This is a genomic window from Ferruginibacter lapsinanis, from assembly GCF_020783315.1.
GTDB classification, from domain to species: Bacteria; Bacteroidota; Bacteroidia; order Chitinophagales; family Chitinophagaceae; genus Ferruginibacter; species Ferruginibacter lapsinanis.
Genome location: NZ_CP086063.1, coordinates 230,686 through 346,028, shown reverse-complemented (window position 1 = coordinate 346,028; position 115,343 = coordinate 230,686). Strand labels below are relative to the sequence as shown.

Below are 115,343 nucleotides of genomic sequence, written 5' to 3'. Positions count from 1 at the left end.
CTATAATTATCAATGCACAATTTTCCGCACCACAAATTTCATATTCCGGTAATGGGACTGGCTTATACTATTGATTCTCCTGTAAAAGTTGCCAGGTTTGGTATTGCATCTGTGATCTCTATTGTAGAAGACAGACTGATAGAGATGATGAGGAGTCATTACTATCCAACAATTCATGAGACCTATACCCCCATCTCCACTAATGAGGAGGATTACAGAGCTAAAAGAATTACAGATTATCTTAATCTGGTAAACAGAATTGTGCACGAACAGGTAGAAAAATTAAAAAACTCTGCATTTGAGACAGGATCAGAAATTGTAAAATATTTTGAGATGCTGCCAGATGACAGCAAGATCAAGCAGTTGTATAATCACATGATGCATACCGATAACAGATTGGAGAAGGAAGATACAGCCTCTTACTTACGCAAACAGATAATACCGGGAAGCATTGATGTTAATATAATGACCAAGATCGATAAAAATAATTTCAAACCTGATGGAGAAGTAATAGAGGATGGGTCAGATGCAGTTTCAGCATTGAGAGGTTACCTGAAAAGCAATTTGTCCAATTCTTCTATTATTTTTTCTGCAGGAATGAATCCTCGATTGTATAATTATATGGAACAATCCACCGAATTTGATGCTGATGAACAAGGTTTTTTTAAAAAGAAAGTGGTGATCAAGGTAAGTGATTATCGTTCAGCATTGATACAAGGAAAATATTTGGCAAAGAAAGGCATCTGGGTAAGTGAATTCAGAATTGAATCTGGTTTGAATTGTGGGGGGCATGCTTTTGCAACAGATGGCTATTTAATGGGGCCTATATTAGAGGAATTTAAAGTAAAAAAAGAAGAGCTGATCACTGCAATATTTGACATATACAATGCAGCGATTAAAGCAAAGGGACAGACTGGCTTTGATCAGCCTCATGCACTCAAAATAACAGCACAAGGTGGTATCGGAACAGCGGAAGAAGATGCTTTTTTACACTCTTATTATGGAGTAGAAAGTACAGGTTGGGGTACACCTTTTTTGGTAGTGCCGGAAGCAACAACTGTTGATCAAGATACATTAACGCTTTTATGCAAAGCAAAAAAGGAAGATGTTGTGTTGAGCAATAACTCTCCTTTAGGAGTGAAATTTCATTACCTTAAAGGCACAAGTGCTGATATAGAAAAACAACAGCGCATCAATAGAGGCAGGCCTGGAAGCCCTTGTACAGAAAAGCATCTGGCCTTTAATACAGAGTTTACCACGGAGCCTATTTGCACTGCTTCTCATAAATATCAACAATTAAAAATAGCGAGCCTGAAATCTCTTGATCTGCCAAAAGAAGAATATCAGAAACAATTGAGTGATGTACTGGATAAAGAATGTTTATGTGTAGGCTTGAGTAATTCTGCGGCCAAATTATATGATGTTCCCTTTCTTAAAAAAAGAGAAGCAGTAAATATTTGCCCAGGTCCTAACATAGCTTATTTTTCTAAAGTAGTGACATTACAAACTATGACTGACCATATTTACGGCAGAACAAATATTGTTGAAGATGTTCATAGACCACATATGTTCATTACTGAATTACGTCTGTATGTGAATCATTTAAAAGAACAATTGGATGTCGATAAAGAACCTGATAATAAAAAGAAAAAATATTATCAGGAATTTTATAGGAATCTTTTAAACAGCATTAATTATTACCGTGAATTAACAGGTATTGCGATCAGTAATAAACAGGGTTTTTATGAAGCATTAGATCATTCCGAAATGGAACTGAACGAATTGTATTTGAGAGTGAATTAACAGATTTAATATATTGTATTCTATCCTTTGTTGAACCGTATCAAAAAGGCTATCTGATCAGATAGCCTTTCGTTATATATAACCTCAACAATGAAATTTATTTTTTTTGACCAATATTTAATAATAACAATCCCGTGAACATTGTGACGGCAGCAGCTAAAAGCGCTTCATTGATATAAGGAACATTGAAATAATTTAATGCAGTAACACCTTGTACCATCAAAAAGAGTTCATTGATAATAATGCCTGAAACAAATATGGTTATACCAATTCCTGTTTTTTTATTTAGACTGATGAGGCCGGAAGCGAACATATAACCCAGAATGAATATGGTAATTACACCAAGCAGCACTAAGTGCAGGTAACCAATTACGATAGGTCTAAAACCGAAGGTGAGTGTACTTAATGAAGGGATGGTTGAGCCTAACTGTAATAATAGTTTGATGGATAAAGCAATAGCTGATAATGTTAGTAGCTGCTTTGTGGTAGAGGTCAGCAAAGGGTTTAAGGAAAGTGCTTTGTTTTTAATTAAAGCCAGCATATATCCCCAGCCGGCTATTTGTGCAACTGCAGAAAGAACAACCAGTATATATACCCATAAAGGAATATCCATCCACAAGGCAGATAAAAAATAAGCAGGAATAATTGCAGCAGCAAACAATAGATAAATTCTTTTTAAAATTACAGGAGAAGATGAATTAAAAAGTTTGGCCACAATCAATCCCATACATGAAAAAAAGAACCAACCATTGTATTGGAAATGTAAATAAAAATATTCTGCTGCCAGAAACCAGTTTTGATGTGAAATTTTCGCTGCCATCATGGCTGCCAGCGAAAAGGCGCCTAAGGAAGAGAATACATTACAAAACAGTGCTGTTTTAAACCAATAATGGCTTATGTATCTGGTTTCTAATGTGTTCAGGTCTTTCCAGTATTGTATTGCAAATGCATAAGAAACGAAAATGGAAAGGGTGGAGAAAGTGATAGAAAATAATCCGTATCCCTCAAAAGGAAATGTAACCAACATGCCATAAGCTGTGACTACATTAGCATACAGCAGCCAACGATATTTTTTTAAAATACTTTCACCTTTTTGTTTGGCCAGATAAGCGACCAATAAGGTCATGATAGCTTGAGATATCCATCCGGCAAAAGCAAAATGTGAGTGGCCGTGTAATAAATGTTTTTGATTAACAATAGGAAGAGAATATGCTATCTTATATCTTAGGGCTACTCCAATGGCAGCAACGATCAACAGATTAATGAGGGTAAGTTTTATCCAGCGATGTAACACCAACGACATAGTCAATATTTAACACAAAGTAACTTCGGTTCAGTGTTAGTCGTTATGATTTGAATCATAAGCTAACAATAGACCTTTCCTTTTTCAATGACGAGTTGACCTTTTGCCTGTAAATTTTTAATAGTACGAATCACGGTTTCAACCCTGAGGCCTGTCATATCAGCAATTTGTTGACGTGTAAGTTTTATTCTGTTGCACTTTGTGCAAATATTAGTTTTTGTTTCTTTGAAATAGCTAAGTAATGTAGAGATACTGTGTTCTGGATTGTGGTTGGCCATTTCTTTTAAAATAAAGAATTTGAACCGCAACCTTTCTGATAATAACCGGGTAAATTTAATATGTATTTCAGGATTCTCTTTTATTAATTGAAAAAATGTAGAAGCGTGAAGGCGAATAACAACAGAATCTTCATTAGCTACCGCTGTTGCAGCAAATGGTCCGCCATCAAACAAAGGTAGTTCTCCAAAACATTCACCCGGTTCAATCATTACTTGCAAAAACTCTTTACCTTCTTCATTGATATTTACCCAACGTACACTACCGCTTACTAACTGATAATAAAATTGTGCTTGAATACCTTCCTTAAAAATGATGTCGTTGGCAGCTACTTTTTTATAAGCAGCCCCCCATGCTAACAAGGTGTCGATATCAATCATCATAATGATAGGTTTAAGTGTTGTCAAAGCTATCCATCTACCTCTTTGTGCTATATGATAGTTCTTATTGAATAACATGATTTTGATCATGTTATTTACACAATTTATCGATAAAATTTGGAGAATGCAAGGTTTAAAGCAGTTTCTGGAGCTTTTGATAATATAATAATTGCTGTAAATGAAAGCTGTTTCATACTTATGATTTGACGCATAAATATCAACAATAGGGTAACGTAATCTTGTACAATAAATTTTTAAATCAAAAACTAAATAATTATGAAAAAATTATCAATCATTTTGGTCATAGGAACTATTATAGCATCATGTGGTGGAGGTGGAGGTAGTGATGTAAAGCCTACAACTGATGCCTATGATGCAACAAAGAATGAAGCTCCTGCCGGAAACCCATCATATGATCCCAACCGCGGCGAAGGGAAATTTACTAAAGTAGATATTCCTGCTACGCTTGATGTTGCGAAAGCATCAGAAGGAGAAAAGATTTATGGAGTAAAATGCAGCAGTTGCCATAAGGTTACTGATGAAAAATTGGTTGGCCCAGGTTGGAAAGGTGTAACAAAACGATATGCTGCAGAATGGATCATGAATTTCGTAACAAATACTGATGCGATGCTTAATAAAGATCCTAAAGCCCAGGCTCAATTAGAAATATGTTTGGTAAGAATGCCCAATCAAAACTTAACAGATGACGATGCAAGAAATTTGTATGAGTTTATGCGTAAGAATGATGGAGTAAAATAATATGCTGAAATAAGGTAGATGAATAAAGTCGTTGGGTATAAAACTAAATAAAAAGCAAATGAAAAAGATACAATTTAATATGATAGCTGCCGCAGGAGTAGCTATTCTAATGAGCCTCAATGCCTGTAAACCCAAAAATGCAGGAAATGCTGTGAGCTCTGATGCTGCAGCAAAAGCGTATGTAGCACCAGGAAAATATGATGCATTTTATAATTTTGTTTCAGGGGGCTTTAGCGGACAAATGAGCGTATATGGATTACCGTCAGGTCGTTTATTGAGGGTGATACCTGTTTTCTCAGTTGACCCGGAAAAAGGCTGGGGATATAGTGAGGAAACCAAGCCCATGCTAAATACTTCTCATGGTTTTGTGCCGTGGGATGATCTCCATCATACTGAAATGTCTCAAACAAACGGTGAAATAGATGGTAGATGGGTGTTTGGTAATGCCAATAATACACCAAGAGTTGCCAGGATAGATCTGACTACTTTTCGTACAGCAGAAATTATTGAATTGCCAAACAGTGCAGGGAATCACTCTTCACCTTTTATCACAGAAAATACTGAATACGTAGTGGCAGGAACAAGGTTTAGCGTCCCACCCGATAATGTAAATGGAGATGTACCTATCAATACTTACAAAAAGAATTTTAAGGGCACATTGAGTTTTATCAGTGTTGGTAAAGAAGATGGAAAAATGGATATCGCATTTCAGATACAATGCCCTGGGGTAAATTTTGATCTGAGTCATGCCGGTAAAGGTAAGTCACATGGATGGTTCTTCTTTAGTTGTTACAATACAGAACAAGCCAATACATTGCTTGAAGTAAATGCTTCTCAAAAAGATAAAGATTTTATCATGGCGGTAAACTGGAAAAAAGCAGAAGAATATTTGAAAGCAGGTAAAGGAAGAAAGCAAGCAGTAAGATATGCTCATAATATATACAATGAAAAAACACATACAGCTACATCAGAGATCAGAACAGAAGTGACAGTGCTGGATGCAAAAGAGTTGAAAGATATCTGTTATTTCATGCCATGTCCTAAATCACCACATGGCTGCGATGTAGATCCAACAGGAGAATACATTGTGGGTAGTGGAAAATTAGCGGCATTGATTCCCGTGTTCAGTTTTGATAAAATACAAAAAGCAATTGCAGCAAAAGATTTCATAGGTGAATATGATGGTATACCAATCATAAAATATGAAAGTGCTTTATATGGGGAAGTTAAAAAACCGGGTCTTGGTCCATTACATACAGAGTTTGATGGTAAAGGGTTTGCTTATACTACCTTCTTTGTATCAAGTGAAGTGGTAAAATGGAATATTAAAGACCTCACAGTAGTAGATAGAGTGCCTACCTATTATTCAGTTGGTCATTTATGTATACCTGGTGGCGATAGTAAAAAACCGAATCCTAAATATTTAATTGCGTATAATAAAATTACCAAAGACAGATATCTGCCAACAGGTCCTGAGTTGGCTCAAAGCGCACAGTTGTATGATATCAGCGGAGATAAGATGCAATTGATACTTGATTTCCCCACCATTGGCGAACCGCATTATGCACAAGCTGTTTCAGCAGATCTGATAAGAGCAAAATCTCTTAAATTCTTTAAAATTGAGGAGAATGCACATCCTTATGCATCTAAAGGAGAAGGTACTACAAAAGTTGTGAGAGAAGGAAATAAAGTGCATGTGTATATGACCGCAATTCGTTCACATTTTGCGCCTGATAATATCGAGGGAATAAAAATGGGAGATGAAGTATATTTCCATGTTACAAACATTGAACAGGATTGGGATGTGCCACATGGCTTTGCTGTAAAAGGTGCAAGCAATGCTGAGTTGCTTATTATGCCGGGAGAAACCCAAACGTTAAAATGGATACCTGAAAAAACAGGTATGTATCCTATATACTGTACCGATTTCTGTAGTGCATTGCATCAGGAAATGTCGGGCTATGTTAGAGTATCTCCGGCTGGAAGTAACACTCCGTTATTGTTTAGTACGGGAAAAAATTTACCTGCTGCTGATTCAGTAGGTAGTAAATAAGTTTTTTTGAGTATACAATGGGGAGCAGGTGTATATATACCTGCTCCTTTTTAAAATTCATCAATTAATTATTGGCAATGGAAAAGAAAGGATTACAAAGCTGGGTAAGAATATTGTTAATAGTATGCGGATTGGCATTGATAGTAGTTTTGTTTGTTCCATTATGGGGAATAGACTTAGCCGCCCCACAATATCCTGAAGGATTGAAATTATTGATATATCCCAATAAACTAAGTGGTAATGTTGATATTATAAATGGGTTGAACCATTATATAGGAATGAAAACATTGCATACAGAAGATTTTATTGAGTTTAGGATATTGCCTTACATCATCGGATTTTTTGCTGCAGCTTTTATTTTGGTAGCGCTACTCAAACGAAAAAGATTACTTAATATTTTATTTATTTTATTTGTCTGTTTTGGCATTTTGTCAATGTATGATTTTTGGAGATGGGAGTATAACTATGGACATAATTTAAATCCGGATGCAGCAATCATTGTTCCGGGAATGGCTTACCAGCCTCCGTTAATTGGATTTAAACAGTTATTAAATTTTGGAGCGTATTCAATGCCGGATATAGGCGGTTGGATATTTGTAGGAGTTGGCGTGGCACTATTTATTTGTGTATTTACTGAACTGAGGGCTTCAAAAAAAATTAAAAAGATAGGAGTGTCAGTCAATACTATTATTGCAATTGCCACATTAACAACATTAGTGTCATGTAGCGCAGGGCCTGAGCCACTTAAGCCAGGGGTAGATAATTGTCATTTCTGTAAGATGACGATAAGTGATGTCAAATTTGGCGCTGAAATTGTTACTACAAAAGGTAAGGTGTACAAGTTTGATGATATGCATTGTGTGTTAGCCTATCTTCATACGGACGAACTTTCTGTAGCCAGTATAAAAGATATTTTTTTTACTAATTTTTGTGGCGATCATAGTTTGATCTCTCAAAAAAGATCATCCTTATTAGAAACTGAACAACTAAGAAGTCCGATGGGTGGAAATATTGCTGCATTTGATAACACAGATAGTTTGAAAATGATACAACAGCATTTTGGTGGAGATGTTGTAACCTGGAATGAATTAAGCAAAAAGTGAAATACTGCATCTATATATTATCCTTTTTAGCATTATCGGTTTCTTCTACAGCTAAAACTTTGCATGTTGGCAAAGGGCAAATATTTAATTCTATCAGTCAGGCTTTAGCAGTTGCCAATAATGGGGATGTCGTTTTGGTAGAAACTGGAATATATCATGAAAAAAATCTGATCATTTCCAAGTCAATCATTTTAAGAGGGCTTGATCATCCAGTTTTAGACGGAGAACATAAATATGAAATAATCTCTATAAAAGCAAATGATGTAACTGTAGATGGTTTTAAAGTAATTCATTCCGGAGTTTCCAGCATAGAAGATTTTGCCGGTATAAAAATTTATAATTCCAGAAATGTAATTATCAAAAACAATATTTTAGAAGATACCTTTTTTGGCATTTATTCTCAATACGGAACGAACTGTACAATCGAAAATAATCAGTTAACTGCTTATGGAAAACAAGAACAAGAAAGCGGTAATGGTATTCATTGCTGGAAAAGCGATAGCTTGAAAATTATTGCCAATACTATTTCTGGTCATAGAGATGGTATTTATTTTGAGTTTGTAACCAATTCGGTTATCTGGCGTAATACATCTTTTAAAAATCTTCGTTACGGATTACATTTCATGTTTTCCAACAGCGACTCTTATATTACTAATATTTTTAAAAATAACGGAGCAGGAGTTGCCGTTATGTTTTCCAGTAAGGTAAAAATGTTTCATAATTATTTCGAAGAAAACTGGGGAGATGCTGCATATGGGTTGTTATTAAAAGAGATATCTGACAGTTATATTGATAATAATCGTTTTGTAAAAAACACTACAGGTATTCATATGGAAGGGGCTAGTCGAATTACTATGACGAAAAATGTTTTTGAAGATAATGGATGGGCATTAAAGATACAGGCCAGTTGTATGGACATTACTTTAAATCATAACAATTTTATCAGTAACACTTTTGATGTAGGTACCAATGGTAGCCTTGTGTTAAATACATTTGATTACAATTATTGGGATAAATATGATGGATATGATCTGAATAAGGATAAGATCGGGGATATTCCTTATCGGCCGGTGAGTATGTATTCCATGATTGTTGAACAAAACCCAACAGCCATGATGTTATTCAGAAGTTTTATGACTTCGCTTTTAGATAAAACAGAAAAAATATTGCCGACACTGACTCCCGAAGGGTTGAAAGATAATTATCCATTAATGAAAGCACTGCCATTATGATCATAGCAAATAATGTCTCAAAAAAATTTGGTAAGCTAGCTGTACTGGATAATGTTTCAGTTACCTGCAACAGAGGTGAATGTATCGCTTTGATAGGTCCAAACGGAAGCGGTAAAACAACTTTGATCAAAAGTATTTTAGGAATGGTTGTTTGCGATAGCGGCTTTATTACATTCAACGATAAAAATATTTTACACGACTGGCAATACAGAGCCAATATAGGTTATATGCCGCAGATTGGTCGCTATCCTGAAAATATGACAATAGGCCAGATATTGGATATGATGAAAGATATCAGAAGCAAAAATAACAATGCTATCGATGAAGAATTGATTGACGCATTTAAGCTCAATGAACTATTAAATAAGCGAATGAGGACATTATCAGGGGGAACAAGGCAAAAAGTGAGTGCAGCTTTAGCTTTTTTATTTAATCCTGATGTGTTGATACTGGATGAACCAACGGCTGGCCTGGATCCTGTATCATCAGAAATGCTGAAAGAAAAGATCATAAAAGAAAAAACAAAAGGTAAATTGATCTTGATCACTTCACATATTTTAAGCGAATTGGATGACCTGGTTACACAGGTGATTTATATACAAGATGGGAAATTATGTTTTCATAAAAGTATACAGGCTTTACGGACAGATACTGGACAAGAGAAATTGTCAAAAGCTATTGCTGCAGTAATGCAGGAAAAAATTATTTGATCATAGAGATAAAGCACGTCAGATGAAAAAAATTATCAAATATGTAATTATAGATATACTGCGTAATAAGATTGTACTGGCGTATACAGTATTTCTGTTATTGATATCTTTCAGCATATTTAATCTGGAAGATAATTCTGCAAAAGGATTATTGAGTTTGCTCAATATCATTTTGATCGTTGTTCCGTTGGTGAGTATATTATTTGCTGCTATTTATGTTTACAACAGTGCTGAGTTTTTAGAACTGCTGGTAAGTCAGCCATTAAAACGAAAAACTATCTGGTTGAGCTTCTTCATAGGAGTGGCCAGTTCTTTGTCTTTGTCTTTTTTTGTTGGTGCAGGAATTCCTATTCTGTTGTATGAGCCTACTGCAACAGGGGGTATGATGTTACTGACCGGACTACTTATGTCAATTATTTTTGTTGCAGTTGCGATGTTGGCTACGGTGAAAATAAGAGACAAAGCGAAGGGGATTGGTGTCACAATTTTATTGTGGCTGTATTTTTCTTTGCTGTTTGATGGTTTGGTAATGTTCCTGTTGTTCCAGTTTTCAGATTATCCATTAGAAAAAATAATGGTAGGGGTAAGTGTATTAAATCCTATCGATCTGAGCAGGATACTTATTTTATTAAAGATGGATATTTCAGCTATGATGGGTTACACTGGCGCCATATTCAGAAATTTTTTTGGTACACAAATGGGGCTGATATTATCATTTCTTGTTTTGATTGTATGGGTGATATTGCCCCTGTGGTTATCATCTCGTTGGTTTAACCGTAAAGATCTATAATTATGATAAGACATAAATCTCTGGTGCCATTATCAAGAGAACACCACGACGCCTTACTATTGGCACAGCTATTAAAAAAAGAAGTGCCTGATTATAAGGGTATGCCAACTCAAATACAAGAGAAAGCTGCTTATGCATTAGCTCTGTATCATTCCAAGTTGAAACAACATTTTAAAAATGAAGAGATAATGTTGGGCAAAGTAAAAGATGTTCATGAAGAGATCACAAAATTAACAGATGATATTTTTAGAGAGCATCAGTTGTTGACAGCGGCTTTCCTTTCGTTAAGTAAACCGGATAATACCATCGACGAATTAAATGCGCTGGGGCTGGCTTTGGATGAACATATACGTAAAGAAGAACGTGTGTTGTTTCCAATGATACAGCAATATTGTAGTGAAGAAATATTGAACAGTTTTGATTTCAATTCGCTATAAAAGTTTGAGCTATGAAAAAGGATATTGAAAATAAGAAAGATGTGGAGTTATTGGTAAATACGTTTTACGATAAGGTAAAGAATGATACGATCATTGGATATATTTTTACCGATGTGGTAAAAGTGAACTGGGAAAAACATTTACCGGTAATGTATAATTTTTGGGAAAATACATTGTTTTATACTGGAAGCTATGAAGGCAATCCAATGGAGTTGCATAAACATTTACATCGTTTGATGCCATTGACCCAGGAGCATTTTGCGCAATGGAATCATCTCTTTAGTACAACAGTGAACGAGTTATTTGAAGGCGCTATAGCTGATCTTGCTAAACAAAGAGCGATAAGTATATCTACAGTGATGCAGATAAAGATATTTAAAGAAGATTCATCTCACGATAAAGTGTTTTAGGCACAAAAAAAGCATGTCAAATATTGCATGCTTTTTTTAGAGATAGATGGGTCGTTTTATTTTTGAGCAGGAGGTGGCAATAATACCTGGTCAATTACATATACAATTCCATTGGATGCAGGAATGGCCGCAATAACATTGGCGGTTCCATTCACCATTATTTTACCATCTTTTTTACTGATTGAGATGTTGCCTCCATTTACTTGTCCGATCACTTGCCCATCCTGCAACATATCTTCTTTGAATACACCCACAGAAACATGGTATTGCAGAATGTCGGTAAGTGCATCTTTCTTTTCAGGTTTTAATAAGCCATCAACTGTACCGGCAGGTAATTTGTCGAAAGCTGCATTGGTAGGCGCAAATACTGTAAAAGGTCCTGCATTACTTAAAGCATCTACAAGGTCAGCTGCTTTTAGTGCAGTTACCAAAGTGGTGTGATCTTTACTGCCTACAGCAACCTGTACAACATTCTTAGCGGATTGGTCATCTTGTACAGCCGATTGTCCGGCTCCGGTATTGGCAGCTGTTTCCGGAGATACTGTTTTAGGTTCTTCGTTTGAATTACATGATACAGCCAGTGTGAGGATTGCTGCAGTAAATATTATTTTAAATTCTCTTTTCATATATAAAAATTTTATTTCGATAAAACTAATCAGCAGGATGTATTCATATTATGACTTGAATCACAATTGACGAAAGTCATAAAAAAATCTTAAGGACTACCAAATCAAAGTGTAACTTTTGTAACCAAGACTTCTTTCAACTGTAACCAACTTTGCATCAATCAACATACTATGGAAATACTCGGTTTTTTTCTGGCAGCTTTGGTAGGCATTTCGCTTGGGATAATAGGCGGAGGTGGTTCTATTTTAACTGTACCCATACTGGTGTATGTATTGGGTGTAAATCCTTTGCTGGCCACATCTTACTCATTATTTATTGTGGGGTCTACTTCTATGGTTGGTGCAGCAAACAGTTATCGAAAGGGATTGGTGAATATCAAAACTGCTTTACTTTTTGGCATATCTTCCATTGTTACTGTCTATTTTACGAGGAAAATAATAATGCCAAAGATACCTTCTGTTATTTTCTCCAACGAACATATTTTGATCACTCAATCAATGGCAATTATGTTACTGTTCGCAGTTTTAATGCTATTAGCTTCCGTCGCTATGATAAAAAAAAGCAAAATGAATTTGGTTACAGGTACTGCCGTTACAGGCAATGATCATCATACCACAAAATTATTATTTTATGGTGTAATGATAGGGTTGGTAACGGGTTTGTTAGGTGCAGGCGGTGGATTCCTCATTATTCCTGTATTGGTCATTTTACTGAAGATGCCGATGAAACAAGCTATTGGAACGTCTTTGTTGATCATTGCTCTAAATTCTATGATAGGTTTTGCTGGTGATGCCGGACATTTTATTATTGATTGGAAGTTGTTATTAGCTATCACTTCTATGGCGGTAGTAGGAATATTTATAGGAGGGTATCTCGGAAGAAAAATTGATGGGAATAAGCTTAAAAAAACTTTTGGCTGGTTTGTATTGTTAATGGGTGTCTATATTATCATTAAAGAAACGATACTGAAATAATTGTATGGTAAGAGAAGTTTTGTAACAAAAGTAACTGAGTAGGAAGTTGTAAATGCTCAATTTTGTACAAGTAAAATAATTATATGAAGATCGAACAAATATATACGGGATGTTTGGCGCAGGGTGCTTACTATATTACAAGTAATGGGGAGGCGGCTATCATTGATCCGCTTCGGGAAGTGGAGCCTTATTTAAAGCGTATTGCAAAAGATAGGGTTAAATTAAAATATATTTTTGAAACACACTTTCATGCTGATTTTGTAAGTGGTCATGTAGATCTGCAAAGAAAAACCGGAGCATCAATAGTATATGGACCGAATGCTGCATGTGAATTCGATTGTATTTCTGCAAAAGATGGAGAGGAATTTACACTCGGTAATGTGGTCGTCAAAGTATTGCATACTCCGGGACATACATTGGAGAGTACTACTTTTTTATTAAAAGATGAGTCGGGAAAAGGTCACTGTATTTTCAGTGGCGATACCTTGTTTTTGGGAGATGTAGGAAGACCCGATCTGGCACAGAAGGCCGCCAGTATGACCCAGGAAGAATTAGCCGGTTTATTATATGAAAGTTTGATGAATAAGATTATGCCATTGGCAGATGATGTGATCGTTTATCCTGCACATGGTGCCGGTAGTGCCTGCGGAAAAAATATGATGAAAGAAACAGTTGATACATTGGGCAATCAAAAAAAGGTGAACTATGCGTTGAATCAACCAAACAAAGTCGCTTTCATCAAGGCAATTACTGATGGTCTTCTTCCACCTCCGGCTTATTTCGGGTTGAATGTTGCGATGAATAAAAAGGGATACGAAAGTTTTGATACTGTTTTGCATAAAGGAATGAAAGCTTTAACACCGGATGAATTTGAAGCAGTTGCAGAAAGTACGTTGGCGTTGATCTTAGATACAAGATCTAATCAGGATTTTTATAAAGGGTTTATACCACAATCTGTAAACATTGGATTGGATGGAGACTTTGCCCCTTGGGTTGGTGCTTTAATTGTTGATGTTAAACAACCTTTATTATTAGTGACCGATGAAGGTAAAGAAGAAGAAACGGTTACTCGTTTAAGTCGTGTTGGATTTGATAATATATTGGGGCATATCAAAGGTGGTTTTGCAGCATGGCTGGCTTCCGGTAAAGAGGCTGATACTGTCGACAGGATCAGTGCAGAGCAATTTGCTCAGCATGTAAAGATCGGAGCAGATAAGATCATTGATGTGAGAAAAGAAACGGAATATGCTGCAGAACATATTGAAGAAGCGTATAACAAACCCTTGGCTTATATCAACGATTGGATAAAAGACATTAATCCCGAGGAGCATTTTTTTATACACTGTGCAGGAGGATATCGTAGTATGATGGCAGCATCTATTTTACAAGCAAGAGGGTACAGGAATTTTACAGAGATTGCCGGTGGTTTTGCTGCGATCAGCAAAACAGATCTGCCAAAAACAGATTTTGTTTGTCAGAGTAAAATAATGCAGGTATAATATCTTGTTGAAGAAGTTTGATCATGGTAAACCGTGATTGAAAAACCGAGTGCATCCGATAAGGATGCATTCTTCATATATAAAAACGGTAGTGTAACAAAAGTAGCAGAAAATTGTTGGCATGTAACCTATCTTGCGCTTAAAACTAATCACATGAGAAAAAATATGGGTAATGCAGATCGCATAATAAGAATCATTGTTGCTATAGTAATATCATTATTGTATTCCACACATATTATTAGTGGTACTTTTGGTATGATATTATTAGTGTTGGGAGGTGTTTTTTTGGTAACAAGTCTTATAAGTTTTTGCCCCTTGTATACTTTGTTAGGTATTAATACTTGTAAGAAAAAAGAATAAAATCCTAGTATGAAAAAAATATTTTTTCTGTTAGTAAGCTATGTTAGTTTATTGACAGCTTGCAATAGTGAGGCGCAGGTCAATAATCTTTCTGTTGATGAATTTGAAAAAGCAATTTCGAAAACTGATATTCAGTTGTTAGATGTGCGTACAGCCGACGAATATCAATCTGGTCATTTAAATAATTCAATGTTGGCAGATTGGAATAATAAAACAGAATTTGCAGAAAGAGTTAAAGCTTTAGATAAAGCAAAACCTGTGTATACTTATTGTCTTGCCAGGGCAAGAAGCAAGGCAGCCACAGAATGGTTGCTGCAAAATGGATTTAATGCCTATAACCTTACGGGAGGCATTAAAGCCTGGAAGGCTGCTAATAAACCGCTGGTACAGGCAGTTTCAGTAAAACAAATGACCATGCAGGAATACATGGAACAAATTCCATTAGATAAAACGGTGTTGGTAGATATCAGTGCAGATTGGTGTCCGCCTTGCAGAAAAATGGCTCCTGTAGTAGATTCCTTAGTAGCCATGCATGGCTCAAAATTTGTACTGCTTAAAATTAATGGAGCAGAACAAACAGGTATAGGTGTAGAATTGAAAGTGCAATCTTTTCCTGCTTTTTTCATTTATAAAGAAGGTAAAATAGTTTGGCAAAAGGAAGGCATTGTAGATATAAAAGAGTTTATTCAACAGTTATAATTTTTTACCATAATATTATTAATGATGAGACAAGCTATTTTGAGTAACTGGAATTTGATGAGACTCATTAGATTGATAATGGGCATTGCAATACTTGTACAGTCTATGATTGCACGTGATATTGTATTTGGCATCGCAGGACTGGTATTTACCGGCATGGCAGTGTTTAATATAGGTTGTTGTGGAACTGCAGGTTGTTCAACTACAAGTAAACGATCTGAAGAAAATAAAAAAGATGTTACATATGAAGAAGTGGTTTGATAAGAGTAAATTATATGTGATCGGTGCTGCAATTGGGGCAGTTGGAGGTTTTTTGTATTGGAATTTTGTAGGTTGCACAAGTGGATCTTGTGCGATAACTTCAAATCCGATCAGAAGTACCCTGTACGGAGCATTAATGGGTAGCTTATTACTGAGTTTGTTAAAAACAAGTGTGAAAAATAACAATCAGCAAAATGACATTTAATGAATTGATACAATCAGATAAACCTGTATTGGTTGATTTCTTTGCAGAATGGTGTGGCCCTTGCAAAATGATGGCTCCTGTTTTAAAAGAAGTTAAATCGGGTATAGGTGATGCAGCAAGTATCATAAAAATAGACGTAGATAAAAATCCTCAGGTAGCCAGTGACTACCAGATACAAGGTGTGCCAACACTTATACTGTTTAAAAACGGGAAGGTGTTATGGAGACAAAGTGGAGTTGTACAAAAAAATGCTTTAATAGGAGTGCTTCAAAAATTTGCCTGATTAGGCTTTCCTTATTTTTCTTATTTCTTTTTTCAATTGTAACATAAGTAACCATGCCATGGTTTTTATTGTGGGAATTTTGTATTAAATATTCGTACAAATAAAACCAAATAAAATGGCACACGAAATAGAAGTTCAATGGATGGGTAAAATGCAATTCAATGCATTAGTAAATGGACATACAATTATAATGGATGCTCCGGAAAAAGTAGGCGGGGAAGACAATGGTCCGATACCAAAACCTTTTATACTTACAGCCCTTGCCGGTTGTACGGGAATGGATATAGCAGCACTACTTAAAAAAGCAAATAGGTCTGTCGATGATTTTAGTATGAGGGTGATCGGTGAAACCAGTAAACAAGCGCCGATACAGTATACTGAAATACATGTTATTTATGATTTCAAAGGCAATGAAGAAAACAAGTCAGCAGCTCTAAATGCAGTTGCTGATTCTCAGGAAAAATATTGTGGTGTTAGTAGTATGCTGAAGAAAGCATTACCCGTAACCTGGGAGGTTAGTTATAACGGTGTGCAGATATTTAATAATAAAACTACAGCTGCTCAATTAAATTAATAATTTAAAATATAAATTCTATACAATGAGTTTGGAAAACAAAACAATTATAGATGTCAGATCAACCGATGAATTCAACTACGGACATCTTCCCGGAAGCATTAATATTCCATTGCAGGAAATTCAACACCGATTGGAAGAATTAAAAGCAATGAAACAACCTCTAATATTATGTTGTGCATCGGGTATGAGAAGTGCTCAGGCAACATTGTTCTTGCAAAGTGTTGGTGTGTCTTGTGAAAATGGAGGAAGTTGGATGAATCTTAATTAACTAAAAAAAGTAAAATAAAAAACGATGTTACAATTGATCAAGAATTTATTGGGATTAGGTCCGAAGACGGATTTTAAAGCACTGGTAGAAAAAGGTGCTGTTATTGTTGATGTGAGATCAAAAGGAGAATACCAGAGCGGGCATATTCAAGGAGCAGTTAATATTCCGTTGGACATACTAAGAAGTCAGTTATCTAAATTGAAAAAAGAAAAGCCCGTTATTACCTGCTGTGCATCCGGCATGCGAAGTGCTTCTGCAAAAAATATTCTAATATCTGGTGGGTTTAAAGATGTATACAATGGAGGGGGGTGGATGAGTCTTCGAAACAAGATCAATTAAAATTGTTTGATACTATCAGTGTACAAATTTTGTTATCTTTATTTAGCAATTAAAATTGTAATCTAATAACAATATGAGCATTTTTGAATGGATCAAACAACCTTGGCCTTGGTATGTAGCAGGGCCGTTGATCGGCTTAACAGTACCGTTATTATTAATTATTGGTAACAAGTCATTTGGTATCAGTTCTTCACTGAGACATGTGTGTGCCATTGTTGTGCCGGCAAATATTAAATACTTTAAATACGATTGGAAAAAAGAGATGTGGAATCTTTTTTTTGTTTCAGGGATCTTGTTAGGTGGTATGATGGCTGCAAATTTTCTGGCCAATCCGGAAGCAGTTAAGATCAGTGAAAAACTTGCTGGTCAATTGACTGTATATGGTATTACTGATTACACAGGGTTAGTGCCTAAGCAATTATTTAACTGGCCTGCATTGCTTACTATAAAAGGATTGATCATGATGGTGCTGGGAGGTTTTATGATTGGCTTTGGCACCCGTTATGCCGGAGGCTGTACCAGCGGGCATTCCATCATGGGCTTATCTACATTGCAGTGGCCTTCTTTGGTTGCTACCTGTTGCTTTATGATTGGTGGCTTTATTATGTCAAATCTTATTTTACCATTAATTCTGTCTCTTTAAAATTCTACTATGCAAACGAAAGAAACAAATACAGATTTTGAAGTTCGTTCATTAGACGCCATGTGTGTAAACGAAAGTAGTTTAGAACATAAATGGTATCACAATATCAAATATCTTTTTGTCGGTATTGCTTTTGGAATTGTATTTGTAAAAGCAGAGATCGTCAGTTGGTTTCGCATTCAGGAAATGTTTAGGCTGCAATCATTTCATATGTACGGCGTAATAGGTAGTGCTGTTGTTGTTGGTGTTATTTCGGTATGGTTGATCAAAAAATTCAAGATCAAAACGATCTACGGAGAAAAAATAGAATTCAAATCTCATGCGTTCAGTAAGGGGCAAGTGTATGGGGGATTGCTCTTTGGTTTAGGATGGGCTATCACCGGTGCATGCCCGGGGCCACTATATGCACAGATAGGAGTTGGAGCTACAGTCATAGTCATTACCCTGCTAAGTGCAATTGCAGGAACATGGGTATACGGATACATAAGAGAAAAACTCCCTCATTAATTTTTCTATAGGTATGGATTAAGTGCTTGTATTTATTATATATGCTACTTCAGTTTAATGTAATAAATTTGTATAGTGCTGTTGCACTATTTATAATCCTTTCATGAATTTAGATAGCCTTAAAAATATATTTGAACCTGGATTGCTGCAGGAGATGCAACAATTTGGTATTTGGCAATCCTTCAAAGAAGGAGATCTGATAATGGATTACGGAAAATATATCCGTATGATGCCTGTAATTTTAAAAGGCACTGTTAAAGTGTATCGGTTAGATGAGAATGGAAATGAGATACTGCTTTATTACTTGTCTAGTAATGACAGTTGTTCTATGGCTTATAGTTGTTGCTTAGAAGCAAAGAAGAGTGAAGTAAAGGCAATTGCAGAAGATGATGTGGAGCTCATCGCTATACCCCATGTAAAGCTAGATGACTGGTTGTGTAACTATCCAAGCTGGAAAAATTATATCATGCGTAGCTTCAATGAACGCTTTATTGAATTATTAAAATCAATCGAAAGCATTGCATTTCATAAACTCGATGACAGGTTGATAGCTTATTTAAAAGAGAAACAACGTTTAACCGGATCTAGTGTCATCAAAGCTTCCCACTATCTTATAGCCGATGAGCTGGCCACTTCCAGGGTGGTTATATCCAGGCTGTTAAAACAGCTTGAAAACAGCAAAAAAATTATTCTCTATCGTAATGAAATAAAATTATTGCCCTCCTTTGGTTAAATTTTGTATGGGTAATTGATGGTATCAATTCTTATTTTTGATAAATGGAATTTAATCACCGGCAATATTATCAAAGCCATCAAAAACTAGCTTTAATAGGAGATAAAGGACAGCAATTATTGCAACGAGCCAGCATATTGGTAATAGGTGCAGGAGGCTTAGGATGCCCATCTTTACTCTATTTGGCAGGTGCCGGTATTGGTACGATCGGTATCGTCGATTTTGACTTGATCGCTATTTCAAACTTACATAGGCAGGTTTTATATACTATTGATGATGTTGGAAAACGCAAAGCATTCGTTGCTGCGGAAAGATTGTCTGCATATAATGCTGGTGTTATATTTAAAACTCATGATCTGTTTGTTGATGAAACAAATATATTGTCATTAGTAAATGAATATGATGTAATTGTTGATTGCACAGATAATTTTCAGGTAAGATATCTAATCAATGATGCCTGTGTGTTTTTGGATAAACCGTTGGTATATGGGGCCATTCATCAAACCGAAGGGCATATAACAGTATTTAATTACAAGCAGTCTCCTACATTACGTTGTTTATTTCCAAATGAAAATAATGAAGGGGTACAAAGTTGCGCTGATATAGGAGCCTACAATATCATCACCGGTATCATCGGAACAATGATGGCAAATGAAGGAATAAAGATCATTTTGGATCATCCTGATGTATTGGCCGGAAAACTTTGTCAATTTGATTCGCTTACTGTAACTACACGGCAAATAAAATACCAGCCATCTCTCATAAGCAGAAAAATAAGTACTGATCGATTTAATCAGCTACCTCTGTCAATTGAAATTTCTCCTACCACACTGTCAGAGAAAATAACAAATAACGAAAAATTTTATTTGATAGATGTAAGAGAGGCCAATGAACGGAAAATGTTTAATATTGGCGGTAGTCACATTCCTTTTCAGGCATTGATTGAACAAACAATCTTTCCTTTTTCATCATCCGATACAATAATTATCTATTGCGAAATGGGCAGCCGAAGTCTTCAGGCTGCAAGGCATTTGCTTTCCAAAGGTTTCACCAATGTATTCAGTCTCCAGGGTGGAATGAGTCGGTGGAAAAGAACCAATCTCCCAAAATAATACATATATTTTTTAATAATATTATTTTATATCAGCATTTTATACATAAAAAATCAATTTATGATTAAAATAATATGATTTAAAATATGATATTTCGATTTTTATGCTTAATATTGTTATATAAATAATGAATATTATTTATTTTAATGTGATTGTTTTAGCAATCTTCATTATTCTTCAACGATTTCTTGCCATTAACCAATAAAAATTTTCTACAATGGGAAATTCAACTAAGCCCACAGTGGTGGTTATAGGCAATGGCATGGTAGGCTATAAATTTTGCGAAAAATTAATAGCAAAATCAACCGACTTCAACATTATAGTTTTTGGTGAAGAGCCTCGTAGAGCTTATGACAGGGTTCATCTTAGTGAATATTTCAGCGGAAAAACAGCCGAAGAGTTGAGTATGTCAACTGCTGAATGGTATGCCGAAAATGATATTACCCTTCATTTAAGTGATCCGGTTCAGGAGATCAATCGTACTACCAAGGTTATACATTCTCAAAAAGGGATCTCTGTTAGTTATGATTACCTGATTCTGGCCACGGGTTCTTCTGCATTTGTTCCAAATATTCCTGGAGTTGAAAAAGAAGGGGTGTTTGTATATCGTACCATCGAAGACCTGGAGATGATGAAGACGCATGCAAAAAAAGCAAAGAAAGGAGCAGTAATTGGTGGTGGCCTACTTGGTTTAGAAGCTGCGAAAGCATTATTAGATCTGGGGCTGGAAGAAACACATGTAATTGAATTTGCACCACGTCTAATGCCAAGACAAGTTGATAGTGCGGGCAGCGCTATGTTAGAGAATAAGTTGAAAGAATTGGGTTTACACATCCATTTAAATAAAAGTACCAGTTCGATCAATGGCGATACAACGATAAACGCATTGCAATTTGCTGATGATACAAAAATGGAACTGGATATGTTGGTGATATCTGCAGGTATTCGTCCCCGTGATGAACTGGCTAAATTGTCGGGATTAGAAGTTGGATCGAGAGGTGGTATACAAGTGAATGAAAAATTACAGACCAGCGATGAAAATATTTTTGCTATTGGTGAGTGTGCCTTGCATAACGGAATGATTTATGGTTTGGTAGCACCAGGTTATGAAATGGCAGATGTGGTGGCAGCCAATCTTTGCGGCGGAGATAAATCTTTTAATGGATTTGATATGAGCACCAAATTGAAATTAATTGGTGTAGATGTGGCAAGTTTTGGTGATCCTTTTGTGACGGAACCCGATGGCAGAACGATCGTATTTGAAGACACCCATAAAGCCATTTATAAAAGGATCAATATCAGTAATGATGGCAAATATTTATTGGGGGGGATTTTAATTGGTGATGCAGAAGCATATAATATTTTGTTGCAGACTGTAAATAATAAAATTGTTTTACCTCCTAATCCCGAAGACCTGATCTTAGGCAGTCGTGGTGGTGAAGGAGCTGATGCCGGTGCTGGTGTAATGAGTTTGCCTGAAGAGACATTGATCTGTAGCTGCGAAGCTGTTACTAAAGGAGCAATTTGCGGAGCGGTGTCTGAACAAAATGTTACCACAGTTGATGGCATGAAAAAATGTACCAAGGCGGGAACAGGTTGTGGCGGTTGTGTACCATTGGTAAAAGACCTGATCGTTGGTACGATGAAGGCCAACGGCGTGTATGTAAAAAATGTAGTGTGTGAGCATTTCGACTATTCTCGTCAGGAGCTTTTGAGTTTGGTAAAATTAAACGGAATCAAAACCTATGATGAAGTATTGTCTCATCACGGTAAAGGAGATGGTTGTGAAGTGTGTAAGCCGGTAGTAGCAAGTATTTTAGCCAGTTTATGGAATGATCTTATTTTAAAACAAGATACAATACAGGATAGTAATGATCGCTTTTTGGCCAATATTCAAAAGGGAGGAACCTATTCTGTTGTGCCTCGTATTGCTGGTGGTGAGATAACTCCCGATAAATTAATTGCCATCGGTACTGTAGGAAAAAAATATAATCTCTATACAAAGATCACCGGAGGTCAACGTATTGATCTGTTCGGAGCACATCTTAGCGACCTGCCGGATATCTGGGAAGAGTTGATCGAAGCTGGTTTTGAAAGCGGACATGCTTACGGAAAATCTTTACGTACAGTAAAAAGTTGTGTGGGCAGCACCTGGTGTCGTTTTGGGTTACACGACTCCGTTAGTTTTGCTATTGAGGTAGAAGATAGATATAAGGGATTACGTTCTCCACATAAATTAAAAGGGGGGGTGAGCGGTTGCATCAGAGAATGTGCGGAAGCCCAGAGTAAAGATTTTGGTATTATCGCTACAGAAAAAGGTTGGAATTTATACGTATGTGGAAACGGGGGAAGTAAACCTCAGCATGCACAATTGCTGGCTACTGATATTGATAAAGAGACTTGTATAAAATATTTAGATAGATTCCTGATGTTCTATGTGAAAACGGCTGATCCTTTAACTCGTACTGCTACATGGCTGAATAAAATGGAAGGAGGATTGGCTTATTTGAAAAATGTGATCATCAATGATAGTTTAGGTATTTGCGAAGAGTTGGAAGCGGCAATGGTACAGCATGTAAACACATATCAATGCGAATGGAAAGCGGCTATTGAAACTCCGGAAATGCGTAAACGATTTAACCATTTCGTCAATGCTCCAAAAGAAAAAGATCCAACATCTGAACTGGTACCAATGAGAGAGCAAGTGAGAGCTAAAGAATGGTAATTGTTACCCCCATCCCCTTTAGGGGAGTAAATAAAAAAATTAATAATTTTTAAAAACAATATTATGGCCAAACTTGATAGTGAAATTATAACAGAAAATACCTTCAATAACTCCCCTTTAGGGGATGGGGGTGTTACCTGGTTTTTTGCTTGTTATGCAGATGATGTTTCTGAAAATGGTGGCGCTTGTGTAAAATACGAAGAGGAGCAAATAGCCATTTTTAATTTTACCCGTAGAGGAGAATGGTTTGCTACGCAGAATCTTTGTCCGCATAAAAAACAAATGGCTTTAAGTCGTGGGATGATTGGTAGTACAGGTGATGCCTGCGAACCAAAAGTGGCTTGCCCGTTTCATAAAAAAACATTCAGCTTATTAACCGGCGAATGTATGAGCGGTGATGAATGCGCTATAAAAACCTATCCAATAAAAGTTGAAGATGGGAAAGTATATATAGGTATTGATTCATAAAATTCTTGTCTCTGTTTATCATTCCGATGGAAAGGGGCTGGTTATCAATAGTGAAAATGTATTGGCCTCTTCTCTGTCGGAATGGTATTAACAGGTGTTTTGCTATTCTCGAAAATAAAATCAACGAAGTTCTACAAATTCTTTAATTGCTGTTCTGACTATATTTGCAGTATGCAGGTAAGCGAACTCTATATTTATCCTATCAAATCTCTTGGTGGGATTGCTGTGTCTTCTGCTGAGCTTACTGATAGAGGCTTTCAATACGACAGAAGATGGATGCTGATTGATGAGGGTAATAATTTTCTCACACAAAGAGAATATCCTCAAATGGCTTTATTGCAGGTGGACTTAATCGGAGATCATCTTGTTGTATCACATAAAATAAATAAAGCTTCCATTAATATTTCAGTAATTCCTGAATCACAGGAAATGATCATTGCAAAAGTTTGGAGTTATAAAGGGAAATTGCAGTTGGTAAGTACAGTTGCTGACAAATGGTTTTCAACAATGTTGTCAATACCTTGCCGATTGGTGTATATGCCTGATAGTACGATAAGAAAAGTTAGTTCGTACTATGCAGTGAATAAAGATATCACCAGTTTGTCCGATGGTTATCCGCTGTTATTGATTGGGGAAGCCTCTTTGCAGGATCTGAATAGTCGTTTGTCAGCCCCGGTTCCTATTGATCGTTTCAGGCCAAACATTGTATTTTCAGGGGGTAAACCATTTGAAGAAGACACTATGGCCGTATTTGAAATTAATGGTATCAATTTTTACGGAGTAAAATTATGTGCCAGATGTGCGATCACTACCATAGATCAAAATAGTGCAGAAAAAAATAAAGAACCATTGAAAACACTGGCTTCATATCGGAAGAAAAATTTTAATATTTATTTTGGGCAAAATGTTATTCATGGAGGATCGGGTAAAATTAATATCGGAGATACCATCAGAGTAATAAAAACTAAACGTAGAAAAATTATTGTATAATTATCATGAGAGATATCACACACAAACAGATCACACTTAGAACGGCCAAAGCGATCGGTATTATCTTTTGCAGTCAGGCTACTATTGATCTGATAAAAAATAATGAATTACCAAAAGGTAATTTGTTTGATGTGGCAAGAGCTGCAGGTTTTGTTGGCGCAAAAAGTACACCACAATTGTTACCACATTGTCATCCGGTAGCAATAGATGGAATGAATATTGAATTTGATTTTTTGAATGCTGAATTACATAAAGAAAATTTTGCCGAAGCAATTTTACAACGAACAGGGATTGTAATTACAGGTGAAGCGAAATCAATAGGACGCACCGGAATTGAAATGGAGATGTTAACAGCAGTATCAGTTGCAGCCTTGGAAATTTATGATATGCTGAAACCTGTAGACACTCAATTAGAGATCGGTAACATTAAGTTATTAGAGAAAAAGGGAGGTAAAAGTGATCGTAAAAAATTCTTTAATACACCGCCAGTTTGTGCTGTGTTGGTGTGTTCAGATTCTACTGCAGCTGGTACCAGGGAAGATAGCAGCGGTAAAATGATAGAACAGATGTTGATGGCAGTTAATGCGAATGTTAAACATTATTCAATTCTTCCTGATGATAAAGAAAAAATTCAACAACAAATAAAAGATTGGGTGGCCGAAGATGTGCATTTTATTTTTACGACCGGAGGCACAGGCCTTGGTCCGAGAGACAATACAGTAAGTGCTGTGAAAGAAATTGTAGAAAGAGATGCAGATGGAATAACAGAAGCGATCCGTAATTATGGACAAATGCGTACACCACTTGCCATGATGAGTAGAGGAGTGGCAGGAGCTATCGGTAAAACTTTAGTTGTTACATTGCCCGGCAGTACAGATGGTGCAAGAGAAAGCCTGGAAGCAATTTTGCCTGCAGTATTTCATGCAAGAAAAATGATGTTGGGAGGAGGGCACTAAGAATTTAAAATTTAGTAGAATAGAAGTATAAATATTTTAATTGATGATCTCATACAATGACGCAAAACAATTAGTGATAGAACAGGCACATTCTTTCGGAACTGAAAAGGTCTTATTGGATGATGCCCTAGGAAGAGTGATTGCAGAAAAAGTTTTTGCTGATAGGGCATATCCTCCTTTTAACCGATCATCAATGGATGGTATTGCTATAAAAATAAGTGATTGGGAAAAAGGGATAAGACAATTTGAGATAAAAGAAACGATCTACGCTGGTAAAACGCCTCAATCGACAATTGCATCAGAAGAATGTTACAAGATCATGACTGGTGCAGCTGTTCCTTTGGATGCAGATAGTGTTATAAGAAGAGAAGATTGTCATCAAACTGATAATAATATTACTGTTGATGATATCGAAGTGATCAAAGGCCAAAATATTTCAACGAAAGGTGAAGATCTAAAAGTGGGAGAAATTATTATTGATCAGTCAATTAAATGTAATACAGCTGTCATTGCTGCATTGGCTTCAGTTGGTAAATACGAAGTATTAGTAGAATGTTTGCCAAAAGTGGCGGTGATCACTACAGGAGATGAAGTGATCAATGTAGATAAAACACCAACGGATGTTCAGATCCGCAATAGCAATGCATCTGTTTTAAGATCATTGTTAAGAAAGTGGCAGATAACTCCTGTAGCCTGTGAGCATGTAGTAGACGACAAGGTAAAATTGGAGGAAGTTATCTCAAATAATATGTCGAATGATATATTGATCCTGAATGGAGGGGTGTCTGCAGGGGATGCAGATTACGTTCCTGGTATTTTAGCAGAATTAGGTGCTAAACAAATATTTCATAAAGTAGCCATCAAGCCCGGTAAACCTATTTGGTTTGGCAAATTTGATAACGGAGCCATTGTGTTTGCATTACCGGGAAATCCTTTTTCCTGTATGGTCACTTTTAAATTATTTATCGAACTTTTTTTGACTGTTTCTTTTGGTCTGACGATACCTAATAATAAACAATTACCTTTTAATGGTACAAGAAATAAAAAGAGCGTATTGGATGAATTTTTTCCTGTACAAATTATCGGGTCTCCATTAGCGTTAGTTCCAATGCAATTCAATGGATCTGGCGATATCACCGCAGCTCTGTTAGCTGATGCAATTGCACAACATCCAGCAGATAAACTTGTATTGATGAGTGGAGATTTATTGAATTATGTAGATCTATAGATCACTTTCATTCGTAAAACTTGTAAGCTTCACTTCATTAGTGATCAAAATATTTTTTCCTGAAAGTTCAATTGTTTTATCCTGTACCAACTCGTTTAGAATACGAAAAACAGTCTCATAAGTTGTGCCTGAGAATGAAGCCAAGTCTTGTCTGCTTAATACAATATCAAGATATCCTTCTTTTGTAGTACCGAAACGTTCTTTCAGTGATAATAAAGATTGCGCCACTCTGCCTTTAACACTCATATGAGCAAGGTTACGCATCTTTCTTTCAGATAACTGTAACTCATCTGCAAAAAACATCATCAGCTGAAAAGTAAAATCATTATTTACTTTTAATGTGGTAAGAAAAAAATTAAGATCAATAAAACATACAGTGCTTGGTTCAATAGCAGTGCCGGATACAGGATAGGTTGTATTACTGCCAAGCCCTCTATGGCCAACTATAGCTCCTTTATTTGCAAAACGAACGATCAGCTCTTTATCCGCCCCCCATTTTTTATGTACTTTTATCTTTCCTTCATTTACAAAGTACACACCAGTAACAGCATCACCTTCATTAAATAATACTTCTCCCTTTTTTACGTGATAGGTTTTTCTTTTGGAATCAATTGCAGGTAACCATTCCGGCATACACCCCTTGCAAAAAAAACAACTCTTTAAATCACATCCATGTTTACTTTGTTTCATCTTTCTTCTATTGGTTAAGCAAATCAATTACAATATTAAGGCTATAAAAATTAAACGAAGCAGATAATAAAGTAAATATTTGTATCATATTATTAAAATATTTATATTAATAATTAATCCGTTGTTACCTTATCATTTTTAATCATTTAGGTGTAAAACTATATATTGCAATAAAAAATATGTAAAATTTATCTAGCAATTGTTTCATTCTATCGTAAATATCTCTTACTTTTATATTGTAAATCATATTATGGCTAATGAATATGATTTGACAGGGTAAAAAAACATTAAATATAAAAAATTATAATATTTGTTTATTTCCCTTTTAGTTTTCGGATTCTATTTCAAAATAGTCCTTACTAAAAATTGCTGATTTAGCTAAATGTTCACTTCGCCTCGATTGTTTCCCCATTTTGAAAAATAGCCCCTTGGGCTGGTACTACAACTGTCGGTATTAGTACCTCAGGTCATAAATATAAAATTGCTCAACTAAAAAATAGAAACCAGTAAATCATTCAATATGGCATAATCAATTCAAACTAAAAAAAAGCCCCGACAGATTGCAGTCTGATCGGGGCAGGACAAAAAATTAAAAATTAATCTTTCATCAAACTACACAAAATTATGAGAAAAAAAACAACTTTTATCACGACATCATTCCTGATTGTTATGTTAGGGATCAGTTCTATAGTAATGGCTCAATTTTCATTAGTTGGCCAGGTTCGTACTCGTACAGAATTGAGAGATGGGGTTGGTAAATTAGCTACTAAAGGAGGCTATGTTAGTTCTCTTACTACACAACGTACACGTTTATCTTTTGGATACCTGTATGATAACAGAGTCAATTTTAATGTCGCTATTCAGGATGTACGTACCTGGGGTCAGGATGCATCTACTATTACTCCGGCAGATGGTGCTAAATTAGGTTTACACGAAGCATGGGCCGAAATAACTTTATTTAATATTAATGACACTACTATGAAGAAAGGTTTTCTTGAAAAACTTTTCTTTAAGATCGGTCGTCAGGAATTACTATATGATGATGCCAGATTATTAGGCAATTTGGATTGGGCCCAACAAGGTCGCAGGCATGACGCTCTCTTGTTAAAAGCATTACATCGTGGTTATCAAATAGATCTGGGTGCTGCATTTAATCAAAACAGTGATGCCATTACAACAGGCACAGTATATACACCAGGTAATGTTCCTGCATATGTATTGAATGATATTGGTGTGTTGGTTCCAACACCTGCAAGTTTTATTCCTACAGCAGCAGGTGGTTCTGCCTCAAATGTAAGCAGTGCAGCCGGTACACCTGTTTTGATCAATCCTGCTGGCACTAACGGAATGAACCAGTTATATAAATCGCTTCAGTTTTTATACCTGAGTAAAAAATTCGGACAAACTAAAGTATCTGCATTAATGCTTACAGACTATTTTGCTAAGTACACCAGTACTTCAGTTGCAGCTGGTGGAGGATTAGTTTATGGAAGAAAATTTACAAAAGGGATCAATCAAAGATTTACTTATGGCGCAATGGCAGTTGGTACCATCGGCAACGCATCCGGACTTAAAAAAACCTGGACAATTGCAGGGTATGCTCAGGCAGGAAAAAATAAAGATGGTAAAAAATTAGAAGCGTATCATGGTGTTGTAAATGTAATGTTGCAAAAAGGCAAATTTAGTTTTGGTCCTGGGTATGAATATTTAAGCGGAACAGGGCCTACAGCTGTTAAGGATGGTAGCTTCGATCCGTTGTATGGTACACCACACAAATTTTGGGGATATATGGATTATTTCTACGTAGGTACCGGTTCTCCAAAAGCAGGTTTACAGGATGCATATCTTAAAACAAAATATGCTACCAAAAATTTCTTTGCAACATTAGATGCACATTATTTTGGTACAGCACAAAAAACTTCTGTGGGTGCAGGAAATAAAGACCTGGGTTGGGAGTTAGATCTTCTGGCAAACTACACACTAAATAAATTCACCACTTTAGAATTCGGTTACAGCAACATGTTTGCAAACAAAACGCAGATGAAAGCTGCAATGGCTGCAAACTATCCTAATGCAGCAACTACATATAATTCTACAGGGTCTTGGGCATATTTGATGATCAGCATTAAACCGGATTTTTTCTTTGCTAAACCGGTGGCTATTAAACAGCCATAATGATCGATCAATTCTTAAACAATAAAATTAACACAATGAAACATCTACATATAAAATCAAAACTTTTCATAGTAACAGTATTATTTATCCTGGTTGCACATTCTTTTAGTTATGCTCAACGTACAGTAAAATTGGGGTTTATAGCCCTTACAGATTGTGCTCCTTTAGTTATTGCAAAAGAATTAGGCTTGTTCAAAAAATATGGTATCGATATTCAATTGACCAAAGAAGCGTCATGGGCTGTTGTTCGTGATAAAATTTTAAACGGTGAATTAGATGGAGCCCATTGCTTATTCTCCATGCCTTTTTCGGTGTATGAAGGAATTGGTGGTAAAGCCGGATCTGAAATGAGGATTGCAATGACATTAAGTAATAATGGACAAGCAATTACTTTATCAAAAGACTTTTGCGGTTTAGTAGGATTTAAAGAAACTAAAAAAGTAGCTGGAGCAGTGAAGTCTGTGAAAGCAAGAAAAGAAGTAACGTTCGCAATGACCTTTCCTGGCGGTACGCATGATATCTGGTTAAGGAACTGGTTATCTGCAGCTGGTATAAATTCGAAATCAGTAGGTATCATCACTATTCCTCCTCCACAAATGGTGGCTAACATGAGAGTAGATAATATGGAAGGCTTTTGTGTTGGTGAACCATGGAACGGTGTGGCTGCAACACAAAATATTGGATTCACAGAAATTGCCAGTCAGGATATATGGAAAAATCATCCTGAGAAAGCATTGGTAGTGAACAAAGCTTTTTCTGAAAAAAGAAGAGAAGATCTTAAGCTGGTAATGAAAGCATTGATAGAAGCATGTCAGTGGTTGGATAATATGGGTAACCGTAAAAAAGCTGCTGCTATTTTGAGTAAACCAAATTATGTAAATGCTCCGCTAGCAGTGATCGAAGGAAGATTGATGGGAAGCAATGATCTGGGTTGCGAATTGGGTGTACAAAAATATAAAGATGATTACATGACCTTTTATCGTGGCGGACAAGTAAATGCTCCACGCAAATCTTATGGCATTTGGTTCATGGCGCAATATGCAAGATTTAGCATGGCTGGTTTACCTGCCGGTTATAAAAACATTGCAGAAACAATTATCATGGATGAACTATATGCTGAAGTAGCGAAAAGTATGGGTATACCTGTACCGGCAGATGACATGAAACCATTTAAAACAAATTTAGAAACGATCACTTTTGATCCAAACAATCCAAACCCATATATAGCCGGATCTACCAAATAGGTAGTACGGTTATTAATTGAATTAAAATCATTCACAACTAATAACTATTTATCATGATAAAAAATATCTCAATAAAAATAGCATTATCAGTGTTCTATTTTGTAGCAGGCATGGGAATTTTAGTTGCTATCTGGGCATGGATATCCAAATCAACCAAAGGTGAAATTCCTTCACCGTTAGCAACATGGGATGTTTTTAAAGAAGTGATTCAAAACCCAATGCAAAATGACCCGGATATTACAGGTATCGGTACAAAATTGTTAAGCTCTCTTAAACGTGTAGGCATTGGATTTGGCTTAGGTAGTTTAATTGCAATACCATTAGGATTCATGATGGGAGCTAGTAAAATAGCTATGAATATTGTAAATCCTATTGTGCAAATATTACGTCCGGTATCACCGTTGGCCTGGTTTCCATTGGGGTTGGCAATCTTTCAGGATTCTCCACAGGCAAGTGTTTTTATGATCTTCATTTGTTGCATCTGGCCAACATTGATCAACACTTCATTCGGTGTTGCATCTATTCCTGCAGACCATAAAAATGTAAGTAAAGCTTTTGGTTTTTCAACATGGAAATACATTACTAAAGTGATGTTGCCATATAGCTTACCACACATATTTACAGGATTACGTCTATCTGTTGGTATTGCCTGGATGGTAATCGTTGCAGGTGAAATGCTTTCTGGCGGACAAGGTCTGGGCTACTTTGTTTGGGAAGAAGGTTTTAACGGCGGTAGCGTTGGAAAAATATTAGTGGCTATTATTATAATAGGGGTAGTAGGATTGGTGTTGGATAAACTATTTACAATACTGCAGAAAAGATTTTCATACGCAGTGTAATAACAAAATTTTCAAATCAATACTAATTAAAACTTATTTATATGGAATCTTTTGAAACAAAATTAAAGGAAATGGTTCAAGTGGCTGATGCCTTAATTGATCCTATTTTGAATCCGGCTCCTAGTATAGAAATAAACAATGTAACTGTAAGTTTTAAAACGCCTAAAGGAGTTTTTACTGCAGTAAAAGATATTTCGCTTTCGGTTAAAAGAGGAGAGATCATTGCTCTGATAGGTCACTCTGGTTGTGGTAAATCAACTTTAATGGGTACTATCAGTGGAATGGTTAAAGCTACAAAAGGAGAGGTGATAGCAAACAATAAAAAAGTAACATCTCCCGGTCCGGACAGAGGGATCGTTTTTCAAAATTACTCTTTGTTGCCTTGGTTAACTGTATATCAAAATATTTATGAAGCAGTTGACTCTGCAGTGAAAGATAAATCAACTGCAGAAAAGAAAGCGATAGTAGAAAAGAATTTAAAAATGGTGAATCTGTATGATCATAAAAATAAATTTCCTGGACAATTATCAGGAGGGATGAAACAAAGAGTAGCGATAGCTAGAGCTTTTGCGATCAATCCTACTATATTATTGTTGGATGAACCTTTCGGGGCATTAGATGCATTGACAAAAAGTACCATGCATGTGGAGTTATTGAAATTATGGAATCTGGATAACAGAGAAAAAACCATTGTAATGGTAACGCATGATATTGAAGAAGCTATATTCCTTGCAGATAGAGTAGTAGTGATGAACAATGGTCCCGCTGCTACTATCAAAGAAATAGTAGATATCCCTTTATCTCGTCCACGTAACAAAAAAGATATTGTTCACAATCCTGAATACATGACCATTCATGATAAGTTATTGAGTTTGTTGATTGATAAATTTTCAATTGATGATATCAGTGACATGGCTTAAACTATAAAATAAATAAAAAATAAATTCAATGAACCAACAATCAATTGCTCAACCATTAAGTAAACTAAACATCTTTTCTTTAAAAGGTGTACAGATGAAAACATTTCATATCACTTGGTTAACATTTTTCTTTTGCTTCTTTGCCTGGTTTGGAATGGCGCCTTTAATGAAGATCGCTAAAGAACAATTGCATTTAACCAAAGATCAGATCGGAAATATCCAGATCGCATCTGTATCTGCTACTATTCTTGCCCGTTTGTTGATAGGCAGGTTAGTAGATAAATATGGTCCTAAATTGGTGTATACCTGGTTGTTGGTGATTTGTGCTATACCGGTTTTGTTGATCGGCACAAGCCATTCTTATACATCATTTTTACTTTGTCGTTTAGCCATTGGTGTTATTGGTGCTTCATTTGTAATTACACAGTTTCATACTTCGGTGATGTTTGCGCCTAATATAAAAGGTACAGCAAATGCAACTGCCGGTGGTTTTGGAAATGCTGGAGGTGGCGCTGCAAATTTCTTTATGCCGATGATCGCTTCGGGATTTACAGCTTTAGGTTTTTGTACTAAAGAAGATAGCTGGAGATTTGCAATGATCGTTCCGGGTGTAATGTTGTTGGTTTGTGCGTTTTTATATTACAGATATACAAAAGATACAGCAGCAGGCGATTACAAAGAGATCGGTTACAAAGTAAGTGATAAGAAAAATACTTTCTTGATCGCTATTAAGGATTATCGTACCTGGATATTGACCATTGCATACGCAGCATGTTTTGGTGTTGAAATTACAGTTGACAATTTTGCTCCGATATTTTTTACTGATTCATTTAGTGCCACCATTGCAGTAGCGGGCATGACAGCCGGAATATTTGGCTGGATGAATATTTTTGCTCGCCCTCTTGGTGGTATTGTTGCAGATAAAGTTGGTGTGAAATATGGCTTCCACGGTAAATCTTTTATGCTGTCTCTTCTGTTGTTATTGGAAGGTATCGGTATTATTTGGTTTGCTAAATCAGGGAATATCGGGATGGCAATATTCATGATGTTCTTCTTTGGGTTGAGCCTGAAAATGGCTAACGGTGCTACTTATAGCCTGGTACCTTTTATTAGTCCGATAGCAGTTGGAAGTGTGGCGGGTATTGTTGGGGCTGGTGGAAATATCGGAGCGATGTTGATTGCATTTATGTTTAAATCACTTTCTGTAAAAACTACTAAAGAGGTAATTGAGAACGGTGTAGTAAAAACTAAAGAGCTGATAGACTATGGTCCTGCGTTTACTATGCTTGGCTTTATTGTATTGGGAATCGGGATTGCTGTATTGATTTTCAGAACTGTTGCAGCTGCGAAAGATACAGATACAGCTGGAGTGAAAGACCTGGCATTGGCACCGGTTGTTGCTAAATAATTTTTAAATAACGATTGCTTGATAATTTAATGATGCAAGAAAAAAACGATATCGTAAATACAAATACCACCACCTGCTGCTATTGTGGTGTAGGTTGTGGTATTGTAGTTAATAAAGATAGAAAAGGAAATATTACAGTAGAAGGAGATAAGAATCACCCGGTAAATAAAGGGATGCTTTGCAGTAAGGGCATGAATTTGCATTATACCGTAAATGATAAAAGTGACAGATTGCTTTATCCTCAAATGCGGTTCAATAAGAATATGCCTTTGCAAAAAGTGGGCTGGGATGAAGCGTTGGAAAGAACTGCTGCTGTATTTAAAACCTTTATTGATAAATATGGTCCGGACTCAGTAGCGTTCTATGTTTCAGGGCAATGCTTAACAGAAGAATACTATGTGATCAATAAACTGATCAAAGGGTTTATCGGTAGTAATAATATTGATACCAACTCAAGATTGTGTATGAGTAGTGCAGTGGTTGGATATAAAATGAGTTTGGGAGAAGACAGTGTGCCGGTATGTTATGATGATATTGAATTGAGTGACTGTGTTTTTGTAACAGGTGCTAATCCTGCATGGTGTCATCCTATTATCTGGCGCAGGGTAGAAGCTCACAAAGCTGCTAATCCTCATGTAAAAATTATTGTTGCAGATCCTCGTAAAACAGATACTTGTTCAATCGCTGATGTGCATTTGCAATTAAATCCGGGTACAGATATTACCTTAAATCATGCTATCGGAAGATTGCTGATCGAGAATGGTGATATTGATTTTGATTTTGTAAAAAATCACACAGAAGGTTTTGAAAAATATAGAACAATTGTTTTTGAAAGAACATTGAATGAATCTGCAGAAATATGCGGAATCTCTCCTGCGGATATAAGACTGGCTGCCAAATACATTGGTGATGCAAAAGGTTTTATTACCATGTGGACAATGGGACTGAATCAAAGCTCCATTGGTGTTAATAAAAATTTAAGCCTGATCAATCTGAATTTGATCACAGGGCATATAGGGAAACCGGGCTCAGGGCCATTCTCCTTAACAGGGCAGCCGAATGCAATGGGAGGCAGAGAAGTGGGAGGGTTGTCAAATTTATTACCGGCTCATCGTAACCTGGCAAATCCTGCACATAGAGAAGAGGTTGAAAAATTCTGGGGAGGCACTAAAATTTCAGAGAAACCGGGTTTAACTGCAACAGAGATGTTTGATGCATTAAATGCAGGAACATTAAAAGCGATCTGGATCATTTGTACCAATCCTTTGGTTAGTTTGCCGAATGTACGCATTGCAGAAGAAGGGTTAAAGAAAGCCAAATTCGTGGTGGTGCAGGATGTTAGTAATAAGCCCGAAACATTGAAGTATGCGGATGTTATTTTACCTGCGGCTTCATGGACAGAAAAAGAGGGAACAATGACCAACAGCGAACGAAGGATCAGTTACCTCAATAAAATTGTAGATGCTCCCGGTGAAGCATTGCCTGATACGGAGATCATTTGTCGTTTTGCAAAAAAAATGGGTTATAGCGGGTTTAATTTTAAAAATTACAATGCGATCTATAAAGAACATGCACAATTAACCGAAGGAACAAATATTGATATCTCCGGATTAGATTATGATATCATTAAAGAGAAAAAAACTGTGCAGTGGCCATATGCTAAAAATGAAACCGGCGATGGTATAAAGCGTTTGTTTGAAGACAAAATATTTTACACCTCTTCAACAAAAGCCATTATTCATCCCGTGGCAGATACGATCACAAGTGAAAAACCAAGTGCTGATTTTCCATTGATATTAACTACGGGCAGGGTTCGTGATCAATGGCATACGATGAGCAAAACGGGGAAAGTTAAAAAACTCAACCAACATACAGCCAATGCATTTTTGGAAATTAATCCGTTAGATGCAAAACGGTTACAAATTACAGAAGATGCAGTAGTGGTAGTAACTTCAGCCAGGGGCGAAGTGAGGGTAAAAGCGAAAATTACCGATAGCATTAAAAAAGGTGTGGTGTTTTTGCCGATGCATTGGGGTAAAATTTTAGGGAATGATCTGAACAGAGCCAATAATATTACCAGCCCGATGCTTGACCCAATATCCAAGGAACCGGATTTTAAATTCTGTGCGGTAAAGGTTGAATGCTATGTGAAACCAAAACAACGCATTGTGGTGATTGGAGCTGGAGCCGGAGCATTCGGGTTTGTAAAATCTTACAGAGAGATCAATGCTGATGATGAGATAGTTATTTTCAGTAAAGAAAATTATCCTTTCTATAATCGTGTAATGTTGCCAGATTATATCAGTGGCGTGCAGAAATGGGAACAACTGATAAAAATGACAGATGAAGAAGAACCGATTTTTAATATTCGTTTACACCGTGGTGTTAGTGTAGAGAAAATTGATAGGGAAAATAAATTCGTAGTTGATTCGAGAGGCGAAACGACTTATTATGATGTGTTACTGATGGCTACCGGCAGCCGTGCTGCAGTGCCAAAAAATGTACCTCAATTGCCGGGTATATTCACCATGCGTAGTCGTACCGATGCGGATGACTTCAAAAACCATGTTCCTAAAGACGGGCATGTGGTAATAGTGGGAGGAGGGTTATTAGGACTTGAGATGGCCGCTTCTCTTCGTGAGGTAGGCATTAAAATTACGATCATTCAACGTATCTCCAGGTTCTTAGACAGGCAACTCGATGTATTGGGTAGTCAGTTGTTACATGAAGAAATGGTTGATCAGGGCTGTGATGTATACTATAATGATGAGGTTCAATTATTTTATGGTCAGGAAAAACTAACAGGCATCAGGCTTGCCAGTGGTAAGCAAATTGATTGTGATGCATTAGTGATTGCAATTGGTACTGTTCCCAATGCAGAGCTGGCAAGAGAAATAGGATTAAACTGTCAGCGTGGTGTAATTGTAAACGAACGTTTGCAAACCAGCGACCCAAATATATTTGCCATAGGAGAAATTGCAGAATTCAAAGGTTTCTTATTTGGAATAACAGCAGCGGCCGAAGAACAGGCGGCTGTTGTTGCCAGATATTTACAAGGGGATATTGCTGCTTATTACGACGGAAGCCTGTTAATGAATATCATAAAAATTCATGGATTCGATCTGTGTAGCCTGGGTATTCCCGAAAGTCCGAATGATAAGGATTATGAGGAGATCGTTTTTATTGATAAAGCAAAACGCTATTATAAAAAATGTATCATTCATAACGACAGATTAGTAGGAGCTATTCTGATAGGCGATAAGACTGAGTTTATAGAATTCAAATCATTGATCGCAAATAAAATTGAATTGAGTGATAAACGATTACAATTATTACGTAGCGGCAAAAAAGCAGAACCTGTAATTGGAAAGTTAGTTTGTAGTTGCAATAATGTTGGTAGTGGTAATATTAAAAATAAGATAGCAGAGGGTTGTACAGAATTCAATGTATTATGTACTGCTACCGGCGCAGGTATGGGCTGTGGTAGTTGTAAGCCGGAAGTAAAAAGGATCATGGAGGAAGCTGTGATCGCCGGTATTGAAAAACTGATCAGCGTTAAAGTGTAATAGATGTGTATTCATCAAAAATGAATGGAATATGTTAGTTAAAAAAAGCAATATCGTAAAAATAAATCTGACCGGGGGGATCGTTTCTTCGGGTGATATGTATGCCATTATGTGTGCAGCAGAATCTGCTCAGATCAAAAATGTGCAATTTGGCGTGAGACAACAATTGTATTGCAAAGTGGCAGAAAAGTTTTTATATGATTTTGTTGAAACCTTACAAAACATCGGAATGTCTTTTGAAGTGAATGAAGAGCATTTTCCGAATATTGTAAGCTCTTATGTAACAGAGGATGTTTTTCAAAATGCAAACTGGTTAAGCGAAGGTGTATATAAAGACATTTTAGATCTTTTTAATTATGAACCAAAACTGAAAATTAATATCAACGATAACAGCCAGACATTTGTTCCTTTTTTTACCGGTAATATTAATTTTATTTCTTCTTATGTAAGTAACTATTGGTATCTGTATATCCGGTTTCCGAAAACAACACATACGTATCGCTGGCCGGTGCTGATCTACACAGAAGATATTCCTAAAATATCTAAATCGATAGAGACAATTATTGCGGCTAATAAAATGTTGTTTCAGGATAGAGATTTTATCAATGGTAATGCATTGTATGCATTGGTACATGATAAGGACAGTTACATTACACAGCCTGCAACCGAGGAGTTGATCATCCCTGACTTTGGAATGCCTTACTACGAAGGCTTTAACCGTTATGGTAATAAATCCTGGTTGGGTATTTATAAAAGAGATGAATTATTCAGCGTGGCATTTTTAAAAGATGTTTGCAGCGTTTGTTTAAAAACAAAGATCGGTCAGTTGTATACTACACCATGGAAATCTATCATCATCAACGGTATTCAGCAAGCTGATAGAAAATTGTGGGATTTTGTTTTGAATGAACATCGTATCAATGTTCGTCATGCAAGTAATGAATTGAACTGGCAGGTGGAAGATATGTGCGACGAAGGGTTAAGTTTAAAAAAATACCTGGTGCGTCAGTTTGATAAAGATGATGTGAGGACCTTCGGGTTGTTCTTTGCTATCAAAACGAAACCTAAGACCGGATTGTTTGGCTCTGTAATTATCCGCAAGCAACAAAAACCTGCTGCAGTCAAATATAAGATCACCGATCGTTTTGATATTTTATACAGTAGCAATTTTAATCCTAATTCTAAAGAATATATTCTGTTTAGAAGCGATGTGGAGAGAGAGAATCTGGAAACATACCTGCTTTCTTTATGTAAATATTATTATGAATTAAAAAATGAGGCTACAGATGTAAATCATGATGTATTCAGGAAGGTGGTTAAACCTGTAGAAACAGAACCTGCACTTAAGTTGATACATCAATGCCCGGATTGTTTTACGATTTACGATGAAATCTATGGAGATACAGTTAATGATATTGCGGCAGGCGTTACATTTGCTGAATTAAGCGATGCGTACGAATGTCCTACCTGCGGTGCAGCAAAGGAAAAATTCGTTCCTGTTGCTAAGCCATCATTAATTGAAAGCTAGATGAATGCAGAAATTTTGATCCCTGTTCTTTTATTAATAGTTGCATTTTTATATGCCTCTGTTGGGCACGGCGGTGCAAGCGGATATATAGCAGTGCTTACTTTATTTAACATTCCCTTAGCCGTTTATAAGCCGGTGGTATTGATATTAAATATTGTTATTGCATCTATTGCATTCATACAATTTTATCGTGCCGGGTATTTCAAATGGAAACTGGCCTGGCCTTTTCTCATCACCTCCATTCCCTGCGCTTTTTTGGGTTCGCATTTTACTACCAGCGAACATATGTATAAATTATTGTTAGGTATAGCATTGATTTTTCCTGTGATACGACTGCTTACAAAAGCTCCCAAAGAAAAAACAGATCAAAAAGATGTGGTCATTATTGCAGCACTGGTAATAGGAGCAGTGATAGGTTTTGCTTCAGGTTTTTTAAATATTGGTGGCGGAATTTTTTTAAGCCCGGTCATTATTTTATTGGCTTGGGGCAATGCAAAGGAAGCCGCAGCAGTAAGCAGCTTGTTCATAGTATGTAATTCCCTATCGGGATTGGCTGCTGTTTCAAATGGTATTAACTTTACATCCGCATCCTGGATATGGTTAACAGCAGCTATCATTGGCGGCTTGTTAGGTGCTTATATGGGAAGTGTAAAATATAAATTGATAACAGTGAGGTATGTACTGGCGCTTGTTTTGTGTATTGCTTCTCTAAAACTGATATTTGGTTAACACCAAATTTAAAAATGCATTTACTGAAAGATATATATAACAGAGATTTTAAAACACTGAGAGTAAGTTTACTCAGCAGGTGCAATTTGAGTTGTGTGTATTGTACGATGGGAGAAGATGATATCAAAGATGCTAATCATACAGCACCGGTAGATTCAGTAACATTATTGCAAACGATACAACAATTGCATGATCTGTTGCAATTAGAAACGATACGTCTTACAGGTGGGGAGCCTTTGCTTTATCATGAATTAATTCCTGTGATCAAAGGAATTAAAGCTATGGGGATAGATGAAATAAAACTGACCACCAATGGTTTTTTATTGGAAAGAATGGCGGAACAAATGAAAGATGCAGGCATGCGGTCGATCAATGTTTCGTTGGATGCGATTGATGAAGATGTATTCTTTTTAATGAGCAAACGGAGTCATGTGCAACGTATTTTAGATGGAATTGATAAAGCTGTTGACGCAGGGTTGCAGGTAAAGATCAATGCAGTGATAATGAAGGGGGTGAATGATACGCAGCTACTGCCTTTGCTTGATTATGCCTTTGCAAGAAATATTACGATCCGTTTTTTGGAAGTAATGGCAATGGGCCATCTGCATGCAGAGCCGGCAAAGTATTTATTTACGCAGGAAGATATCTTATCAACCATCGCAACAAAATATAATTTTAAAAAGATCAATAGAGCAGATTCATCCACAGCAAATTACTGGCAGACGGAAGCTGGTAATAAGTTTGGCATCATCGCTAATGAAAGCGAACCTTTTTGTCATGATTGCAACAGGCTCCGGTTAGACAGCGATGGAAATATATATGGTTGCCTCAGCAGCAATCATCCTATTTCGTTGAAACATGTAACGGACACCCAAACATTGATCGAAAAATTGCAACAGGCAATGGATCAAAAGCAGGTGGCTAAATTTGTAGGGAGTGAATTAAGTATGTTGCATATCGGAGGGTAAAGAAGTTGGAGGTAATAAGTAGTAAGTTTTAAGTTTGGAGTAAAATAAAAGAAGAACTTTCCAGACATAAAAACCGTAACACTTATAACTTATAATTTATAACTTATAACTATGAAGGTCACAGTTTACGCAGTGTTAAAAGATTATTTTGATAAAGAGTTCGCCATAACTGAACCCGTAGGTTCTATAGCGGAACTGAATGAGATCTTATTGCAACGAAATGCTGAAGCAAAAAACATACTACCCATTTGCCGCTTTGCAGTAAATGATACGTTTGTAGATAATAATTTTGAATTACAACCAAATGACAACATCGACATCATACCACCCAGCAGCGGAGGATAAGCTGATACATCTTTCTGCAACAGACATTGATGTGGTCGGATTGTTGTCGGCGGCACATCATCCCAAAGCCGGTGCAGTAGTGTTGTTTAGCGGAGAGACCAGGGATAATTCTCATGGAAAAGAAGTGGCATATCTTGAGTATGAGGCAAAAGAAACAATGGCCAATGCCATGATCGCTGCTATTGTAGCAGAAGCTACCCAACGCTGGAACTTGAATATAGCCATTGCTCAGCACCGCACCGGAAAAGTAGCCGTTTGTGAATCTGCTGTGGTGGTTATCACCGCCTCTGCCCACCGCAGTGAAGCGTATGCGGCTAACCGCTATATCATTGATAAAATAAAACACGAAGTGCCTATCTGGAAATGCGAATATTTTACAGACGGTACCAAAGAATGGGGAGGCAATTGTAACTGTCAAAAAATTACCGGGGATCCCCATAAGCATGTGTATGAGTTTGAAAAATAGAAATCTGCCGCCGTTGTTGGTCGCCTGACCAACAACAATCAATTTAATTTTTTGCTCACCTGACCGGCACCCTCCGCTTCAAAAAAGCTCAATAAAGCCCCACTGTACAAGAGTGCGACGCCACTGAAGTTTAATAGCAGCACTCAGTCCGAAACATAATAAAAATCTCAGGTAATTTTTGTACTTTGCAGTACAACCACCTACACCAATTTTATGAAACCTTCTATCAAAATTGAATACTGCCCAAAATGCCACTGGATGATGAAAGCCGCTTATATGGGGCAGGAATTTTTAACCACATTTTCTGATGAATTATATAGTGTGGAATTGATACCTAGTGAAGTGAGTGGACGATACACCATTTATATAGGGGATAAAAAAATATTTGACAGAAAAGAAGCCGGGCAATTCATTGAAGTAAAATTATTGAAGCAAACAATAAGAGATATTATTGCTCCGGGAAAAGACCTGGGACATTCTGATAAAAAATAAAACGTTTAGTATGCAAGATCTTTTAGGAGTTGTGTTATGTGGCGGCGAAAGTAAACGCATGGGTAGTGATAAAGGTCTGCTCTCTATTGTAGATTCTATCTGGGCAAAATATATTGGTGACAAATTAGAAGTGTTCAATATCCCCGTGGTTTTTTCTGTGAATGAAACACAGCTACAGGATTATGGTGCCTACATAGATGAAGACCAACTGGTTGTTGATTCTGTAGATGTAAGCGGGCCATTAAAAGGCTTATTAAGTACACACAAAAAATTCCCATTAAAAAATTTACTCTTATTGGCTTGTGATATGATCGATCTGGATGAAGCAACTATCGATACTATACTGCAAACATATCAACAGGAAAGTAGATATGATTTTTACGTGTACCAGGACGCAGCGTTTGCTCAGCCCTTTTGTGGTATCTATACAGCTAAAGCATTACAGGCCGAGTTAGCCCGTGCAAATACGCATTCTATCACAAAGTTCAGTTTGCAACAACTGCTGAATGAAGGCAATACCAAGCGGCTACCGATTGCCAATCCGGATGCCTTTAAAAATTATAATGAGCCTTCAGGTATTTAGCTGAATTTTTCTGCCTTTTCCTGTGCTATCTAAGCATAGATGCTTTATTTTTACACGAAACTTTTACCTATGTCGTCTACGCCGGAATTAGAATTGCTTAAAGAGAAGGAGAGATTTGAGGCGCTTTTTCAATACGCATCTTTAGGGATTCTGGTAGCCAACAAAGCCGGCGAAATAGTATTGGCCAATAATTTCCTTCTATCCAAATTTGGTTACGATGACCCGATGGAGTTGGCAGGAGAGAAAATAGAAAAGTTGATCCCTGCCCGTTTTCATCGTCAACATGTTCCACACCGTGATAAGTATATTGAACATCCGCAAAAAAGACCAATGGGTCTGGGGTTGGATCTGTTTGGAATTAAAAAAGATGGCACTGAGTTTCCCGTAGAGATAAGTTTAAGTAATTACACTACCAATGATGGCGATTTTGTGATTGCTTTCATCAGCGATATTACTAAGCGGAAGGAGATTGAAATGGCCGTTATTCAGCAAAAGCAGGAACTGGCCGAGATCAATTTGCAGATAGAGAAGATGAATGATGAGCTGGAACAAAAAGTTGAATTGCGTACCAAGCAGTTGGAAGAATCTAAAGATGAGCTGGCAAAAGCATTGAGTAAAGAAAAGGAGTTGAGTGATCTGAAAACACGTTTTGTTTCGATGGCATCGCATGAGTTTCGTACACCGTTGAGCACCATTCTTTCATCAGCCTCTTTAGTGGCAAAATATACGCAGGGAGATGAGCAGGAAAAAAGAGATAAGCATATTGTAAGAATTAAATCTGCGGTGAGTAATCTGAATGATATCCTCAATGAATTTTTATCTATTGGAAAAATTGAGGATGGAAAAGTGGTGGCACACCATAGCCGATTTAATATTAAGGAATTGATCACCACTATTGTGGGAGAGATACAAGGCATAGCCAAACATGGTCAGCATATACAATATACCCATATAGGCAGTGATGCTGTAGAGCTTGATGTTTCGCTGCTGAGGAATATCATTATCAACTTACTGTCAAATGCAATAAAATTTTCTCCTGAGAATGGTACGATCAATATTGTAAGCAGGGTGGACGATACCTCCACAGAAGTGTCAATACAGGATAGCGGTATTGGTATTTCCAAAGATGATCAGGAACATTTGTTCGAACGTTTTTTCAGAGGAGCCAATGTAACCAATATACAAGGAACAGGCCTGGGATTGCATATAGTGGGTAAGTATATTGAATTGATGGATGGACAAATCACGGTTGCCAGTGAATTAGAGAAAGGCACTACCTTTACCTTTACATTTAAGAATAATCTATAACCATTTTATTTATGAAGCATTTATTGTTAATAGAAGATAACGATGACATACGGGAAAACACCGCTGAAATTCTTGAGTTAGCAAATTATACGGTTACTACAGCAGAGAACGGTAAGGTAGGCGTGGAAAAAGCGTTGGAAAACAAACCCGACCTGATCATTTGTGATGTGATGATGCCGGTGTTGGACGGATATGGAGTGCTGCATTTATTAAATAAGAATCCTGAGTTAAAAGGGATCCCATTTATATTTTTAACTGCCAAGGCAGAAAGAAGTGATTTCAGAAAAGGAATGGAAATGGGTGCTGATGATTATATCACCAAACCATTTACTGAAATTGAATTATTGAGTGCTATTGAAAGCAGGTTAAAAAAAGTAACGCTTTTGCAAAAGCAATATGCGCCTGATGTTACAGGGATACAGGAAATGCTGTACGATTTTGCAGGCAATGGCTTACAACACCTTACTACCGACAGAAATGTAAATCAATATAAAAAGAAACAGGTGATCTACTCAGAAGGAAATCACCCATCCCGGTTATTTTATGTGCAGAAGGGGAAAGTAAAAACTTTTAAAACAAATAATGATGGTAAAGAGTTGACCGTTGGATTGTATACCGAAGGAGATTTTTTAGGTTACACTGCTTTACTTGAACAGACTGTATATAAGGATAGTGCGGAAGCCATCGATGAAGCGGAAATAGCGATCATACCAAGAGAAGATTTTGAAATATTAATTAACAGCAATAAAGAGGTAGCTCAAAAATTCATACAATTGCTGGCAAAAAATGTAAGTGAAAAAGAAGAGCAGTTATTGGCGCTAGCCTACAATTCTTTACGTAAGAGAGTAGCTGATGCATTACTTGCGTTACATAATAAATACAAACAGGAAGGTCAGGAAAAATTCTCAATACATATCTCCAGGGAAGATCTGGCAAATATTGCAGGTACGGCAACCGAATCACTGATCAGAACCCTCAGCGATTTCAAGAGCGAAAAGCTGGTTGAAATTAAAGACGGTAATATTATTCTGTTAGACGAAAAGAAGCTGGAAAGAATGTTTAATTAACGGAGATCAAACCACCGTTGGGAGATACCGGTTGAATTCATTTTTTAAGCCAATAAATTCTTTTTCGAAATACTCCATTTCGTTACGCAATTTTTTTTGTGCTTTGCTGATCTTTTCTTCGCCATTTAATATACTGCCTTTGTTTTTGGTCAAACGTTCTCTTTGTTCGTTTACATCGTGTTGTAATTCGTCTATCAATTCGTCTTTTAAAATGAATTTATTTTGAAACTGCTCTGCATAGGCAAGAAAATCCTTGTCAACAGTAATGTCAACTACTTCACTCAGCCTTGTTTTTAAATAGCTATTCTCCTGCTTGAAAAAATCAAGCAGTCGATCCCATGTAAGGCTCTCGTAAATGAACTGTTCTATTTTACTTGCTCCCATCACAATTTTTTTATCGGTCTTTATAATATTATTCAACATTTCTTCTTCAATATTTACCTATTAACATTAAGGTTTATGGCAACAACTATGCACCGTTTGTTTTTCCATATTCACTGCCGGGCTCACATAAGGTATTCCCAAACCCATTCCTCTTAAAATTAGCAGGCTTGCTACCAACATCATCATATAAGGATAGGCACTACGTATTTTTTGTCTTATTCCGATGCCTATATAATTGCCGAAAAAAGCGATACTCCACATTACCGGCAATGTGCCCAATCCGAATGCTGCCATGAACATGGTGCTGCTCACTACATTCCCCGATGAGACTGCTGCTGCAATAGCGATGTACACCAATCCGCAAGGCAATAATCCATTCAGCAATCCTATGGCAAATAAGGATGACTGATTTTTTTTGAAAAATAAATTCCCGATGGAAGAACGCAACTTTTCAAAAAATCCTGATCCGATATTTATTTGCTTAAAGGATCGTGGTGCTAATTTTGGCAGCAATACAAACAAAAAGATCACTACTCCCAGGATGATCGATAACCATTGCTGCAATCCGAATAGTACCAGGCTTTTACCAACCAAACCGAACACTAATCCAAAGCAGGAATAAGTAACAATGCGTCCGCTATTATATAATAAAGCACCCAAAAACTTTGATTGAAAACTATTGCTGTTGATTGGCAATGATAATGCCAGTGGCCCACACATACCTACGCAGTGAAAACTGCCTATTATGCCCATTGCCAATCCTGATAATATCAATTGTAACATAGTTTTAGTGTTGGTTTTGTAATGCTTTACGTTTTTGAATATGCAACATATATAAACCTCCCGCCAGAATAAATGGAATGCCGGTAAAGAGTGCTATGTCGGTTGCCGATCTTGATAAAAAATACCCTACCAATAAGAAACCTCCCAGGGTCATCAGTAATGCTCCCGGAAATTCTTTATACCATGTAAGTATATACCCTGCAACAGGTATGACAGCCAGTGGTAAAAAACTGGCTAATACAATGTCTTCTCTTCTGATCATATTTGGCAGATCATTACCAATTAAATAGAGTACAAAAAAGCAGCACACCATTAACCCAAAGGTTTGTGCCATTATTTTGTACGGCCGAATATGATGCGCTTGTTTTTTATGGTGGCTCATATCAATATTTTTTTCTGATAATAATAATTGTTACCATCTACTACCCAGCTGATATGGATCTCATATAAGCCTTTGCTTTTTGCAGGCAATGAAATAGCAGTCGTCAGATCCTGTGTGGCGAATTTTTGTGCTACATCTTTTCCTTCATCAGATGGGCAGTATAATAAAATATCACCCGCTATATTTTTACCTTCAAAATCTTTCGGAAATAATATGGAGATCTTATCATCAGCGATCGTACAGGCAATTTCTTTTGATAAGGCACTGGTTCTTTTTGCCTCATCAATTTTATCCTGGTACTTTAATTCCTTTGCATAATAATCCGTTGTAACCAGGTCCATTTTCTGGTTAGATGATTTTACCACCATAAACACGATGCCGGCAACAAAAGCCAGATACACAAATAATATTTTATATCCCCAGTTCATGTTTTTAATTTTAATTGTATACTTCCGGTCCGATAAACTTGGCGGAAATAGTTTTTAATTTTTTATTGTTTTCATACAGTCCGATCATCAATTCTGTTTTCCAGCTTTTCACATCATTCCTGTTTAGTTTGATAAAGAACTGAACATTGCTATACGCTTCTTTTTTTATGGTTAGATTACTGCTGCCTACATAAGTTATTTCGCCGGGAATGTTTTCCAGTTTTAGTGTAAACGGAATATCCTTATGTGTTTTGTTTGCCAGTTTCAAACTGTATAAATTACTGATACGTCCATCTGGCAAAGAAGTATAAGTCATGCCTGCAGTACGCATCAAACGGGCATCCAGGTCAGTTCTGCTTACCAATAAGAAAACCAGTAATGATAACAATAAAGTAAGCACTGCTGTGTATGCTTTGATCCTGGCAGAGAATTTTAATTTCACGCCGTCCTTAATACTGTTTTCAGAGGCATACCGGATCAATCCTGTAGGTTTTTTTACCCCTATCATGATCGCATCACATGCATCGATACAGGCAGTACAGTTAACACATTCCAGCTGTGTACCATTACGGATGTCTATACCCGTAGGACAAACTCTTACGCAGGCACCACAATCAACGCAATCACCCGGTTTAGAAAAATCTGCCAGTACCGCTGTGAGGTCTTTGCAGGAACCATTGCCTTTGCAATCGGTGCATTTGCAATCATCATGCTCTTCCTCTTTTTCTATTGGTTTAAAATTTGCTGTCGTAAATTTTCCTCTTGGTTCGCCACGTTCATAATCGTAGGCAACAACAATAGAATTCTTGTCGAGCAAAACACCTTGTAATCTTCCATAAGGGCAAACCACCAAACAGGCTTGTTCTCTGAACCACCAGTAAACAAAAAAGAATACGGTAGTAAATATCAACAAGGAAATAAGTGTGCCTACATGCGCTCCCGGATTTTCTACATAACCAATTAATTGATCCATGCTGATGATATACGCAAGGAAGAAATTGGCTATGATGAATGACATCAAAAAGAATACAATGAATTTTACTGCTCTCTTTCTGATCTTTTCGCCATTCCAGGGCATGTTCTTTAATTGTTTCTGCTTTGCAGAATCGCCATCGATCCAGTATTCAATTTTCCTGAAGACCATTTCCATGAAGATGGTTTGGGGACAGGCCCAGCCGCAAAATATTCTGCCAAATACCACGGTGAACAAGATCACAAATACAATGAACGTTAGCATGGCGATGCCGAATATGAAAAAGTCCTGAGGCCAGAAGATCATTCCGAATATGATGAACTTGCGTTCAATGATATTGAACATCAGCAATGGCTCTTCATTTACTTTTATGAACGGCAGAGAAAAAAATATGATCAGATAAAAGATGCTGAAACGGGTGCGGAGATCATATAACCGTCCTTTAGGTTTCTTTGGGTTAATAAAATTCCGTGTGCCCTCCTTTGTAATGGTGGCAACAGAATCCCTGAAGGAACCTTCTTTATCTACTATTTCTATTTCAGCAACTTCTGACATAATTATTTTTTAACCGCACTAACTGAATCTGCTTTTACTACTGTATTTGAATCTGCTGCTACACCACCTTCAACGTATAGGTCTCCCTGGGGAGCTTTTGCATTAGGAGGATTGGTACCTCTTAAGGTTTTAATATAACTGGCCAATAAACTGATCTCTTTAGGATTGTATTTTACAGCCCATGATTGCATTCCTTTATCAGGATACCCGTGTTTGATGGATTGGTAAACATCATTCAGCGAACCTTTGTGCAACCAGTAATCATCGGTGAAATTGGGGCCGGCACCACCTTCTCCTAATTTACCATGACAAGCCCAACAATCTGTATTGAAAAATTCTTTAGCTTTTTTAAGTCCTGCAGCATCTGCCATCGGCACATTGGCTTCATCAATTTTATCCTTGTTGCTGGCATCAAATAATTCTTTTTCAATTTTAGCTTTATCCATTTCTGCTTCATACTCTTGCGTAGGATTTTTTCCTGAACCGATCACATGGAAATTCAACAGGTAAATAACTGCTACTACTATGGTGAAATAAAAACCATATTTCCACCATGGTGGTAAGGCATTGTCTAATTCTTTTATTCCATCATAATCATGATCAAGCATTATATCTGCTTCCTGTTCTACCGGTATAGCTTTGGTAAATAATTTTTTATCCATCTTATCCCACCATGCACTCAGGCTTGATTTTTTGCCGGCTGCAGTAACAGGTGCCGGAAATAATTCAACATAGATACGTCTGATAAAAAATGTCAGAAATAATATGGCTGCTATTTCGATACCGATCACTGTAACAAAAGAATAATATTCATGAGCAGTTAAGCCCCCGTAATTCGGTACTTCTTTTACAACGTCTGCAACAGCAGGAGCTTGTTGTGCAAATGAAAGCTGAGATAATAACGTAAACCCTAACAACAAAACAACACTCAGTAGTTTTGATTCCTTTTTACTTCTGTCCATTAACTGTTTGGTTAATGCGATCAACGCTTGTCCCATACCCCAGATAACAAAAGCCAGCACAATAGCGGTAACGATTAACAGTGTTGCCAACAGGTTGCTGCCGGTGCTGGTTGCAGAGGTAGTTGTTGTGGTTGCATCTTGAGCCATAGTACTGTTGGCTGCAATCAATGCAAGTGCTACCAGTATATTTTTTTTCTTATTTAAATAATTAAAATGCATACAATTTTATTTATAAGGTTGAGTCGGTTAATTCTTCTTTATCAAATGGAATATTAGATAGCTCAGCTACTCTTTCTTTTTTCATTTTTTTTACAAGTACCAGTAATACCACAAAAAACAGGAAGAATATAAATAGAGATATCATTGGATAAATGGCTGCGCCATTCATTGTTTCGGTGTATTGTTTAATGAATTTGAACATGACTATTTATTTTGAGTTGGTGTTGTACTGTTAGTAATATCTTTTCCTAAACGTTGTATATAGGCGATCAATGCGATCACTTCTTTGTTAGGCGCAATTCTGATACTGTCATTTTTTAGATTATCAGCAATGCCCTGCGCCTGTATCATCAGATCTGCATTGGCCTGTTTGCTGTAATTTTTTTCGTAAGGAACACCCAGCGTGGTCATGGCATTTATTTTAGCTGCTGTAAGCGTAGTATCTAAATTCTGTTCCAGCATAAATGCATAATTCGGCATGATCGATCCTTCACTCATAGATGATGGTTCACGGAAGTGACGGAAATGCCAGCCATCTGATTTTTTCAGGTTGCCCACACCTTCTCTTGCCAGATCCGGCCCGGTACGTTTGCTACCCCATTGGAAAGGATGATCGTACACAAATTCACCTGCTTTAGAATATTCACCATAGCGTTCTGTTTCGCTTCTGAACGGACGGATCATTTGTGAGTGACATACATAACAGCCTTCTCTTACATAGATATCACGGCCTTGTAATTCAAGCGGAGTGTAAGGTTTAACGCTGCTGATGGTTGGTACATTTGATTTGACCATAAAAGTGGGAACCAATTCTATGATACCACCGATCAAAATAACCACTAAACTCAGCACCATTAATTGTACTGGTTTTCTTTCGATCCATCTGTGCCAGTGTTCGCCTTTATGTGCAACATATTCTTTTGCAAGCGGTGCAGCTTCTGCTTCTTCGTTGGCTACTAATTTACCGGACTTAACAGTTTTGTATAAATTGTATATCATGAAGAATACGCCTACCAGGTATAAGGTGCCACCCAATGAACGCATTGCGTAAAAAGGTTTCATGTAAGTAACCGTTTCTAAGAATGTATATTTTAACTGGCCACCTTCTGTAAATTGTTTCCACATTGAGCTTTGTGTAAAGCCTGCCCAATACATAGGTACTGCATAGAAAAGGATACCCAATGTTCCTAACCAGAAATGTATGTTGGCAATTTTTTTAGAGTAAAGTGTAGTGTTAAAAATTCTTGGTAATAACCAGTATAGTACACCAAATGTCAGCATACCATTCCAACCCAATGCACCTACGTGAACGTGTGCAATGATCCAGTCGGTGTAATGCGAAATAGCACTTACACTTTTCAGGGATAACATTGGACCTTCAAAAGTGGCCATACCATAAGCGGTAACAGCCACCACCATGAATTTTAAAATAACATCATCTCTAACCCTGTCCCATGCACCACGAAGTGTCAGCAATCCGTTGATCATACCTCCCCAGCTTGGGAATATCAACATGAATGAAAATACGATACCCAGTGATTGAGCCCAGTTAGGTAAAGCGGTGTACAATAAATGGTGAGGGCCTGCCCAGATGTATAAGAATATCAATGCCCAAAAATGGATGATCGATAATCGGTATGAATACACCGGTCTGTTAGCAGCTTTAGGCATAAAGTAATACATCAATCCTAAGTACGGAGTGGTTAAGAAAAATGCCACCGCATTATGTCCGTACCACCATTGCACCAATGCATCCTGCACACCTGAATACCAGCTATAACTTCTTAGCCAGGTATAAGGTAATTCGCCTGAACGCACAATGTGCAATACTGCCACTGTTACAAAAGTTGCTATGTAAAACCAGATAGCAACGTACAAATGTTTTTCTCTTCTCTTAATGATCGTAGCAAACATGTTCCAGCCAAATACTACCCAGATAAGGGTGATAGCCAGATCGATCGGCCAGATCAGTTCAGCGTATTCAGCACCATTACTCAACCCAAGCGGTAGCGTAATAGCTGCAGCTACAATGATCAGTTGCCAGCCCCAGAAGTGGATGTTGCTTAATACATCACTGTACATTCTTGCTTTACATAAACGCTGCAAAGAATAGTAGACCCCCATGAAGATACCATTGCCCACAAAGGCAAAGATCACCGCATTGGTATGCAGCGGACGGAGTCTTCCGAAAGAGCCATACTGCGTAATGTTAAGTGCAGGGAAAACCAGTTGTAATGCTACCCATAATCCGGCCAGCATACCTACGGCTCCCCAGATAACGGTTGCGTAAGCAAAGTTTCTTACAGTTTTGTTGTCATAATAAAATTTTTCTACCTGCATGTTTTTCTATTTGGTTTGAGTTAAATTTTCGGTGTTGTTGTTTTTAAGATCATCGTCAAACAGCATTCTAACGGATGGGGTATAGTCATCGTCAAATTGCCCGTTTCGTACACTCCATAAAAAGGCTGCCAGGAAGCTCCCCGCTACTACTATGCTGATTCCGATCAAAATGAATAATGCGCTCACTGTTTTCTTTTTTATGAAATTCAAAAATAATTTTATGGTTGCGTTTTGGGGGTGAGCAAAGTCAAGCCCCGGAATGATTTTCGTCATTCGTGGTTATAACCCTTTCTTATTGGCAATCAATGAAGTAAGTATGCTTACAAGTAGTACAATACTTATACTGCTGGCAGGCATTAAAATAGCCGCTATCATAGGAGACAGTTTGGCCTGTACGGCAAAGCTTATTCCCACAATATTGTAGAGGATGGATAAGATAAAACTGGCAGTCACAATGTGCTTGCCCGATCTGGCATAGGATAGGAATCTTCCCAACAAATGCACATTTTCGCCGGTGATGATGGCATCGCAGGCAGGGGAAAAACGGGCATTATTGTCGCTCACCGCTATACCCACATCACTTTGCATCAATGCCCCGGCATCATTCAGGCCATCGCCAAGCATAAGCACTTTGGTATTGTCTTTTTGTAAGGAAGAGATATACTCCAGTTTTTGTTGTGGAGATTGGTAGAACTGGATATCTGTATTTTTTCCGAATATCTTAGAAAGTGTATTCTTTTCGGTGTCATTATCACCCGATAGCACACACAGGCGGTAGTGATCGGAGCGGAGGTCTTTGACCAGATCCCCCAACCCGTTCCTGTATTGATTACCGATGGTATAGCTGCCCATATGCACATCATTCAGCATTACATGTACATGCGTACCCGTATCATGACTGATAAGCGCCTGGCTGTTTTCACTGATAAAGGCCGATGACCCGATCTTAACAGCAATATTGTCTACCAATGCTTCTACACCTTTGCCGCTGTATTCTTTAAAAGATCGTACAGATACCTGTCTGTCAGGAATAGCGGTTAATGAACCTGCAATGTTTTTGCTTAAAGGGTGAGATGATTGCCTGGTGATCTCTTTTATGGCCGTTAGTTCGGCAAGGGAAAGCGGCGTGCCCTCGTAACTTACTGCGGCCGCTTTGTTTTGGGTGATGGTACCTGTTTTATCAAAGACGATCGTATTTATTTTGGCCATCATTTCAATCACCGATGAATTTTTCAGGTACAATTTATTTTTGCCAAAAATGCGAAGCATATTGCCGTAGGTAAAGGTGGCAGACAGCAATAGCGAACAAGGACAGGCCACGATCAGTACAGCACTCAGTGCCGGAAATAATTTGGTGCTGTCTACCATCAGCCAATACACAGAGGCGGTGAGTGCAATACTGAAAAGTACTATAGTGAAATATTTGCTCCAGGGATGAATGAAAGATTTATCCGCATTTTTTTTATGGGTAAAAATATCATTGTTCCAGAGTTGGGTAATATAGCTCTGCGATACATCACTTACAATTTCCAGTTCGATGGCCGTACCCAATTGTTTACCACCGGCATAGATCAGCTCTCCTTTGTTTTTTTGAACAGGCGTATTCTCACCGCTCACAAAGCTGTAATCTACATTGGCATTGCCTTTCATCAATACTGCATCGGCGGGTATCATCTCTTCATTGCGAATAATGATCCGACTGTTTTTTTGTAATTGTGTAACAGGAATATTTTTCTCCACATCGTTTTCGATCACCGTTACCCCCAAAGGAAAATACGAACGGTAATCTCTGTCGAACGACAATGAATCATAGGTCTTATCCTGGAACCATCTGCCCACCAGCATAAAGAACACAATGCCGCAGCCAGAATCTAAATAGCCTGCACCCGTACCCGTTATGATCTCATAATAGCTTCTGAAAAAAGTAACCACTATTGCCAGTGCAATAGGCGCATCTATATTCAATGTCTTTTGCCGAAGCCCTTTCCATGCAGAAACAAAAAAATCGGATGCGGCAAAAAACAATACCGGTGTAGATAAAAAGAAGATCAGCCAGGTAAATGTTTCCTTCAATCCTTTCTGCTCTATATGTCCGGCAGAAAAATATTCAGGAAAGCTCAGCATCATAATATTGGAAAAGCAAAAGCCTGCCACACCTATCTTATAGATCCTTTTCTTATTGAATGTGCCCGATCTTTTTTCTGTGGTATCTTTTAAACTGATATAGGGTTCATACCCAATAAAAGCCAGCAATTCCACCACCTTTCTGAGAGATATCAGTTGCGGATTAAAGATGATGAACACTTCTTTGCGCTGAAAATTAGTTTGTGATTTGGTGATGCCCGGTTCTATCCGGTGCAAATTCTCCAGCAGGAAGATGCAGGAGGAGCAATGCATTTGCGGCAGCTGAAAAGTAACATTGGTTTGTGTATCGCTGCTGAATTGTATTAGTTTTTGCTGGGTGGCAATATCATCCAGGTAAGCAAAGCGCTCCGAAATGAATTTCCCTTTTGCTTTGATGCCCGGGTTTTTATCCAGGTTATAATAGTTGCAAAGGTTGTTTTCATTCAATAACAGATATACCTGTTTGCATCCTTCACAGCAGAAGTTCTTTTCTTCTGCTACAATTACTTCATTGCAGTTTTCGCCGCAATGGTAACAGGGGGGAGCTATGTTCTTTATAGTACTGATATGGTTAAGTTTTTAATAAATAATCAAAAGCCACCACATGGTTGCTTCATGTAGTGGCTGTTTGCGCAGGAAGTAATACCTTATGCTCCTTTAGGTTCACAAGTGTTCAATCCCAGGATCTTGTATAACGGACAGAATGAAAATAATCCTGTAAGCAGCGGCACTATGGCCGCCAGTGCCCACCAGCTTTCAAGGTAAACTCCTACCGTGGCTATTATTATAGCAAGCAATAGCCTTATCGCTCTATCTAGTTTTCCAACATTATATTGCATGATATTTGAATTTAAGACTCAGCATTGCTGCTTTATCTTGATAGCACAAAGTTGTAGGTAAACGCATAGGTATGCAATGATGATTCTCAACCTGATGGCTGACTTTGGTCATATTTTATCGGAGAAAAAAAGAGATATTATCCCTTTTCGAACAGCCATTTGAATGGACGGTAGGGGCGGTAAGGTGTTTCGTGTTTCAGGTCGAATTTAACGATGGTATTTTTTTGGATATAGGCCACTGCTTCATCGATAGAATCTGTTACCAGGAATAAATTGGTATCAGTTTCGGAAATGGTTTGCTTGCTTTTTATAAAATTGATGTGTTCGATCAGGTCTTTATGAAACTCGGTATCGAAGATAACAATAGGGAATTCGCTTATTTTTTTACACTGTATCAGCGTAAGTGCCTCAAAGTATTCATCCAGTGTGCCGAACCCGCCGGGCATTACCACAAAAGCGTAAGAATATTTTATCAGTAATGTTTTACGGACAAAAAAGTACCGGATATTTACCCATTTATCTAAATACGGATTGGGTTTTTGTTCGTGCGGTAGTACAATATTGCAGCCAACGCTTCTGCCGCCGATCTCCCTGGCACCTTTATTGGCTGCTTCCATAATACCGGGTCCGCCGCCGGTCATGATGGTAAATCCTAATTGAGCGATCCGTGCAGAAAGCTCTTGAGTTTTTTTATAATAAGGATGATCTTCTTTAAAACGGGCAGAGCCAAATATAGTTACACAAGGCCCGGTAAAATGTAATGTTCTGAAACCTTTAATAAACTCCAGCACCACATTCACAGTGAATTTAAATTCCTGCCAGCGGCTTTGCGGACCCTCTAAAAATTTTATTTCTTCTTTTGTCATACATTAAAAAAGCACACATGTAGTGGGCTTTTGTTTTACCGGTTAACAGCTGTGCTATTAATTACGTTTGTTATCTGCAGGTGGCGCTATGGGTGCATTGGTATTAGGCACCACTTTGTTGCTTGTTGCTGCTTCTAAAGTTCTGATGGCTTCAAGATTTTGTTTTGCCAATGCAAAGCTGCTGTCTAAAGCCAATGCTTTTTCAAAATAAGCTTTTGCTTCTGTTTTTTTATCAAGATCATATAACACCAATCCGTGAATATTGTAGATGCTTGATTGCAGATAGGTTCTTCCCATTTGTTGTCCTACACTGTAGGTCATGGTGTACTCAGGTTTGAACTGCAGCTTTTCTGTAGCTTCTGCAGTAGCTAAACATTCGGATAAGCGTTTGATGCTGTATTGCAATTCAAGTAATTTATATCCGTGAAAAGGACTTTGTGTTTTCTTGAATAATTTTTCAAAGATGTCGATGGCTTCTTTAGGTTGGTTCAGTTTATCTAAACAGATCCCTTTCATTTCCATCAGTCCGTTATCATCGGGCTTAGCGGTTAATCTTTTATCGGCCCAGTAATAACATTGCGGAAAGGCTCCTTGTTGTAAGTATAACATGGCCAGTGTATCTGCATAGGTAGTATTGCTGCCTTGTTCGGCGATATAATAATTTAATGCAAGTATAGCGCTGGCTACATCGCCGCTTTGTATGGTTTGGTCAAATACTTTCAGGTGTTGATTGGCTTTTGCAGCAGGGGACGCAATTTTTTTGGGTGTTTGAGCAATGATCATATTGCTTGATAGTATTGCAATAACAAAAAGTACTTTTCTTAGGTTCACAGTTTTAAAATTTAGTGGCTAAAAGTAGTGAAAAACCCTGAAATGTATTCAGGCGGGATGATTTTATGGTTAATGGGGTGTTATTCTGTCTTGATCAGGATTTTGAGGATGTATGGATGAACAGGATGAGGGCTTTTGAAGAGAAATAGTTTTTTACTAAAAAGTGATCCATTGTTTGTATGCGTATTAGCAAAACCCTTTTGGGACGGATGAATTTATTTAACTTTAATTGACACTTTATCTTTTACTAATGCTATTGTTTATGAAAAATTTAATTGCGATATGCTCATTGTTATTCGTGTTAATTATTACGGTGCATGCACAAAATGTGGGGATCGGCACAGCTTCTCCCAGCGATAAATTGCATATCAATGCAGCAAGTGGCACTAACCCATTACTCATACAGGTGCAATCTGTAAATAAGCTTCGGGTAAATTCAAATGGTGGTACCACTATCGGCTCATCAGTAACTCCGCCGGCAGACGGATTGTATGTAGCAGGAGTGATGAATCCTTTTGGCGGTATTGCTTCATCTACCAATGCGATCAATATTCAGAGTACTAACGATAGTGTTGAGATACAAGCAGGAACCAATAGAATTGTGGTGTTTGCAAATGGCGGTATTAAAATTGTTACCACCGGTAATACAGGAGGCATTACCATTGATGCAGGAACAGGCAATCTTGTATTGAAAGGAAATGTCATTACAATGAACGCTTTAACGGATATGAATTTATCTTCCAATAAGAATATATTACTTTCTTCATCTGTTGCTACAACGATACAATCTTCAACCATATCAGTTTTAGGAACGGCACTTACCAAAATAAATGGAGGATTGATCACTTTAAATAACGGCGGCACACCGGCAGCGAGGGCAGGTGATTTTGTAAACGTATCAACGGGCACCGGGGTGGGTAATATTGTTTCGGGTAGTGGTAGTGTTTTAATTGGAAATTAATGATGACCGTTCGGTATTCATCGCCGTTGAATACTTTGGTATTAAAATGCTGTCACTTTACAGATCAGCATAATGCAGAGGTTGATAATGCTTCACTTCCTGTAATTCATAAAATGACGCACTGCTATGTTCGTTTGTCCGCCGGGACAAAAATCCTGTTCATCCATACATCCTCAAAATCCTGATTAAGACAATTTTCCCTTAATAAAAATGCCCGCTTAGACAAGCGGGCTCTTTGTTTGTGTGCTCATAATGGATCTAAAACATGAAGCTTCGTTCCGAAGGGGGGATAAACAGTGCTACCTATTATTTTACTGTCTCGATAATCCCCAACATATAATATTTTGTCTTTTATCTGATGTTTGTGAATAAATGCCCGCTTAGACAAGCGGGCTCTTTGTTTACGCCTTGGCATTTTCTCAATTTGCAAAAACGGTCTTTATGGTAGTTACTCCCAATTATTTATTCTGCCTGTTCAGGGGCATCCGGCCCGGTATTATCATTATTGCCACCAAGCCTGCGTGCCAGCAGGTCGTTATAATAAGTGATAAGGCCGTTGATAGACGATACCACTTTTTTATAAGGATCGTTGCCATCATTAATAATATAACGGGCATTGATATTGTCTCTTAGTGTATAGTAAGCCTGGTTTGCTTCAACACGTTTTACCTCGAAATTTTCAGTAGTATCAGTACCGACTTCAATAGCACGGGCCAGGTATCTATCTGAAAAATTATTATTGGCTGTTTCTAATGATGCTTTCCAGCTTTGCAGATCGAGTGCGGTTATGGCTGCCGTTAGTTCCGGCTTTTGATTCCAGTCGGCAATGATGTTGCGGATGGAGTTTGTTTCGCTTTGGTAACTATCTTCGGCGATGTTTTTACCAAAGAGAGCCAGGTGTGTATCTAAAATGGTAGCATGGTTTTTTATAACGGGGTCTTGGCTGTACATATTACCACGTACAATTGCAAGGATACCCTTTAAAGCATTATCACGTAGCAGATCAAAATTTTCCAGCTCTTGTGTAAGAGCGCTGCCGAGGGGTATTTTAAAGAGCGATTCTATTTCCAGTGCTACAGCTATTAATGTAGTTAATTGTGGCTGAACCTGCAGATCGGCAGGGTCATTTTTGTTGACGATTTCGATAACATCCTGTAGGAATTGTGAATATTCACCGTTGCGGAGTTTATAGAGTTCTATACTATTGATCATGGGGTGTTTTTTTAATGTAATTGATTGATTATCTGTGTTTAATGTTGATTTTTAGTTTTTTATCCCTGGAGGGAGGCGGTACGATACCGGAAGGTCGCCGGAACTCTGGGGAAGCTTCCGGTATCGTACCGGAAGGCTGCCGGAACTCCGGGGAAGGTTCCGGTATTGTACCGGCAACCTCCCGGAATGCCAGGGAAGCTTTCGGGGTAAAAAACCGGTTTTGAGTAATAATAGGGTGGCAAGATGCCCGCCACCGGTTTGCATACGATCAGAAAATGACATACTGTTATAGTTAATTTGTTGGTGAAAAATTAATAAACAGGATGAGGTTTAACAGGGGTTTTTAAAAAGAGAAGGTTGAGAACCTACGATGCAACAGATGGCTGCATGTTGTTAAAGTGAAGGTAAAAAGTGTATGTCGTCAAATCAAAGTGAACTTTCTCTTAGAGAGTGTTTCGTGATTTAAAGATACTTTTTATTTTTAGTTTTATAGTGTACAGATTAAAATTAAGATGCTATTTTTTGTCTTAAATAATTTTGCCTTCTTCTTTGAAGCGTTAGCATTTTTATTCTTTGCCTGTATTTAAAAATCTCTTCTTGCCTTCCGTAATAAACATCTGCCGGTGTGACATTCCCAAGAGACTCATGATAGCGTTCATGATTATAGTAGTGTACAAAAGCCGTTAATGATGCTTCCAGTTCTTCAGGGCAGTAGTAATTATCCAACTTAACAACGTTTTTCATTGACCGATGATAACGTTCAATTTTCCCTTGTGTTTGCGGATGATTGGGCCTGCCATGTAAAAGTTTCATTTTCTTGTTTTGTAAAAAGATTTTGAGTTCTGATGCGATATAGCAAGCTCCATTGTCCGATAATAACTTTGGCCTGAACTCATTTGGCAACTCTGAAGCCTCCAGGGCTCTATTAACTGTTCGTTGTACATCCTCTGTTTTCATTGTCTTACAGAGTTCCCAATGAACAATAAAACGGCTGTAATCATCCAGTACTGTACTCAGATAATACCATCCCCATCCCAATATCTTGAAGTAAGTAAAATCTGTTTGCCACATTTCATGAACAAAGCAGGTCTTTTGACTAAATTCATTTCCTGCTGCTAACAAAATATGTGAAGGGCTGGTGATTAACCCTTTGGCCTTCAAAATCCGGTACACGCTGGATTCTGATATGAATATTCCTTTTACATCACTGAGTTTACAGGATAATTCTCTGGGTGATAACTCGGCATATTCCAGCGCAATCTCCACTACAAGATTCTTTTCAGACTGTGGTATCGTATTCCAGCGTTGCCGGGTAGCACGTTTTGATTCAAGGCCATTAGCACCCTTATCCAAATAAGCTTTGTACCAATTGTAAAACGTACTCTTGTTGATCCCCAACTGTACCAAAGTTCTGTTTACTCCCAGTTCTGAACGTTCAACCAATTGAATGATTTCCTCCTTTTCTGCTACTGATAATCTCATACGACGTTGATATTTTTCGCTTACTCCAAGATGGTTAAGCTTTTTTTTACAATGTCATAGCGGAGCATCAGATCAGCTACCATTTCTTTTAACCTTTGATTCTCTTTACGTAGTTCAGTTACTTCGTCACTAGTAGCTTCACGAGTAGTATCACCATTAAGGCGTTTCTTACCTGCTTCCATGAACTCTTTATTCCATTTGTAAAACAATGCCTGGTTAATCCCATGTTTACGACATATCTCTGCGGTAGAGCTTTCACCTCGTAGTGCTTCCATAACTATAAGGATCTTTTGTTCGGAGGTGAACAATCGCCTAGTCCTGCGACGGATGTCTTTAATGAAGTTTTCTGTGGACTGTTTTTGTTTCTTTTCCATGTTATTCTATTTTAATGATGAACAATGGAAATACTCTCTAAAATTAACTTATTTTTAGTCCAGTTTTAGCTGACGATTTACAGTTCACATATATTCCTCATAGGCATAAGACTCTTTACCTTTTATGCGTCGGGGTTTCCCCTAATTGGTCCAATCTTGTAACAAATTAAAAAGAACCTGGCGCAAGCGTCCGCTTGTGCCAGAATTAAATAATCTAACTAAATGATCTCCTCCCCATAGGCAGAGGACGAAGTCCTGTGCCGGCTAGTTACTAATCTCTTATTGTTAGTTAAGTAATGTATACACACAGGGCAGAGTCCTGCGCCTATATATGGTGGTAAGTTTTTAGCTAGCTACAATCTACGCTTCAATAAAAGTTCAATGATGATATACTGCACAAGAGTGCGACGCCAATGAAGTTTAATAGTGGCACAAAAGCTAAGTACATAAAAAAGTGCAGTCCATGGAACATGGACCAAGGTTGGAGTACTGCACCGTGTCGGCGTAACATCCTCTTTTTCATATTTCCATTTTTTTTAGTGACAAATCTGTCTACTTTTACAGTACACTATTTTGGGGCGTACCTTTTCATCACATACAAATATTAAGCAATGAAAAATATAATCGCAATCGCTTTTTTACTTTTTAGTATAGCAGCAAAGTCTCAGCAGGTAGGTATTAATAATACTTCGCCGGATGCTTCGGCAGTGTTGGATATTAAAAGTTCGAGCCAGGGTATACTGATACCCCGGTTAGAAAAGAACGAGCGTGAAAAGATAGAAAAACCTGCCAACGGTTTAATGGTATATCAATCGGGGCCGGATAGTACGGGGTTTTATTATTTTCAAGATAGCTGGCACTATATCAATTATGATAGCCTATTGCCACCAAGTAGTATTGTATTGTCTAAAACTTATCCCAACCAGAGTCTGCAAAACAACAATTTTAAATACGGCGGACAAATAAATATTCCCAATGCCACACTTACTGAATTGATGGCGGTAGCTTCCAACGTGTGGAGCCCCATCGATACTACTGTTGCCAACTATCCCTCCAGCAGCTACGCAGATCTGAAAAGCGTTTGGGCAGACAGTGTGTATTTTATAGCAGGCGGATATACTGCTGCAAATGCAGGTATTCCATTTTATAAATACAACCCCACTACCGGCGCCTGGACAATGGCGAATAATAGCACCATAATGCCTTCGGGTGCTAATTGCGTAAGGGTGGGTAACAAATGGATCTTTTGGGGTGGAATTTCCGGTTTAAGTGTTCCGTACGGAAATGCTTTTCCTGCTTATATATTCGACCTCAATACTTTGGGCTTAACACAAAGTGCTGCTATTAATGATACTGCCAGGCGTTTTCCCACTGCAACCAATGTTGGTAACAACATATATTTCTGGGGCGGTATGAGTATTCTCAATTCGAGCTACATTTTTGGCACGGGTTATAAGTATGATGTAGTGAACAACACATGGACGGCCATGGCTGTTTCGGGTGCACCGTCGCCACGATACTTTGCAGGTACCGTAGCTGCCGGCACAGATGTGGTACTATGGGGTGGCTATAATCCATCGGGTGGTATTTTAAAAACAGGTGGTGTTTACCATACGGGCACCAATACCTGGACGGCAATGACTACTACCAATGCACCTGCCACGGGTTCGGTAGAACCGGCCATGGCGTATTATAACGGTAATGTGTATATCATTAGCGGTAGTGAAACAAAACGGTTTGATCCGATCGGCAATACATGGACAACGCTGTCGCCGCCGCCATATTCTTATTATGGTCAAAAGTTTGCGTACGACGGCAACGGGAAAATATATGTATGGGGAGGAGCCCGATACTTTTATGCCGGTGCGCCGGTTAATACGGGTTATGTATATAATTTAGCTACTGATACCTACACTACTATATCAACTGCAAATGCACCTATTGCAAGGGCCGGTCATACCATGTGTTATGGCAATAATGGTTTTATGGTTTGGGGTGGCAGTACCTCTACTGGGTTTAATCCTACAGCCGCAGAGTGCTTAAGAACTGGCGCAAACTTTTATCTAAATGCTCAGAATGTTTTTGTAACACAACCATTGGCGCCGCTTTATATGTATGAGAAAAAATAGATAGGCGATGGGCAATGGGCAATGGGCAATAGGCAATAGGCAATGAGCAATGGGCAATGAGCAATGGGCAATGAGCAATGGGCAATGGGCAATAGGCAATGGGCAATGGGCAATGGGCAATAGGCAATAGGCAATGAGCAATGGGCAATGAGCAATGGGCAATGGGCAATGGGCAATGGGCAATGGGCAATAGGCAATGGGTAATAGGCGATGGGCAATGGATGGAGCAATAATATTTTCATACTGTGGTCAGTGGTCTGTCGCCTGTGGCCCGAAAGACTGTTGTAAGGGTAGCCCTTGTGGCTACCCGGCATCCACGAGGGATGTGTGCATCCAAAAGGGATGCCCCTACGCCCCGGTTCGTGGCACACGAAACGGCAAAATTAATGTTGTTTCGTGTGCCACGAACCGGGGCGAAAAGTTTGTGAAAACAATAATTGACAAGCAAGTAATCCAGCTATAACAATTAATAATGATTTCATTGAAATTAGTCTATTTAATATTATAAGTATCCCCATACATATTGCTGATACTAACAACTGGCCCATTTATATTATTTCGATGAACTAAGGCGTATGGATTTCTAACTAGATAACTTTCACAATCAATATCATACAAAAGTCGTAAGGACAAATGCGCTTTGTTTCTAAGAATAAAAAGCCGCTCACATTTTGCAAGCGGCTGAATGAATTTTTCTATTTTTTAGTTACCGATTTTTTAAAATATTCGTAATCTCCTTCGTTTGCATATTTTCTAAGTTGAAGTTCTTTGTAATCTTCTGTTAGGACATACAGTTTATCCTGGTAGTGATTTTTAAACCCATAAACAGGATATTTATAGCTATTATCTTTCACCAATAAATCAATATACTGAACTTTTTTATTGGTAATATAATAGAAAGTGTCCGCAGTAATTTTTACAAAACAAGTCAAATTAGGGATAGTATCATTTGGCTTTGCTCCCTCTTTTTTATACTGTTGCCATTGTCCGTTAAAAGCATTGGTATCAATAGTTATATTTTTTGTTTTATCCATCTTGTCAGGGACTTGACCTAAATTTGGCTTGGTAGCTTCAATTGAGTTTTGCCCACTTTGGCAACTTAAAAAAATAAAAATTAAAATATATGTGGCAAGGTATTTCATTACTTACTTCTTGTTTTTTTAAATAATTTCCAATCAACTTTTCTCTTTGCAGTATTCATTGCTGCTTTATTTGCGGCAGTTTTATTAGTGTTATATGTCGCCCTTGCATCTAAATAGCCCATGTAATCTTGTTCATTGTCAATTATTGTTTGATACCGTGCTTTCGTTGTGGCATCCATGTTCTTCCAATCATCCGTTGCCCTTTGTAAACTTCCAAACCATGCCATTGCATTGTACCAGTCTCCTGAATGGGTTGTTCCATTTTGTTTATCAAATTGCTGCATTCCCTTTACCAAATAACCAACATACCCTTCTGCCATCGCTTCATGTTCACCTTCATATCCGGGGGTAGTTTTTTGCTTTCTCATGTGCCTATCTAATGTAGGATAATTGGCATCATCTCCCTCTGCATGAATCAATCCGTTTTTGTCATGCAATCCTTCATGGAGTATAACTTTCGCAATAAATGTAGGGTCAGCAGTAAGATAATCGCCATTCATAAAGCCATTGCCCCCTAAATTAAGCTCATAACCGTTTGCCTTTCTAACAGGGTCTGCATAGCCAAAATAGCCACCAGCCGTAGGTTTGACAACAACATTATCTTGATTTTTAATAAATCGTTTGAAGATAGTTTTAAAAACTTCTGTCTTTTTTAAATTTACGATTACAGTCTTAAACTCTTTGTGCCGCCATAATGTAAACCACCACGTAACTCTTTCTCCATCTACATCAATGTTTGAAATGGGATTACCACTTGCAAACGAATAATTACTTTCATAAGGAAATTCCTTCATTAAAGGGTCTAACGAAAATAGTCTTCCAATTCTTGGGTCATAAATCCTTGCACCAAAATCATAGGCATTTCCTTCACCGTAAATCTCATTATCCTTTTCTTTATCATTAAACCCATATGGATACTTTGCTTTATCCGTTGTGTTACTTCCATTATTAATTGCCCCCGGCAACAGTTGTAAGTACCCATTCAACGTAAAATTATCCAATCTAAATGTACCGGTACTTCTATGTGAAGTGCCATACAGGGTGATCTTCACCGTTATATGCCCCTGTAAACCATTTACAGCTTGTGTAACATTACCAGCTGCAGTTGCAAGTGTTCCATTGGAGTTAATGTTAACATTGCCACCCCCTGCATTTATGCCGTTAATATCCATCAACCAATAAGGGTATCCTGTCTGGCTGGTGCAGTTCATAAAGCTGTAGCCGGTTACATTCAGTATTTTACCTGCTGCCACATCAAACTCTAAGGTAATGGTGCTTGGTTGCGTACTATCGCCGGGCAGGCCACTTATGTATAAGGCTGTTTTATTAGTGGCTGTAGTATAGATGCTGCTCCAAACACCTTTACTGTTTGTCCATTTACTGTTGGTGATATTGGGGTTTTGCGTTGGAGCTTTTGTTAAGTAGGGATGAACCGATGGAGTGTCGTTAAAAGTATGTTGATACAACACGGCAGAGCTTGTTGCTGTTCCGGAGTTGGCTACCGGCTGTAATTTTTCCGATTCAGGTACCGGGTAGATCCTCCCCGGCATCTGCATACCGCCGGGATAGTAATCAGTGGCCGTTACCACATCCGGCACAAACAAACCTATCGTGTTGCTATATCCATTACCACTGCTGTTGGTAATGGTTTTGTATATCTTTTTATCTGATACAGTTGCCATTACATTCCCCACCTGGTTGGTTAAATTATATTGTTTATTTCCTCTTGTAACATAAAAAACCTCCGAAGTGCCGATACCAATATCCTGCCATCCGGTGCTGTTAGACCATTTTTTTCTTACATCGGTCATTGCCTTTTCCATCAAATCCAGTAAAGGTATCGTCATATCGGGTATTAAGGTATAAGATATTTTTTGCTGCAACAATTTTATGTGCTCCTGTGCCGGCCTTACCAGCTTGCTGCTCATATCTGCGGCAGCTGTTTTTCTTTTATTGGTAGCGGCCTGCTTTTGCAAAAAGGTACAGGTGTATGCTAATTGCCATTGCAGCCAGCTGCGGTATATGGTAAACAGATCAGCTTTTTCAGGATCTATTTCATGCAATCTTGCTGGTTTTATTTTAAAGCTGTCTGCAACGATATTTTTTTTATCATAAATATAAACAGTGGCTGTTGTCATATTTAAAACAGCTTTCGAGAGTATTGAATTGTTGTTGATATATCCCACATATTGAACAGCATTACCGTTGTTTTCCCGCTGTAGTTTTAATTTGGATTGCTCATAGTTTTTCAGGCTATCTTTTTTTTCATAGATATTTACCGGCTGATAGAGTATTGTGTTCATTAAGATGCACTGCTGCCAGATCGATCTTTCATAATTATCAAGCAGGGATAGTTTATCTGATGAACCGGGAGCTGAGAGCAGGGGTGTATAATTTATAAAAGAATTTTCGGGCAGGTATTTTTTCAGGTCGTTGGCATGAATGGTTACAAGTGTCCTCATTGCATGTATCTCCTCCAGGCAATCCATCGTAAACAGCCGGGAGAAATAATCAAATACATCTACATTTTTGAGGGTAATTTGTTCCGCCAGTTTGGGGCCAACAGCAATGGAATCGAATATCTTTCCGAAAGTGGTGACATAATATAGTTGCTGTTTTTGGGTATCAAATATTGCAAGTGGGATATAATGATCATCATCCGTAGCGTGATGAAGTGCAAGGAATCCGGGAGTGTGTTGATCTGCTGCTTTAATGACGGGATGTTGCCAGGGTGAATAATTTTGAGAGAGAACCGTTTGCGTAAAAAATAAGATCAGCATGAACAGGTAGTGTTGGATAAATCTCATTGCTAGCGGATTTTTTTCATAGATGAAAAAATCCAAATAAAGGTTGCATACTGGTATACAATGATTTTTTTCTGTAGCGATTCTGTGTAGACGCAGAACGGAGTCCTGCGTCTATATTAGTGTTGTTCTCCTATCTGTTGTTTGTTACGAACGTTTTCCTTTCTTCCAATGTTGCCGTATATCTAACGTACATGGATACTCCTTGTTGATCTCTATTTCGGGTGCATCAATAACAAAGGATGGTCTGTCAATGGTGATATAATGGTCTTCGCCGATGGTGTCGGTTGTTTGTACCGTGGCGATCAACACATCCTGTGTATGCCCGAAATCGTTGAAGCGGCTCACACGTCGGCTCTCTGCCTCAAAGCTGTTCACGGGAAATGCATCGTAAGATCTTCCGCCGGGATGCACCACATGATATGTACAGCCTCCAACAGAGCGGCCATTCCATGTATCAACAATATCAAAGGTTAGTGGCGTATCAATACCAATGGTAGGGTGCAATGCACTTGGCGGCTGCCAGGCACGGTAACGGATACCGCAAACATATTCGCTTTTAATTTCGGTGGCTCTTAAGGGCACACGGGCTCCATTGCATAAGAGCACATAACGGCCTTCATTAAAATTGCGGAGTTTTACCTGCACACGTTCAAGGGAGGAGTCAACAAAACGGGCAGTGCCTGAGCTGCTCATCTCTTCGCCCAATACATGCCATGGTTCAATGGCCATGCGGAGCTCCATATCAATGCCTTTTATCTGCACACTACCGTAATGCGGAAAACGGAATTCAAAGAATGGTTCGAACCAGGAAAGTTTGAAAGGGTAACCTGCATTGTTGAGGTCGGTCACTACTTCCTGCATATCTTCTCTTACAAAATGTGGTAACATAAAACGGTCGTGCAATTCTGTACCCCATCGTATCAGATCATGTTTGTATGGTTTCTTCCAGAACCATGCAATGAGTGTGCGTATCAATAACATCTGCATCAAACTCATTTCTTTATGTGGCGGCATATCAAATGCACGGAATTCTAAAATGCCTAACCTGCCGGAAGAAGAATCAGGAGAATATAATTTATCGATACAGAATTCTGCCCGGTGTGTGTTGCCGGTGATATCGGTCAACAGATGTCGGAAAATTCTATCTACTAACCAGAAAGGCACTTCTTCTCCTTCGGGCACCTGGCTGAAGGCAATTTCCATTTCATACAATCTTTCTTCACGGCCTTCATCAAAGCGTGGCGCCTGGCTGGTTGGTCCGATGAATGCACCGGAAAATAAATAAGACAGGCCGGGATGGTGTTGCCAATAAGTGATGAGGCTACGCAATACATCGGGCCTGCGCAACAGCGGACTATCCGCAGGTACAGCACCACCAATGGTGATATGGTTGCCGCCACCTGTGCCGGTGTGTTTACCATCGAGCATGAATTTTTCTGTGCCCAATCTTGATAGCCGTGCCTGTTCAAACACGGTATTGATAATATGTTTTAACTCATCCCAGTTCTTTGCAGGATGAATGTTTACTTCGATTACGCCGGGATCGGGAGATACCACCATTCTTTCCATACGGTTGTCTCTTGGTGGTTCGTAACCTTCAATGCGTACAGGAATATTTAATTTGGCAGCTGTTGCTTCTACGGAAGAGAGCATGTCTAAATAATGTTCCAGGTAATCGCAGGGCGGGAAGAATATATATATCACACCTTCTCTTTCTTCTACACACAAAGCTGTTTTGATAACAGGGATTGCTGCGGTGATGTTTTCAGCGGCAGCTGCTGCCACCGGCTGCGGTCTACGGCTAGTGTTTTCGGCTGCGGCAAGTGGCCGACGGCTAGTTGAGGGATCGTTGTGTGTACTTACTGAATCGTAACGGGCACTAATGGTATCATCGAAGTTTTCAAATGCAGGCACTTCTTCAAACAAACTGCGTTCTACTATTTGAGGTTCATCTTCTTTTGCAACGGCAGGTAATGAGTCTAACGGTAACCGTAAGCCGATAGGAGAGTTGCCGGGGATTAAAAATACTTCTTCACGGTTCATCTGCCATTTAATGCTTTGCCATGTATTGCTCCAGTAGTTCCATGCAATGGGGAGTACAAAGCCGGCAGGTTTTTCTAATCCTTTATCGAGTAGTTGAGCAATTGTTTTTCTTTCGGTGGTATCTTTTAAATTATATTTTAACGGATCAACATTGGCAGGTATCTTTCCTTCGCTCCATAAAAAATAAAATACATCTTCATACACCGGGGAAATATTTTCAGTGCTTACGGCTAAATGTTTTGCTAGTTCATTGGCAAAAAGTTCAGCCTCTTTTTCGGTATATTTTTTTTCTACTCTTTCACCTGCGATGTAGTTGCTGTTTTTCCAGACAGGTACACCATCCTTTCGCCAGAACAAGCCGTATTGCCAGCGTGGCAAGGGTTCGCCGGGATACCATTTGCCCATACCGTAATGCAACATACCTCCGGGGCCAAATTGATCTCTTAATTTAAAAATAAGATCGTGTGCTAATAAACGTTTTTCTTTTCCATCTGCAGCAGTGTTCCATTGTGCAGATTCCATATCATCGATGGAAACAAAAGTTGGTTCGCCACCCATGGTTAGTCGCACATCTCCTTCTGATAATTCCTTATCTACCTGGTGACCGAGTGCATCCATCTCAGCCCATTGCTGTTCGGTATATGGTCTGGTTACTCTCGGGTCTTCGTGTATACGTGTTACGCTGTTATCAAATTCAAATGTTACGTTGCAAAGATCTGTAGTGCCTACAACAGGTGCTGCACTGGCAAAATCGGGTGTGCATGCCAGTGGTATATGTCCTTCGCTTGCAAACAGGCCAGAGGTAGGGTCCATGCCTATCCAGCCGGCACCCGGGATATACACTTCTGCCCATGCATGCAGATCGGTGAAATCTTTTTCGGGACCCGAAGGGCCGTCGAGAGATTTTATATCGGCAGTTAACTGCACTAAATAACCTGATACAAAACGAGATGCCAATCCAAGATATCTTAATACCTGTACCAGCAACCATGCAGAATCTCTGCACGAGCCCCATCTTGTTTCAAGTGTTTGTTCGCAGGTTTGTACACCGGCTTCCATACGAACGGTATAATTGATATCTCTGTTTACTTTTTGATTGATAGAGACTAAAAAATCTACAATGGGTTTGGGTGATCTGTCGATCTCTAATAACCATTGTCTTAATAGTGGTCCGTTTTCTTTTATCTCACGATAAGGAACCAATTCTTTTGCTAATATTTCATCATACTTAAATGGAAAACCTTTTGCATATTCTTCTACAAAAAAATCGAATGGATTGATAACGGTTAAATTGGCTATTACTTCTACATCAACTGATAACTCAGTTGCCGGGTTAGGGAATACCACTCTTGCCTGGTAATTACCAAAGGGATCTTGCTGCCAGTTGATGAAATGGTCTTTCGGGGTGATCTTAAGTGAATAGGCTTCAATGGGTGTCCTGGAATGCACTGCTGGTCTTAACCTGAAGATATGCGGAGCGATGGTAACAGCTCTGTCGTATTTGTAGGTTGTTTTGTGTTGTATTGCTACCCTGATTGCCATAGTTGTTTTGGTTGTTTTGTGTTTGTGAGGGCAGGCAATCGTTACTGTATAAAGTAAAGGTATTTTTTGGGGATTACAAAATATTGTTGTCTGATCAGGATTTCCAGGATTTGAAGATTTCCGGGATTAGAGTATTGGGAAGGGGGGATATATTTAATTAAAATGTAGTTATCTTTTTTTGTCTGAATCGAATTTTCGAGATCAAATTTTTATTTGGAAATATTTTCAAATTTTATTCTTAAATCCTGTTCATCCTTTCATCCTGTAAGTCCTGATTCTGACAATTAATTTACTCTCTTTACATCCACCGACACAAGCAATTTATGCGGCCGGCTGCTGAGGATGATACCTTTTAACGGAGCAATATCTGCATAATCTCTTCCCCAGCCAATGGTGATATGTTGAGAAGAAGGGATCTGGTTATTGGTGGGATCAAAATCTACCCAGCCTGCACCAGGTATATATACAGAGAACCAGGCATGTGATGCATCTGCTCCAACAAGTTTTTCTTTTCCGGGTTTGGAGATGGTTTCTATATAACCACTGATATAGCGGGCAGGCAAACCAACCGATCGCAAACAGGTGATTGCTAAATGAGCAAAGTCCTGGCAAACACCTTTACGCAGCTTAAGCGTTTCTTTTACAGGAGTGGCTACGGTAGTCAATCCTGCTTTGAATTCAAAGTCTTTGTATATTCTTTGCATCAGATCATAAGTGGCTTCAAATAAAGGCCTGCCGGGAGTAAACGATTGCAGTGCGTAATCCTTTATTTCAGGAGTGATCTCAGTCATGCCCGTTTCCGGTATGTATTGGCGTACTTCTATATTTTCTTCGGTGTTGGTAAGGAGTTTAGCAGCTACATGTTCCCATGCTTCTGTAGGGTATTCGTTGAATTGTAAGGTGCCGGGAGTGATCTCAATATTTGAGGTAACTGTTACCGTTAGTTTGCTGTGATCTTGCTCAATGGCAAAATAGGCAACATGGTTACCGAAAAAATCTTCGTATCGTTTGTAGGTGTCAGGCTTTGGGGTAATAACGATCTCAGACATACTACATACTTGTCCGTTAACGGATCTTGGTATCAGCCGGGCAATATTATGACAGAGTGCAATGGGCTCTCTGTAGATATATTCTGTTTTATGTGTGATCGTGTATTGAATCATGGTAAGTACTGCAATTATATCGATGGATCATCTTCGGATGTAAATAATTGTTTTTGCCCCTGTGCATGTTTAAAGTATTTCCTTGAGATCACATCAGGGATCGCTAAAAGCAATGTATTCAGCTGAGCAAATAATTCTTCTAATTTTTTATAGGTCCCTGTTGTTTCATCTGCCTTTGCCAGTTGATTTTTATCTGCCAGTTTCACTAAAGTAAATGCTTCCAGTATCAGCCGCTCATGTTTTTCAAGCGAATGATCATTTCTTGTTTTAGGCAAACTGGACAAATAGGCTTTTAATCTTTCGATCTGATATATCAATGAACGAGGATTTGTTGTATCAAGCAACATCAGTTCAAGCACAAGCGGTAATTGTATATGTACCTTGTATTTGTACCGGTAGTTCATTAATGTTTCATGACTTTTCAAAACAGCTTCCTGCAAATTGTATTCAACTTCTTCCGTAGCGGTTTCTGTTAAGGTAGATTGCAGGATATTGATCAATAAAAGACTTTGTTCAATTTTTCTTCCCGTATCTAATAAATTCCATCCCTGTTCCCGTGAAATACTTTCCCTGTTCAACCCGATGAATGCCACCATTGAAGTGATGAGATTATCTAAGGCACTGATCATCCGGAAATTGGTTAGTTGCGATTTTGCCGCAGCGTCCCATTCATCTTCCATTCCTTTTAACACACGCCAGGTATCTGTGCTCCAATGATCACGAACTGTATTGACCGCTTTGGTGAACAAAGAAAAATTATAACTCAAACTTCCCGGTCTGTCTATATTGAATAAAGTGTCTGTTAATTCGGGCCAGGGGTTTTTGAATTTTTCTTCTGCATCATCTCCTGTAAAGCCGGGATAGGTGCAGGTGTATTCTGTTAATGTTCGTAAAAGCTGGTGTTCTGTTTTAATATCATTTTCAAATTGCAGTCTGTTACCTTCTGTTACAAATTGCATTACGGTACGTTGAAAACGGGCATTGCCCAACACTCTCTCAGCATAACGGCCTACCCAAAAAAGATTTTCTGCGGTATGACTTGGCAGCACGCCACTAAAAATAGGATTCTTTGTTTTTAATACATCCTTGTTGCTGCTCATGGTGTAGCCGGGTTCCGGAGAAATGATCCAGGTATCTTTACTGATACCTCCCAACTGATTGGATATAACAAAATTTCCCGGCTCTGCAGAAGTTCTGCCGAGTCCGCCTGTCATGCAGGTATAGCTATCACCATTGCTTACAAGAAAACTTCTGAATAATACATTACGTGGTTCAATATGTCCGCTTATCAATGATGGAGTAGAAGAGAAAGCGATCTTCTCTTGTCCCACAAACATATACGGATGAGCAATTATTTCCTGTTTCAGTTTTGCTACGCCTTCTTTGGTAAGATTAGCCGTATTGACTGATGTGCTGATCCTCGATTCTCTGTATATCTTTTTAATGACCAGTGATTCAATATTATCAAGCACATACTGCAATTCTTTTGGTTGTCCACACCACCACGATGCGATGGTAGGTAATATCAGGTCTTCTCCAAAAAAATGTCTTGCCAGTCTTGGTAAGAAGCCCATCAGCCCCGGGTTTTCTAACACACTGCTTCCGAGCGGATTGGCAATGGTAACATTCCCGCTTCTTACTGCCTGCAATAAACCGGATACACCTAACCGTGAGTCTTCTCTTAATTCCAACGGGTCACAATACACATCATCCACCCTGCGAATGATCACATCCACTTTTTCCAGTCCGCCGATTGTTTTTAACCAGACAAAATTATCTTTCACCATCAGGTCTTCGCCCTGTACTAAAGTATAGCCTAAGTAAGAAGAAAGATAAGAGTGTTCAAAATATGTTTCGTTGCTTGGTCCCGGTGTAAGAATTACAATACGTGGATTCTGTGCTTTTGCCGGAGCTAAATTTTGTAATGAGTTTCTTAATGCAATAAAATAAGGAGAAAGATGTCGCACTTTTAAACCCGAAAATAATTCGGGTAATATACGTGCAATGGCTGTTCTGTTTTCCAATGCATAACCCGATCCTGAAGGTGCCTGCGTACGATCGTTCAATACCCATATTTTGCCTTCGGGGCTACGGGCCATATCTGCTGAATATAAAATGAGGCTATGCTTACCCGGTAGTTGTATGTCTGAGCATTGTCTTAAAAATCCTGAGTGATTATAGATCAATTCAAGTGGTAACAATCCTTCTTTGATCAATAAACGGTCACCATAGAGATCTTTCAAAATAAGATCGAAAAGAGTAGCACGCTGAATAAGTCCGGATTCTATTTTTTGCCATTCCTGCTGGCTGATCAAAAAGGGGATCACGTCCAGGTTCCAGGGGCGGTTCAATCCATTGGGATCACCATATACATTATAGGTAACACCATTCTCTTTTAAAAAACGTAAAATATCCTGGGCCCTGTCTTGTATTTGTGAAGGGCCGAGCTGACTAAAAGAATTAAAGAATGTTTGCCAATGGGGGCGGAGAGTACCGTCGTCGCCTAATAACTCATCGTATGAATAATTGTTGCTGAAGTAATGTTGAAATATTGATTCCTGGGTGCCTGCGGTCATGTATCTTTTTTATGTGAAGCTATTTCTACCTTAAAAATAACAAATAATTCTATGTGACAGGCATCTGGCCTTGAAACAAATAGCCGGAACCTTGGTTCCGGCTATGTACAAAAGTTGTAAGCCTGTAATAATTTATGTTTTAGTCGCCCCAGATCTCATCCTTTCCTTCCAACCATGATTTTACTAATTCGGTTGTAACAGATTTTGGTCTTTCAAGAGGGAAGCCTAACGCTCTGTCCCAACAAAGACTGGATAATACACCCAATGCTCTTGATACACCAAACAATACGGTATAGAATTCATATTCAACCATTCCGTAATGAACTAATAATGCGCCACTGTGTGCATCAACGTTTGGCCATGGGTTTTTAATTTTTCCTAATGATTGCAGGATAGGAGGTACTGCTTCATATATATTCCAAACAGTGTTTACTAACGGATCGTCTGGTAAATGTTTTTTACCGAATTCCATTTGAGCAGTAAAACGTGGATCTGTTTTACGAAGAACAGCGTGTCCGTAACCCGGCACTACTTTTCCTTCGCTCAACGTTTTCTTAACGTATTCTTCTATCTGTGTTTTAGATGGAGTTTGTGTACCAAGTTCATCGGTCATTCCAAATATCCATTTGATCACTTCCTGGTTAGCCAATCCATGTAATGGTCCGGCTAAGCCATTCATACCTGCAGCAAAAGCAAGGTAAGGATCACTTAATGCAGAGCCTACCAGGTGTGTTGTATGAGCAGATACGTTACCACCTTCATGATCAGCATGAATGGTCATATATAAACGCATCAACTCTTTAAAGTCTTCGTTATCGTACCCCATCATATGGGAAAAATTACCGGCCCAATCCAACAAACCATTAGGTTCGATATGGCGTCCGAATTTATATTTACGACGATATATATATGCAGCAATTCTTGGTAAACGAGCGATCAGGTCCAATGAATCATCAAACACTGCTTCCCAATAATCTTTTTTGCTCATGCCTTCGGCATAACGTTTGGCAAAACTGCTTTCAGTTTGTAATGCCATGATAGCAATTACAAATTGGGTCATTGGATGGGTGCTGAGCGGAGTGGCCTCAATTGAATCTAATACATGTTTTGGCACGTGACTGCGACGTTGTAATAAAGATGACAATTCTGCTACATCTTCATCGGTTGGCATCTCACCCATCAACATAAGATAAAATAATCCTTCCGGTAATGGTTCTGTACCACCCGGAGCCTTTGGTAATTTCTCCTGTAATTCAGGTATTGTATGTCCACGAAAACGGATACCTTCCTGTGCATCTAATAAAGATGTTTCAGAAACAAGTCCGGTAATACCTCTCATACCTTGATAAATCTGGCTAAGTGTTACTTCCCCGATTTTTTTATCACCGTGTTCCTTAAGCATTGCCTTGATTTCTGCTCCTACTACATCCGACTTTGCTTTAAACTTGTCTTTGATTGCACCCATATATGGTTGTTTTTTTATATGATTTCTGTAAGGTTATTTTGCCTTTTTTTTGCACAAGTGCTGTGAAAAGATGCCTAAAAATACGGTGCAAACTACTGCTAAACAAAAGTTTTGCAAGAAACTTTCAATTATTTAGTTAAATGCTGTTTTGCAATCGTTTGCGTAGCTGGCTTGTGTTTCGTTTAAGATGGACAAGCATTTTTTTATTGCTTTTTTTTGTTGTTAAAAGCTGCTAATTTTTTTTACCCCGAATATTTGCAGTATGTTTGCATGACCTCTAGGATTTTTTCTCATATTCACTTTTCCACTGGTCAAAATATGTACTTTTCAACGATCTGTTGAGAGGGTGATTTTAATTTTATTAATTAATATTCTATTATATACTATGGCCAAATATATTTTTGTTACAGGCGGAGTTACATCTTCTTTAGGAAAGGGGATCATTGCAGCATCTCTTGCTAAATTATTACAATCAAGAGGATTGAGGGTTACAATTCAAAAATTTGATCCTTATATTAATGTTGACCCCGGAACCTTGAATCCTTATGAACATGGAGAGTGTTTTGTTACCGAAGATGGGGCCGAAACAGATCTGGATCTGGGGCATTACGAAAGATTCTTAAATATATTTACTTCCCAGGCAAATAATGTTACCACAGGCCGTATTTACCAAACTGTTATCAATAAAGAAAGAGAAGGGGCTTATCTGGGCAAGACCGTACAGGTAATTCCACACATAACGGATGAGATCAAACGAAGAATGTTATTGATTGGTGATAGCGGCGAATATGATATTGTAATTACAGAGATCGGCGGAACAGTAGGTGATATCGAAAGTTTACCATTTGTAGAAGCTGTTCGTCAGTTGCAGTGGGAAATGGCAGATGAAGATTGTTTGGTGGTTCACCTCACATTGATCCCTTATTTAAAAGCGGCAGGAGAGTTGAAGACCAAACCAACTCAACATAGTGTAAAATTATTAAGTGAGAATGGTGTTCGTCCTGATATAATAGTATGTCGTTCTGAAAAACCTTTGGGTGCAGACCTGAAAAGAAAAATTGCCCTGTTTTGTAATGTGAAAACAGAAGCAGTGATTGAAGCAATGGATGCCAGCACTATCTATGAAGTGCCTATTAAAATGTTGCAGGAAAAACTGGATACAACTGTTTTAAAACTATTACATATAAATGGGTATGCTGCACCCGACCTGGTGAAGTGGAAAGGGTTTTTAGATAAACTGAAACATCCGGCAGGAAAAGTAAATATAGGATTGATCGGAAAGTATATTGAATTGCAGGATGCCTATAAATCTATTTTAGAATCATTTATTCATGCCGGTGCTATGAATGAATGCAAAGTGAATATAGTAAATGTGCATAGCGAACATATTACGGATGACAATGTAGCAGAAAAGCTAGGTCATTTAGATGGCTTGTTAGTAGCACCTGGATTTGGTATGAGAGGAGTAGAAGGAAAGATCATCGCTGTAAAATATGCAAGAGAACACAAATTGCCATTCTTCGGGATTTGTTTAGGTATGCAAATGGCTGTTATTGAATTTGCAAGGAATGTATTGTTTTTAAATGGAGCACATTCTACAGAAATGGACAAGGATACCAAACATCCTGTAATAGATTTAATGGAAGAACAGAAAAAAGTAAAGAAGAAAGGCGGCACCATGCGTTTAGGAGCTTATCCTTGTGATCTGAAAGAAGGGTCATTAGCATATGATATATATGGTCAGTCTTCAATAAGCGAAAGACATCGTCATCGTTGGGAGTTCAATAATAATTATCTGTCTCAGTTTGAAGAGGCAGGTATGATCGCAAGTGGTAAAAACCCTGCAACCGGACTTGTTGAAATTGTCGAATTACCTTCACATCCATTCTTTATTGGTGTACAATACCATCCTGAATTAAAGAGTACTGTAGAAAACCCTCAGCCAATTTTTATGAGATTCATCAAAGCTGCAAAAGAATTTTCCGGTAAAAAGAATGCCGTAAAATCTGGTGCATTGCATAATGAAGTGAATTAAAAACGATTATAGCATTAACATTTAATTACCAACTGCACTTAAACCTATGGTTGCATAAAACCGTCTATGTGTTTATCTTTGCACCCTTTAAAATAAGAAAATGAATAAAGTATTAGCGGTTTTGTTGTTGAGTTTGTTTACAGTGACTTCAGTTATTGCCCAACCTTTGAAAGGAATGGGTAAAAGTGACCCGGAAGCTAAAAAAATATTAGATGCAGTAAGTGCAAAATTTAAAACTTTTAAAGCTGTTCAAGCAACTTTTTCTCTGAAAATTGAAAATGCAGCAGGTAAGGTATTAGGAAATAAAACAGGTACAGTTTTCATGAAAGGAACCAAGTACCGTGTAAATGTAACCGGCCAGGAAATTTATTGTGATGGTAGTAATGTTTCAACGCTGGATAAATCAGCCAATGAACTAACGATCACTAAAATAGACCCAAGCAACAATACGCTTACTCCTCAAAAAATATTTACCAATTTTTACGACAAGGATTTTTTATACAAATTGAATGGCGATAAAACATTGAATGGTAAAGTGGTTCAGGAAATAGAGTTAACGCCGATCGATAAAAGCAAACCATTCTTTAAAGTATTGGTTTACGTAGATAAGGCTACACAAACGATCGTTTCTACCAAAGTATTTGAAAAAGCCGGTAACAAGTTTACCTATTCTGTAAAGAACATGAATACAAAAGCTGTAGTTGCAGATGCTCAGTTTGTATTTGATGCAAAGAAAAATCCAGGAGTAGAGATCATCGATCTGAGATAATTATTTGCAGAACACTGATTTGACTTATTGAACTCATGATCACTTATTTTTTATTAGTGGTACTCAGTTTGATCGGTGCCGTCAGTGTTCTTTCATTCTCCCCAGCGATAAGTACTAATATCCAGCCCTGCAAGATCTAAAACACGATCAACAACAGTTGCTGCCACATCTTCCAATGTTTTTGGTTTACTGTAAAAAGACGGCGTAGCCGGACAAATGATGCCCCCGGCTAAAGTGATGGTTTCCATATTTCGGATATGGATCAGGCTATAAGGAGTGTCTCTTGCTACACAGATAAGTGTGCGCCTTTCTTTCAGCATCACATCTGCAGCTCTGCTGATCAGATCGTTGCTGATGCCACCTGCAATCCTGCCCAATGTGCCCATACTGCACGGAACGATCAACATGATATTATATTTGCCGGAACCTGATGCAAAAGGGGCATTGAAATCCTGTTGGGTATAGAATTTAAAAGGGTAATTGGTGTAGCGCTCGTTATCTAATTCCGTTTGCCAAACAGTTTTGGCATTCTCTGTTAAAATTACACCAATTTCATCCCATTGATTTTTTATGGCAAGTAATTTGTCGAGTAAAACCTTGGCGTAGATAGATCCACTGGCACCTGTAATGGCTACAACAATTTTATTCATTATTTTTATTTAAGTAAATAGCTAAGCTACTAAACAATTATTTATGCAAAAGGTTATTAATTTTTTAGCGGTAACAACTTTTTTCGTGGTTGCGGTTTCTTTTATTGCCCCTAAAAAGGCAAAGGTACAATGGATGAGTGTGGAAGAAATGCAGGAAGCGTATATAAAAACTCCCAAGCCGATATTGGTAGACCTTTACACAGACTGGTGCGGATGGTGTAAAGTGATGGACAGGGAAACATATCAGAATGAAGCTGTTGCCAATTATATCAATCAGAATTATTATCCGGTAAAGTTGAATGCTGAGTTTAAAAAGCCGATACAATGGGATGGAAAGATATATTCTTATAACAGCAGGTACAGGGCCAATGACCTGGCCGTTTATTTATCGCAGGGCAATATGAGTTATCCAACCACTGTATTATTACCTTCAATAAATGCCCAGCCGGCGCCTTTACCCGGTTTTTTTAAGCCCGGAGAATTGGAATCTCCATTGAAATATTTTGGAGATGGGGGCTATAAAACAAAGACTTTTCCTGAGTTTTTAAAAACTTTTTCAAAAACTTGGTAATTTTTTTTTACAACCATGCAACCAATTCGAAAAACTAATCGACTATATAATTGGTTTTTCATAGGATAAGGTTTAATGGTTAATGGTTTTCGATTAGACGGGCTTCTCACGAAGCCCGTTTTTATTATGCTTTTATCCTGTCTGCAGGGGATTGGTTCAGCAAATCGCTCATTGCGGCATATAACTCTGGATGAACAGCTCTCATCTGTAAAGGTTTTTCAAAAAATATCTCTATACTTTCTGCCCAGAATTCCTGGAAATTCTTCATTGCATAATCTGAATAGAGGTCCTTTTTTAAAGCATGCTCCTCAGCAAAAGCTTTGTTCCCACTAATATTAAATGTTTCAAAAGTATTTTTAAAATCATTGTCAACAGATTCGCCTACTACAAAAGTTTGGTAGTATAGGGCGTGAGACATTTCATGCAATCCCACATTTTCTCCGTCCTCAGGAAACTGAAAGCCTTCCAAAAAGTGTTTCCAGGAAAGATTAATGGTATTACCGGAAACATTCCCCTCTAAAAACCGGATAAAGGGTTGTACGCCCAAAAACTCCTGGGGATAGATATTAATAGTATCAAAATAGGGTAGTAAATATTTCTCAAGTCCGAATGTGAGTTGAATGGCGCTGGCACTGATAAGGATTGGCATTTCTCTAAAGCCGCTTTCATCATGAATAATAAAGATCTTTGATTCGATGAATTTTTCCAGGCGATTGATGAATTTGTCTTTTTCAAATCCATCAAGAGAGTTATAAAACGGAAAATGTTTGAATAAAACAGTGGTTAGAGTAATTCTTGAAAAATTTAGAGTGTTGCCATGATATATGAGGTAGCTTGGTTTAGGAGACTCATCAATATCTACCCATTTCGTAGAATAAGGCCCCGTCTCGTAATAATCCGGGTTTACATAATTGAGATTACTTGAGTAATATTTGAAACGTTTGATCACTTGTATAACTCCCCAAACAAAAAGGATAATAAAGAATATTACAAAGCAATACATTGGAAAAAGATTCGGTTTTTCATATGCTGCAAATGAAGCCGAGTCGTTTTTGTATGTTTTTAAGATGATCTTATTTTGTAAATCAGCGCTAAGGGTATCAAAACCTGAGGGCAGATGTGTGGTGTCAATAAAGTAAGTGACATCATCAACAGTAAAAGGAACAATATGTTCGGTTGGGGCTTGCGGCATATTACTCCTCTAACAAATTATCATCACCTCCATCTAATAAAGGAATATCACCCACTGAAGCACCGGCAATGCCTTTTACCGAACCGTACATGCCGCTGGTACTGATCAATACTTTTTCTAATTGTTTTTCTCTTTCCTTCCAGATCTTTTCCATCTGGATACGCTCTTTGGAAATACCCTGTTTCATGGCCATAAAACCCTCTACAATAGATTCCATTTGTCCACGGAATTCATTACCGGTCAAATAATCATAGAGCATTTGCATTTTATCACCTTTGTTCTCATGCTTTTTCTGTTCTTCATTTATTCTGATGATAGCACTTCTTAATGCATGTGCCAGACTGCCCACTTCATTGAATGTACAAACCCACACACCATCTTTCTCTCCAAATTTCTCCATATCCTTCGGAAATGTTTGTGTAACCAATATTGCAAAATCAGCTCCGCTGTTACGCTTATCATTTTTTAGTTTATCGATCCATGCACCGCTCCATCCTTTTGTACGTTTGCTTTCATAAATTATTTTACCACATTCCTGTCCTGTATTGTTTCTTACAGTTTGAATACAATCGGCTCCCTCTACACCTTTACCTACTTCTGCAATAAGATCAAACGGGAAATGTTCCTTTAAAATTTCTTCCAGCAATATCTCCTGGCTTTCGCCTTGTAATTGCATACTGCCCTGTTCACTCTTACGTTTTAATTCTTCAATGAGTTTTTGCTGTTGCTCCATTTGCAACTTGTATTCTTTTGTTTTAAGATCAAAGATCTCCTGTTCTCTTTTGATAGCAGAATCTTCGATCTCTTTTCTTTTTTCCAGGAAACGCTTTTCAATTTCTACTTCAAGGTTCTTTTGTTTTTCTTCCAGTGCATTTTTATCTCTCAGCAGGTCGAGTTCTTTCTTTTGCAGTTCCTGTAGCTGCTGACTTTTAATTTTAGCATCTTCTTCAAAAGATTTTAATTGCGAAGCAAATTGTTCGGCTGCTTTTTTTTGAGCGGCTGCTTCTACAGCAAGTTTATTTTTTTCAAATTCTTCTTCTTTTTTCTTTTGCCAGTCAACCATTTTGCCACGCAGTTCTTTCTCTACCTCATTTTTGAGGCTTTCATTCAATTCAAACTGATGTCCGCAACTGGGACATGTTATTTCATTCGCCATTTCACAATTTTTTTACAAGATAAGAAGAAGGGAATTCTTACACAAAGATTCACAGAGATTGCACAGAGTTTTACAGAGAGCTCATAAACATTTGAAGAACAATACCCTCTCGGTGTATCTTTGTGATTCTTCAGTGTTTCTCTGTGAAATAAAAGATTGCAGCGAAAAGCCGGAACTAAGGCTCAATATGGCTATAAAAGTAAAAAGCCCCAAAAAAATCATAATTTATAACACATAATTCATAATTATTCTATACCTTTGCCGCCCCAAATAGTTCTTTATAGGAATTTATTGTATTGGGAGTGTCGTTAAAATGACGGCACGCTATCACCAAAAAATGTAACAACATGGCAAAAGAAATCACAGGTTATGTGAAATTGCAGTGTAAAGGCGGTCAAGCCAATCCTGCACCACCAATCGGACCTGCATTAGGTTCTAAAGGTATCAATATCATGGAGTTCTGTAAGCAATTCAATGCTAGAACCCAGGATAAACAAGGGAAAGTTCTTCCCGTTCTTATCACAGTTTTCGCTGATAAGTCTTTCGAATTTATCATTAAAACTCCACCGGCTGCAGTTCAATTAATGGAAGCGGCAAAATTACAAAGTGGTAGTAAAGAACCAAACCGTGTAAAAGTTGGTAAAGTTACCTGGGCGCAAGTACAAGCGATCGCTGAGGATAAAATGGCCGATTTAAACGCATTTACCCTAAACAGTGCAATGAGCATGGTTGCAGGTACTGCACGTAGCATGGGTTTAACTGTTGACGGAAAAGCTCCTTGGGAAAATTAATTATCAACCACAAAAATTTTAGAAAATGATTACTAAAAAAAGAAAATTAGCCAACGCTAAGGTTGATGTTAACAAAGCTTACTCTTTAAAAGAAGCTTCTTCCTTAGTTAAAGAATTAAACACTACCAAATTCGACAGTTCTGTTGATTTGCATATTAAATTAGGAGTTGATCCTAAAAAAGCTGACCAGGCTATCCGTGGTACGGTTTCATTACCACACGGTACCGGTAAAACTAAAAAAGTATTAGTGCTTTGTACTCCTGATAAAGAGGAATCTGCAAAAGCTGCCGGTGCTGATTATGTTGGGTTAGACGAATTCGTTGCAAAAATTGAAGGTGGATGGACAGATATTGATGTTATCATCGCTACTCCTGCTGTAATGCCTAAAATTGGTAAACTAGGTAAAGTATTAGGTCCTCGTAACTTAATGCCGAATCCTAAAACCGGTACAGTTACTAATGATGTAGCTGGTGCAGTAAACGAAGTGAAAGGTGGTAAAATTGCTTTCAAAGTTGATAAAGTAGGTATCATACATGCTTCTATCGGCCGTGTAAGTTTCAGTGCAGAAAAAATTGCTGAAAACAGTCAGGAATTGATCAATGCATTGGTAAAACTAAAACCATCTTCTTCTAAAGGAACTTACCTGAAAGGTGTTAGCATGGCAAGTACCATGAGCCCGGGTATTTTAATTGACACTAAATCTGTTTCTAACTAAGTCTCACCAGAGATTAAAAAATATTAGTCATGACTAAACAAGAAAAAAACGACGTAATTGTTGCACTGAAAGAAAAATTCTCTCAGTACAATAACTTCTACGTAACTGATACCGAAAGTTTAACGGTAGCGCAAGTTAGTCAACTTCGTCGCCATTGCTTTAACAAGCAAGTGGAAATGAGAGTTGCTAAAAATACTCTGATCAGAAAAGCATTGGAAGGATTAGATGCTGAAAAATATACAGGAGTGTATGATTCTTTGCATAAAGTAACTGCATTATTGTTCAGCGAAAATCCTAAAGAACCAGCTTTAATTTTAAGCGGATTCAGGAAAGAAAGCAAAGGCGAAAAACCTGAATTAAAAGCAGCATTCATCAACGGTGATATTTTTGTAGGCGACAATCAATTGAAAGCGCTTACTCAAATTAAAACTAAGAATGAGTTGATTGGTGAAGTTATTGGATTGTTACAATCTCCAATACAACGTGTATTGGGTGCGTTACAAAACAAAGACGCAGCTAAAGCCGCAGAAGAAGTTGTTGCTGAAGTAGCTGCTCCTGCAGTAGAAGCGGCAGCACCAGCAACAGAAGCACCAGCTGCTCCTGAAGCTCCGGCAGCAGACGCAGCGGCAGAAGCTCCTGCAGCTGAATAATTGCATTTAAATCATTAAATGATATGCCTTGTCTCAGGCAAAAGAGGCACCAAACAATTTTTTTAAACTCTCCGCCGGAGTGAAAACTTTGAAGGCGGAAAAAATTAAACATTATGGCAGACGTAAAAGCATTAGCAGAAAGTTTAGTAAACTTAACTGTAAAAGACGTACAAGAATTAGCAGAATTTTTAAAATCAGAGTACGGTATTGAACCAGCTGCAGCTGCAGTTGTAGTAAGTGCTGGTGGTGGCGAAGCTGCTGCTGCTGAAGAAAAAACATCGTTCAATGTAATATTGAAAAGCGGTGGTGCTAACAAATTAGCGGTTGTAAAAATCGTTAAAGAATTAACAGGATTAGGATTGAAAGAAGCTAAAGATTTAGTTGATGGCGCTCCAAAACCAGTTAAAGAAGGTGTTGATAAAGCAACTGCTGACGAATTAAAAGCTAAATTAACTGAAGCTGGTGCTGAAGTTGAAGTAGCTTAATTTCTAAGTAGTTTCTAACATAGCTTTAAAAGCCGGTCTACGCAAGTAGGTCGGCTTTTTGCTTTCAATCAGTGTGAGAAATAAGTTAATTGACCAAACTTATTGTTTGATCATTTTTTGCGTAAGTAAAATATTGTTGGCACTAAATACCTTCACAGAATAAACACCACTTGGTATTTTTTCTTTAACCTCTACAGTAGGTTCGGTTGTTTTGGCTGAATAAACAATTTCTCCCTGGGCATTATAAATTTTTATCAGCGCAGGCAGGTGTTGAGGAGAAACATTTACTTTAAAAGTATTGATAGCCGGATTAGGATAAATGCTCATACCAAAATCAGCCTTGTTTTTAACGGAAACAGTAGTTGAGTAAGATAACTTTCCGGTGATCTCTACTGTTTTGATGCGATAAAAAAGTTGAGGTTGATTAGGTATTTTATCGGTGTACGAATAGTTCTTTTCTACGTTATCAGTCTTCAACGCATATACAGTAGCCAATTCAGCAAAATTCTTACCATCAACACTTCTTTCTATCACAAATTTCTCACTTCCTGTTTGTGAAGAGGCAGACCATTCAATGTTACATGTATTTCCGGCCGAAGGGATGGCTTCAAAGCGGCTTAATTTTATCGGAACACTTATGGTGCTGATAATTACACAGCCATTGGTAGCTCCGGGCACAGTAGAAGCAAAAACCAATGGAACATTACAAGGCACACATACAAAAGCATTATCAACACCAGGTTCGGGATACGTTCCGGGTATTTGAACGGTGGTGATGGTTTGTAATGGAGAGCCACCGAATATATTAACAAGCACCCCTTTGGGCCAGCCATTCAAAAGAACTGCACAGCCAGGCTCGGGAATACATAAAGAATAATTGATTGCAAATGCTGTAGCACTCGGAGGGCACTGAGCTACTAATATGTTCTTACCGCATATTATCGCTATGATGGAGAATAATAATAATTTTTTCATAGGATGGACATAATAGATCTGTATGCGAAGTTAGAATAATTAATCAATTGGATTGCAATTTTTACGTTCAGTTCAGTAATTCTACAAAGCTAATTTAAGCCGGAACGTTTTTAAGCTAAAAGTTTTCAACTTTTACCCATTTCGTGTGGAATATTCTGCAAAAATCATGCATCAGGTATTTCAGGACTTTTATATATGATCGAGTAAAATACTACCAACTTCCGGTAACTGTACTAACGTATATTTTTACTATTTCTGCGAAAAAGCGAAAAATTGCGAAAAAGTACCTAAAAAAGAGTGGGGATTTATACTAGGTTTAAAGCTACGGTATAGTGAGTTTTGGGCCCACTTCACAAAAACCCTACCAAATGGGCAAAAAAAACTATTTTTTTAATTAATTCCCCATTTTTTTCATAACTTTGCCGTCCTTATAATTTTGAGTGAGCTACAGCTGTGTCAAAGCTTGATTGAATAAGGATCTTCTCAGCATTAAAACGTTTTAATTAAAATATGTCTGCAACTAAATCTCCCGCCGCTAAACGTATCAATTTCGGTAAAATTGAACATTTGGCAGAGCAACCCGATTTGTTAGGAATTCAAATCCAGTCTTTTAAAGATTTTTTCCAGTTGGAAACTACGCCGGATAAGCGTAACGTAGAAGGATTGTTCCGTGTATTCAAGGAAAATTTTCCTATTACCGATACCCGTAACATCTTCGTTCTGGAATTTTTGGATTATTTCGTTGATCCTCCACGTTACACGATTGATGAGTGTATCGAAAGAGGGTTGACCTACGCTGTGCCTTTAAAAGCAAAGCTTCGTTTAAGTTGTAATGATGAAGAACACGTAGATTTTCAAACCATCGTTCAGGATGTATTCTTAGGTAACATTCCTTACATGACACCACGTGGTACTTTCGTTATCAATGGTGCTGAAAGGGTAGTGGTATCTCAGTTACACCGTTCTCCTGGTGTATTCTTCGGACAATCTGTTCACCCGAACGGAACCAAGATATACTCTGCAAGAGTAATTCCTTTCAAAGGAGCATGGATGGAGTTTGCTACAGATATCAATAACGTGATGTATGCATACATCGATCGTAAGAAAAAATTCCCTGTAACTACATTGTTACGTTCTATCGGCTTTGAAACAGATAAAGACATTCTTGAATTATTCGGAATGGCGGATGAAGTAAAAGTGGATAAGAAAACGTTGAAAAATTATGTAGGCAAACGTTTAGCTGCACGTGTATTACGTACATGGGTAGAAGATTTCGTGGATGAAGATACCGGTGAAGTAGTGAGCCTTGAAAGAAACGAGATCGTATTAGAAAGAGATAGCATTTTAGACGAAAGCAATATCGATACTATTCTTGACTTAGACATTAAGAGTGTTTTCGTTCAGAAAGAAGAAGTAAGTGGTGATTATGCGATCATCTACAACACATTAAATAAAGATACTTCTAACTCTGAGTTGGAAGCGGTTCAACATATCTACCGTCAGTTACGTGGTGCAGATGCGCCTGATAACGAAACAGCACGTGGTATCATTGATAAATTATTCTTCTCTGATAAACGTTATGATCTGGGTGAAGTTGGACGTTATAAAATTAACCGTCGTTTAGGATTGGATTTCCCGATCACTAAAAAAGTATTAACTAAAGATGATATCATCGCTATCATTAAAACATTGGTACAATTAACCAATGGTAAATCTGAAGTAGATGATATCGATCACTTAAGCAACCGTCGTGTACGTACAGTAGGTGAGCAATTATATGCTCAGTTTGGTGTAGGGTTGGCACGTATGGCTCGTACCATTCGTGAAAGAATGAACGTACGTGATAACGAGGTATTTACTCCGGTAGATCTGATCAACGCAAGAACATTATCTTCTGTTATCAATTCATTCTTTGGTACATCTCAGTTATCTCAGTTCTTAGATCAAACAAACCCATTGTCAGAGATTACGCACAAACGTCGTATCTCAGCGCTAGGGCCCGGTGGTTTAAGTAGAGAGAGAGCAGGTTTCGAGGTTCGAGATGTACATTATTCTCACTACGGTCGTTTGTGTACAATTGAAACGCCGGAAGGACCAAACATTGGTTTGATATCTACACTATGTGTACATGCCAAGATCAATGACATGGGCTTCATCGAAACACCATACCATAAAGTAACTGATGGTAAGGCTGACATGAAGAAGATCACTTTCCTTTCTGCTGAAGAAGAAGATACTGCAAAAATTGCACAGGCAAACATCCCGATGGATGATAAAGGAAACTTCATCGAAGACAAGATCAAGAGTCGTCAAACAGGCGATTTCCCGATCTTAGATAAAGGCGAAGTAGAATACATGGACGTTGCTCCAAACCAGATCGTTGGTTTGAGTGCTTCATTGATTCCGTTCCTTGAACATGATGATGCTAACCGTGCCTTGATGGGATCGAACATGCAACGTCAGGCTGTACCATTGTTACGTCCGCAAGTGCCTATCGTTGGTACTGGTTTGGAAGCAAAAGCAGCACGTGATGCAAGAATTCAATTACATGCAGAAGGTAATGGTGTGGTAGAATACGTTGATGGTGATGAAATTCATGTTCGTTACAACAGAAGCGAAATACAACAATTGGTAAGCTTTGAAGATGATCTTAAAATATATAAAGTAACTAAGTTCATCCGTACCAACCAGGAAACAACCATCAACTTACGTCCATGTGTTGTTAAAGGACAAAAAGTGGTTGAAGGCGATTTCTTAACGGAAGGATACGCAACACAAGGTGGTGAAATGGCCTTAGGTCGTAACTTAAAAGTGGCGTTCATGCCATGGAAAGGGTACAACTTTGAGGATGCGATCGTTATCTCTGAAAAAGTAGTAAAAGATGACTGGTTCACGTCTATCCATATCAGTGAGTTTGAAACAGAAGTACGTGATACTAAATTAGGAGAAGAAGAATTAACGCCGGATATTCCAAACGTTAGTGAAGAAGCTACTAAAGATCTTGATCAGAACGGTATCATCCGTATCGGTGCTCATATTAAAGAAGGCGATATCATTATCGGTAAGATCACTCCAAAAGGTGAAAGCGATCCAACTCCTGAAGAGAAGTTGTTACGTGCCATCTTTGGTGATAAAGCAGGTGATGCTAAAGATGCTTCTTTAAAAGCTCCATCAGGTACTGAAGGTGTGGTGATCAATAAAAAATTATTCCAACGTGCTAAGAAAGATAAGAATGCAAAAGTAAGAGAGAAAGCATCTTTGGATAAAATTGAAAAAACACACGAAAAGAACGAAGCAGATATTTTAGAATTGTTAGTTGGTAAATTAACTACACTTTTAAAAGAAAAAACTTCTGCAGGTGTTAGCAATAATTTTGGTGAAGTATTGATCGGTAAAGGTGCTAAATTCAATCAAAAGAATTTATCAAACATCGATTACCTGAACGTAAATCCGTTAGGATGGACAGGTGATGCTAAAGTGGATGACCTGATCAACATATTGTTGCACAACTACAGTATTAAATTCAACGAAGAGTTAGGTCGTTATAAGAGAGAGAAATTCAACATCAGTATTGGTGATGAATTACCTGCAGGTGTATTGAAATTAGCTAAAGTATATCTTGCTGTAAAACGTAAGTTGAAAGTGGGAGATAAGATGGCAGGTCGTCACGGTAACAAAGGGATCGTTTCCCGTATCGTACGTCAGGAAGATATGCCTTTCTTAGAAGACGGAACTCCTGTTGATATCGTATTGAATCCACTGGGTGTACCTAGTCGTATGAACCTTGGACAGATCTATGAAACTGTATTAGGATGGGCTGGTGAAAAATTAGGTGTAAAATTTGCAACGCCGATCTTCGATGGTGCAAGTGTAGCCGAAATTGATGCGAACATCACTAAAGCAGGTTTACCTAAGTTTGGCCATACGTATTTATATGATGGAGAAACCGGCGAACGTTTTGATCAGAAAGCAACAGTAGGTATCATCTATATCATCAAATTACACCATATGGTGGATGATAAAATGCATGCCCGTTCAATCGGACCATACAGTTTGATCACACAACAACCGTTAGGTGGTAAAGCTCAGTTCGGTGGTCAAAGATTTGGAGAGATGGAGGTTTGGGCATTAGAGGCTTATGGTGCATCTAATATCTTGCAAGAGTTGTTAACGCTTAAATCTGATGATATCATCGGACGTGCTAAAACATACGAAGCAATTGTAAAAGGTGAAAACATTCCTCGCCCTGGTATTCCAGAATCATTCAATGTATTGGTTCATGAATTAAGAGGTTTAGGTTTGGATCTTACTTTCGAATAAGAGAAGATCTTCTCAATAAAATTTCAAAGGCGTTTCGATAAATATCGGAACGCCTTTTTTAATTTTTGAAGGCTGATTTTTTATTGCCCTTTAAATATTGTATAAAAAATATTTATATCTTCACCCGAAATGTAACTACTGCATTTTAATCTCCTCTTGATCCATAAAAAACTGTTTGAGAATGTTTTTTCTGAGGTATTCTTTGGCAAGTAAAAAGTCAAATAGAACTCACTAAGGAATAAATTTCCATCTGAATATTTTAAAAGATTGTATTAATTATTTATGACGAATATTATTAGAAAAGGGTTATGTATTTTACTGGTAAGTTTATTATGCCGGTTTTCTTTTGCACAAACAGTTACGCTGACGCAACCTAATGGCGGAGAGGTATTGTATGCCTGTCAGCAGTATCCGGTTAAATGGACACAAACCGGCACATCATCCAATTATTGGAATATTGATTATTCTTTAGATGGAGGAACAATATGGGCATCGGTAGCTACAAATTATTTATCTGCTAACGGTCAGTTTCTTTGGACTGTACCCAACATACAATCCTCTACGGTACTCCTAAGAGTGTATGATGCTCAGGCGCCAACTACAACAGATAAAAGCGACGCCTATTTTACGATAAACATACCCGTAACCGTTACTTCACCTAATGGAGGAGAAACATGGCAGGGAGGTACAGTGCATAACATTACATGGAATGCGGTTGGTACTTCAAACACTTATAACATTGCTTACTCTTTAAATGGAGGAAGCTCATGGGTAAACATTGCTACCAATTATTCTACTACAGGAGGAACGTATGCATGGACCTTACCCGCTGTTGCATTAAGTACAAATTGTTTGGTGAGAGTACAGGATTATGTGCAAAACTGTATGCAGGATATAAGCAACGCAACCTTCACCATCACACCGGCGCAACCACTATTGATCAGTCCTAACGGCGGTGATGTATTAAGTCCCCGTTGTACATTTAATATTACCTGGTTGACATCAAGATTATATACCACGGCAAGACTGGAGTACTCGGTAGACAACGGCAGCACCTGGACCTTGATCACGAACGCTGCACCCAATACAGGAGTATATGTATGGACAGTACCTACAGTAGCCTCCACACAATGTTTAGTAAAGATCAGCAACACCGGCGATGTATCAGTGAATGATATCAGCGCTACAAACTTTACGATCATTCCTGCGGTAACGATCACAAGTCCTAATGGTGGCGAGACAGGCATAGGTTGTAATATCTTACCGATCACCTTTAATAAGACCACCTGCGGCGGTGTGTGGAATATTTATTATTCAATCGATAGCGGATCTACCTTTAATTATATCACAGCAGTATCAGATAATAGTTTACTAACGCAGACGTATAACTGGACAGTACCAAACGGTATCACCACCAGTAAAGCATTGATCTATATTTACGGATCAAATTCTTCTTCAACCATAAGAGACACCACTAATGCGGTGTTCAATATCATCCCGAGCAACGACATCACGGTAACCAGTCCTAACGGAGGCGAAAGCTGGGTAGGCTTAACAGGCCATACCATCACATGGACAAACTTACCTACTGCATCGGGTCAGTACAATGTACAATACTCATTGAATGGTGGCAATAGCTGGACAACCATCGCTACCAATATCACGGGCAACAGTTACAACTGGACACTCCCCAACACATCCAGCACCACCTGCTGGGTAAGAGTAACAGATTATGTAAACAACTGTAAGTATGATGATAACAATGCAGCCTTTACTATTACCCCTGCAACACCCATACTCACAGCACCTAATGGCGGCGATGTATTAAGCCCCCGTTGTACGCAAAACATTACCTGGTTGACCTCAAGACTATACACTACAGCAAGATTAGAGTACTCAACGAATAATGGCAGCACCTGGACCTTGATCACGAACGCTGCACCCAATACAGGAGTATATGTATGGACAGTACCTACAGTAGCCTCCACACAATGTTTAGTAAAGATCAGCAACACCGGCGATGTATCAGTGAATGATATCAGCGCTACAAACTTTACGATCATTCCTCCTGTAACGATCACAAGTCCTAATGGTGGCGAGACAGGCATAGGTTGTAATATCTTGCCGATCACCTTTAATAAGACCACCTGCGGCGGTGTGTGGAATATTTATTATTCAATCGATAGCGGATCTACCTTTAATTATATCACAGCAGTATCAGATAATAGTTCACTAACGCAGACGTATAACTGGACAGTACCAAACGGTATCACCACCAGTAAAGCATTGATCTATGTTTACGGATCAAATTCTTCTTCAACAATAAGAGATACCAGCAATGCAGTATTCAACATCATCCCGAGCAATGACATCACCGTAACGAGTCCTAACGGCGGCGAAAGCTGGGTAGGTTTAACAAGCCATACCATCACATGGACAAACTTACCAACAGCCTCTGGTCAGTACAATGTACAATACTCATTGAATGGTGGTAACAGCTGGACAACCGTTGCTACCAATATCACGGGTAATAGTTACAACTGGACACTCCCCAACACATCCAGCACTACCTGCTGGGTAAGAGTAACAGATTATGTAAACAACTGTAAGTATGATGATAACAATACAGCCTTTACCATCACACCGGCAACACCAATACTCACGGCACCTAACGGCGGCGATGTATTAAGTCCCCGTTGTACATACAATATTACCTGGCTGACCACAAGATTATACACTACAGCAAGATTAGAGTACTCAACGAATAATGGCAGCACCTGGACCTTGATCACGAACGCTGCACCCAATACAGGAGTATATGTATGGACAGTACCTACAGTAGCCTCCACACAATGTTTAGTAAAGATCAGCAACACCGGAGATGTATCAGTGAATGATATCAGCGCTACAAACTTTACGATCATTCCTCCTGTAACGATCACCAGTCCTAACGGTGGCGAGACAGGCATAGGTTGTAATATCTTACCCATCACCTTTAATAAAACAACCTGCGGTGGTGTGTGGAATATTTATTATTCAATCGATAGCGGATCTACCTTTAATTATATCACAGCAGTATCAGATAATAGTTCACTAACGCAGACGTATAACTGGACAGTACCAAACGGTATCACCACCAGTAAAGCATTGATCTATGTTTACGGATCAAATTCTTCTTCAACCATAAGAGACACCACTAATGCGGTGTTCAATATCATCCCGAGCAACGACATCACGGTAACCAGTCCTAACGGAGGCGAAAGCTGGGTAGGCTTAACAGGCCATACCATCACATGGACAAACTTACCTACTGCATCGGGTCAGTACAATGTACAATACTCATTGAATGGTGGCAATAGCTGGACAACCATCGCTACCAATATCACGGGCAACAGTTACAACTGGACACTCCCCAACACATCCAGCACCACCTGCTGGGTAAGAGTAACAGATTATGTAAACAACTGTAAGTATGATGATAACAATGCAGCCTTTACTATTACCCCTGCAACACCCATACTCACAGCACCTAATGGCGGCGATGTATTAAGCCCCCGTTGTACGCAAAACATTACCTGGTTGACCTCAAGACTATACACTACAGCAAGATTAGAGTACTCAACGAATAATGGCAGCACCTGGACCTTGATCACGAACGCTGCACCCAATACAGGAGTATATGTATGGACAGTACCTACAGTAGCCTCCACACAATGTTTAGTAAAGATCAGCAACACCGGCGATGTATCAGTGAATGATATCAGCGCTACAAACTTTACGATCATTCCTCCTGTAACGATCACAAGTCCTAATGGTGGCGAGACAGGCATAGGTTGTAATATCTTGCCGATCACCTTTAATAAGACCACCTGCGGCGGTGTGTGGAATATTTATTATTCAATCGATAGCGGATCTACCTTTAATTATATCACAGCAGTATCAGATAATAGTTCACTAACGCAGACGTATAACTGGACAGTACCAAACGGTATCACCACCAGTAAAGCATTGATCTATGTTTACGGATCAAATTCTTCTTCAACAATAAGAGATACCAGCAATGCAGTATTCAACATCATCCCGAGCAATGACATCACCGTAACGAGTCCTAACGGCGGCGAAAGCTGGGTAGGTTTAACAAGCCATACCATCACATGGACAAACTTACCAACAGCCTCTGGTCAGTACAATGTACAATACTCATTGAATGGTGGTAACAGCTGGACAACCGTTGCTACCAATATCACGGGTAATAGTTACAACTGGACACTCCCCAACACATCCAGCACTACCTGCTGGGTAAGAGTAACAGATTATGTAAACAACTGTAAGTATGATGATAACAATACAGCCTTTACCATCACACCGGCAACACCAATACTCACGGCACCTAACGGCGGCGATGTATTAAGTCCCCGTTGTACATACAATATTACCTGGCTGACCACAAGATTATACACTACAGCAAGATTAGAGTACTCAACGAATAATGGCAGCACCTGGACCTTGATCACGAACGCTGCACCCAATACAGGAGTATATGTATGGACAGTACCTACAGTAGCCTCCACACAATGTTTAGTAAAGATCAGCAACACCGGAGATGTATCAGTGAATGATATCAGCGCTACAAACTTTACGATCATTCCTCCTGTAACGATCACCAGTCCTAACGGTGGCGAGACAGGCATAGGTTGTAATATCTTACCCATCACCTTTAATAAAACAACCTGCGGTGGTGTGTGGAATATTTATTATTCAATCGATAGCGGATCTACCTTTAATTATATCACAGCAGTATCAGATAATAGTTTACTAACGCAGACGTATAACTGGACAGTACCAAACGGTATCACCACCAGTAAAGCATTGATCTATATTTACGGATCAAATTCTTCTTCAACCATAAGAGACACCAGCAATGCAGTATTCAACATCATCCCGAGCAATGACATCACCGTAACGAGTCCTAACGGCGGCGAAAGCTGGGTAGGTTTAACAAGCCATACCATCACATGGACAAACTTACCAACAGCCTCTGGTCAGTACAATGTACAATACTCATTGAATGGTGGTAACAGCTGGACAACCGTTGCTACCAATATCACGGGTAACAGTTATAACTGGACACTCCCCAACACATCCAGCACTACCTGCTGGGTAAGAGTAACAGATTATGTAAACAACTGTAAGTATGATGATAACAATACAGCCTTTACCATCACACCGGCAACACCATTCTTATTAAGTCCTAACGGCGGAGAAGTATTGTATTCAGGAACAGTTCAAAACATTACATGGACAACTTCCAAACTATACACTACCGCAAGACTGGAGTACTCTACCGACAACGGCACCACCTGGACATTGATTACCAATGCAGCAAGCAACAACGGCAGTTATGCATGGACGATACCCAATCAAAATTCAACTACATGTTTGGTAAGAATAAGTAACACCGGAGATATGTCAGTAAGCGATGTAAGCAATGCAGTATTCACCATAAAACCGGCAGTGACCATCCTCACGCCGAATGGCGGAGATGTAATAAGTGTTGGCGGTTGCACCGTTACCTCCATCACCTTCGATCGTTCTCCGGCATGGAGCTCCTATGCGATAGAGTACACGTTAGATGACGGAGCTACCTGGACAAATATCACCAGCAGTTTCTCCGCAACAACCAACCCTGCTACCTACAATTGGAATGTGCCCAATATTTTTTCCGACAAAGCAAGAGTAAGGGTGAAACCAACGGCAAACAGTTACGTTGATATGAGCGACAATGTATTCAGTATTATAAAAGCCGTAACGCTTATACAGCCGAACTTTGGAGGCATCATGCAGGTAGGCACCACGTACGATATCTCCTGGTCATCAGACGGGATATCCAGTTTGTATGATATTTTTTATTCTACCAATGGCGGATCAACCTTTACAAATATTGTAACAGGCTACAGTACGTCCAACAATAAATATACCTGGACAGTACCCAATATTGTTTCTACCAACTGCAGAATATTGATAAGAGATAATGCCAACAGTTGTAAAACAGATACCAGCGATCTGCCATTTACCATCAGCACCACTGCAGCACCGATTATGTTGGTAACGCCTAACGGTAACGCAGACACCATTTATGCCTGTTCAAATTATACCATCAACTGGAACGAAACATCCACCATCGGCACCTATACCATTGCGTACTCTACCAATGCCGGCAGCAGCTGGACAAATATTGTAAGCAATTACAGCACCACAACGCACAGCTATGTGTGGGCAGTGCCTAATACAATTGCCTCCACCACTGTTTTGCTAAGAGTAAGCTCGGCAGGCAATAGTGCAGTGTACGATCTGAGTGATGCTTATTTTAGCATCATCCCGCCAACCTACACCTTCATCGGTACGGGCAACTGGGATGTACCATCAAACTGGGCCAATAACCTGGTGCCTCCATCGCCGCTTACCGCCGCCTGTGCAGAGATCATTATTGATCCCGTAGCCAATGGAGAATGTATTTTAAATAAAACGCAGGAAATGTACCCCGGCACAAAAATTACCGTAAAGACCGGTAAGAAATTCCGAATACCGGGTAACCTTGAGATCAAATAATGGTAGGGGCACCCACAAGGGGTGCCCCTCGCCCCTGTAACCACCCCCATCATTCCCATTCCGAAATAGAAATAGGGGCACCCACAAGGGATGCCCCTACATCATCGATGTGTTCACAATAAATAACAATGTGGAATATGTATGTGGTGTAAAACCCAATCATTGTTCACCCTTCAATAAAAAAATTGCAAACGGAATAGAAGTATCATATTATTCGTAATAACAAATTCCACAAAAAAATGTCAAGGTAGAAAATACAGTCTTTCATTTATAGATGTGAATTGTGCATTGGAATTCTATTGTACGTCTTTAGCTTGTTACTGGTTTTCATTTTAGGCATCCGGTAAGCGTATTATAGTAGACGGCAGGAGATTTTTTAAAGACGTTAAGAACATTGAAGTAGATGGCGAGAGTTTTGTTAAAGACGGCTGTAATATTGAAGTGGACTGCAGGAGATTTGTTAAAGACGACAGGAACATTGAGAGAGACTATAAGAGATTAGTTAAGGACGTCAGGAGCATTTAAGTAGACGTCAGGAATTTTGATAAAGACGGCGTAAACATTGAAGTGGACGTGAGGAGAATATAAAGAGATGGAAATAAAAAACTCCCTGCAGAGCGGGAGTTGGTAATTGTTGGGAAGCGATTGTTATTTTTCCTAACGGCTTTTGAAAGCGATCTTTTTTATTTGTTTGTATTCGGGGCTTGAAGCATTGTAGATGGACAAAACATATTTTTTTACGCTGGCGGCTGTATCGACTAAGCCTGATTTTTCACTATATAATACTTTATTTCTTGTGATGATGCTGTTGGTATATGCTGTAGTGCTATCACTTACTGCTTTGTTGGTTGCTTTTAATTGTGTAATCTTTTTCTTGAGAGAAGGGGCTTGTAAATTTATTTCATTTGGATTGTATTGTGGCTCTACTTCAATCAATTTTATGAGTTTATCGAAATGATCTATTAATAAATCATAACTCTGTTGGCTTGCGGATGCGGATTTGGGCTCTTTGTTTTTTGTTTCTTCGGTTTGTGGGGGTGTTTCTTTTTTGGGTGTTCTTTGTCCCTGAATTTTACGGTTGATAGTTTTTGCGTTTTTTACCGTTTGTTCAGTTGCATCTGTGGCTGCCAGCGAGTTTATGATCTGTGTGCTTAATGGCTTTAGTGTTTTGAATTCGGCCATTCGTGCATTGGTGGCGTTGTTGAAATTTGTTTCGTTGGTTTTGACGTTGCTCATTTCTGCTTTTGCATTTGCTAACAGAATGTTGAGGTTTGCTACCGTTAGTACTTCTTTTGATGGATTGTACGTATCGCCATAGCTTGTTACGTATGCAATCAAATCTGCGAAGTTTTCTACATTTTTGGCGTGACCAGTTTCGGAACGTGAAGGCATAATTGAAAATTTTTTTGGTTAAAAATATTTTCTAATTATGACGAGGAGGAGGGGGGAAGGGTTGCATGGGGAAGGGGAAAAATGTAAGTTGTTTGTGTGACGACTGATAAAGGATATATATTTAATTGGGTTATTAGCAAAAAGAATTTATATTAGCTTATAAACCCTAATTTAAAGAATATGGTTGACTTGTGGACAGATGCTGAACTAGAAAAAGCTATTCGGGCTTATTTCAAAATGATCCAGTATGAAGAAGATAAGACACCTTATGTTAAGGCAGAGGTAAATCGACAATTGCAGAAGAGTTTACCCAGACGTTCACATAAGAGCATTGAATACAGATGGCAAAATATTTCTTCAGTACTTCATGAAAATGGCATTGAATTTATTGATGGATTCAAACCTGCAAAGAATGTAGGAGCCAGTGTGAAAGAAAGGATTTGGAAAATCATTAATGATTTAAATTTGATAGAATGAAGGGATTTTAAGAATGTGTAAATCGTCAGCTAAAACTGGACTAAAAATAAGTTAATTTTAGAGAGTATTTCCATTGTTCATCATTAAAATAGAATAACATGGAAAAGAAACAAAAACAGTCCACAGAAAACTTCATTAAAGACATCCGTCGCAGGACTAGGCGATTGTTCACCTCCGAACAAAAGATCCTTATAGTTATGGAAGCACTACGAGGTGAAAGCTCTACCGCAGAGATATGTCGTAAACATGGGATTAACCAGGCATTGTTTTACAAATGGAATAAAGAGTTCATGGAAGCAGGTAAGAAACGCCTTAATGGTGATACTACTCGTGAAGCTACTAGTGACGAAGTAACTGAACTACGTAAAGAGAATCAAAGGTTAAAAGAAATGGTAGCTGATCTGATGCTCCGCTATGACATTGTAAAAAAAAGCTTAACCATCTTGGAGTAAGCGAAAAATATCAACGTCGTATGAGATTATCAGTAGCAGAAAAGGAGGAAATCATTCAATTGGTTGAACGTTCAGAACTGGGAGTAAACAGAACTTTGGTACAGTTGGGGATCAACAAGAGTACGTTTTACAATTGGTACAAAGCTTATTTGGATAAGGGTGCTAATGGCCTTGAATCAAAACGTGCTACCCGGCAACGCTGGAATACGATACCACAGTCTGAAAAGAATCTTGTAGTGGAGATTGCGCTGGAATATGCCGAGTTATCACCCAGAGAATTATCCTGTAAACTCAGTGATGTAAAAGGAATATTCATATCAGAATCCAGCGTGTACCGGATTTTGAAGGCCAAAGGGTTAATCACCAGCCCTTCACATATTTTGTTAGCAGCAGGAAATGAATTTAGTCAAAAGACCTGCTTTGTTCATGAAATGTGGCAAACAGATTTTACTTACTTCAAGATATTGGGATGGGGATGGTATTATCTGAGTACAGTACTGGATGATTACAGCCGTTTTATTGTTCATTGGGAACTCTGTAAGACAATGAAAACAGAGGATGTACAACGAACAGTTAATAGAGCCCTGGAGGCTTCAGAGTTGCCAAATGAGTTCAGGCCAAAGTTATTATCGGACAATGGAGCTTGCTATATCGCATCAGAACTCAAAATCTTTTTACAAAACAAGAAAATGAAACTTTTACATGGCAGGCCCAATCATCCGCAAACACAAGGGAAAATTGAACGTTATCATCGGTCAATGAAAAACGTTGTTAAGTTGGATAATTACTACTGCCCTGAAGAACTGGAAGCATCATTAACGGCTTTTGTACACTACTATAATCATGAACGCTATCATGAGTCTCTTGGGAATGTCACACCGGCAGATGTTTATTACGGAAGGCAAGAAGAGATTTTTAAATACAGGCAAAGAATAAAAATGCTAACGCTTCAAAGAAGAAGGCAAAATTATTTAAGACAAAAAATAGCATCTTAATTTTAATCTGTACACTATAAAACTAAAAATAAAAAGTATCTTTAAATCACGAAACACTCTCTAAGAGAAAGTTCACTTTGATTTGACGACATACACCAAAGTAACTAAACGCATTGTTTTTTATAGTAATATTCTCTATACTCCTACCCACCCCCTCCTTGCATCCTAAAAAAACTTTCCATCAAAACCTTTGTTAACAGTCGTGCCTCTTTATAAGTTTTACATTTGGTAACACCTTAACTTATAGTCAAAATTTAAAAAACACAAAAAAATCATCTCCTCACAATCTTTATCTCCACCCTTCTATTATTAATTCTCTCCTCTTCTGTTTTTTCCGGGTAAGGAGTAAGCGGTTGTTGGTGACCGTAACCCTTAAAGAATAAACGTTTCTCATCAATACCACTTTTATTCAGGTACTTGCAAATTTCCTTCGCCCTGTTTTCAGAAAGGTTGTAGGTACGGGTGCCAATATCAAACCCATCGGCATCTCCATCTTGACAACAGATATGCCCTTCTACCTGTATCACCAACGTAGGATTCTTTTTCATGATCTCCACCAACTCCATCAGGATAGGCAGCGATTGCGGCATGATACTATGTGTGCCGCCATAAAAGCTCATGTTCTGTAAAACGATATTGGTGCCGGCGGTGGTTGCAGTGTCGGCGATCTTTGCCGTTAAAGACTTATCCGTTTCATTGTTCAGTATCGGTTCTTCATTCTTCACGGCATCTTCGTCAACAACGATCTCCACCCGGCGGTTGAGGTACATTTCTTTTTCACCATGATTGTTGTTAAGCGGTCTGCGTTTACCAAATCCTTTTTCTTCAATGATGTTAGCAGCAGTAAAACCCTTGCTCACTAAATAATTTTTTACAGCAGTAGTTCTTTTTAAAGAAAGCGCATCATTGTATTCGTAGCTGGCCATAATATCGGTGTGTCCGTAGAGTTTGATGGTAGCGCCGGGTTTATATACAGTAATAAAACTATCAAGACTTGTAGTGGCATCTGTTGTAAGATTGAATTTATCCAGGTCAAAATGTACAGCAAATGAATGGTTGTTTTGTGCATGACTTGTCAGAGCGATCAGTAACAATGCAGGAAGGAATATTTTTTTCATACATAATTGTTTTATGTAAGAACTGTACATGAATGCGAAAGGGTTGGGTGCTGAAAGGGATAGACAAGTTACATTTTTTAATATAATATCTAAAAAGCGGAATATTGTATTTAGTGTATCATTTTATTTGCAGAGCCTCTCTTATTACTTTTTTTGCGGAAAAAAAGTAACTCCCGAAATAATCGGGACAGGCGCCAAAGCCGCCGACAAAGGATTACTGCCCCTTTGTCGGTTGGTTCCCTGATTAAGCTTTTGTACTACTGTAAACTCAACATCGGTAATTCTATATTGTGTTTTAATTTCAAACAGCTACTGAGATATGTTGAATGCCGATGCTTAAAAATATTAACTTAGCAGTATGAATGATCAGCCGACAATACGGTTAGTGAATGTAACCCGATACATCACTCCTTTACGGGAGGGAGGGTCGTTGCCTGCAATTGTAGAAGCGGATGATAGTTTTATGTATGTGTTGAAATTCAGGGGAGCGGGGCAGGGTGTTAAAGCGCTGATCGCTGAATTGATCGGTGGCGAAATAGCAAGAGTGTTAGGATTAAAAGTTCCTGAAATAGTTTTTGCCAATGTAGATAGTGCGTTTGGCAGAACAGAACCGGATGAAGAAATACAGGATCTGCTGAAAGCAAGTACAGGGCTTAACCTGGGCCTGCATTATCTTTCGGGGTCTATCACATTTGATCCGGCAGTAACGGTGGTTGATCCGCTACTGGCCTCCAAAATTGTTTGGATGGATTGCCTGCTCACGAATATGGATCGTACGGTGCGTAATACAAACATGCTTTGGTGGCATAAAGAATTGTGGTTGATCGATCACGGTGCCTGTTTGTATTTTCATCATAACATACATGATTGGCAAGACAAAGCATTGCGGCCTTTTGTATTGGTAAAGGATCATGTATTGTTGCCACAGGCAGCAGCGCTGGATACTGTTGATACAACTTTCCGTTCGTTGTTGACCAATGAGCATATACGCAGGATCGTTGGACTGATACCTGATGAATGGCTGGCAACAGATACCTCATTTCAATCTACAGAAGAACACAGGCAGGTGTATAGCCAGTTTTTAGAAACAAGATTAGCCAATAGTCAAATATTTGTAAAAGAAGCACAACATGCACGAGAAGCACTTATTTGAGTATGCGGTAATACGCATTGTACCAAGGGTAGAGCGGGAAGAATTTCTGAACGTTGGGGTAATTGTGTATTGTGCTAAAGAGAATTTTTTACATGCACTGATAGGAGTGAATCATCATCGCCTGCAGGTTTTTTGCGGCGACGAATTAGACCTGCATGAAATAGAAGCCAACCTGGATGCGTTGCAACGTATATGTGTTGGCGGTAGTTCATCGGGCCCCATCGGCAGATTGGATATGGCCTCACGGTTTCGCTGGTTAACTGCTACCCGTAGCACTGTGGTGCAAAGCTCAAAAGTTCATCCCGGCTTGTGCACCAATGCCGGCGAAGTGCTGAAAAAATTATTTGAGCAATTGGTGTTATAAATAAACAAGTTAAAATCCGTAAGTATGAGTTTGCTTTTTACTCCGTTAAAGATCAAATCGGTTGAGTTTAAGAACAGGATAGTGGTTTCACCCATGTGTCAGTATTCAAGTGTTGATGGCTTTGCCAGCGATTGGCACCTGGTGCATTTAGGTAGCCGTGCAGTGGGTGGCGCAGCATTGATCATGCAGGAAGCAACAGCAGTATCACCCGAAGGCAGGATCAGTTATGGAGATATGGGCATATGGAAAGATGAGCATATTGAAAAATTGCACCAGATCACTTCTTTCATTCATGAACATGGAGCTGTAGCCGGAATACAATTGGCACATGCAGGCCGGAAGGCAAGCACAGAAAAACCGTGGGAAGGAGATAAACAAATATTGTCCGGAGAAAATCATTGGCAAACAGTTTCTGCATCACCCATTCCTTTTAGAGAAGGAGAGATGATACCGCACGAATTAACTGCAACAGAAATAGCCTCGGTGATAAATGATTTTAAAAATGCAGCAGTACGCTCTTTAAAAGCAGGATTTAAATTGGTAGAGATACATGCGGCGCATGGCTATCTGATCAATCAGTTCTTATCTCCGTTATGCAATCAACGAACAGATGGATATGGTGGCAGCTTTGATAACCGGATAAAATTTTTATTGGAAATAATTGATGCTGTAAAAACCGTGTGGCCTGCTGAGTTACCAATATTCGTTCGCATTTCTGCTACCGATTGGGTAGAGGGCGGCTGGACAATTGACGACTCTGTACAATTGGCCCTGGTACTAAAAGAAAAAGGGATCGATCTGATAGATACTTCATCCGGCGGTACATCTCCATTGGCTAAAATTCCCGTTGGGCCGGGTTACCAGGTACAACTGGCAGCAGCGATTAAAAAACAGACCGGCATTTTAACCGGTGCAGTAGGTATCATTACCAATGCACAACAGGCAGAAGAAATATTACAGCAGGAACAGGCTGATTTTATTTTTATGGCAAGGGAGCATTTACGTGATCCGTATTTTGCATTACATGCAGCACTTGAGCTGGATGAAAATATTGAATGGCCGGTGCAGTATGCAAGGGCTAAGCGGAATAAGAAATAAGAAAGTATGTTACACTGGTAATGTGATCCTCTTTCCTAACCAACTATCTTTTACAGGAATGATCCATTGTTCCAGCAGGTCTTTTTTAGTAAGTACGGTATTATTAAAATACAAGGTATCGCCATCAATGAATTTATTTTCTACTGCATAATTCAATTGTGATAATGGAAGCAGTTGTGTTTTCTCTTTAATAATAAATGCCAGCATTTGTCTGTCGAACATTTGTACATTAAATTTTTGTTCGATCTCTTTGATCATTCTTACTGAACTATCTGTACTGCATCCACCAACAGTTGTGGCTGTTTCATCTGCCATGATCACAATAAACTGCCCGAAAAATAAATTGGCATATCCTTTTACCGGAGCTCCATGGCTTTTCCAGTTGGCAACAAATTGTTCAAACATTTCTTCTAACTGAAATGCTTCACTCATAAAAAATACACGACTGCTTTGATAGATCCATACTTTAGAGGCGTCGTGGAAGTCAGCAGGTATGTGCTCTTGAATAATATCGATGTCCATAGTGCAAAATTATTAAATAGATGCGGCAATTAACTCAGCAATGTCTAAAACTTTTATATCATCTTCTTTATTGCTGTTTTTTACCCCATCAGTCATCATGGTATTGCAAAATGGGCAGGCAGAGGCGATAATGGTAGCACCTGTTTCCAATGCATCTTTTGTTCTTTCCTGGTTGATACGGATATCTCCTTTTTCTTCTTCTTTAAACATTTGTGCACCGCCGGCACCACAACAAAGCCCGTTGCTTTTGCAACGTTTCATTTCCACCAATTCTACATCCATGGCTTCCAACACTTTACGGGGTGCTTCATAAATATTATTCGACCGGCCAAGATAACAGCTATCGTGATAGGTGATCTTTTTCCCTTTAAAATCACCTCCTTCTTTCATGATTATTCTTCCTTCGTCGATGAGCTGCTGTAAAAAAGTGGTATGATGAATAACTTCATATGTGCCCCCCAACTCGGGGTATTCGTTTTTTAATGTATTGAAACAATGAGGGCAGGCAGTAACAATTTTTTTGATGCCATATCCATTCAATATTTGAATATTTTGATAGGCCATCATTTGAAACATAAACTCATTGCCGGCACGCCTGGCAGGGTCACCCGTACACATTTCTTCTTTCCCCAAAATGGCGTAACTGATCTTTACTTTATCAAGAATGGTAACAAATGCTTTGGTGATCTTTTGTGCCCGTTGATCAAAACTCCCGGCACAGCCTACCCAAAATAGTACTTCGGGACTGTTTCCGGCAGCTGACATTTCAGACATAGTTGGTACATGCATGGCAATCTGGTGTTGATTCTATCTGTAATTTAGGGTATTATTTTTTGTATGACAAACTTCACGGATTAGTTTTGATTATAAGGTGTTATTTTTGCGACTTGATGAAAAATCTATTCCATAAAATAACGAATTGGGAAGCCTGGCCATTTAAAATCCTATATACGCCGATCTCCATTTTTTGGTTGTGGTATATTATCAAATCGAGAGCTGTTTGGTTTTTTACACCAAGCAATCCTAAACTTACTTTTGGCGGCATGGAAGGAGAGCCTAAAAAGGAAATGTATGACCTGCTGCCCAAAGAATTATATCCTACTACTTTTAATGTGATGCCGGGAGATGACTTTGATGGCATCAAAATAAAACTGAAGCAATATCAGATTATTTATCCGTTTATTGTAAAGCCCGAAGTTGGCGGACAAGGTATCTTATTGAGGAAAATTGATTCGGAAGAAGCACTGAAAAGTTATCATGCTAAAATGCCTTGGGAATATATTGTGCAACAGCTTGTGCACTACCCGATGGAGGTAAGTGTTTTTTACATCAGGCATCCAAAAGATACTACAGGAACGGTGACTGGCTTTTTACATAAGATCCCTTTGCAGGTAATTGGTGATGGTAAACATACGTTGGAAGAATTAGTAAAGCATCATCCTAAAGGGGATAAACATTTTGAAGCAATGAAGATCAAACATGCCGATAACTGGCATATTGTTATTGCTGCAGGTGAAGTGTATAAACTGAGTTACGCAGCTAATCATAACCGTGGGGCACAGTTCATTGATCTGAAAGAACATATTGATGACAAGCTGGTGAAAGTGTTTGATAAGATAAGCCTGGATATCAATGACTTTTTTTATGGCAGATATGATATAATGTGTACGAGTGTGGAAGACCTGAAGGCTGGAAAAAATTTTACTATCCTTGAATACAATGGTTGTGGTGCAGAGCCGAATCATTTTTATGATACCGGTTATACATTGATGGGTGCATATAAGGAAATTATCAAACACTGGAGAGCACTTTATACTATCAGTAAATACAATGCTTCGCAGGGAGTAAAACCATGGGGTTTGCAAAAAGGAAGAAAATTTCTTACCTATACAAGACAATTAATGGTGGATATGAAAGCCGTTGATGCAACAATTGAGTAATGATTAAAATAATAAAAGTATTTTTCTGGGGATTATTGATCAGCTTTTTAGGCTCATTGCCGTTGGGTACACTCAATGTAGCTGCGATGCAGATCGGCATACAGGAAAGTGTGACGGATGCGCTGTGGTTCTCGTTGGGGTCTATGATCGTTGAAATGACCTATGTAAGAATATCATTGATAGGGATTGATTGGATCAGGAAACAAGCGAAACTGATGAAGATAATGGAGTGGATCACACTTGGTATTATCCTGGCATTGGCTGCAGGTAGTTTTATTGCTGCAATAAAAGGCGGTGGCAACAGCAAGAATATCATGCTGAATAATAACATGCATCGGTTTTTACTAGGAATGTTCATGTGTGCTATTAACCCGATCGTTGTTATTTTTTGGTTTGGCTGGAGTACAGTGTTGTTTACTAAAAAAGTGCTGGAACCTAAACCGGCACAATACAATAGTTATATATTAGGTATCGGCATAGGCGCTTTTTTAGGCACCTGTATCTTTATCTTCGGCGGAAAATGGATCGTAGAGCGGATTGAGAACAGTCAGCAATATTTAAATTGGGTGGTTGGTGGAATATTTGTTTTTACAGCATTGGTGCAACTGATAAAAATGTTGCGGCATAAAGATGGTGTTTCAAAATTTACTCATCCTGAATCTTAAAATAAAAATATATGTCTATTAAAACTGGCTACATCAGTGAACTAAAGCGTGAATCTGATGCAACGAAAAAAATTCTGGAAAGAATTCCATTTGATAAAAAAGATTGGAAGCCGCACGAAAAATCAGCACCTATCGGCAGACTGGCTACTCATGTTGCGGAAAATACACATTGGATATCCAGGGTCATTCATATCTCTGATTATGATTTTGCTGCAAATTATACACCTACTGTAGCGGCTACCTCTACAGAGGAATTGCTGAAAGTGTTTCAGGATAATCTTGATAAAGCATTGCAGGATCTTGAGCAGGTAAGCCTTGAAGAATTAGATGCGATATGGACGGTAAGAAATGGTGATCAGATATTATATCAGTTGCCAAAGAAAGTGGCCATACGTGCCTGGGCTTTTAGTCATATGATACATCACAGAGGACAGCTTTCTGTTTATCTGCGTTTGTTGGATATACCAGTGCCGGGTATGTATGGCCCTACGGCAGATGAGGGATAATATACCAGCACAAAATGTAAGTACTGATTACACCCATTAAAAGATTGGAATATTATTCATGTATCAGACTTTCACTTCTTTCCATTTGCCCTTTTTAAAATAATACCATGCAATCAATGCAATAAAAGTTTCAGCAACCGGTACAGCTATAAAAGCGCCGGTTGTTTTCATATCAAGTCCTTGTGCCAGGAAATATGCCAGAGGTATCTGAAAAAACCAAAACCCAACGAGGTTGATAAGGGTGGGAGTTTTAGTATCGCCGGCACCATTTAAGGCTTGTGTCATCACCATAGCAATGCCGTAAAAGATATAGCCTGATCCAATTATCTGTAATGCCCTGGCTCCGTATCGCACTACGTTATCATCATTTGTAAAAAGACGAATGATAAAGTTTGAACAAAAAACAAACAGCAACATCACAAAGCTCATGAAGATGGCGTTGTACTTGGCTGTTATTAATACGCTTTGTTCAGCTCTGTGTATCTCTTTGGCACCAAGGTTTTGCCCCACCAGTGTTGCTGCCGCATTACTCAATCCCCATGCAGGTAAAATAAAGAAAACAACATTTCGTATAGCTATCTGGTAACCTGCAGAAGCTGTAGTGCCACCGGTTTCAGCTACCAGTCTTGCTAATATGATCCAGCTTCCGCTTGCGATGATGAATTGGAAAGTGGCGGGCCATGCAATATTGATCAAAGATCTTATAATAGGGATGTCAAATGCAACATGTTCTTTCTTGAATTTTATAATGCCGCTTCCTTTAAATAAATGATAACACTGGTATAATACACCAGAACTTCTGCCAATGACTGTAGCAACGGCTGCACCTTTTAAACCCATGAAATGAATAAGGATAGGACATAAAATAATATTAACACCACTGGCTATCCACAGGCTTTTCATTGCCATTTCGGCGTCGCCTGCACCTCTGAAAATACCGTTGATCAGAAATAATAACATGATGACCAGGCTGCCGCCAAACATGATACGTGTGAATATGGCTCCTTCATGAACCACTTCTTTACTTGCCCCCATCAATGATAAAATGTTTTCGGCAAATATTATTCCGGCAAGACTGGTCAACACTGAAATGACCATTGCCACGATCAAAGACTGTGCGCCGGCATGTGCGGCAGCTTCAGGATTCTTTTCTCCGATCCTTCTGGCAACAATAGCGGTGGCAGCAACACTTAAACCGATTGCAACAGAATACACTATTGTGATCACAGATTCTGTTAGGCCAACTGTGGCTATCGCGTTTTGTCCGAGTTTACTTACGAAGAAAATATCTACCACGGCAAATACACTTTCTAAACTCAATTCGAGTATCATCGGGATAGCCAGTAAGAACACTGCTTTGCGGATGCTGCCCTGTGTGTAATCCTGTTGCTCTCCGTTCAATGATTGTTTGATAACGGAAAATATAGTTTTGAGTGTAATGCTGTTTTCTGATGTACCCATTTTATGTAATGCTGGTTATTAAAAAAGCCTCCGGTTTAATGAAGGCTTTAAAAGTTATTTGTGCGGCCTTTATTTTTCTAACACCACTTTTAAATTATTTAATCCATCACCAAGATCTTTGCCGATCATTTTTTCTACATTCATGAAAAGGCATATAATATTGAGTGGGTATTTCATTTTATTATGAAATCCCCATTTCACTTTTGTTTGGTTTGAATCTATAGCGGCAGTCGTCATATAAGCATCGGCAAAACCTTCAAAAGGTTTTATAAAATGCAAACTAAGATCGAGGCGTTCTCCTTCTGTTATTTGTTTTATTTCCTGCTCACCTTTTCCAACATTTTTATTTTCGCTATCCCAGGATGAAACAAAGCCAACTGTTCCATCGGTGCCTTTATATTCCATTTTAGCATTGGGGTCCATTTTTACCCATACACTATAATTGCTTTGGTTTTTGAGTAATTTGATATAATTAAAAACTTCTTGTTTGGGTTTGGCTATTGTTACTTCACGTTCAACCGTATATTCTTTTTTTACAAATAATGCAACGATCAAAAGCAATGCAAAAAGTACAAGTATGCCAATAAATATTCTTTTAAGAATTTTCATATGATTTTTGTTTTGATGAAAGTTGATTTTAAAGATAATAAATTTATTAAATCCGGCACAGGCTTTTGGGATAAAAATTCAGTCTGGTTGCTTGCATTCCCGGTTTATTAATGGTATATTTAACGTACATCCTTCCTTGTTTAAATCGATTGTCTTTGCCCGATGAATACATTATTATTCATCTTAAAACATATTACAAATGAAACCAAACAATTTTTTTGCGGCTGCAATTATTGCTGCTTGTACACTGCTTGCATTTTCTGCCTGTAATTCGGGCGGAAATAAAGAGAAAGAGAATACCATGGATACAACTGCTAACAAGATGGAACCGGTGGCCACTAAGCCGGGAAACACGTTGATCGTTATTCATAAAGTAGCAAATTATGCCAAGTGGAAACCAATCTTTGACAGCGATGATTCTGCACAAAAAGCACATAGCTTAACCAAGTTTACTTTGGGCAGAGGGATGGATGATTCAAATATGGTATTAATAGCATTCAGGATGCCTGACACTGCCCAGGCAAAAGCATTTGCTGCTTCACCCGAACTGAAAGCTAAAATGGGGAAGGCCGGAGTAATAGGAGCACCTTCAATGACATTTTATAATGTGGTGATGCTTGATACAACTACCAATTCAATAACCAGCCGGGTAATAATGACACATAAAGTAAAAGATTGGGATGCCTGGAAAAAAGAATTTGATAGTCATAAGCAAGCCAGAACAGATGCTGGTCTTGTTGACAGAGCCGTAGGGTATAGTATTGACGATAATCATATTGTAACCGTTGTTTGTGCTATTACAGATATGGCAAAAGCGAAAGCATTTTTTAAATCTGCAGATCTGAAAGAAAAAATGGCGAAAGCCGGCGTAGAAGGAGAGCCTAAAGCATTCTTCTATAATGTTGTAGAAACGTATTAATGTTAATGAATAATATAGCAGAGAGATCATTATTGATCTCTCTGCTTTTGTATCTGTTATTTTTTAAAAAACAGCTTGACCTTTGGGAATATCGTTTCCTTCAAAAGCTTTATCAAACTGTTTCTTTATAATGGCTGCTTCAGTATTTTTTTTCTGTTTGATGAGTGACTGATATAAACCATATAAAGCCCAATGATTGTTAGGGTTTTCCTTCAGGTCTTCTTTAAAAACAATTGCAGCCCTGGCTGGGTTACCTGCTTTCAGTAGCACATTGCCCAAATATTCTCTGGCGGGGAGCAACCAGTCTTTAGGTTCATCATAAATTAATGCATCTTCATTGGCAGCAGCAGCTGTCAATAATTTTGTTGCTTCGCTGAAATTATTTTCTTGTTCTGCAATCACACCTGCTAATATTTTTTCTGCAACTTTCATTGCACTGAAAGGAGAATTAAATGGTTCCATTACTACCTGCATGTCTGGCGCTTTCATTTTTTCCTGTACAATTTTTAATTCATTCTTTGCTTCGTTGATATTTCCTTTTCTTGCTTGTGCCATGCCTCTGGCCCAATGCCACAAGGTGTTAGCATAGATATGATGTTCCTGAGGGGCCTTGGTGTTTAGTATACTATCCCATTTGCCAAAGCGTACATTATTTATAACGGGAGTCATGTATATGTATTGTATAAAGTTGCCTAACGGTTGCTGTAATGACATAAAGCTGGTGTCAAAACTTTGTTGAGCTTCGATAGAACTTTTGTTGCTGTATTGATAATTACTTCTCATCATAGCACAACTGCTTTGCATGTGCAAATTGTGTATCAAATAAAGCGGAACATTATTTTGTACATCGGGGTACAATGCCAGGTAAGTATTATATCCTTTTACAGACATCTCATTTACTTTAATACCTTCTTTATATTTTCCACTTCTGATATAAATATGTGATGGCATATGTATCATGTGAGAAACACCAGGCATTAATTTTCCCAACCTGTCTGCACTTGCCATTGCTTTCTGTGGATTTGGAGATGCTTCTATAGAATGGATATAGTAATGATTTGCCCCCGGATGAAGAGGATGAGTTTTTAAAATACCTTCCAGCACGGATAATATCTCAGGAGTCCATGGCTCCGGCGTTCCATTATGTTTCCAGTAATCCCATGGATGCTGTAGCATCATTGCATCTGCGTACAGAGCAGCAATATCTGCATCCTGTTTAAATTGGTGGTAATATTTTTTCATTGCATCTGCATATAATTGATTTAAGGATGCTCTGCTGAAAGTGCTGTCTGACGTATATCTGACCGCCATTGCTTCAATCAATGCTTTCTCTTTAGCAGTGCAATTATTTTTTAATGAAAGTGCTTTTTGTGCTGCTGCAAAAGCTTCGGGTGTAGCCGCATAAGCAAAGTCATTAATGTTGGGGCCGTAGGCCAAAGCCTGCGCCCAATATATCATTGCATTGTTGTTATCAAATCTTTGTGCTTTTTTAAATGAAGCCATTGATTCAATAATATGAAAGGCATAATACATGTTAATGCCTTGATTAAAATAAAATTGAGCGCTGTCATTTTTTGTGCTGATGTACCAACGATAATTACCCCAGCCGGGTAACATGCCAATTCCATTAGCAAGACTGTCTTCATTTATATGTGCCCAATCAGGTGAACATTGTATAACTAATTTGTTCTTAAATATATTTTCTCTGGAAATGTGTTGGAGTGTTGGTTGATGCACTTTATTAGCATATCTAAAACCTGCTATTAATACAACAGTAACCAGCGCTGTTGCAAAAAATATTTTGCTTTTCATACTCTTAGTTTAAATAAGAAAAATAATAAAATTATATGTGAAATGCAATAGGGTATCAGGTTTGCTTAAATCCAGGTCTTGTTTCTCCGGCTTCATTTTTGCCACATAATCCGCAATATTCTGCCTCATTGTATTTGTTGCCACACCAATTGCAGCCCTTGGCCTTTTTATTAGATAGTAACTCAACGATCCAGTAACCAATGAACGGAATTAAAAGGATCAATAATAGTGTACCTATAAAACCCGTGGCCTTTTTCTTCCTTCGTGCCGGGAATACAGAATAGAAAGGATAATATAAATCGGCGCCAGAATGTAAAATACATACATCGATCAATTGTTTAATTCTTCTGTCCATTTGTCTCTGTCATCCGGACTAAATTTCCAGGGAGCAAAATTGTTTTCAATGTTGCCAAACATGGTGTTCCATTCCTGGGGCGCATTGCTGTCTTCCATGATCAGGCTGCGGCGTAATTGTATAATGATGTCAAGCGGACTAATGCTTACGGGACATTGCTCTACACATGCATTACAGGTAGTGCAGGCTCTTAATTCTTCTGTAGTAATATGACTGAACAAATTCTTTCCATCATCAGCGAACGTTTTATTCAGATTGATGTTTTTGCCTACAGCTTCCAATCTGTCCCTGGTGTCCATCATTATTTTCCTGGGGGATAATAATTTCCCTGTTTGATTGGCCGGACATGCGGCACTGCATCTTCCACACTCTGTGCAACTGTATGCATCGAGCAGGTTTTTCCAGCTCAGATCAAAAATATCTTTAGCACCGAATTTCATAGTATGTGCCTCTGCGTTAGTTGGAGCCAGTTCGGGTTGCATGGCATATAGTACTTCGTTTTGTACGCTTTGCATATTTTCCATTTTTCCCGGCACTTGCAACCTGGCATAATAACTATTAGGGAAGGCCAGCATGATGTGTAAGTGCTTACTATATGGCAGATAATTTAAAAATGCTAAAATGCCTATGATATGGAGCCACCAGCAACTTCTTTCAAGCATGATCAAACTTGCGGTGGAAAAATGAGCGAATAAGGGGGCAAGCATTCCGGAAAAAACAAAACTGCCGGTACTATGATAATGCTCAACACCTCTGTATTGTAAAGCTCTGTCTGTGCTATTCATTGTAAGAAACAGGCACATTAAAATGATCTCTGTGATTAATATATAATTGGCATCACTACGAGGCCAGCCATTAAGGTCTTTACTGATAAAACGTTTTAGTTTGATGATATTTCGTCGTGCTAAAAAAACAACACATACCACAATTACGCCAAATGCCAATATCTCAAAAAAGTTAATTAAGAATGTATAAAGATTGCCTAGATAAGGAAAGAATAATCTGTGTGTGCCTAAAATGCCATCTAAAACAATTTCAAGTACTTCTATATTGATAATGATAAAACCTGCATAGATCACTAAATGCATTAGCGCCACTAATGGATTTTTAAACATTTTCTTTTGTCCTAATGCCAATAGCAATAAGTTTTTCCAACGGGTGGATCTGTTATCACTGAGGTCTTCATCTCTGCCTAATAAAATATTACGGCGTATTTGTAATATGTTTTTGGTAAATAGTCCGATGGCAAAAATGGCGATGGCGGCAAAAAGCAATTGTTGTAATAGATGCATAAAAGATCTTTAATTACTAAATAGGATAGAACACTGATGACACGGATTGAACTTATAAGCACAAATAGATCTGTGTTAATCTGTTAGATCAGTACCATTAGTGTTCTGTCAAAAATGTATTGCATGTAATTTAAACTTTCCATTTGAAAATTCTATGCTCGGAGCAGGAAATTTAAAAGCACTTAGTACGGAGAAAAGAAACTTGACTCCCTTTTTACGGGTTTTGATTTTGCTGAAATCTATATCGGGGGATAAATACCATTGACGGTATCTTTTTATATCAGACCGGTCGATGGTAGTATTTGAATTTTTATCTTTCCAGGTATTATCAAATCCACCAAACATGCCATTGGCGCCGTAGCCTACTGCAACTCCGAGCCATTCCGGCAGATCACTTTTAGGAAAGAAAGGTTTGAGGTTGGCACTTGCCCAGTAGGTTTGAGCATTATAGTCTTTAATGAATCTTTCGGCCAGTGTTTTGCCAAAAAGATTATCGGCACGCTGATTTAGCTGAGCATCTGAATAAGAATTTTTATGAAAAGAGAATTTTATTTTTATTCTTTGATCATTCCATGCTAATTCCTGTCCGATCAATATACCGCTACCCAATATATTAGCAGTAAAATCGCCCCAGCTCCAGCCCCATTCTGCACTAAATCCATCCAATGTTTCAATAACGGTTTGATATACGGCACCACTTAAGCCACCCAGCCAGATTCGTTTTTTACGTTCGATACCTGTCCAGCGCCATAATTCCATACTGGCCCTGCTTTCAATGTAGGCACTATACATATGTCCCACTTTATCTACCTGTAACCATTCTTTATCATCGTTGAATGAATGAAAACCGGTTCTGGGGAAATCGGCGTACCATGCCGCATTTAAACCCACCATGATTGCACTGTATCCGGCAATATTAGCTATGGCAACGGTTCTCACTCTACGTTTTATTTGTGCTTTGGATAGAGAAGAAGCCGGCTCGGGTTTGTAAGTATTTTTTTTGCCAATGAATATTTGTACGATCGAGGTATCAATAGTTTCTTCGCTTACAGGTACCAATTGTACATGGGTGGTTTGAGTAGAATCCTGTGCAAATAGGTGAAAAGTGGTAACAAGCAGCAGGCAAAAGCTCAATATAGCTTTAAAAGTTGATGAGTGTCCTTCATTCCTCAGGATAAACTCTGCCACTGAAGTTGGGCTATGTACCGATGTTTGGCTCATAAAAAACAAATTTACTGTTATATACTTTATTATATACGAATGTTTTATTTTTGAAGACTTAAAAATTTAAACATGGATAATAAAATTCAGGAAAAAGTAAATGTGTGGTTGAACGGTAATTATGATCAATCAGTAAAAGATGCGATTAAACAATTAAGTGAAGATGAATTGGCTGACGCCTTCTATAAAAATTTAGAGTTTGGAACAGGTGGATTAAGGGGTATTATGGGTATCGGTACTAACCGCATGAATAAGTATACTGTCGGGATGGCTACACAAGGCTACGCCAATTATTTAAAGATATGTTTTGGTGATGATGTGAGTGTGGCCATTGCTCATGATTGCAGAAATAACAGTCGCTTTTTTGCTGAGACCACTGCCAATGTTTTTGCTGCGAATGGTATCAAAGTGTATTTGTTTGAAGCTTTGAGACCGACACCTGAATTAAGTTTTG

At 38.4% G+C, this 115,343-nt stretch carries 103 protein-coding genes (1 of these 103 running past the window's edge); 64 read left to right on the top strand and 39 right to left on the bottom strand.

Annotated features, from left to right (window positions below; genetic code table 11):
* The first annotated feature begins 12 nt into the window (after nt 1-12).
* On the top strand, nt 13-1,803 hold the full coding sequence (locus LK994_RS01455) for a hypothetical protein (protein ID WP_229761103.1): 1,791 nt from the start codon (nt 13-15) through the stop codon (nt 1,801-1,803).
* Nucleotides 1,804-1,900: 97 nt separating this feature from the next.
* On the opposite strand, the gene LK994_RS01450 is transcribed toward LK994_RS01455, so the two are convergent.
* Nucleotides 1,901-3,106: a hypothetical protein gene (locus LK994_RS01450; RefSeq protein ID WP_229761102.1), complete on the bottom strand. Its 1,206-nt coding sequence runs from the start codon at nt 3,104-3,106 to the stop codon at nt 1,901-1,903.
* Between the two features lie 62 nt (nt 3,107-3,168).
* The gene (locus tag LK994_RS01445) at nt 3,169-3,852 is read right to left on the bottom strand and encodes a Crp/Fnr family transcriptional regulator (RefSeq protein WP_229761101.1); all 684 of its coding nucleotides are present in this window, start codon (nt 3,850-3,852) and stop codon (nt 3,169-3,171) included.
* A 186-nt stretch (nt 3,853-4,038) separates the two neighbouring features.
* Between LK994_RS01445 and LK994_RS01440 the strand changes: the two genes are divergently transcribed.
* The 8 genes from LK994_RS01440 to LK994_RS01405 all read left to right on the top strand — a co-directional run bounded on the left by LK994_RS01440 (nt 4,039) and on the right by LK994_RS01405 (nt 11,256).
* Nucleotides 4,039-4,521: a c-type cytochrome gene (locus LK994_RS01440; RefSeq protein WP_229761100.1), complete on the top strand. Its 483-nt coding sequence runs from the start codon at nt 4,039-4,041 to the stop codon at nt 4,519-4,521.
* 58 nt (nt 4,522-4,579) lie between these two features.
* On the top strand, nt 4,580-6,574 hold the full coding sequence (gene nosZ / locus LK994_RS01435; RefSeq protein WP_229761099.1) for a Sec-dependent nitrous-oxide reductase: 1,995 nt from the start codon (nt 4,580-4,582) through the stop codon (nt 6,572-6,574).
* 77 nt (nt 6,575-6,651) lie between these two features.
* Entirely contained in the window at nt 6,652-7,677 is a 1,026-nt protein-coding gene (locus tag LK994_RS01430) for a nitrous oxide reductase accessory protein NosL (RefSeq protein WP_229761098.1), read from the top strand.
* Nucleotides 7,674-8,909, top strand: coding sequence for a nitrous oxide reductase family maturation protein NosD (locus tag LK994_RS01425; protein WP_229761097.1), 1,236 nt, complete (start codon nt 7,674-7,676; stop codon nt 8,907-8,909). The genes LK994_RS01430 and LK994_RS01425 overlap by 4 nt, the downstream gene beginning before the upstream one ends.
* Complete coding sequence (locus LK994_RS01420; RefSeq protein ID WP_229761096.1) at nt 8,906-9,619, top strand: ABC transporter ATP-binding protein; 714 nt, start codon at nt 8,906-8,908, stop codon at nt 9,617-9,619. Before LK994_RS01425 ends, LK994_RS01420 begins: the two co-directional genes overlap by 4 nt.
* A gap of 22 nt (nt 9,620-9,641) precedes the next feature.
* Nucleotides 9,642-10,409 carry an ABC transporter permease gene (locus tag LK994_RS01415; protein ID WP_229761095.1) on the top strand — a complete coding sequence of 256 codons (768 nt, stop codon included), beginning with the start codon at nt 9,642-9,644 and terminating at the stop codon, nt 10,407-10,409.
* A 2-nt stretch (nt 10,410-10,411) separates the two neighbouring features.
* The gene (locus LK994_RS01410) at nt 10,412-10,846 is read left to right on the top strand and encodes a hemerythrin domain-containing protein (RefSeq protein ID WP_229761094.1); all 435 of its coding nucleotides are present in this window, start codon (nt 10,412-10,414) and stop codon (nt 10,844-10,846) included.
* A gap of 11 nt (nt 10,847-10,857) precedes the next feature.
* Nucleotides 10,858-11,256, top strand: coding sequence for a group III truncated hemoglobin (locus LK994_RS01405; protein ID WP_229761093.1), 399 nt, complete (start codon nt 10,858-10,860; stop codon nt 11,254-11,256).
* A gap of 56 nt (nt 11,257-11,312) precedes the next feature.
* Here LK994_RS01405 and LK994_RS01400 read toward each other — a convergent pair whose 3' ends face one another.
* Nucleotides 11,313-11,882, bottom strand: a complete 570-nt coding sequence (locus LK994_RS01400; RefSeq protein ID WP_229761092.1) for a fasciclin domain-containing protein — start codon at nt 11,880-11,882, stop codon at nt 11,313-11,315.
* A 171-nt stretch (nt 11,883-12,053) separates the two neighbouring features.
* Between LK994_RS01400 and LK994_RS01395 the strand changes: the two genes are divergently transcribed.
* From LK994_RS01395 to LK994_RS01305, 19 genes are all read left to right on the top strand, one after another.
* Complete coding sequence (locus LK994_RS01395; RefSeq protein ID WP_229761091.1) at nt 12,054-12,857, top strand: sulfite exporter TauE/SafE family protein; 804 nt, start codon at nt 12,054-12,056, stop codon at nt 12,855-12,857.
* Nucleotides 12,858-12,940: 83 nt separating this feature from the next.
* Nucleotides 12,941-14,356 (top strand): MBL fold metallo-hydrolase, encoded by a 1,416-nt coding sequence (locus tag LK994_RS01390; RefSeq protein WP_229761090.1) that lies wholly within the window; start codon nt 12,941-12,943, stop codon nt 14,354-14,356.
* Between the two features lie 153 nt (nt 14,357-14,509).
* Nucleotides 14,510-14,716 carry a YgaP family membrane protein gene (locus tag LK994_RS01385; RefSeq protein ID WP_317206737.1) on the top strand — a complete coding sequence of 69 codons (207 nt, stop codon included), beginning with the start codon at nt 14,510-14,512 and terminating at the stop codon, nt 14,714-14,716.
* A 9-nt stretch (nt 14,717-14,725) separates the two neighbouring features.
* Nucleotides 14,726-15,415: a rhodanese-like domain-containing protein gene (locus tag LK994_RS01380; protein ID WP_229761089.1), complete on the top strand. Its 690-nt coding sequence runs from the start codon at nt 14,726-14,728 to the stop codon at nt 15,413-15,415.
* A 57-nt stretch (nt 15,416-15,472) separates the two neighbouring features.
* Nucleotides 15,473-15,676, top strand: coding sequence for a hypothetical protein (locus tag LK994_RS01375; RefSeq protein WP_229761088.1), 204 nt, complete (start codon nt 15,473-15,475; stop codon nt 15,674-15,676).
* Complete coding sequence (locus LK994_RS01370; RefSeq protein ID WP_229761087.1) at nt 15,660-15,881, top strand: DUF6132 family protein; 222 nt, start codon at nt 15,660-15,662, stop codon at nt 15,879-15,881. Before LK994_RS01375 ends, LK994_RS01370 begins: the two co-directional genes overlap by 17 nt.
* A complete protein-coding gene (trxA, locus tag LK994_RS01365; protein ID WP_229761086.1) occupies nt 15,871-16,164 on the top strand; it encodes a thioredoxin in 294 nt (97 codons plus the stop codon). Before LK994_RS01370 ends, trxA begins: the two co-directional genes overlap by 11 nt.
* Nucleotides 16,165-16,279: 115 nt before the next feature.
* Nucleotides 16,280-16,738 (top strand): OsmC family protein, encoded by a 459-nt coding sequence (locus tag LK994_RS01360; protein ID WP_229761085.1) that lies wholly within the window; start codon nt 16,280-16,282, stop codon nt 16,736-16,738.
* 25 nt (nt 16,739-16,763) lie between these two features.
* Nucleotides 16,764-17,009 carry a rhodanese-like domain-containing protein gene (locus LK994_RS01355; protein WP_229761084.1) on the top strand — a complete coding sequence of 82 codons (246 nt, stop codon included), beginning with the start codon at nt 16,764-16,766 and terminating at the stop codon, nt 17,007-17,009.
* A gap of 24 nt (nt 17,010-17,033) precedes the next feature.
* A complete protein-coding gene (locus tag LK994_RS01350; RefSeq protein WP_229761083.1) occupies nt 17,034-17,348 on the top strand; it encodes a rhodanese-like domain-containing protein in 315 nt (104 codons plus the stop codon).
* A 73-nt stretch (nt 17,349-17,421) separates the two neighbouring features.
* Nucleotides 17,422-17,991 carry a YeeE/YedE family protein gene (locus LK994_RS01345; protein ID WP_229761082.1) on the top strand — a complete coding sequence of 190 codons (570 nt, stop codon included), beginning with the start codon at nt 17,422-17,424 and terminating at the stop codon, nt 17,989-17,991.
* A 9-nt stretch (nt 17,992-18,000) separates the two neighbouring features.
* Nucleotides 18,001-18,498, top strand: a complete 498-nt coding sequence (locus tag LK994_RS01340; RefSeq protein ID WP_229761081.1) for a YeeE/YedE family protein — start codon at nt 18,001-18,003, stop codon at nt 18,496-18,498.
* A 103-nt stretch (nt 18,499-18,601) separates the two neighbouring features.
* Nucleotides 18,602-19,231 carry a Crp/Fnr family transcriptional regulator gene (locus LK994_RS01335; RefSeq protein ID WP_229761080.1) on the top strand — a complete coding sequence of 210 codons (630 nt, stop codon included), beginning with the start codon at nt 18,602-18,604 and terminating at the stop codon, nt 19,229-19,231.
* A gap of 44 nt (nt 19,232-19,275) precedes the next feature.
* Complete coding sequence (locus tag LK994_RS01330; protein ID WP_229761079.1) at nt 19,276-20,343, top strand: HesA/MoeB/ThiF family protein; 1,068 nt, start codon at nt 19,276-19,278, stop codon at nt 20,341-20,343.
* A 217-nt stretch (nt 20,344-20,560) separates the two neighbouring features.
* On the top strand, nt 20,561-23,068 hold the full coding sequence (nirB, locus tag LK994_RS01325; protein ID WP_229761078.1) for a nitrite reductase large subunit NirB: 2,508 nt from the start codon (nt 20,561-20,563) through the stop codon (nt 23,066-23,068).
* 63 nt (nt 23,069-23,131) lie between these two features.
* A complete protein-coding gene (gene nirD / locus LK994_RS01320) occupies nt 23,132-23,536 on the top strand; it encodes a nitrite reductase small subunit NirD (RefSeq protein ID WP_229761077.1) in 405 nt (134 codons plus the stop codon).
* A 171-nt stretch (nt 23,537-23,707) separates the two neighbouring features.
* Complete coding sequence (locus LK994_RS01315) at nt 23,708-24,526, top strand: MOSC domain-containing protein (protein WP_229761076.1); 819 nt, start codon at nt 23,708-23,710, stop codon at nt 24,524-24,526.
* Between the two features lie 5 nt (nt 24,527-24,531).
* Entirely contained in the window at nt 24,532-25,482 is a 951-nt protein-coding gene (gene moaCB / locus LK994_RS01310; RefSeq protein WP_229761075.1) for a bifunctional molybdenum cofactor biosynthesis protein MoaC/MoaB, read from the top strand.
* Between the two features lie 43 nt (nt 25,483-25,525).
* Nucleotides 25,526-26,710, top strand: coding sequence for a molybdopterin molybdotransferase MoeA (locus tag LK994_RS01305; protein ID WP_229761074.1), 1,185 nt, complete (start codon nt 25,526-25,528; stop codon nt 26,708-26,710).
* Here the strand turns inward: LK994_RS01305 and LK994_RS01300 are convergent.
* A complete protein-coding gene (locus tag LK994_RS01300) occupies nt 26,705-27,400 on the bottom strand; it encodes a Crp/Fnr family transcriptional regulator (RefSeq protein WP_229761073.1) in 696 nt (231 codons plus the stop codon). The two genes, LK994_RS01305 and LK994_RS01300, sit on opposite strands and share 6 nt — an antisense overlap.
* 624 nt (nt 27,401-28,024) lie before the next feature.
* Here LK994_RS01300 and LK994_RS01295 point away from each other — a divergent pair.
* The 15 genes from LK994_RS01295 (at nt 28,025) to LK994_RS01225 (ending at nt 45,038) form a co-directional block, all read left to right on the top strand.
* Nucleotides 28,025-29,575: an alginate export family protein gene (locus tag LK994_RS01295; RefSeq protein ID WP_229761072.1), complete on the top strand. Its 1,551-nt coding sequence runs from the start codon at nt 28,025-28,027 to the stop codon at nt 29,573-29,575.
* A gap of 35 nt (nt 29,576-29,610) precedes the next feature.
* Nucleotides 29,611-30,819 (top strand): CmpA/NrtA family ABC transporter substrate-binding protein, encoded by a 1,209-nt coding sequence (locus tag LK994_RS01290; protein WP_229761071.1) that lies wholly within the window; start codon nt 29,611-29,613, stop codon nt 30,817-30,819.
* Nucleotides 30,820-30,872: 53 nt separating this feature from the next.
* Complete coding sequence (locus LK994_RS01285) at nt 30,873-31,658, top strand: ABC transporter permease (protein WP_229761070.1); 786 nt, start codon at nt 30,873-30,875, stop codon at nt 31,656-31,658.
* 41 nt (nt 31,659-31,699) lie between these two features.
* Nucleotides 31,700-32,578 carry an ABC transporter ATP-binding protein gene (locus tag LK994_RS01280; RefSeq protein WP_229761069.1) on the top strand — a complete coding sequence of 293 codons (879 nt, stop codon included), beginning with the start codon at nt 31,700-31,702 and terminating at the stop codon, nt 32,576-32,578.
* 28 nt (nt 32,579-32,606) lie between these two features.
* Complete coding sequence (locus LK994_RS01275) at nt 32,607-33,986, top strand: MFS transporter (RefSeq protein ID WP_229761068.1); 1,380 nt, start codon at nt 32,607-32,609, stop codon at nt 33,984-33,986.
* 29 nt (nt 33,987-34,015) lie between these two features.
* A complete protein-coding gene (locus tag LK994_RS01270) occupies nt 34,016-37,552 on the top strand; it encodes a nitrate reductase (protein ID WP_229761067.1) in 3,537 nt (1,178 codons plus the stop codon).
* 31 nt (nt 37,553-37,583) lie between these two features.
* A complete protein-coding gene (locus tag LK994_RS01265) occupies nt 37,584-39,080 on the top strand; it encodes a rubredoxin (RefSeq protein WP_229761066.1) in 1,497 nt (498 codons plus the stop codon).
* Nucleotides 39,081-39,809: a sulfite exporter TauE/SafE family protein gene (locus LK994_RS01260; protein WP_229761065.1), complete on the top strand. Its 729-nt coding sequence runs from the start codon at nt 39,081-39,083 to the stop codon at nt 39,807-39,809.
* A gap of 14 nt (nt 39,810-39,823) precedes the next feature.
* Nucleotides 39,824-40,777 (top strand): GTP 3',8-cyclase MoaA, encoded by a 954-nt coding sequence (locus tag LK994_RS01255; RefSeq protein WP_229761064.1) that lies wholly within the window; start codon nt 39,824-39,826, stop codon nt 40,775-40,777.
* 111 nt (nt 40,778-40,888) lie between these two features.
* The gene (locus LK994_RS01250; RefSeq protein WP_229761063.1) at nt 40,889-41,122 is read left to right on the top strand and encodes a MoaD/ThiS family protein; all 234 of its coding nucleotides are present in this window, start codon (nt 40,889-40,891) and stop codon (nt 41,120-41,122) included.
* Complete coding sequence (locus LK994_RS01245; protein WP_229761062.1) at nt 41,082-41,588, top strand: molybdenum cofactor biosynthesis protein MoaE; 507 nt, start codon at nt 41,082-41,084, stop codon at nt 41,586-41,588. The genes LK994_RS01250 and LK994_RS01245 overlap by 41 nt, the downstream gene beginning before the upstream one ends.
* A 213-nt stretch (nt 41,589-41,801) precedes the next feature.
* Nucleotides 41,802-42,080 (top strand): SelT/SelW/SelH family protein, encoded by a 279-nt coding sequence (locus LK994_RS01240; protein ID WP_229761061.1) that lies wholly within the window; start codon nt 41,802-41,804, stop codon nt 42,078-42,080.
* Between the two features lie 10 nt (nt 42,081-42,090).
* Entirely contained in the window at nt 42,091-42,663 is a 573-nt protein-coding gene (gene mobA, locus LK994_RS01235; protein ID WP_229761060.1) for a molybdenum cofactor guanylyltransferase, read from the top strand.
* 69 nt (nt 42,664-42,732) lie between these two features.
* Complete coding sequence (locus LK994_RS01230) at nt 42,733-43,971, top strand: PAS domain-containing sensor histidine kinase (RefSeq protein ID WP_229761059.1); 1,239 nt, start codon at nt 42,733-42,735, stop codon at nt 43,969-43,971.
* 11 nt (nt 43,972-43,982) lie between these two features.
* Nucleotides 43,983-45,038, top strand: a complete 1,056-nt coding sequence (locus LK994_RS01225; RefSeq protein ID WP_229761058.1) for a response regulator — start codon at nt 43,983-43,985, stop codon at nt 45,036-45,038.
* Between the two features lie 6 nt (nt 45,039-45,044).
* Here the strand turns inward: LK994_RS01225 and LK994_RS01220 are convergent, their stop codons facing one another.
* The 13 genes from LK994_RS01220 to LK994_RS01165 form a co-directional block, all read right to left on the bottom strand.
* Nucleotides 45,045-45,461 (bottom strand): hypothetical protein, encoded by a 417-nt coding sequence (locus tag LK994_RS01220; RefSeq protein ID WP_229761057.1) that lies wholly within the window; start codon nt 45,459-45,461, stop codon nt 45,045-45,047.
* 27 nt (nt 45,462-45,488) lie between these two features.
* The gene (locus LK994_RS01215) at nt 45,489-46,205 is read right to left on the bottom strand and encodes a sulfite exporter TauE/SafE family protein (RefSeq protein WP_229761056.1); all 717 of its coding nucleotides are present in this window, start codon (nt 46,203-46,205) and stop codon (nt 45,489-45,491) included.
* Between the two features lie 4 nt (nt 46,206-46,209).
* Nucleotides 46,210-46,587: a DUF7670 domain-containing protein gene (locus LK994_RS01210; protein ID WP_229761055.1), complete on the bottom strand. Its 378-nt coding sequence runs from the start codon at nt 46,585-46,587 to the stop codon at nt 46,210-46,212.
* Nucleotides 46,584-47,015: a FixH family protein gene (locus LK994_RS01205; protein ID WP_229761054.1), complete on the bottom strand. Its 432-nt coding sequence runs from the start codon at nt 47,013-47,015 to the stop codon at nt 46,584-46,586. The genes LK994_RS01210 and LK994_RS01205 overlap by 4 nt, the downstream gene beginning before the upstream one ends.
* Nucleotides 47,016-47,025: 10 nt before the next feature.
* On the bottom strand, nt 47,026-48,543 hold the full coding sequence (locus tag LK994_RS01200; RefSeq protein WP_229761053.1) for a 4Fe-4S dicluster domain-containing protein: 1,518 nt from the start codon (nt 48,541-48,543) through the stop codon (nt 47,026-47,028).
* Nucleotides 48,544-48,545: 2 nt separating this feature from the next.
* Nucleotides 48,546-49,724, bottom strand: coding sequence for a cbb3-type cytochrome c oxidase N-terminal domain-containing protein (locus tag LK994_RS01195; protein ID WP_229761052.1), 1,179 nt, complete (start codon nt 49,722-49,724; stop codon nt 48,546-48,548).
* Between the two features lie 10 nt (nt 49,725-49,734).
* Nucleotides 49,735-49,926, bottom strand: a complete 192-nt coding sequence (locus LK994_RS01190) for a CcoQ/FixQ family Cbb3-type cytochrome c oxidase assembly chaperone (RefSeq protein ID WP_229761051.1) — start codon at nt 49,924-49,926, stop codon at nt 49,735-49,737.
* Nucleotides 49,927-49,928: 2 nt separating this feature from the next.
* Nucleotides 49,929-52,064 carry a cytochrome-c oxidase, cbb3-type subunit I gene (ccoN, locus tag LK994_RS01185; RefSeq protein ID WP_229761050.1) on the bottom strand — a complete coding sequence of 712 codons (2,136 nt, stop codon included), beginning with the start codon at nt 52,062-52,064 and terminating at the stop codon, nt 49,929-49,931.
* A gap of 6 nt (nt 52,065-52,070) precedes the next feature.
* Nucleotides 52,071-52,250, bottom strand: a complete 180-nt coding sequence (gene ccoS / locus LK994_RS01180; RefSeq protein WP_229761049.1) for a cbb3-type cytochrome oxidase assembly protein CcoS — start codon at nt 52,248-52,250, stop codon at nt 52,071-52,073.
* Nucleotides 52,251-52,343: 93 nt separating this feature from the next.
* A complete protein-coding gene (locus tag LK994_RS01175; RefSeq protein ID WP_229762289.1) occupies nt 52,344-54,737 on the bottom strand; it encodes a heavy metal translocating P-type ATPase in 2,394 nt (797 codons plus the stop codon).
* A 98-nt stretch (nt 54,738-54,835) separates the two neighbouring features.
* Nucleotides 54,836-55,027 carry a YgaP family membrane protein gene (locus LK994_RS14585; RefSeq protein WP_394799435.1) on the bottom strand — a complete coding sequence of 64 codons (192 nt, stop codon included), beginning with the start codon at nt 55,025-55,027 and terminating at the stop codon, nt 54,836-54,838.
* Nucleotides 55,028-55,164: 137 nt separating this feature from the next.
* Complete coding sequence (locus LK994_RS01170; protein WP_229761048.1) at nt 55,165-55,893, bottom strand: LOG family protein; 729 nt, start codon at nt 55,891-55,893, stop codon at nt 55,165-55,167.
* A gap of 57 nt (nt 55,894-55,950) precedes the next feature.
* Entirely contained in the window at nt 55,951-56,724 is a 774-nt protein-coding gene (locus LK994_RS01165; RefSeq protein WP_229761047.1) for a tetratricopeptide repeat protein, read from the bottom strand.
* A gap of 262 nt (nt 56,725-56,986) precedes the next feature.
* Here LK994_RS01165 and LK994_RS01160 point away from each other — a divergent pair, with 262 nt between their 5' ends.
* A complete protein-coding gene (locus LK994_RS01160; RefSeq protein WP_229761046.1) occupies nt 56,987-57,685 on the top strand; it encodes a hypothetical protein in 699 nt (232 codons plus the stop codon).
* A 462-nt stretch (nt 57,686-58,147) separates the two neighbouring features.
* Here LK994_RS01160 and LK994_RS01155 read toward each other — a convergent pair whose 3' ends face one another.
* Together LK994_RS01155 and LK994_RS01150 are read right to left on the bottom strand one after the other, a co-directional pair.
* Nucleotides 58,148-58,897 (bottom strand): DUF6261 family protein, encoded by a 750-nt coding sequence (locus LK994_RS01155; RefSeq protein ID WP_229761045.1) that lies wholly within the window; start codon nt 58,895-58,897, stop codon nt 58,148-58,150.
* 507 nt (nt 58,898-59,404) lie between these two features.
* Nucleotides 59,405-60,753, bottom strand: a protein-coding gene (locus LK994_RS01150) for an IS3 family transposase (protein WP_229759599.1) whose coding sequence is annotated in 2 segments (ribosomal slippage) — nt 59,405-60,415 and nt 60,418-60,753 — 1,347 coding nt in all. Because the reading frame shifts where the segments join, the coding sequence is not laid out codon by codon here.
* A 611-nt stretch (nt 60,754-61,364) separates the two neighbouring features.
* On the opposite strand from LK994_RS01150, the gene LK994_RS01145 reads away from it, so the two are divergent.
* Nucleotides 61,365-62,882 carry a Kelch repeat-containing protein gene (locus tag LK994_RS01145; RefSeq protein WP_229761044.1) on the top strand — a complete coding sequence of 506 codons (1,518 nt, stop codon included), beginning with the start codon at nt 61,365-61,367 and terminating at the stop codon, nt 62,880-62,882.
* Between the two features lie 695 nt (nt 62,883-63,577).
* Here the strand turns inward: LK994_RS01145 and LK994_RS01140 are convergent.
* From LK994_RS01140 to LK994_RS01115, 6 genes are all read right to left on the bottom strand, one after another.
* Complete coding sequence (locus tag LK994_RS01140) at nt 63,578-64,024, bottom strand: hypothetical protein (protein ID WP_229761043.1); 447 nt, start codon at nt 64,022-64,024, stop codon at nt 63,578-63,580.
* A complete protein-coding gene (locus LK994_RS01135; protein ID WP_229761042.1) occupies nt 64,024-66,831 on the bottom strand; it encodes an RHS repeat domain-containing protein in 2,808 nt (935 codons plus the stop codon). The genes LK994_RS01140 and LK994_RS01135 overlap by 1 nt, the downstream gene beginning before the upstream one ends.
* Nucleotides 66,832-66,975: 144 nt before the next feature.
* Nucleotides 66,976-70,416, bottom strand: a complete 3,441-nt coding sequence (locus LK994_RS01130; RefSeq protein WP_229761041.1) for a transglutaminase family protein — start codon at nt 70,414-70,416, stop codon at nt 66,976-66,978.
* A gap of 284 nt (nt 70,417-70,700) precedes the next feature.
* On the bottom strand, nt 70,701-71,579 hold the full coding sequence (locus LK994_RS01125; protein WP_229761040.1) for a transglutaminase family protein: 879 nt from the start codon (nt 71,577-71,579) through the stop codon (nt 70,701-70,703).
* A gap of 14 nt (nt 71,580-71,593) precedes the next feature.
* Nucleotides 71,594-74,155, bottom strand: coding sequence for a circularly permuted type 2 ATP-grasp protein (locus LK994_RS01120; RefSeq protein ID WP_229761039.1), 2,562 nt, complete (start codon nt 74,153-74,155; stop codon nt 71,594-71,596).
* Nucleotides 74,156-74,294: 139 nt separating this feature from the next.
* A complete protein-coding gene (locus tag LK994_RS01115) occupies nt 74,295-75,620 on the bottom strand; it encodes a citrate (Si)-synthase, eukaryotic (protein WP_229761038.1) in 1,326 nt (441 codons plus the stop codon).
* Nucleotides 75,621-76,005: 385 nt separating this feature from the next.
* Between LK994_RS01115 and LK994_RS01110 the strand changes: the two genes are divergently transcribed.
* Both LK994_RS01110 and LK994_RS01105 read left to right on the top strand, forming a co-directional pair.
* Entirely contained in the window at nt 76,006-77,655 is a 1,650-nt protein-coding gene (locus LK994_RS01110; RefSeq protein WP_229761037.1) for a CTP synthase, read from the top strand.
* Between the two features lie 100 nt (nt 77,656-77,755).
* Nucleotides 77,756-78,424, top strand: coding sequence for a LolA family protein (locus LK994_RS01105; protein WP_229761036.1), 669 nt, complete (start codon nt 77,756-77,758; stop codon nt 78,422-78,424).
* A 92-nt stretch (nt 78,425-78,516) separates the two neighbouring features.
* On the opposite strand, the gene LK994_RS01100 is transcribed toward LK994_RS01105, so the two are convergent.
* Nucleotides 78,517-79,074 (bottom strand): UbiX family flavin prenyltransferase, encoded by a 558-nt coding sequence (locus LK994_RS01100; RefSeq protein ID WP_229761035.1) that lies wholly within the window; start codon nt 79,072-79,074, stop codon nt 78,517-78,519.
* A gap of 43 nt (nt 79,075-79,117) precedes the next feature.
* Here LK994_RS01100 and LK994_RS01095 point away from each other — a divergent pair, with 43 nt between their 5' ends.
* The gene (locus LK994_RS01095) at nt 79,118-79,645 is read left to right on the top strand and encodes a thioredoxin family protein (RefSeq protein WP_229761034.1); all 528 of its coding nucleotides are present in this window, start codon (nt 79,118-79,120) and stop codon (nt 79,643-79,645) included.
* A 124-nt stretch (nt 79,646-79,769) separates the two neighbouring features.
* On the opposite strand, the gene LK994_RS01090 is transcribed toward LK994_RS01095, so the two are convergent.
* Both LK994_RS01090 and LK994_RS01085 read right to left on the bottom strand, forming a co-directional pair.
* On the bottom strand, nt 79,770-80,837 hold the full coding sequence (locus LK994_RS01090) for a zinc-dependent peptidase (protein WP_229761033.1): 1,068 nt from the start codon (nt 80,835-80,837) through the stop codon (nt 79,770-79,772).
* A gap of 1 nt (nt 80,838) precedes the next feature.
* Nucleotides 80,839-81,993, bottom strand: a complete 1,155-nt coding sequence (locus tag LK994_RS01085; RefSeq protein WP_229761032.1) for a DUF2130 domain-containing protein — start codon at nt 81,991-81,993, stop codon at nt 80,839-80,841.
* Between the two features lie 347 nt (nt 81,994-82,340).
* Between LK994_RS01085 and rplK the strand changes: the two genes are divergently transcribed.
* The 4 genes from rplK to rplL all read left to right on the top strand — a co-directional run bounded on the left by rplK (nt 82,341) and on the right by rplL (nt 84,634).
* The gene (rplK, locus tag LK994_RS01080) at nt 82,341-82,784 is read left to right on the top strand and encodes a 50S ribosomal protein L11 (RefSeq protein WP_229761031.1); all 444 of its coding nucleotides are present in this window, start codon (nt 82,341-82,343) and stop codon (nt 82,782-82,784) included.
* A 25-nt stretch (nt 82,785-82,809) separates the two neighbouring features.
* Nucleotides 82,810-83,499 carry a 50S ribosomal protein L1 gene (gene rplA / locus LK994_RS01075; protein ID WP_229761030.1) on the top strand — a complete coding sequence of 230 codons (690 nt, stop codon included), beginning with the start codon at nt 82,810-82,812 and terminating at the stop codon, nt 83,497-83,499.
* Nucleotides 83,500-83,528: 29 nt separating this feature from the next.
* Entirely contained in the window at nt 83,529-84,149 is a 621-nt protein-coding gene (rplJ, locus tag LK994_RS01070; RefSeq protein ID WP_229761029.1) for a 50S ribosomal protein L10, read from the top strand.
* 113 nt (nt 84,150-84,262) lie between these two features.
* A complete protein-coding gene (gene rplL, locus LK994_RS01065) occupies nt 84,263-84,634 on the top strand; it encodes a 50S ribosomal protein L7/L12 (RefSeq protein ID WP_229761028.1) in 372 nt (123 codons plus the stop codon).
* A 99-nt stretch (nt 84,635-84,733) separates the two neighbouring features.
* On the opposite strand, the gene LK994_RS01060 is transcribed toward rplL, so the two are convergent.
* Nucleotides 84,734-85,609, bottom strand: a complete 876-nt coding sequence (locus LK994_RS01060; protein WP_229761027.1) for a T9SS type A sorting domain-containing protein — start codon at nt 85,607-85,609, stop codon at nt 84,734-84,736.
* A 510-nt stretch (nt 85,610-86,119) separates the two neighbouring features.
* Between LK994_RS01060 and rpoB the strand changes: the two genes are divergently transcribed.
* Both rpoB and LK994_RS01050 read left to right on the top strand, forming a co-directional pair.
* A complete protein-coding gene (rpoB, locus tag LK994_RS01055; protein ID WP_229761026.1) occupies nt 86,120-89,929 on the top strand; it encodes a DNA-directed RNA polymerase subunit beta in 3,810 nt (1,269 codons plus the stop codon).
* A 282-nt stretch (nt 89,930-90,211) separates the two neighbouring features.
* Nucleotides 90,212-96,538, top strand: coding sequence for a beta strand repeat-containing protein (locus LK994_RS01050; RefSeq protein ID WP_229761025.1), 6,327 nt, complete (start codon nt 90,212-90,214; stop codon nt 96,536-96,538).
* Nucleotides 96,539-97,195: 657 nt separating this feature from the next.
* Here the strand turns inward: LK994_RS01050 and LK994_RS01045 are convergent.
* Nucleotides 97,196-97,930 carry a hypothetical protein gene (locus LK994_RS01045; protein ID WP_229761024.1) on the bottom strand — a complete coding sequence of 245 codons (735 nt, stop codon included), beginning with the start codon at nt 97,928-97,930 and terminating at the stop codon, nt 97,196-97,198.
* 180 nt (nt 97,931-98,110) lie between these two features.
* Between LK994_RS01045 and LK994_RS01040 the strand changes: the two genes are divergently transcribed.
* Nucleotides 98,111-98,407 carry a hypothetical protein gene (locus LK994_RS01040; RefSeq protein WP_229761023.1) on the top strand — a complete coding sequence of 99 codons (297 nt, stop codon included), beginning with the start codon at nt 98,111-98,113 and terminating at the stop codon, nt 98,405-98,407.
* Between the two features lie 98 nt (nt 98,408-98,505).
* Nucleotides 98,506-99,854, top strand: a protein-coding gene (locus tag LK994_RS01035) for an IS3 family transposase (RefSeq protein WP_229759599.1) whose coding sequence is annotated in 2 segments (ribosomal slippage) — nt 98,506-98,841 and nt 98,844-99,854 — 1,347 coding nt in all. Because the reading frame shifts where the segments join, the coding sequence is not laid out codon by codon here.
* Nucleotides 99,855-100,126: 272 nt separating this feature from the next.
* On the opposite strand, the gene LK994_RS01030 is transcribed toward LK994_RS01035, so the two are convergent.
* Complete coding sequence (locus LK994_RS01030) at nt 100,127-100,972, bottom strand: OmpA family protein (RefSeq protein WP_229761022.1); 846 nt, start codon at nt 100,970-100,972, stop codon at nt 100,127-100,129.
* A 358-nt stretch (nt 100,973-101,330) separates the two neighbouring features.
* On the opposite strand from LK994_RS01030, the gene LK994_RS01025 reads away from it, so the two are divergent.
* From LK994_RS01025 to namA, 3 genes are read left to right on the top strand one after another with little or no spacing between them, the layout of a single operon-like run.
* Nucleotides 101,331-102,125 carry a HipA family kinase gene (locus tag LK994_RS01025; RefSeq protein WP_229761021.1) on the top strand — a complete coding sequence of 265 codons (795 nt, stop codon included), beginning with the start codon at nt 101,331-101,333 and terminating at the stop codon, nt 102,123-102,125.
* Entirely contained in the window at nt 102,103-102,489 is a 387-nt protein-coding gene (locus LK994_RS01020) for a DUF3037 domain-containing protein (RefSeq protein ID WP_229761020.1), read from the top strand. The genes LK994_RS01025 and LK994_RS01020 overlap by 23 nt, the downstream gene beginning before the upstream one ends.
* A gap of 24 nt (nt 102,490-102,513) precedes the next feature.
* A complete protein-coding gene (gene namA / locus LK994_RS01015; RefSeq protein ID WP_229761019.1) occupies nt 102,514-103,587 on the top strand; it encodes an NADPH dehydrogenase NamA in 1,074 nt (357 codons plus the stop codon).
* 9 nt (nt 103,588-103,596) lie between these two features.
* Here the strand turns inward: namA and LK994_RS01010 are convergent, their stop codons facing one another.
* Together LK994_RS01010 and LK994_RS01005 are read right to left on the bottom strand one after the other, a co-directional pair.
* Nucleotides 103,597-104,109 carry a hypothetical protein gene (locus LK994_RS01010; protein WP_229761018.1) on the bottom strand — a complete coding sequence of 171 codons (513 nt, stop codon included), beginning with the start codon at nt 104,107-104,109 and terminating at the stop codon, nt 103,597-103,599.
* A 12-nt stretch (nt 104,110-104,121) separates the two neighbouring features.
* On the bottom strand, nt 104,122-104,883 hold the full coding sequence (locus LK994_RS01005; RefSeq protein WP_229761017.1) for a (Fe-S)-binding protein: 762 nt from the start codon (nt 104,881-104,883) through the stop codon (nt 104,122-104,124).
* 116 nt (nt 104,884-104,999) lie between these two features.
* On the opposite strand from LK994_RS01005, the gene LK994_RS01000 reads away from it, so the two are divergent.
* Genes LK994_RS01000 through LK994_RS00990 form a run of 3 tightly spaced genes read left to right on the top strand, consistent with a single transcriptional unit; the run spans nt 105,000 to nt 107,220 of the window.
* Nucleotides 105,000-106,049, top strand: a complete 1,050-nt coding sequence (locus LK994_RS01000) for a hypothetical protein (RefSeq protein WP_229761016.1) — start codon at nt 105,000-105,002, stop codon at nt 106,047-106,049.
* Nucleotides 106,049-106,714 (top strand): LysE family translocator, encoded by a 666-nt coding sequence (locus tag LK994_RS00995; protein WP_229761015.1) that lies wholly within the window; start codon nt 106,049-106,051, stop codon nt 106,712-106,714. Before LK994_RS01000 ends, LK994_RS00995 begins: the two co-directional genes overlap by 1 nt.
* An 11-nt stretch (nt 106,715-106,725) precedes the next feature.
* Nucleotides 106,726-107,220 carry a DinB family protein gene (locus LK994_RS00990; RefSeq protein ID WP_229761014.1) on the top strand — a complete coding sequence of 165 codons (495 nt, stop codon included), beginning with the start codon at nt 106,726-106,728 and terminating at the stop codon, nt 107,218-107,220.
* Between the two features lie 63 nt (nt 107,221-107,283).
* Here LK994_RS00990 and LK994_RS00985 read toward each other — a convergent pair whose 3' ends face one another.
* Nucleotides 107,284-108,681: an MATE family efflux transporter gene (locus tag LK994_RS00985; protein ID WP_229761013.1), complete on the bottom strand. Its 1,398-nt coding sequence runs from the start codon at nt 108,679-108,681 to the stop codon at nt 107,284-107,286.
* Between the two features lie 69 nt (nt 108,682-108,750).
* Nucleotides 108,751-109,290: an SRPBCC family protein gene (locus LK994_RS00980; RefSeq protein ID WP_229761012.1), complete on the bottom strand. Its 540-nt coding sequence runs from the start codon at nt 109,288-109,290 to the stop codon at nt 108,751-108,753.
* Between the two features lie 199 nt (nt 109,291-109,489).
* On the opposite strand from LK994_RS00980, the gene LK994_RS00975 reads away from it, so the two are divergent.
* Nucleotides 109,490-110,209, top strand: coding sequence for a hypothetical protein (locus tag LK994_RS00975; RefSeq protein ID WP_229761011.1), 720 nt, complete (start codon nt 109,490-109,492; stop codon nt 110,207-110,209).
* A gap of 63 nt (nt 110,210-110,272) precedes the next feature.
* Here the strand turns inward: LK994_RS00975 and LK994_RS00970 are convergent, their stop codons facing one another.
* The 4 genes from LK994_RS00970 to LK994_RS00955 form a co-directional block, all read right to left on the bottom strand.
* Nucleotides 110,273-112,021 carry a tetratricopeptide repeat protein gene (locus LK994_RS00970; protein ID WP_229761010.1) on the bottom strand — a complete coding sequence of 583 codons (1,749 nt, stop codon included), beginning with the start codon at nt 112,019-112,021 and terminating at the stop codon, nt 110,273-110,275.
* Between the two features lie 55 nt (nt 112,022-112,076).
* On the bottom strand, nt 112,077-112,376 hold the full coding sequence (locus LK994_RS00965) for a hypothetical protein (protein ID WP_229761009.1): 300 nt from the start codon (nt 112,374-112,376) through the stop codon (nt 112,077-112,079).
* Complete coding sequence (locus LK994_RS00960; protein WP_229761008.1) at nt 112,352-113,668, bottom strand: (Fe-S)-binding protein; 1,317 nt, start codon at nt 113,666-113,668, stop codon at nt 112,352-112,354. Before LK994_RS00960 ends, LK994_RS00965 begins: the two co-directional genes overlap by 25 nt.
* 108 nt (nt 113,669-113,776) lie before the next feature.
* Nucleotides 113,777-114,889 carry a DUF2279 domain-containing protein gene (locus LK994_RS00955; RefSeq protein ID WP_229761007.1) on the bottom strand — a complete coding sequence of 371 codons (1,113 nt, stop codon included), beginning with the start codon at nt 114,887-114,889 and terminating at the stop codon, nt 113,777-113,779.
* 72 nt (nt 114,890-114,961) lie between these two features.
* Between LK994_RS00955 and LK994_RS00950 the strand changes: the two genes are divergently transcribed.
* Nucleotides 114,962-115,343: the 5' end (the start) of a phospho-sugar mutase gene (locus tag LK994_RS00950; RefSeq protein WP_229761006.1), read on the top strand. The gene runs 1,337 nt beyond the window's last position; 382 of the gene's 1,719 nt are visible here — the first part of the coding sequence; it begins with the start codon at nt 114,962-114,964; its stop codon lies off the right edge, out of view.

Excerpts from the sequence above, each read along its gene's own strand:
- LK994_RS01455 (WP_229761103.1), top strand. The coding sequence starts at position 13 with ATGCACAATTTTCCGCACCACAAATTTCATATTCCGGTAATGGGACTG.
- LK994_RS01450 (WP_229761102.1), bottom strand. The coding sequence starts at position 3,106 with ATGTCGTTGGTGTTACATCGCTGGATAAAACTTACCCTCATTAATCTG.
- LK994_RS01445 (WP_229761101.1), bottom strand. The coding sequence starts at position 3,852 with ATGATCAAAATCATGTTATTCAATAAGAACTATCATATAGCACAAAGA.
- LK994_RS01440 (WP_229761100.1), top strand. The coding sequence starts at position 4,039 with ATGAAAAAATTATCAATCATTTTGGTCATAGGAACTATTATAGCATCA.
- nosZ (WP_229761099.1), top strand. The coding sequence starts at position 4,580 with ATGAAAAAGATACAATTTAATATGATAGCTGCCGCAGGAGTAGCTATT.
- LK994_RS01430 (WP_229761098.1), top strand. The coding sequence starts at position 6,652 with ATGGAAAAGAAAGGATTACAAAGCTGGGTAAGAATATTGTTAATAGTA.
- LK994_RS01420 (WP_229761096.1), top strand. The coding sequence starts at position 8,906 with ATGATCATAGCAAATAATGTCTCAAAAAAATTTGGTAAGCTAGCTGTA.
- LK994_RS01415 (WP_229761095.1), top strand. The coding sequence starts at position 9,642 with ATGAAAAAAATTATCAAATATGTAATTATAGATATACTGCGTAATAAG.
- LK994_RS01410 (WP_229761094.1), top strand. The coding sequence starts at position 10,412 with ATGATAAGACATAAATCTCTGGTGCCATTATCAAGAGAACACCACGAC.
- LK994_RS01405 (WP_229761093.1), top strand. The coding sequence starts at position 10,858 with ATGAAAAAGGATATTGAAAATAAGAAAGATGTGGAGTTATTGGTAAAT.
- LK994_RS01400 (WP_229761092.1), bottom strand. The coding sequence starts at position 11,882 with ATGAAAAGAGAATTTAAAATAATATTTACTGCAGCAATCCTCACACTG.
- LK994_RS01395 (WP_229761091.1), top strand. The coding sequence starts at position 12,054 with ATGGAAATACTCGGTTTTTTTCTGGCAGCTTTGGTAGGCATTTCGCTT.
- LK994_RS01390 (WP_229761090.1), top strand. The coding sequence starts at position 12,941 with ATGAAGATCGAACAAATATATACGGGATGTTTGGCGCAGGGTGCTTAC.
- LK994_RS01385 (WP_317206737.1), top strand. The coding sequence starts at position 14,510 with ATGAGAAAAAATATGGGTAATGCAGATCGCATAATAAGAATCATTGTT.
- LK994_RS01380 (WP_229761089.1), top strand. The coding sequence starts at position 14,726 with ATGAAAAAAATATTTTTTCTGTTAGTAAGCTATGTTAGTTTATTGACA.
- LK994_RS01375 (WP_229761088.1), top strand. The coding sequence starts at position 15,473 with ATGAGACTCATTAGATTGATAATGGGCATTGCAATACTTGTACAGTCT.
- LK994_RS01370 (WP_229761087.1), top strand. The coding sequence starts at position 15,660 with ATGAAGAAGTGGTTTGATAAGAGTAAATTATATGTGATCGGTGCTGCA.
- trxA (WP_229761086.1), top strand. The coding sequence starts at position 15,871 with ATGACATTTAATGAATTGATACAATCAGATAAACCTGTATTGGTTGAT.
- LK994_RS01360 (WP_229761085.1), top strand. The coding sequence starts at position 16,280 with ATGGCACACGAAATAGAAGTTCAATGGATGGGTAAAATGCAATTCAAT.
- LK994_RS01355 (WP_229761084.1), top strand. The coding sequence starts at position 16,764 with ATGAGTTTGGAAAACAAAACAATTATAGATGTCAGATCAACCGATGAA.
- LK994_RS01350 (WP_229761083.1), top strand. The coding sequence starts at position 17,034 with ATGTTACAATTGATCAAGAATTTATTGGGATTAGGTCCGAAGACGGAT.
- LK994_RS01345 (WP_229761082.1), top strand. The coding sequence starts at position 17,422 with ATGAGCATTTTTGAATGGATCAAACAACCTTGGCCTTGGTATGTAGCA.
- LK994_RS01340 (WP_229761081.1), top strand. The coding sequence starts at position 18,001 with ATGCAAACGAAAGAAACAAATACAGATTTTGAAGTTCGTTCATTAGAC.
- LK994_RS01335 (WP_229761080.1), top strand. The coding sequence starts at position 18,602 with ATGAATTTAGATAGCCTTAAAAATATATTTGAACCTGGATTGCTGCAG.
- LK994_RS01330 (WP_229761079.1), top strand. The coding sequence starts at position 19,276 with ATGGAATTTAATCACCGGCAATATTATCAAAGCCATCAAAAACTAGCT.
- nirB (WP_229761078.1), top strand. The coding sequence starts at position 20,561 with ATGGGAAATTCAACTAAGCCCACAGTGGTGGTTATAGGCAATGGCATG.
- nirD (WP_229761077.1), top strand. The coding sequence starts at position 23,132 with ATGGCCAAACTTGATAGTGAAATTATAACAGAAAATACCTTCAATAAC.
- LK994_RS01315 (WP_229761076.1), top strand. The coding sequence starts at position 23,708 with ATGCAGGTAAGCGAACTCTATATTTATCCTATCAAATCTCTTGGTGGG.
- moaCB (WP_229761075.1), top strand. The coding sequence starts at position 24,532 with ATGAGAGATATCACACACAAACAGATCACACTTAGAACGGCCAAAGCG.
- LK994_RS01305 (WP_229761074.1), top strand. The coding sequence starts at position 25,526 with ATGATCTCATACAATGACGCAAAACAATTAGTGATAGAACAGGCACAT.
- LK994_RS01300 (WP_229761073.1), bottom strand. The coding sequence starts at position 27,400 with ATGAAACAAAGTAAACATGGATGTGATTTAAAGAGTTGTTTTTTTTGC.
- LK994_RS01295 (WP_229761072.1), top strand. The coding sequence starts at position 28,025 with ATGAGAAAAAAAACAACTTTTATCACGACATCATTCCTGATTGTTATG.
- LK994_RS01290 (WP_229761071.1), top strand. The coding sequence starts at position 29,611 with ATGAAACATCTACATATAAAATCAAAACTTTTCATAGTAACAGTATTA.
- LK994_RS01285 (WP_229761070.1), top strand. The coding sequence starts at position 30,873 with ATGATAAAAAATATCTCAATAAAAATAGCATTATCAGTGTTCTATTTT.
- LK994_RS01280 (WP_229761069.1), top strand. The coding sequence starts at position 31,700 with ATGGAATCTTTTGAAACAAAATTAAAGGAAATGGTTCAAGTGGCTGAT.
- LK994_RS01275 (WP_229761068.1), top strand. The coding sequence starts at position 32,607 with ATGAACCAACAATCAATTGCTCAACCATTAAGTAAACTAAACATCTTT.
- LK994_RS01270 (WP_229761067.1), top strand. The coding sequence starts at position 34,016 with ATGATGCAAGAAAAAAACGATATCGTAAATACAAATACCACCACCTGC.
- LK994_RS01265 (WP_229761066.1), top strand. The coding sequence starts at position 37,584 with ATGTTAGTTAAAAAAAGCAATATCGTAAAAATAAATCTGACCGGGGGG.
- LK994_RS01260 (WP_229761065.1), top strand. The coding sequence starts at position 39,081 with ATGAATGCAGAAATTTTGATCCCTGTTCTTTTATTAATAGTTGCATTT.
- LK994_RS01255 (WP_229761064.1), top strand. The coding sequence starts at position 39,824 with ATGCATTTACTGAAAGATATATATAACAGAGATTTTAAAACACTGAGA.
- LK994_RS01250 (WP_229761063.1), top strand. The coding sequence starts at position 40,889 with ATGAAGGTCACAGTTTACGCAGTGTTAAAAGATTATTTTGATAAAGAG.
- LK994_RS01245 (WP_229761062.1), top strand. The coding sequence starts at position 41,082 with ATGACAACATCGACATCATACCACCCAGCAGCGGAGGATAAGCTGATA.
- LK994_RS01240 (WP_229761061.1), top strand. The coding sequence starts at position 41,802 with ATGAAACCTTCTATCAAAATTGAATACTGCCCAAAATGCCACTGGATG.
- mobA (WP_229761060.1), top strand. The coding sequence starts at position 42,091 with ATGCAAGATCTTTTAGGAGTTGTGTTATGTGGCGGCGAAAGTAAACGC.
- LK994_RS01230 (WP_229761059.1), top strand. The coding sequence starts at position 42,733 with ATGTCGTCTACGCCGGAATTAGAATTGCTTAAAGAGAAGGAGAGATTT.
- LK994_RS01225 (WP_229761058.1), top strand. The coding sequence starts at position 43,983 with ATGAAGCATTTATTGTTAATAGAAGATAACGATGACATACGGGAAAAC.
- LK994_RS01220 (WP_229761057.1), bottom strand. The coding sequence starts at position 45,461 with ATGTTGAATAATATTATAAAGACCGATAAAAAAATTGTGATGGGAGCA.
- LK994_RS01215 (WP_229761056.1), bottom strand. The coding sequence starts at position 46,205 with ATGTTACAATTGATATTATCAGGATTGGCAATGGGCATAATAGGCAGT.
- LK994_RS01210 (WP_229761055.1), bottom strand. The coding sequence starts at position 46,587 with ATGAGCCACCATAAAAAACAAGCGCATCATATTCGGCCGTACAAAATA.
- LK994_RS01205 (WP_229761054.1), bottom strand. The coding sequence starts at position 47,015 with ATGAACTGGGGATATAAAATATTATTTGTGTATCTGGCTTTTGTTGCC.
- LK994_RS01200 (WP_229761053.1), bottom strand. The coding sequence starts at position 48,543 with ATGTCAGAAGTTGCTGAAATAGAAATAGTAGATAAAGAAGGTTCCTTC.
- LK994_RS01195 (WP_229761052.1), bottom strand. The coding sequence starts at position 49,724 with ATGCATTTTAATTATTTAAATAAGAAAAAAAATATACTGGTAGCACTT.
- LK994_RS01190 (WP_229761051.1), bottom strand. The coding sequence starts at position 49,926 with ATGTTCAAATTCATTAAACAATACACCGAAACAATGAATGGCGCAGCC.
- ccoN (WP_229761050.1), bottom strand. The coding sequence starts at position 52,064 with ATGCAGGTAGAAAAATTTTATTATGACAACAAAACTGTAAGAAACTTT.
- LK994_RS14585 (WP_394799435.1), bottom strand. The coding sequence starts at position 55,027 with ATGCAATATAATGTTGGAAAACTAGATAGAGCGATAAGGCTATTGCTT.
- LK994_RS01170 (WP_229761048.1), bottom strand. The coding sequence starts at position 55,893 with ATGACAAAAGAAGAAATAAAATTTTTAGAGGGTCCGCAAAGCCGCTGG.
- LK994_RS01160 (WP_229761046.1), top strand. The coding sequence starts at position 56,987 with ATGAAAAATTTAATTGCGATATGCTCATTGTTATTCGTGTTAATTATT.
- LK994_RS01155 (WP_229761045.1), bottom strand. The coding sequence starts at position 58,897 with ATGATCAATAGTATAGAACTCTATAAACTCCGCAACGGTGAATATTCA.
- LK994_RS01145 (WP_229761044.1), top strand. The coding sequence starts at position 61,365 with ATGAAAAATATAATCGCAATCGCTTTTTTACTTTTTAGTATAGCAGCA.
- LK994_RS01140 (WP_229761043.1), bottom strand. The coding sequence starts at position 64,024 with ATGAAATACCTTGCCACATATATTTTAATTTTTATTTTTTTAAGTTGC.
- LK994_RS01135 (WP_229761042.1), bottom strand. The coding sequence starts at position 66,831 with ATGAGATTTATCCAACACTACCTGTTCATGCTGATCTTATTTTTTACG.
- LK994_RS01130 (WP_229761041.1), bottom strand. The coding sequence starts at position 70,416 with ATGGCAATCAGGGTAGCAATACAACACAAAACAACCTACAAATACGAC.
- LK994_RS01125 (WP_229761040.1), bottom strand. The coding sequence starts at position 71,579 with ATGATTCAATACACGATCACACATAAAACAGAATATATCTACAGAGAG.
- LK994_RS01120 (WP_229761039.1), bottom strand. The coding sequence starts at position 74,155 with ATGACCGCAGGCACCCAGGAATCAATATTTCAACATTACTTCAGCAAC.
- LK994_RS01115 (WP_229761038.1), bottom strand. The coding sequence starts at position 75,620 with ATGGGTGCAATCAAAGACAAGTTTAAAGCAAAGTCGGATGTAGTAGGA.
- LK994_RS01110 (WP_229761037.1), top strand. The coding sequence starts at position 76,006 with ATGGCCAAATATATTTTTGTTACAGGCGGAGTTACATCTTCTTTAGGA.
- LK994_RS01105 (WP_229761036.1), top strand. The coding sequence starts at position 77,756 with ATGAATAAAGTATTAGCGGTTTTGTTGTTGAGTTTGTTTACAGTGACT.
- LK994_RS01100 (WP_229761035.1), bottom strand. The coding sequence starts at position 79,074 with ATGAATAAAATTGTTGTAGCCATTACAGGTGCCAGTGGATCTATCTAC.
- LK994_RS01095 (WP_229761034.1), top strand. The coding sequence starts at position 79,118 with ATGCAAAAGGTTATTAATTTTTTAGCGGTAACAACTTTTTTCGTGGTT.
- LK994_RS01090 (WP_229761033.1), bottom strand. The coding sequence starts at position 80,837 with ATGCCGCAAGCCCCAACCGAACATATTGTTCCTTTTACTGTTGATGAT.
- LK994_RS01085 (WP_229761032.1), bottom strand. The coding sequence starts at position 81,993 with ATGGCGAATGAAATAACATGTCCCAGTTGCGGACATCAGTTTGAATTG.
- rplK (WP_229761031.1), top strand. The coding sequence starts at position 82,341 with ATGGCAAAAGAAATCACAGGTTATGTGAAATTGCAGTGTAAAGGCGGT.
- rplA (WP_229761030.1), top strand. The coding sequence starts at position 82,810 with ATGATTACTAAAAAAAGAAAATTAGCCAACGCTAAGGTTGATGTTAAC.
- rplJ (WP_229761029.1), top strand. The coding sequence starts at position 83,529 with ATGACTAAACAAGAAAAAAACGACGTAATTGTTGCACTGAAAGAAAAA.
- rplL (WP_229761028.1), top strand. The coding sequence starts at position 84,263 with ATGGCAGACGTAAAAGCATTAGCAGAAAGTTTAGTAAACTTAACTGTA.
- LK994_RS01060 (WP_229761027.1), bottom strand. The coding sequence starts at position 85,609 with ATGAAAAAATTATTATTATTCTCCATCATAGCGATAATATGCGGTAAG.
- rpoB (WP_229761026.1), top strand. The coding sequence starts at position 86,120 with ATGTCTGCAACTAAATCTCCCGCCGCTAAACGTATCAATTTCGGTAAA.
- LK994_RS01050 (WP_229761025.1), top strand. The coding sequence starts at position 90,212 with ATGACGAATATTATTAGAAAAGGGTTATGTATTTTACTGGTAAGTTTA.
- LK994_RS01045 (WP_229761024.1), bottom strand. The coding sequence starts at position 97,930 with ATGCCTTCACGTTCCGAAACTGGTCACGCCAAAAATGTAGAAAACTTC.
- LK994_RS01040 (WP_229761023.1), top strand. The coding sequence starts at position 98,111 with ATGGTTGACTTGTGGACAGATGCTGAACTAGAAAAAGCTATTCGGGCT.
- LK994_RS01030 (WP_229761022.1), bottom strand. The coding sequence starts at position 100,972 with ATGAAAAAAATATTCCTTCCTGCATTGTTACTGATCGCTCTGACAAGT.
- LK994_RS01025 (WP_229761021.1), top strand. The coding sequence starts at position 101,331 with ATGAATGATCAGCCGACAATACGGTTAGTGAATGTAACCCGATACATC.
- LK994_RS01020 (WP_229761020.1), top strand. The coding sequence starts at position 102,103 with ATGCACGAGAAGCACTTATTTGAGTATGCGGTAATACGCATTGTACCA.
- namA (WP_229761019.1), top strand. The coding sequence starts at position 102,514 with ATGAGTTTGCTTTTTACTCCGTTAAAGATCAAATCGGTTGAGTTTAAG.
- LK994_RS01010 (WP_229761018.1), bottom strand. The coding sequence starts at position 104,109 with ATGGACATCGATATTATTCAAGAGCACATACCTGCTGACTTCCACGAC.
- LK994_RS01005 (WP_229761017.1), bottom strand. The coding sequence starts at position 104,883 with ATGTCTGAAATGTCAGCTGCCGGAAACAGTCCCGAAGTACTATTTTGG.
- LK994_RS01000 (WP_229761016.1), top strand. The coding sequence starts at position 105,000 with ATGAAAAATCTATTCCATAAAATAACGAATTGGGAAGCCTGGCCATTT.
- LK994_RS00995 (WP_229761015.1), top strand. The coding sequence starts at position 106,049 with ATGATTAAAATAATAAAAGTATTTTTCTGGGGATTATTGATCAGCTTT.
- LK994_RS00990 (WP_229761014.1), top strand. The coding sequence starts at position 106,726 with ATGTCTATTAAAACTGGCTACATCAGTGAACTAAAGCGTGAATCTGAT.
- LK994_RS00985 (WP_229761013.1), bottom strand. The coding sequence starts at position 108,681 with ATGGGTACATCAGAAAACAGCATTACACTCAAAACTATATTTTCCGTT.
- LK994_RS00980 (WP_229761012.1), bottom strand. The coding sequence starts at position 109,290 with ATGAAAATTCTTAAAAGAATATTTATTGGCATACTTGTACTTTTTGCA.
- LK994_RS00975 (WP_229761011.1), top strand. The coding sequence starts at position 109,490 with ATGAAACCAAACAATTTTTTTGCGGCTGCAATTATTGCTGCTTGTACA.
- LK994_RS00970 (WP_229761010.1), bottom strand. The coding sequence starts at position 112,021 with ATGAAAAGCAAAATATTTTTTGCAACAGCGCTGGTTACTGTTGTATTA.
- LK994_RS00965 (WP_229761009.1), bottom strand. The coding sequence starts at position 112,376 with ATGGACAGAAGAATTAAACAATTGATCGATGTATGTATTTTACATTCT.
- LK994_RS00960 (WP_229761008.1), bottom strand. The coding sequence starts at position 113,668 with ATGCATCTATTACAACAATTGCTTTTTGCCGCCATCGCCATTTTTGCC.
- LK994_RS00955 (WP_229761007.1), bottom strand. The coding sequence starts at position 114,889 with ATGAGCCAAACATCGGTACATAGCCCAACTTCAGTGGCAGAGTTTATC.